The sequence below is a fragment of the Pseudomonas mucidolens genome, assembly GCF_900106045.1.
GTDB lineage: Bacteria > Pseudomonadota > Gammaproteobacteria > Pseudomonadales > Pseudomonadaceae > Aquipseudomonas > Aquipseudomonas mucidolens.
The window spans coordinates 5,726,760-5,839,211 of sequence record NZ_LT629802.1 but is presented as its reverse complement, the minus strand read 5'-3'; the positions used below and the strand labels follow the sequence as shown (position 1 = coordinate 5,839,211).

Here is a 112,452-nt window from a genome sequence, read left to right as displayed (position 1 = left end):
TCCCTGGCGGTGCTGGTGGTGCTGGGCGCGGCGGACATGATCAGCATGGTCATTCGCGCCTCGTTCGTGCAGTTGGAAACCCCCGATGAGATGCGTGGCCGGGTCAGTGCGGTGAATGGATTGTTTATCGGCGCCTCCAATCAGTTGGGCGAATTTGAATCCGGCGTCACCGCGCACTGGCTGGGCACCGTGCCTGCTGTAGTGTTGGGCGGTGTCGGTACGCTGCTGGTGACCGGGGTCTGGATCAGACTGTTCCCGACCCTGGCCAAGCGTGATCGCATGCATACGCCGGTGGAAGACTCGCGTCTGTCTTGAGGCCGACTGAGACTTGGCTGACATCGATCCGTCAAGAGATGAAGATCCTTGGGGCGTGGCGAGTTTGAGCAATGTTGCATGGACCGCCCCTCACCCTAACCCTCTCCCCAGAGGGGCGAGGGGACAGACCAAAGTGGGCTGAGAAAATTTGCGACCTGAAAAACCATTTTGAATTATGGATTCAAAGCTGCTGTTTCAGGTTGCCATAGATTGCCAATATTTCCCGATCAGTCCCCTCTCCCCTCTGGGGAGAGGGTTAGGGTGAGGGGCAGATCCCAAGCCGAACCACTCTCTCACCGCCAACGCGCCTGTCTACAACACCTTATCCAACGTAATCGGAAACTCCCGTACCCGCTTACCCGTAGCATGATAAATCGCATTCGCCACCGCCGCCGCGACCCCGACTATACCAATCTCACCGACGCCCTTGGAGCCCAGCGCATTCACAATCTCGTCGTGTTCCTCAACGAATAGCACGTCAATTTCGCCGACATCAGCGTTCACCGGAATGTGGTACTCCGCCAGGCTGTGATTCATGTAACGCCCCAACTGATGGTCGACCTGAGTCTCCTCATGCAAGGCCATGCCAATCCCCCAGACCACGCCACCAAGGATCTGGCTACGGGCCATTTTCGGATTGACCACCCGCCCGGCCGCCACCGCGCTGACCACCCGACTGACCTGGATGGTGCCCAGGTCTTCATCCACCCGCACCTCGACGAACACCGCCGAATGCGTGGCCGAGGCGTAGCCTTTGCGGCGCTCGTCGGGTTCGCTGTCGACCTGCACTTCCAGGCACTGCTCGCCGCTGTCACGCACCAATTGCGCCAGGTCAATGTGCTGCTCGCCGGCGTGCAACTGAGCATTTTCAAAGCGCGCCGACTCGGCCTCGCTAAAGGCCGGATACGTCTTGCGGGCCACCGTCAGCAGTTTTTCATTCAAGGCTTCACAGGCTTGCTGCACCGCCGTGCCGACCGACGACACGGTAAACGAACCGCCTTGCAGCGGTGCCGTGGGCAGTGACGAGTCACCGAGGATAAAGCGCACATCGTCCATCGCCACGCCGCAGGTCTGCGCCGCGATCTGCGTCATCACCGTGTAGGTGCCCGTGCCGATGTCGGTGGTCGCACTGCTCACCGTAAGCTTGCCCTCGTGATCGATCGAGGCCTTGGCGCTGGCCTTCATTTGCATCGCCTCCCACACCCCGCCCGCCATGCCCCAGCCAATCAACTGGCGGCCCTCGCGCATGCTGCGCGGTTCCGGGTTGCGCTGACGCCAGCCAAAACGCTCGGCGCCTTCGCGGTAACACTCGCGCAAGGCTTTGCTGGACCAGGGTTTGTCTTCGTTCTGATTGCGCTCGGCATAGTTGATCAGGCGTAACTGCACCGGATCGATGGCCAGGGCGCAGGCCAGTTCATCCATCGCACACTCCAGGCCAATCAACCCGAGGGCGGCGCCAGGGGCGCGCATATCCAGCGGGGTGAACACGTCCAGCGGCACTAATTTGTAGGTCAGTTGCACGTTGTCGCAGTGATAAAGCATGCCGCTCCATTCCACCACGTGTTCGCTGAAGTCCTCGAAACGCGATGTCTGGCCAATGGCGGTATGCCCTAGTGCCAGCAACCGACCATTTGCCGCCGCGCCTATTTGCAGACGCTGCAAGGTGCGCGGGCGATAGCCGAAAGTGAACATCTGCTGACGAGTCAGGGTGACCCGTACCGACCGCTTCAGCGCCAGTGACGCCATTACCGCCAGCGGTAATTGATACTGCGGGCGCAAGCCGGAGCCAAATGCCCCGCCAACGAACGCGGCGAAAACCCGGACCTGGCTTTTATCCAGGCCAAACACTTTCTGCACGTAGGCCTGGCAGTTTTGCGTGCCCTGGGTCTTGTCGTGGATATGCAGCGTACCGTCCGCCTGGTACAGCACGGTACTCGCGTGCGGTTCCATCGGGTTGTGGTGTTCGATGGGGGTGCTGTAGTGCAAATCCAGGTTGATGGCAGCGCCGGCCCATTCGGCCTGAAAGTTGCCACGCGGCTTGGGCAGTTCCTGAGGCGACGGATGAGCCTGCTCACGTAACGTGAGCAGGTCGGTTTCAGCGGCTTCGCGTTCATACTCGATGCGCACCAGCGACCCGGCATGTCGCGCCAGTTCCAGGTTATCGGCAATCACCAGGGCCAACGGTTGACCGCTGTACAGCACGCGATCGTTGTAGAGCGGACGGAACGGCGAGCCGTCGGCGGCATCGGCGTCGGCGTAGCTGTCATCATAGCTGGACAGTCTGGGCCGGTTGAGGTGATCGAGCACCCTCACCACGCCCGGCAATGCCAACGCCTGTGAAGCGTCAATATGCAGCACACGGCCCTTGGCGATGCTGCTGGACACCACGCTGCCGTGCAGCAGGCCATCTTCAGCAAACTCACCGGCGTAACGTGCCTGACCGGTGACCTTCAGCAGACCGTCCACCCGATCCAACGGTTTGCCGATGGCACTCATGAGCGATCTCCCGCAACTGCAGCATCGCTCAAGGCGCGAATGATCGCCCGACGTGCCAGTTTGATCTTGAAGGCGTTGTGTTCAAGGGGCTGGGCATCCTGCAACAGCGCCTCGGCCGCCGCGCTGAAGGTCTCGCGACTGACGGGCTGACCTATCAAGGCCGCTTCCACCGCACGGTCACGCCACGGTTTGTGGGCAACACCGCCCAAGGCCAGACGCGCGTCGCGGATTACCTCGCCGTCCAGCTCCAGCGCGGCGGCGACCGACACCAGGGCAAAGGCATAAGAAGCACGGTCACGGATTTTCAGGTAATGACTGTGAGCCGCCAGATGGTCGGCGGGCAATTCAACGGCGGTGATCAGTTCATCATCGGCCAATTGGTTGTCTCGCTGTGGCGCATCGTCCGGTAGCCGATGAAAGTCGGCAAACTCAATCACCCGCGCACCGCCACGCCCTTGCACATGCACACGTGCTTGCAGCGCGGCCAGGGCCACGCACATGTCCGACGGGTGTGTGGCGACACACTGCTCGCTGGCCCCGAGGATCGCGTGGATACGATTCAAACCGTGCCGTGCCGGGCAGCCGCTGCCAGGTTCGCGCTTGTTGCACGGCACGGCGGCGTCATAGAAGTAATAACAGCGCGTACGCTGCAACAGGTTGCCCCCAGTGCTGGCCATGTTGCGCAGTTGCGGCGAAGCACCGGCCAGGATCGCCTGGGACAGCAGTGGGTAACGTTGTTCGATCAAGGGATGCCAGGCCAGGTCGGCATTGCTCACCAAGGCACCGATCATCACGCCACCGGCCGGCGTCTACTCAACCTCGCGCAGTGGCAGGCCGGTAATGTCGATCAGGTGCTCGGGGTGGCTGATGTTCTCTTTCATCAGATCCAGCAGGTTGGTGCCACCGGCAATGAAACGCGAGGTCGCGCTGCTCAGCGCCACGGCTGCCTGTACATCGGCGGGTTTGCTGTAGTGAAAGGGGTTCATCGCTCACCTCCCGACGCTCGGCACGCCGGCAACGCCTCTTGCACTGCATCGCGAATATTGTTGTAGGCACCGCAGCGGCACAGGTTGCCGCTCATCAATTCCTGAATCTGCGCCGCATCATGGGCACGGCCTTCTCGGGCCAGGCCTATCGCCGAACAAATCTGCCCGGGGGTGCAGTAGCCACACTGGAACGCGTCGTGCTTGATGAAGGCCTGTTGCATCGGGTGCAATTTGTCGCCAGTGGCCAACCCTTCGACGGTGGTCAATTCGGCGCCGTCGCACATGACCGCCAACGTCAGGCAGGCGTTGATCCGCTTGCCATTGAGCAACACGGTGCAGGCGCCACACTGACCGTGGTCGCAACCTTTTTTACTGCCGGTCAGGTCCAGTTGCTCACGCAACAGATCCAACAGCGTGGTCCAGGGCAATACCTCCAGTTGGCGGGCTTGACCATTGAGGACCAGGTTAATCGAATGTCCGACAAACGGCTTGGCCGCCGCGCCAGTAGGGATCGCGCTCATAAACACCTCACGGTTGGTGTGCATTCGCGGCGTTCTCGGAAGTCGCCGTCTTAGCGGTACGACTTCGAGGGGTTATGAGCGTTCAAGGGAATTGATGGACGGGAATCAGCGGATGGAGAGCACAGTGCTCAGGGTATTGCGCGGCGCATTGATGGAGGTGTTGCTGTAGCGGAACGAGCCCTGCGCCCGCACATCCAGCTCAAACACGTAGACATAGCCCATTAATGTCCCCGCGCCATTGCACGCCTGGCTGATGGAGCCCACCTGGCAGACCGCCGTGCTCCGACCCGCCAGCCGCGCGCCGTCGAACGAGGCCACGGAGTTGTTGCCGATGCCTAGCTCCTTCACGTAGATCTTAGTGGGTCCGCGATGCGCGCACAGATGAGTACTCTCCGCCCGTTCGGGGATGACCTCCGTGCAATTGGCCGACTCAACCTTGAACACGCGCACCTCGCTCAAGGCCAGTGCAGGCGCGCTCCACGCCGGTGCCGGTCCCAGCCACAGGCCGAGGCAGGCAAACGGAGCTAGACTCCACGCGATGGCTTTTTTCATGCTTTTAATGACCCACGGCTGAACGTCGGGGGAGTATGCCCCAAGGCCACACTCAACAAAACCGAGGCCGGGTGCCACAGGCCGGCGACCTGCTGGTATGATGCGCCGCTTTTTCCGATCCTCTCTCGAAAACACGCGGCGCCTGGCGCAGTTTGTGCTTTGACTTTGAGGTCAACAAATAACGGCGCCGAGCGCGCCACAGGGAGCAGGCATGCTGGAAAAGCTGTTTCAACTCAAGGCCCACGACACCAACGTGCGCACCGAGATTCTCGCGGGCATCACGACCTTTCTGGCCATGGCCTATATCCTGTTCGTCAACCCGAGCATTCTCGGCGAGACCGGCATGGACAAAGGCGCCCTGTTCGTCGCCACCTGCCTGGCGGCCGCCATCGGCTCGGCGATCATGGGCCTGATCGCCAACTACCCGATTGCCCTGGCGCCGGGCATGGGCTTGAACGCTTTCTTTACCTACACCGTGGTCCTGCACCAGGGCCACACCTGGCAAGTGGCGTTGGGCGCGGTCTTCGTTTCCGCCGTGCTGTTCTTCCTGCTGTCGATCTTCCGCATCCGTGAATGGATCATCAACAGCATCCCGCTGCCGCTGCGCTCGGCGATTGCCGCCGGTATCGGCCTGTTCCTGGCGCTGATCGCCTTGCAAAACGCAGGCATCGTGATCAGTAACCCGGCGACCATGTTGAGCATGGGCGATCTGGCCAAGCCAGCGCCGGTTCTCGCCACGCTGGGTTTTGCGCTGATCGTTGCCCTGGAAGCCTTGAAGGTTCGCGGCGCCGTGCTGATCGGCATTCTGGCGGTCACCATCGCCTCGATCGTGCTGGGCTTCACGCCGTTTGGCGGGGTGATGTCGATGCCGCCTTCCCTGGCCCCGACCTTCCTGCAACTGGACATCGCCGGCGCCCTGGATATCGGCCTGATCAGCATCATCTTTGCCTTTCTGTTCGTTGACCTGTTCGACAACTCCGGCACCCTGATCGGCGTCGCCAAGCGCGCCGGCCTGATGGGCAAGGACGGCCACATGCCGAAAATGGGCCGCGCGCTGATCGCTGACAGCACCGCCGCCATGGCCGGCTCCCTGCTGGGCACCTCGACCACCACCAGCTACATCGAGTCCGCGGCCGGCGTGAGTGCCGGGGGCCGCACCGGCTTGACGGCCATCGTGGTGGCGATCCTGTTCCTGCTGGCGTTGTTCTTCTCGCCGCTGGCCTCCAGCGTACCGGCCTTTGCCACCGCGCCAGCGTTGCTGTTCGTGGCGGTGCTGATGACCTCGGGCCTGGCGGAAATCGACTGGGACGACATTACCGTTGCAGCGCCGGTGGTGATCACTGCCCTGGCGATGCCCTTCACTTACTCCATCGCCAACGGCATTGCCTTCGGTTTCATCGCCTGGACCGGTATCAAGCTGCTTTCGGGCCGCTACCGTGAACTGAACCCGGCGCTGGTGATTCTGTCGCTGCTGTTTGTGATCAAGCTAGGCTGGTTCCCCGCATGACTTTTGATGCTGCAAGTTACGCCCTGCAACTGCAAGACAAGGTCACGCGCCTGCGTGACCTGCTCGCACCGTTCGAGGCACCCGAGCCACAGGTTTTCGACTCGCCGTTGCAGAACTTCCGCCTGCGCGCCGAGTTCCGCCTGTGGCGTGAAGAAGGTCAGCGTCACTATGCGATGTTCTCCCAGGACGACAAGCGCACGCCGATTCTGATCGAAGAGTTCCCCATCGCAAGCACCCGCATCAACCAGTTGATGCCGCAGCTCAAGGCCGCCTGGCAAGCCAGCGCCGCCTTGAGTCACAAGCTGTTCCAGGTTGAGTTCCTGACCACCCTGGCCGGCGACGCGATGATCACGCTGTGCTATCACCGTCCGCTGGACGAGCATTGGCACGCGGCGGCCAAGCAGCTTGCCGCCGATCTGGACGTCAGCATCATCGGCCGCTCGAAGGGCAAGCGCGACGTGATCGGTCGCGATTACGTGGTGGAAAAGCTTGAGGTCGGCGGCCGTACCTTCAGTTACCGCCAGCCGGAAGGCGCGTTCACCCAGCCCAACGGCACGGTGAATCAGAAAATGCTCAACTGGGCGTATGACGCCCTGGGCGATCGCAGCGACGACCTGCTGGAGTTGTACTGCGGCAACGGCAACTTCACCCTGCCGCTGGCAACCCGTGTGCGCAAAGTGCTGGCCACCGAGATCAGCAAGACTTCGGTCAACGCAGCCCTGAGCAACCTCGATGAAAACGCTGTGGATAACGTCACCCTGGTGCGCTTGTCCGCCGAAGAGCTGACCGAAGCCTTGAACGAAGTGCGGCCGTTCCGTCGCCTGCACGGCATCGATCTCAAAAGCTACGCGTTTGGCAGTGTATTCGTCGATCCGCCGCGTGCCGGCATGGACCCAGACACCTGCGAACTGACCCGGCGCTTCGAGAACATCCTGTACATCTCCTGCAACCCGCAGACGCTGGCGGCGAACATCGCGCAACTGCACGACACGCACCGTGTTACTCGGTGCGCAATGTTTGACCAGTTCCCGTGGACCCACCATATGGAATCGGGTGTACTACTGACCCGTCGGTAAGCCTTTCAGGAGCTGGCTTGCCGGCACCTACAACACCTTGCGCGGTCGGCCGCCCTCCTTGCCCGCCACATGCACATGGGGCGGGCAGTGCTCATCCCTGAGAAACACTGCAATCACATGTCCTTTGTAAATGCCTACTGTCACATCAACCCATCCGTTAGGTTATTTATTAACGATTAGCCGTTTTCCAGGTGCTAACCGACAACCGGCTTTTTCTCTGGAACTGCTTCACAGCGTAGTAACGCGCCGAACGATTTCGACCATCAGGTTGTAATCGCTCGTGCCGTTGCCCGCCGAACCGTAGCGTGCGTATTCAGCGTTCGATAATCGAACGATTCTCCTCTAGCGGCCTCCCCCTCGATTGACCAAATTAACTATTCAGTACATTTTGTTTCTCTCGATAAAAACAACAGTGGAGACCGCCCCATGCCCCCTATCGTGCTGGTGCTCAACGGCCCCAACCTCAACCTGCTGGGCACTCGCGAACCGGCCACTTACGGCCATGAAACCCTCGCCGACGTCGCCGCCCTGTGTGGCCGCAGCGCTGAACAATTGGGTTTGAAACTGGAGTTTCGCCAAACCAACCATGAGGGTGAACTGCTGGACTGGATCCACGGCGCACGCACACGTTGCGCCGCGATTGTGATCAACCCGGCGGCCTGGACCCACACGTCCGTGGCAATCCGCGATGCGTTGGTCGCCAGTGAGTTGCCGGTGATCGAAGTGCATTTGTCCAACGTGCATGCTCGCGAACCTTTCCGCCATCATTCCTTCGTGTCGCCGGTCGCCAAGGCGGTGCTCGCCGGGTTTGGCAGCCACGGTTATCACTTGGCCCTCGAGCATTTCAGCCAGATGTTGAAAGGGCGTGATCAATGAAAGCGCGTATTCTCGCTGGCCTGATCGGTTCGGGTATCCAGGCCTCGCGCACGCCTGCCCTGCATGAGCACGAAGGCGATGCCCAGGGCATGCACTACCTGTATCGCCTGATCGACCTGGATCAGTTACACCTGGACAGCAGCGCCCTGCCCGACTTGCTGCGGGCGGCCGAGCAGATGAACTTCACCGGGCTGAACATCACTTACCCGTGCAAACAATTGATCCTGCCACTACTCGATGAACTGTCGCCCGAAGCTCGAGGGATTGGTGCGGTCAACACCGTGATCTGGCGCGAGGGCAAGCGCATTGGCCACAACACTGACTGCCTGGGTTTTGCCGAAGGCTTTCGCCGGGGCTTGAGTGATACCGCGCGCAAGCGCGTGGTGCAGATGGGCGCAGGTGGCGCCGGGGCTGCGGTGGCGCACGCGCTGCTCGGTGAAGGCGTGGAGCAACTGAGTATTTTTAATGTGGATGACAACCGCGCACAGAGCCTGGCCGATAACCTCAACCAACACTTCGGTGTGGGCCGCGCGCAGGCCGGCAGCAACTTGACCAGCGCCATGGCCGAGGCTGACGGCCTGGTCAACACCACGCCCATCGGCATGGCCAAACTGCCGGGCACGCCGGTACCACCGCCACTGTTGCGTCGTGCGATGTGGGTGGCGGAAATCGTCTACTTCCCGCTGCAAACCGAACTGTTGCGCGAGGCTCGGGCGCTGGGTTGCCGCACCCTGGACGGTGGGCAGATGGCGGTGTTCCAGGCGGTAAAAGCGTTTGAGTTGTTCAGCGGCGAAGTGGCGAATGCAGAACGGATGCTCGAACACTTCCAGCACATGAATAACTGACGCGAGATCGTTCAAGCCTGCAAGTAGCGCAGTACCGACTCGCAAATCATCGCTCGATGGCGTTGTTTGACCGCCTCATCCGATAACTCGATCTGAAAAATCTCACTGAACGTATGACGGTTGGACACCCGGTAAAAACTGAACGAATTGATCAGCAAGTGCACGTCCAGCGGCTCCAGCCCTGCGCGGAATACACCCAGTTCGGCACCTCGTTGCAAGGTGGTGCCGAGCGCCTCGAGGATGTTGCTGTTCATTGCCTTGATCGAATCCGACCGCTTCACGTACTCGGCATTGTGGATGTTCTCGATGCTGACGATACGCACGAAATCCACGTTCTGGTCGTGATGATCAAAGGTAAATTCCACCAGGCGCCGGATCGCCTCCTGTGGCTCAAGCTCGGTGAGGTTCATCCGGGTTTCAGTATTGCGAATATCCCCATAGAGTTTTTCCAGCACCTCAACGTACAACTGTTCCTTACTGCCGAAGTAGTAATAAATCATGCGTTTTGAGGTGTGGATGCGCTCGGCGATGGCGTCCACTCGCGCACCGGACAGCCCCTGCTGGACGAACTCGACAATGGCTTCTTGCAGAATGTTCTCGCGGGTCTTTTCCGGGTTGTTCTTGCGGTTCTTGCGCGGCGCCAGGGACGCGGCAGGCAATTGGGAGGTCGAAATCATGTTGCACTCACGGCCATGGATGCTGGCCGTGATTATGGGGTGCCGCGCCCCACTAAGGAAGCATCAATCCCCTACAACTTGGCCTGGCGCACCGCGCCGCTGCGAGACTTGGCCATTGCCGCCAGACGTACCGCAACGTTGGCCGCGCCGTAGCCGGAATAACCGTTCTTGCGCTGGATGATCTCGAAGAAGAAACGCCCTTCGAAGGGTTCGGTGTACACATGAAACAACTCACCGCCCTGGGCGTCGCGGTCGTACAAGACGTTGTAGTACGCCAGCTCGCTGAGGAATTGGTCATCGAAATCGAAGCGCGCCGCGAGGTCGTCGTAATAATTAAGCGGGATATCCAGCAACGGTACTCCCGCCTCTTTGGCGCGACTGACTTGCGCGAAAATATCCGCGCAATCGAAAGCAATGTGATGCACTCCGCTGCCACGATAGCTGGAGAGCGCATGGGAAATCGCCGTGTTGCGGTTCTCGGAAATGTTCAGCGGCAGGCGAATCGAACTGCAGCGGCTGCGCAACGCTCGACTTTTTACCAGGCCATAAGGATCAGGCAGTACCACTTCATCATCGGCCTCGAAATCCAGCAGGCTCTTGTAGAACAGCACCCAACTGTCGAGGCTGTCGGCCGGCAGCGCCATGGCCATATGATCGATACGCAATAGGCCACCTTCGCCTGATGCCTCGGATTGCAGGTAGAAGTCGGTGTCGTAGAGCCCGTCTCGATCATCGACCAGATAAATCAGGCTGCCGTCGGGAGCACGTACCGCCGCCAGCTCCAGTTCATTGGGCCCGACCAGGCCGCGATACGGCTGGCCCTTGTAAGCCACCGCCCGCTCCAGGGCCTTGGTGCTGTCTTTGACCCGAATTGCCGTGGCACACAACGATGGGCCATGGGCCTCGAAAAAATTGTGGGCAAAGGAGTAAGGCTCGCAGTTGAGGATCAGGTTGATATCACCCTGGCGCAACAAGCTGACGTTCTTGGAGCGATGCTGCCCCGCATTGACAAACCCCAAGCGCTGCAACCACTGCGAAAGCTTGGCACCGAGACTTTCGTCGACGGCAAACTCCAGAAACTCGATGCCGTCATACTCGCTGGCGACCGGGGTTTCAAACAGGATATCCACGGATGTGGCTGCTTGCTCCAGGCGCTCGCGGGTCTTCTCCTCCAGGTACAGCAGTGAGCGAAAACCATCGGCTGCATTGGCTCGGGTCGGTGCGGCACGGAAGCCGTCATTGAAAACCTCAAGGGATAATGGCCCGGTGTAACCACTCTTGATGATCGGTGCGAGAAAGCCTGCCAGGTCGAATTCACCCTGGCCGGGGAAGCAGCGGAAATGCCTGCTCCACTCCAGCACGTCCATGGCCAGGAGCGGTGCGTCGGCCATTTGCACGAAGAAAATCTTGTCACCGGGAATATCGGCGATCGCCGTGGGATCCCCCTTGAGAGACAAGGTATGAAAACTGTCCAGCAACACCCCAAGGCTTGGGTGATCAATCTCGCGCACCAGGTTCCACACCTGTTGCCAGGTGTTGACGTGGCGCCCCCAGGCCAGGGCTTCGTAACCAATACGCAAGCTGCGACGGCCAGCGCGCTCGGCCAGCAGGGTCAAGTCATCGCGCAGGATCGAGTGCTCGCCCGTTGAGTCCGCCGACGCGTTACTGCACACCAGTACCAAGTCGGTGCCCAGTTCCTGCATCAAGTCGAACTTGTGCTCGGCACGGTCCAGGTTGCGCGCCAGGCGGTCGCGACGGCATCCTTCAAAATCACGAAATGGCTGAAAAAGGGTAATGACGATGCCCAGATCGGCACACATCTGCCTGATTTCACGCGGGCTGCCGTCGTAATACAGCAAGTCGTTTTCGAAGATTTCCACACCATCGAACCCGGCCGCGGCAATGGCTTCGAGCTTTTCCGGCAGGGTACCGCTCAGGGAAACGGTGGCGATGGAACGTTGCATGGGCGACTCCCGGCAATTAGGGCTGATCTTGTCTGAGGCAAATTATTGACCTCACACTAAAGCACAGCAATTTAAAATGTACGAACCGGTTAGTTTTTTGGGCGATTATCGAACACAATGACGGTTGGAGAATTGACGATTTTTTAGCCACTGCGCACCATCGACTGCGCATCCGGGACCGCTTTTAATGAGCGCCCTGGAGTGATCAAGACCCAGAACACATCATAAGAATTTAAAAAAACGGGTACCTCTCATGCCTTCGCAAAACTCCGCCATGGCCGCGCGCCCTGGCAACCCGAACGCGGCCATCGGCGACAAGATTCGCGGTGCACTCGCCGTCGGTAAAACCCGCTGGGGCATGCTGGCCCTGGTGTTTTTTGCCACCACCCTGAACTACATCGACCGTGCCGCCCTCGGCGTCATGCAGCCAATCCTGGCCAAGGAAATGAGCTGGACGGCGATGGACTACGCCAATATCAACTTCTGGTTCCAGGTCGGTTACGCCATCGGTTTTGTACTGCAAGGCCGGCTGATCGACCGAGTCGGCGTCAAGCGTGTGTTCTTCTGCGCCGTGCTGCTGTGGAGCATCGCCACCGGCGCCCACGGGCTGGCGACCTCGGCAGTGGGCTTTATGGTCTGCCGCTTTATCCTCGGTCTGACCGAAGCGGCCAACTACCCGGCCTGCGTCAAGACGACCCGCCTGTGGTTTCCGGCCGGCGAGCGCGCGGTGGCCACCGGCATCTTCAACGCGGGAACCAACGTCGGCGCCATGTTCACGCCGATGCTGCTGCCGTTGATTCTCCACGTATGGGGCTGGCAGGCAGCGTTTCTGTGCATGGCAGCACTGGGCGGCATCTGGCTGGTGTTCTGGGGTTTGAAGTACTACAACCCGGAAGACCATCCGAGCGTCAAGCAATCGGAATTGGACTACGTACAACAGCAAGTCGAACCAGAACAACCTCGCGTGCCGTTCAGCCGTATCCTGCGCATGCGCGGCACCTGGGCCTTCGCCATCGCCTACTCGCTGACGGCGCCGGTGTTCTGGTTTTACCTGTACTGGTTGCCACCATTCCTCAACCAGCAATACAACCTGGGCATCAACGTGACCCAGATGGGCATCCCGCTGATCATCATTTACCTGACGGCGGATTTCGGCAGCGTGGGTGGCGGGATCCTGTCTTCGTTCCTGATCGGGCGTGGCATGCAGCCAATCAAGGCGCGATTGCTGTCGATGCTGCTGTTTGCCTGCTGCATCGTCGGGGTGATCATGGCCGCAGGCTCCAGTCAATTGTGGGTTGCGGTGTTTGCCATCTCCCTGGCCATCGGCGCGCACCAGGCCTGGACCGCCAATATCTGGAGCCTGGTGATGGACTACACGCCCAAGCACATGATGAGCACGGTGTTTGGTTTCGGCGGGATGTGCGCGGCCATCGGCGGAATGTTCATGACCCAGGTCGTCGGCCATATCCTGACGGTGACCCACAACAACTATACCGTGCTGTTCACCCTGATCCCGGCGATGTACTTCATCGCGCTGACCTGGATGTACTTCATGGCCCCGCGCAAGATTCCGACCGTCGAGGCCTGAGTCGAACTCAACGCCGCCGCTGCTGCCAGGCAGCGGCCAAGCCGCTCAAGCAAATCACCCCGATTCCGACCACGGTGGTCAGGTCCGGGGTGTGATTGAACACCAGCCATCCCAACAACCCCGCAAACACGATCTGGCAGTAACCGAAGGGCGCCAGCAACGCCGGAGCCGCCACGCGGAATGCCTTGGTCAGCATCAGGTGCGCGGTCATGCCGCAGGTGCCCAACGCCAGCATCAACACCGCGTGGCGCCAGCTCGGTACTTGCCAGAAGAACGGCACCAGCGCGCTCATCACCAGGGTGTTGCACAAGCCGGCGAAGAAGTTGCTGGTGGTGGGGCTGTCGTACTGACTGAGGGTGCGGGTCAACAGTTGATAGAAGCAGAAAAACAATGCCGACGTCAGCGGCAGAAAAACAGCAGGCGTGAACAGTTCACCGCCCGGGTGAACGATGATGATGACCCCGACAAAACCGCAGATAACCGCCAGCCACTGGCCCCGCGTCACATGTTCGCCCAGCAGTGGCACCGACAATGCCGTCACCAGGATCGGCGCCAGAAAGTTCACCGCCGTTGCTTCGGCCAAGGGTATGTAGTGCAGCGCCGCGGTAAAAAACAGGCTGGTGCCCAACAGGCACAACGCCCTGGCGATTTGCCATAATGGCCGCTTGCTGCGCAGCACCCGCAAGCCTGATTGCGGCAGGAAGATCCCGGCCATCAGCAGTGTATGCACCATATACCGGGCCCACACCACCATCACGATCGGGTAGAACCCGGCCAGGTATTTGGACAGCGCATCGTGGCTGGAGAACAGGAATGTCGCCACCACAATCAGCAGAATGCCTTTGAGGGGATGGTTGACGCCGGAAAGTGGAGTGCTGAGGGTCATTGAATTCTCGCGCGCGACAGGCTGAAATGACCACCCAGAACGGTGGCACTCAACCGGTTAATCTAGAACCGGTCGCAGGTGTATCTCAAGAGCATAACCAAACACCGGGCGAACAGCGCACTAAATTGCAGTAATCGAGTCCAACGCTCCACGCCCGCCAGCCATTGCGCGCATTTCCACCAAGGCCTATCCCTCATGATGAAAAAAATCTTGTTTATCCTCTCCACCCTGGTGTTCCTCAGCGCTTGCGATAAAGAGCCGCAGGTCAGCCAGCCGCAACCGGCGTCGGTACAAGCCACCCTGGTGCCGGAAGTCTTGCCTACCGACAAATGGGTCGGCCAATGGGTCGGTGTGGAAGGCCTGAGCTTGACGGTCAACAAAGATCAGAGCATCGGCCGCGGGCATTACCTGCTGACCATGCGCTACGGCCTCGACGACGATGCGTCAGGCACCTTCAAGGGCGTGGCCACCGAAGAGGGCATCAGTTTTACCCGTCCCGATGGACCGCAACTGCTGCGCGCTGGCGACGGCGTAGCCACTGGCTTGAAGTGGCTGACCGAGAAAAAAGATTGCCTGGTGGTCAATACCGGCGAAGGCTATTGCCGTTAAAACGACCATACTCACTAACGATTATTGCGCCTACCGCACGCACATCAAGAGGATTGCCACATGCTATGGAAAAAGGGCCGACGCAGCGACAACGTGGTCGACGCGCGTAACAACGGCGGTGGTGGCGGTGGTATGCGCTTTGGCGGTGGCAAGGGCCTGAGCTTGACGGCCATTGTGCTGATCGTCGGCATCGGTCTGCTGACCGGCCAGGACCCGATGCAGATCCTCGGGCAACTGAGCGGTCAAATGACCGAGCAAGCCCCTTCCGTCAGCCCGCAAACGCGCCAGGCACCACCGGCCAACGACGAGCAGGCCGAATTTGTCCGCGCCGTGCTTGGCGATACCGAAGACACCTGGGGCCAGGTGTTCAAGGAAAACGGCCTGACCTACAAGAACCCCAAGTTGATTCTGTTCCGTGGCCGGGTGAACTCCGCCTGCGGTGGCGCGACGTCCGCCAGCGGCCCGTTCTATTGCCCGACTGACCAACAGGTGTACATGGACCTGGATTTCTTCCGGGAAATGTCGCAACGCTTCCAGGCCGCCGGCGATTTTGCCCAGGCCTACGTGATCGCTCACGAAGTCGGCCACCATGTGCAGACTCTGCTCGGGATCTCCTCGAAGATTCAGGCGGCGCGCCAGCAAGGTCGCCAGATGGAAGGCGACGGAGGCCTGCTGGTACGCCAGGAACTGCAAGCCGACTGCTTCGCCGGTGTCTGGGCCAACCGTGCGCAAAAGCGCCTGAACTGGCTGGAACCCGGCGATATCGAAGAAGCGCTGAATGCGGCCAATGCCATCGGCGACGATCGGTTGCAGCAGCAGGGCCAGGGCCGTGTGGTGCCTGATTCGTTCACCCACGGCACCTCGCAACAGCGGGTACGCTGGTTCAAGACCGGTTTTGCCCAGGGCCAGATCACCCAATGCGACACCTTTTCGGCCACGCGTCTTTGATGAGCAAGCGTTGGGGATTACTGCCAGGACGCCATTGTTCCCATAGCGTCCTTAAAGACCGTCTTGAGCTTACCGGGCCAACTGCTGCGGGAGGGTTCGCACCTTGCGCTTGCTCGGTGAGGTTCAGACGCTATCTACGGGATAATTCGGTACTGAAACTTGCGTTGTATCAGATAAGCCGTTGCAACGCCGCGCAATCCTCGGCATGCCAATCTGCCAGCTCCGGCCATGGATTCTCGGGCAGGTTGACCAGGACCGTCCTGGTCCCCGCCGCGCGGCCGCAGTCCAGGTCAAAACGATAATCACCGACCATCACCATCTCAGCGGGTGGCACGTCCCAGGCTTGGGCCAGTTTCAACAGGCCACCGGGATCCGGCTTGGGGGGCGCATCATCACGCCCCAGCACATCCTCCACCGCAAAACAGTCCGCCAAGCCAATCGCTTGCAGCGTCACGTGGGCCAGTTCCCGAGCGTTGCGGGTCAGGATGCCCAGGCGGCAACCGCGCTCAGCCAGCGCCCGCACCAACGCCACCGCACCTGCGGCCGGCCTTGAGCCGAGGGCCAGCTCGCGCTCATGCTCCAGCAGCCATGCATGCTTGGCTGCCGCGATGTCCGCCGGCAACGCTGCCAGATGCGTGAGGATGTCGTCGGTCGCCGGAATATCCAGCGCCACGCGAATCGCCGCAAAGTCATGGACCGCGACCGTCAGCGTGCCGTCCATGTCGAACACCCAGTGTTTAACGTGCTTCAGGCTCATGCCCAATCCTTGCGATGGCGAATCAACCCTTCCTGGGTCACCGACGCCACCAACTGACCCGCGCGGTTGTACACGCTGCCACGGGAGAACCCACGGGAATTGCCGGCCCACGGGCTGTCCATGGCATAGAGCAACCAGTCGTCGGCACGCAGGTCGGCGTGGAACCACAAGGCATGGTCGAGGCTGGCCACTTGCATGTCTTTCTGCCAGACCGTCTTGCCATGGGGCAGCAACGAGGTGGTCAGCAAACCGAAGTCCGAGGCGTAGGCCAGCAGGTATTTATGCAAGGCAGGCAAGTCGGCCAGGGCACCGTCGGCGCGGAACCACACATATTTGACCGGATCCGCAGGCTGCGGGTTGTACGGGTCCTTCTCGGTCACCGGCCGCACTTCAATCGGCTTGGGGCAAAGCAATTTGTCGCGCATGTGCTCAGGAATCAGGTGCGCGCGCTGGCGAGTCAGTTCCAGCTCCGACGGCAGGTTCTCCGGCCCCACCACCACTGGCATGGTGGTCTGGTGCTCAAACCCTATTTCATCGTACTGAAACGATGCGCTGCAGGTGAAGATCGGGTTGCCCTTCTGGATCGCCGTGACCCGCCGCGTGCTGAAACTGCCGCCGTCGCGTACCCGGTCCACCTGATAGACCACCGGCAGCGCGGCGTCGCCAGGGCGCAGGAAGTAACCGTGCAACGAATGCACATGCCGCGCCTCCTCAACGGTCTGGCTGGCCGCCGACAGCGATTGCCCCAACACCTGACCGCCGAACAGTTGGCGAAAGCCCAGGTCCTGGCTGCGACCACGAAAGAGATTTTCCTCGATCGGTTCCAGGGTCAGCAAGTCGACCAAATCTTCCAACACTTGGCTCATTCAAACTCTCCTCACACAAAGCAGTACCGCGCAGTCTTGGCTGCGGCGGGCGATATTATCGGGCATCGGGCGGTCTGCTTATCCATGCAGCGTATCCAACCATTGGCCGCGGGTGATGCGATACAACACATGATGGCGCAGCGGATCGTCCGCCGCGAGCTTGGGGTGTGCAAAATCCGACGCCGGATCGTAATGCATGCCGATGGCCTGCATGACTTTCTGTGACGGCTGGTTGGTCTGGGCAGTGAAGGCTACCACCTCATCCAGCTGCAACCGGTCAAACCCACAGCGCAGGGCCGTCCACGCCGCTTCGCTGGCATACCCCAGGCCCCAATGTTCGCGAGCCAGACGCCAGCCGATCTCGACCGCCGGGGTGAAGGCTGCGTCAAAGCCAACGTTCATCAGCCCGGTCAGCCCGATAAACGCGCCGCTGTCCTTGCGCTGCAGGGCCCACAACCCAAAACCAAACTCGGCGAAATGACCACGAATGCGCCCGATCAACGCGGCGCTTTCCAACCGACTCAAGTGGGCCGGAAAATAACGCATCACCTGCGGGTCCGCGCACATGTCGGCAAACGTCGGAAGATCGCTATCGCGCCATTGGCGCATCACCAGCCGTGCGCTTTCCAGTTCCAGTATCGGCTCCATGATTCCCCCTCCCCTGACATGTGCGTGAGTGTACAGCGCTGTTAAGATCCTTCGTTGGTTCCCGTCAGAAATCGCCATGCCTTTGCCATTGATCTACCACGACGACTACAGTCCCGCGTTCCCGGCGGACCACCGCTTTCCCATGGATAAGTTCCGCCTGCTGCGCGATCACCTGGTGGACAGCGGCCTGACCCTGGATAGCCAATTGCTGCGCCCAGAGCTGTGCCCCAGCGAGATTCTCGCCCTGGCCCATGAACCCGGTTATATCGAACGTTACCTGAGTGGCGAGTTGTCCCGCGAAGACCAACGGCGCCTCGGCCTGCCATGGAGCGAAGCCCTCGCCCGGCGTACCGTACGGGCGGTGGGCGGTTCACTGTTGGCCGCCGAACAGGCGCTGGAACACGGGCTGGCCTGTCATCTGGCGGGCGGTACCCACCACGCGCATTACGACTACCCGGCGGGATTCTGCATTTTCAATGATCTGGCGGTGATCAGCCATTACCTGTTGCAAAGCGGTCGGGTGCACCGCGTGTTGATTTTTGATTGCGACGTGCATCAAGGCGACGGTACCGCACGCATCCTCCACGACACACCGGAGGCTATTACCGTGTCCCTGCACTGCGAAAAGAACTTTCCCGCCCGCAAGGCCAAGAGCGACTGGGATATCCCGCTGCCCATGGGCATGGGCGATGCCGATTACCTCAAGGTGGTGGACGATGCCCTCAGCTATCTGCTGCCGCTGTATCAGCCGGATCTGGTGCTGTACGACGCCGGTGTCGATGTGCATCAGGACGACGCCCTCGGCTACCTCAAGCTGACTGACGCCGGCGTTGCCGCCCGTGACGAAAGCGTGATGCGCCATTGCCTGGGCCGCGACATCCCGGTGGTCGGCGTTATCGGCGGTGGCTACAGCAAGGATCGCCAGGCCCTGGCTCGTCGCCACGGCATCTTGCACCACAGCGCACAACGAGTCTGGACGTCATCAGGTTGTCACTGAATTGTGGGGGTTACCCACAATGACTGTGGAACGGCCTGTGGATAACCTGAGTGAAAGGCTCTGTAAGCGGGGTGCCATATAGCTTGCAGGACACTGTACGTTTTTTGATCAGGCATGTGCAGCGTCCTCGGGTAGAATGCTCGGCCTATTTCACCGACCGCAGTCAACGCCATGCCTCAGATCCAAGCCCAGCCCCATCACGTGACGATTATTGGCGGCGGCCCCGCCGGCCTGATGGCCGCCGAAGTATTGAGCCAGGCCGGGGTGCACGTGGATCTGTATGACGGCATGCCGTCGGTGGGGCGCAAGTTCCTGCTGGCGGGCGTGGGCGGCATGAATATCACCCACTCCGAACCTTACCCGGCATTCTTGTCGCGCTATGCCGAACGAGCGCCGAATATCGCACCGCTGCTGCGCCAGTTTGGTGCCGAGGCGTTGTGCGAATGGATTCACAGTTTGGGCATCGAAACCTTTATCGGCAGCTCCGGGCGAGTATTTCCTAGCGACATGAAAGCCGCGCCGTTATTACGCGCCTGGCTCAAGCGCCTGCGCGAGCAAGGCGTAGTTATCCACACCCGCCATCGCTGGCAAGGCTGGAATGCTGACGGCAGCCTGCTTATCCACAGCCCCGAAGGCGACAAAAGCCTGCGGGCGGCTGCGGTGGTGCTGGCGCTGGGCGGCGGCAGTTGGGCGCGACTGGGGTCGGACGGTGCCTGGCTCAAGCGGCTGGAAGACCAAGGTGTGCCCTACGCACCGCTGCAACCCAGCAACTGCGGCTTCGAGGTGTCGGCCTGGAGCGACCTGATAGTCAGCAAATTCGCTGGCGCACCGCTGAAAAATATTGCCATCGGCTTGGCGGATGACACGCCGCGCCTCGGCGAATGCGTGCTCACCGCCACGGGCATCGAAGGCAGTCTGGTCTACGCGCTGTCGGCGCCGATTCGTGAAGCGATCAACCGCGACGGTTCAGCGACAGTGCATCTCGACCTGCTGCCAGGCAAACCGTTGCAAAAAGTCCAGGCAGCGCTCGCCAAGCCGCGCGGTTCACGCTCGATGAGCAAGCATCTGCACAGCCAGTTGGGATTGGATGGGGTAAAAGCCGCACTATTGCGAGAGCTGGCGCCCGCCGGGCACTTCAGCGATCCGCTGCAATTGGCCGCCGATATCAAGGCGCTACCGCTGACGCTGGTGAAACCCCGCCCGCTGGACGAAGCCATCAGCACCGCTGGCGGCGTGCCGTTTGAAGCGCTGGATGACCGCTTGATGCTCAAGCAAATGCCGGGCGTATTCTGCGCCGGGGAAATGCTCGACTGGGAGGCACCGACCGGCGGCTACTTGCTGACGGGGTGTTTTGCCAGCGGGCGAGCCGCCGGGCGTGGGGTATTGGAATGGTTGAAGCGGCGCGAATAAGGCCACTGCCAGGCAATCCAGCCGAACCTTCACCGCCAGCGCGGACCCGCACCATGCGACTCAAGACACCCTGGCAGAGCCTGATGTGCATCAGCTACCGATACGTCTGCTTGACATGTAAAAAGATCGTTTTACACTCAAGCCATGGACAAACGAACTGAAATAATCGCGAGTGCCGCTCGCGTGTTTGACGCGGAAGGCTTTCGGGGGATCGGTGTCGATCGCATAATCGCGCCTTCCGGCGTCTCAACTCGCACGCTCTACAAACACTTCGGATCTCGGGACGGCTTGGTCATGGCGGTGCTTGAGACGAGGCATCTCAGCTTCATCACCCAACTGAAAAACGAAGCCTCGAGCGCCGACCCGATCGGCTCACTTTTCGATACGCTTCGATTCTGGATGGAGTCCAGAGGAACCCACGGATGTATGTTGCTGCGTGCACGCAGCGAATACGGCGAAGCGAACGAAGACATCGTGGCGCTCGTACAACGCCGGAAAAATGAATTTCGCGATGAGATTGCAAAGCGCGTTCAGAGTGCTCTAGGACGTGAAAGCGATGAGCTTTCGGCGCAGATCTGGTTGCTGTTCGAGGGCGCTACGGCCGCGGCAAGCGTCTCGGACATTGCGCTGATCGACCCGGCCAAGCGTGCGGCGCTGATGCTCCTTATGAGCATGCGGGCAAGCGACTCATGAAGCGCAATCTCAATCTGCTCGCCGCCGCGTTCGCGCTGACGGCCCTTTCTTATGGTCTCGCACGATTTTCCTACGGACTTCTTCTGCCGTTGATCCGCGAGGAACTGTCCCTCGGTGTGACCGTTGCCGGCTGGATCGGCGGCAGCGCTTTCGCGGCGTACTGCGTGGGAATCATCCTGACGTTTATTTGCGCCGGGAAACTCTCCCCACGCCTGCTCGCGTTTTCCGCGGGCCTGGCGGCGACCTTAGGGATGGCGCTGGTGGTCTTCGCATCGTCGGGGCTGACGCTGGGTCTTGGCATTGCGCTCGCGGGCCTGAGTACCGGCCTTACATCGCCTCCTCTGGCCTGCGCGGTCGCAGCCCGGTTCAACGGTGATGGTCGCCCCAAGGCGAACGCGCTGATCAACGCCGGCACCGCCGCCGGCATCGTATTTTCGGGTGGCGCGGCATTGATCGCAGCCGGCGCATGGCGCGAACTCTATGCACTTTACGCACTGATGGGGGCGGGCATAACTGTCTGGATCTGGTTTGCCATGCCCGCTCGGCCCCATAACGAGATGGTCAACGGGTTCGCCTTCAAACTGTTGCGCAGACCGGGACTTTTCGCCCTTTGCAGCAGCGCTTTTCTCATGGGCGTGGCGAGCACCGCGATCTGGACATTCGGCGCCGAGATCCTGCGTGGCGAATTCGGCTTCTCCGATGCTTACATTGCATGGGCCTGGATCGCACTCGGCGCGGCCGGTATCAGCGGATCCTCAACCGGCATGCTTACCAGCCGGTTTGGTACACGCAGAATTCATAGCGTTGCGCTGCTAGGAATGGCAATCGGCACGATAGGCTTGGCTACGGCCTCGATGTCAGCCACGTTTGGCTTCGCCGCCATGTGCTTGTTCGGCGCGGCTTATATCGTGTCCACCGGTGCCTATTTGATTCAAGGCATCAACCTGTTCCCGGATCGTCCAGACCTGGGACTGGGGATACCCTTTCTCGTTATCGCGCTCGGCCAAACGATCGGCACCCCGCTGTTCGGCGCGACGCTGGAAGCTACCGGGGTGATCAATGCCCTGGGTGTATTCGCAGCATCAGCCTGTATAGCGATTTTTCTGCGCCCCACGCAAGCGCTGAAACAGTCAGGGGTTTGCGTGCCTTGAGCGCCTCGGGGCCAGCGGCCCCTTGCGCGCTCAACATGACTCAAGGCTTACGCTTGCGCGGCCCGGTGTTAAACACCGGCACTTTGCGCACCGGCTTGATCGACGGCTCCGCCACTGCCACTTCGCCACTTTCCACCCACTTGCCGAGGTTGCGTTTGCCGCCACCGGACGCCTTGGGTTTCTTCGGCTTCTTGGGTTTTTTCACCACCTGGCCGCTGGCATCGGTATCCGGTACCCGGTGCTCAGGCTCAAAGTCCTGCTCCATGTGCCGGGTCAATGTCTGACGGGTCAGCATCTCGATGGCCGACAGCATGTTCACTTCATCGGCGCACACCAGGGAAATCGCCTCGCCGGTATTGCCAGCACGTCCGGTACGGCCGATGCGGTGAATGTAATCCTCGGCCACGATCGGCAGGTCAAAGTTGACCACCAACGGCAAATCCTCAATATCCAGGCCACGGGCCGCCACGTCGGTGGCCACCAGAATCTGCACATCGCTGGCCTTGAAACGATCCAGTGCACGCTGGCGGGTCGCCTGCGGCTTGTCACCGTGAATGCCGTCGGCGTTGATCCCCAGGCCCTGGAGTTTGTCTACCAGCGCATCCACGCCGTTGCGGGTCTTGGCGAACACCAGTACCTGCTTCCACTTGCCCTTACGCATCAGGTGTACAAACAGCTCCGGCTTGCGCTTCTTGTCGACCGGCACGACCCATTGCTTGACGGTGTTGGCGGCGACGTTACGCGGGCTGACTTCGATGCTCAGCGGATCATTGAGCATCTGCCCGGCCAGCAGGCGGATGTCATCGGAGAAGGTCGCGGAGAACAGCAGAGTCTGGCGCTTTTTCGGCAGCATGCGGTAGATGTTCGCCAGCTCTTCGGAGAAACCCAGGTCGAGCATGCGGTCGGCTTCATCGAGCACCAGGGTTTGCAGCTGATTGAGTTTCAGCGCGTTCTGGCGGAACAGGTCGATCAGGCGGCCAGGCGTGGCGACCAGGATGTCAACGCCCTTGCGCAGCTTCATCATCTGCGGGTTGATGCTCACGCCGCCGTACACCGCGTAAGTGCTCAGCGGCAGGTTTTGCGCGTATTCGGCGACGCTGGCGTGAACCTGTTCGGCCAGTTCGCGGGTTGGGCACAGGATCAGGGCGCGCACCGAGTTGGCGGTGACTTTCGGCCCTTCCATCGCCAGCAGTTGCAGCAGCGGCACGGCGAAGCCAGCGGTCTTGCCGGTACCGGTCTGGGCCGCGGCCATCAGGTCGCGACCGGCCAGCACCGCCGGAATGGCTTGCGCCTGCACCGGCGTCGGGGTCTGGTAGCCAAGCGTCTCAAGGGCGCGCAGCAAGGGTTCGATCAGGCCAAGGGTGGCGAAAGTCATGTGTTTACCGTAGGAAAAATTCAGCGCAAGGTCGCAATGCGCGGCAGTTTACCTTATTTCCAGCTTCGGCTTGCGCCACTGGGGCAGGCTGATCAGCAACACTGCGCTGATGATCACCAGCATCGCCAGGGCTTCTTCGATGCCGATACTCTCACCGACAAACACAATCCCCAGCAACACCGCCACCGCTGGGTTGACGTAGGCATAACTGGTGGCCGCCGCCGGGCGAACATGTTTGAGCAGATACATATAGGCGTTGAAGGCGATGATTGAACCAAATACGATCAAGTACGCCAGCGCCAGCCAGCCTTCCAGCGGCGGCATGGCGGGCAGGTGCTCGCCCTTGAGCGCGCTGCCGATCAGCAGCACAACGCCTGCGATCAGCATTTCAGCGGCGCTGGCCATCGCGCCCTGGGGCAGCGGCAGGTGGCGGCTCCACACCGAGCCAAAGGCCCAGGACGCGGCGGCGAATAACAGCAAGGCCGCGCCAAGCGGACTCGATTGCAGGTTGGAACCCATGTTGAGCATGGCAATGCCAATAATCCCCAGGGTCACCCCGGCCCACTCCAGTCGCGTATTACGCGCCCCCCAGAAATAACCGCAAAGCAAGGTAAACAGCGGCACCGTCGCCACAGCCAAGGCCGCCACGCCGGAAGTCACCCCGGTGTGCTCGGCCACACTGACCGCGCCATTACCGAAGGTCAGCAGCAAAATGCCGATCTTTCCCGCGGCCTTCCACTGCTGCCAGGTCGGCGCCGGCACACCGCGCCAACGCAAGTAGCCATACATCAACGCGCCTGCCACACAGAAGCGGATCCCCGCCAGCAACAGCGGCGGCCAATATTCGACGCCGATGCGGATCACCAGGTAGGTAGATCCCCAGATGACATACAACGCAAAAAAAGCAGCGATCAAGGGTAAGGGAAAGCGACGGGGGCCAGGCATGGGCAGCTCTGCGGCAGAACAAGGGATAGCTATTTTAGAAATCCGCGTCAGCAAACATAAGTTACAAAACCTGTTTAAAATGCCCATACACTTTTTAAATCATGCTTGTCAGGGCTATAAGCCTTGTATTCAAAAGCCATCGACGCGCAGGGCCTTACCATGGACAAATACGACCGCATGCTCCTCAGCGCTCTGCTGGAGGATGGCCGCGCCACCTACGCGCAATTGGCCCGTAGCGTAAACCTCTCCGCCCCGGCCGTGGCCGAACGGGTGGCCAAGCTGGAAGCCAGCGGCGTGATCACCGGTTACCAGGCCAAGGTTGACCTGTCCAAGGTCGGCTTGCCGATCCAGTGCGTGATCGAACTGCGCCTGACCAATCACGGCAACCAAAAGGTCTACGAAGCCCTGGCCGAAATCCCCGAACTGACCGAATGCCACCGCGTGACCGGCGATCCCTGCGTGATCATGCAGGCGGCGGTAGGCTCGATGCCGGAGCTGGAGAATCTGATTAATCGGGTCGCGAAGTTCGGGTTCAGCAAGACCTCGATCATCTTGTCGAGTGCGATAGAGCGACGGGTGCCATTGGGGCAACTGGAGCGCAACGGCAAGAATGCTGGCTGAACTATCGCCATAGCAGGCTTGCCTGCTGTGGCGTCGGTTGGCTCACTGCGCCTGTGAGCGCAGGGCAATCAAATCGACAATCTGCTTGATGGTAGTGATGTGCTCCCAATCTTCCTGAGTCGCGCACAGTTTGAATTGCCACTTGATCTGCATGACAAAACACGTCAAATCGTCATCAATGATTTTAAAGTCATGGATGAAATCCGTGTGCTCCGTCACCTGGCTTCGGTCAATAAAGCCGATGATATCGACAAACAGTTGAATGACTTTTTCGCTGATCTCCAATCTGGTCAGGTCACTTTCCTGCATAACGTAGTCCATGTACGTAGATGACAGGCGAAATGTTAGGTCGCAACACATGGCGCTAGGTTGGCGAAGCGAAAAACCAGAAAGGTCCGACACCCCGACGGGGCTGAGCCTACTGACTGTTCAGAACGAGCGTAAAAGCCGTCACAAAGAGTAGATGCTTCAGTGGCCAGCCAGATCGATCCCTTTCATTTGCGGGACGTTTCCTAGCGAGCTTTCCAACCTTGCTCTGTCTGACGACCATCGCTAATGTGCTCCGCGTCATCGGCCCTTCGATGACCGGGAGTGCAAGTCCGAATTTACGAGAAGGAGCGTTAAAGATTCCGGAGATTCATCATGGCCAAAGCAACCACCGCTCCAACTGATATCCACGCAGAACTCCTCAGTGAAATCGCCCTGCTCAATCGCCGAGCCATTGACTACTACCGCAAAGCCTGCGCCCCGGATGCACCCACCTTCATTTTGAATGACAACCTGAGCTTCGAAGATGCCCTCGCCCATGCGGCGGATTTGCTGCATTGCGCGATAGAGACTGCACACGCATCGGGTGAGCCGGTAAATGCACAGCAGCGAGCAGTGATGTATTTGGTGGAAATGGCGAAGGGAGTGGTGGATCGGGCGCTGGACTGCGTAAATCCACGCTGAGGTGACGAACGAGCTTTTTATCGCAAGGGTCACGTTCGCCACACATCCTGTGGCGAGGGGGCTTGTCCCCCGCTGGGCTGCGAAGCAGACCGCCTAAAGACGATTTGCAGCGTATCAGGCAGTATTCAGCGTTTGGTTTTGGGGCTGCTACGCAGCCCAACGGGGGACAAGCCCCCTCACCACAGATAAGGTTCTGTGCCGGGGTCAGAACCCGCGATGTTTCTTCAAATGATCATTGATCTTCGCCGCCGGGACTTTCTGCAAGTTGCACAGCAAGTCATGGGACAGTTCACGCAGGCCGTGGGCGCGGCGCAGTTCCTGGGCCAGGTGGGCAGTCAGGTTGGCGGCCATTTCCGCATCCGCCATCGCCCGGTGAGCCTTGCCGGTGTGGGGCAGTTGTGCAAAAGCGTTCAAGGTGCCGAGTTTGTGGTTGGGCGCCGTGGGCATCAGGCGACGCGCAAGCAACAGTGAACAGGCGAACTTCTGCAGGCGAGTACGGCGGATCAGGCCCAGTTCGAAATCCCAGAACTTCTGGTCGAACGCGGCGTTGTGGGCCAACAGCGGCGTGGTGCCGACAAACTCATTGACCTCGTTCATCACCCGCTCGGCAGGTGGCGCGCTGCGCAGCATGGCATTGCTGATGCCGGTCAGTTGCTCAATAAAACCCGGCACCCGCACGCCTGTGTTCATCAGGCTCTGATAACGGTCCACGATCTGGCCTCGCTCGAGGATGACCACGGCGATTTCCGTGGCCCGGCAACTGCTGCTCGGCGAGATACCCGTGGTTTCAAAGTCGATGACCGCTATACGTTCCAAACCTGTTCCAACTCCGTCTAAAAAACTATTTGAGCAACAACGCGCCCTCGATCGGCACGTAGCGGCTGGCGGCACGAATCAACGAATTGGCCGTCAACCCCGGCACCCCATAAGCCACGGCTTCGACCCCATGTTTGTGGATGATGCGGTCGAGCAACATATCGAAATCGCCATCACCGGAGGCCAACACCACTTCGTCGACATTCGCGGCGGCATCCATGATGTCAATGGTGATGCCCACGTCCCAGTCACCTTTGGCCGAGCCATCGCTACGCTGGATGTAAGGCTTGAGCTTCACGGTGAAGCCGAGGTTGCGCAGGATCTGCTGGAATTGCTGCTGCTTGCTGTCGCCACGGTCGATGGCGTAGGCATACGCCTCGACAATTTGCCCGCGCTGGCTGATATCCGCCCACAACGCCGCATAATTGAAGTGGCAGCCATACGCCTGGCGCACGGTGTAGTAGAGGTTCTGGACATCGGCGAACACTGCAATTTTTTTCACCGGGTATCCTCATGGCACTGGCGGACGCAATGGCCCGCAAAGGCCGTCAGTATGCCAGCCAAGCGCAGGTTTTCGAGAAAAATCAGACCGGGGCACAGCGCGCCCCGGTTCAGCGTGGATCAGACGAAGGAATCGTCGTCGCCAAAGAAGGAAGAATCGTCGGCATAACCGCTGTCGGCGAAGTTGTCGGAGTCGTTGCCGTAGCTGTCATTGTCGGCGACACGTGGCTCATCATTGCCCCAGCCGCCGCTGTCACTGGCGGGCGCCGGCTCTTCGCGGATGATTTCTTCCACCACCTGCGCTTGCTGACCGTGGCTGAACAGGCTGCTGATACCTTGGGCCAGCATCACACCACCGGCCACACCGGCAGCGGTTTTCAGTGCGCCGCCGAGAAAGCCTCCGCCCATGGGCGCTGCCTGTGGCTGAGGTTGCGGGTAATTCTGTTGCGGCGCAGGCTGGCTGTTAAACCCAGGGCGCGCGGGTTCACGCCAACCACCGCCCGACGAGGACGGCACATTGGGCGAAGGTTGCGAGTCGCGGGAACCGCCGCCAAAGATACTCGACAAAAATCCGCCGCTGCTCGAGGCCGGCGGCGTCGGGGCTTTGCTGCGTTGCAGTGCATCCTGCAACTGCTGGATCTGTTGTGCCTGCTGCTTGTTCTGCGCATCCAGGCTCTGGATAGCAGCTTCCTGCACCAAGATCGCCTGGGTCATGAAATACCCGGCGTCGGGTTGACGAGTCATGTGTTCCTTGATCCGCGCTTGCGCCTGGGCGTCGCGGGGGCCTGAGTCCGTTTCGGCTTGCTGCAACCGTGAAAACAGTCCATCGATCAGGGTTTGCTCTTCGCTGTTCATGGCGACCTCGTTAGATTGCCGGTAGAAATCCGCGCCCCGCCCGGAACGGGCAAGGCAGGTTTCAAGTAATGGGGCTGGCGACCAGGCTTTCAATGGTCTTTACCCAAGGTTTACGTTTGTGGGTGATCGGTTAAAGTGTGCACCTGCTTTTTCGGCCTGTGATGATCTTGATGAATCCGTTGAACGTTCTGCGCGACTCCTTCTACTTTTTCCAGCGCAACTTGGGCGCCATCGTGCAGTTATGCCTGCCGCTGGTGATTTTCGAGGCGATCCTGCAACAGGTGCTCGAACATTCGCTGGGCGAAGATGCGTTTGCCGGCTACAGCGTGATCGTCGGGCTACTGGTATACCCGCTGTACACCGCAGCACTGATCCTGTTCCTCGACGCCCGCAGCCGTGGCGAGTCGCCTCGCACTATGGAGGTGCTGGCCATGTCGCTGGCCCTGTGGCCACGCTTTGCCCTGCTGACGGCCATGAGCACGTTGCTGATTCTCTTGGGTCTGTCGTTGTACTTCCTGCCGGGGCTCTGGCTGATGGTGACGCTGGCCTTTGCCGAATACCTGCTGGTACTGCGCGGCATGCCGGCGCTGACGGCCATGAAGGAAAGCTTCCGTCTGACTCGCGGGCATTTTCTGCGCATCCTGGTTTGCCTGTTGTGCGTGATGACCCCGTTGTGGTTGCTCAAGGGCGCCAGCGTCGCGGCCTGGCCCGACCTGGAAAACCCGCTGCTGGCGGTCCTGATCAATAGCGCCCACAGCTTCCTGCAGCTGTTTACCAGCGTAGTGCTGTTCCGTTTGTTCATGCTGATCGCCAGTGATGCCGACGCACAATGACGTGGCCCTTGGGCTGCGAGGCGCCCTCGGTTATGCTCCGAACCTGTCTTGCAGCGCCATAAGGCGAGCCGATGACCCGTTTACTGCGTATCACCCTGCTAAGCCTGCTGATCCTCGCCGGCTTGCTGACAGCCCTGATCTACAGCCTGACCTGGCGTCCTGACGACAAGCAAACCCAGCCTGTCAGTTGCGTCGCCCCACGCGCGCCGACCCTGTTGCCGGGCCAGGCGATCAAGGTGATGACCTGGAACGTGCAATATCTGGCGGGCAAGAACTATGTGTTCTGGTACGACACGCCGGACGGCAACGGCCCGGACGAGCGTCCCACAGTCGAAGACATGGCCTTCAGCCTCGACGAAGTGGCGCGGGTGATCCGTGACGAACAACCCGACATCCTGTTGCTGCAGGAACTCGACGAAGACGCCAAACACTCCCACTACCAGGACCAACTGGCATTGCTCCAGGAGCGCCTGGTTGACCTCTACCCGTGCAGCGTCCAGGCCTTTGACTGGAAGTCCGATTTCGTCCCTGACTGGCATATCTTCGGCAGTGTCGGGCGCAAGCTGGTGACGTTGAGCCGCTACCAGATCGAACATGCCGAGCGCCTGCAACTGCCGGTGACCTCGGCCAATCTGATCAGCCGCCAGTTCCAGCCTAAACCTGCGCTGTTGCTCAGCTATCTGCCGTTGAGTGACGGGGGCCAGTTGGCCGTGCTGAACACCCGCCTGGACAGCACGACGCCGGGTCACAGCGCGATCCGCGAGCAGGTGCAAATGACCGTCAAGCTGTTGGATAAATTCGAAAGCCGTGGCACGCCCTGGCTGATCGGTGGCGATTTCAACCTGTTGCCCTTGGGTCAGTTCCTGCGCCTGGATGCCGACAAACGCGGGCAATACTCGCCGGACAGTGAGCTGCATCTGCTGTGGGACAAATACCCGATGATCCCTCGCAACAGTCAATCCAGCGGGATCGATCGGGCCCAATGGCTGACGCACTTCCCCAACGACCCGAGCCTCGACGGGCCGGATCGCACGCTCGACTATCTGTTCTACAGTCCGCGCCTGAAGCGGGTTGAGGCGCGGGTGAGGCAGAGCGACACCCTGCGGATCTCCGATCACTTGCCAGTGATAGCGCGCTTCCTGCTACCGGCGGCGCAGTAATTACTTGCGCGGTTTGATCCGCGCCGTGGCCTCTGCCACCAGCGGATCATCCGGCCAGTAATGCGCTTTATCAAATAGCCGCAGCACGTTTGACACCGGCCAAAGCCCAGCATTTTCTCGCCCTCAGACGGAATTGACGATAGCACTTTGACAGTCAATTTTGATTCGCTGTTTGACTCAAAAGTAGAAGGTCGACGACAGGAGTTTGATTAAAAATTTAGCTCTGAATCACATCGTAGGCACCATGCGCTATATCAAATTTGGCGCTATTTCTGTGTATTCCCGTGATTGTGAGCCAGCCGAAATCCTGGTTACGGGGTTCACCGTAATTTTGCTTCGTGAGTCATCAGTTGAGTTAGCTGCTTGCGTAATTGCGTGGATCTGACCATTCATTTGCATGCGACCGTGACCAGTCAACCGCCTACGCACTGACCACCCATTTGCATTCGACCTGGACCAGCAGTTGAGTGCGAAGTTTGGAGAGCAACGAAACAGAAAGTGCACTTAATGGTTTTGCGACCTGGCTAGATCTTTCACGGAGTCGCCGTGGAACCTAGATACGACACGTTTCGCATGTCTTTTCGGAAGCGCCCTACAGCCTGCCTGCCTCCTCCACAATAGACTGTCGTGCTGAAAAAAAGGAGAAGCACGCATGGCGAACCCAGGTTACATGACCATCACTGGTAAGGCTCAAGGACTGATTTCAGCGGGCTGCTCAACACCCGATTCCATCGGCAACAAATATCAGTCAGACCATACCGACGAAATTATGGTGCTGGCTTACCAGCACAACATGGTAAATATTGGGAATATCAATAAGCCCACGCACAACCCGATTATCATCACAAAAGCCGTCGATAAGTCCTCCCCGTTACTCGCTCAAGCGCTCTCAAGCCGAGAAGAAATAAACTGCACGATCTGTTTCTACCGAATGTCGTCCTTTGGCTTACAGGAAAAGTTCTATTCAATCTCGATCAATGGCGGAATCATTGCCGATCTAACGTTTGAAATGCCTCATGTTGTTTTGCTAAGCGACGCCGAGCCTGAAGAGCAGTTGGCGATTCGCTACCGCGAAATTACTTGGACCCACCACTTGGCAGGGACCACCGGCCACAGCTCCTGGGGCGAAGAGGGATGAGCCCGAACGGTTATGACATCTGGGACGTCAACAGCGCCGCTGGCAAGTTAGTCGGACAAGCCCACACAGTCAGCGCTCGCCATCTTTCCCACAGTATTCCGCGCGTGCAGTTCAATCGGGAAGTTGCCTATTACGCAAAGCGTATTGCCGATGATGTCGCGCTAGGTCGTAAAACCCCTGAGCAAGGCATGCAAGCCATTTTGCAAGAGCAGCGCAACCTCTTGGACCAGTCACTAGCCGTGGCGCGCAAAGGCCAAGAGGCAATCACCCATGCGGTTAAGCGCATTCCGCTGATGCGGCTCACTCGGCCCGTATTGCAACCAGACCCTGGGCGGTTACTGCGGTTTGTCCATGCTCAACACCTCAAAACGCTTAACCCGAATGCTCGTAGCACCCTCACAGTCGAACCCCCGCCATCACCCCTTCCAGAAAGCTCTCGATTTTTCCCCCGTGAACAATGGCCAGCTTCGATCCAAGTACACGAGCCGGGGTTCTACGTCGTACCCAAAAGCACAACGGCGGACAAGTTAGAGGCTCAGTTATTCACCTCGCGCAACCCCGCCGTTATCGCTAAGTTCAAGACCCTCAACCCGTACCTGGATCAGGTAAAAGCGGGCCAACTGATTGTGCTCAGCGACCCCAACAACCTGCGCTGCACGCGTGAAGAAGCGTATTTGATGGCGGCAGCGGAAAAGGTGAATACGGCGCTTCAAACCCTCACACCTGAGGAGGCGGACTTCATGGCCCGCCATCGTGACGAAATTGAATCGTTTCTAAAACACGGTTCAACCTCTATCGGCACAGGGGTAGCGGTTTTTGACTCGAACCTGGACAGCGTGAAAAACACGCTACGCGACATTGAGGCCCTGCATCAAAGCACCTTCCTGCGTGACGGGCATCTTCGCTCACCTGAGTTTTTCGTCGAACGTAAGCGTTTGTTTGGTCAACTCGATACCCATCTCACAAGGTTCACCAAAAAGAGTATTGGATTCCCCGATCATCCGAATCTGAAGAGTGCCCTGGGCATTTCCAACCGTAGTCTGGTGCATCGCTGGACCAAGGCCGGTGCACCGGATCAGATCCCTGGTTATGCCACGCACATGGACGGGATCGCTAAGGCTGCCAAATACGTCAAGTACGGCGGCTGGCTAGGCACCGCAATCGGAGGAGGCGCCTCTTATATAAAGATCCAGGACGTGTGTGGCGCCAGCAACACTGAAGCTTGCAAGAAAGTCAAATTCACCGAGACTGGCAGCTTCGCCGGTGGCGTCGCAGGGGGTGCGGCCGTTGGTTTGGCGTTAACAGGCTCCACGGCTGCAGCTATGTGTGTCGCACTTGGTGTTCCGACCGGCGGTTTAGCCACTTTGGCTTGTGGCGTTGTGGTGGTCGGAGCTGGCTCTTTTGTTTCGGGTACTATTGGTGGAGCACTTGGTGAAGAAATGGGTGAAGTTGTTTATGAGGCTGGTAAATGACCGTGAGTCTTGCTGACGGAATATTTTTGGTTGCCGGGTTACTCGATTTTGGTGGGATATTTGTTTGCATCGGGGTCGCGCTTCATATGGCTTATACCAAGATGGATTTGATGCTGGAGCATCTAAAAAATTGCTCTGCTGTTATGGTTCAGGCCCCACTCAGGGATGCTGGACCTTGGGGAAAGCTTTTACTGGTAGGGTGGATAGCTGCGGTTGTAACGTTTCCGGGGTATTACCTAAAACATGGCGGCGTCAGTATCGGTGACTTGAACAATTTTCCGGCAACTCTGAAGCGAAAATTAGTAGCAATAAAATGGGCTGCAATAGTGCTTTTAGCAGCGTTGATCTTGCTTTTCGTTCTTAGAAAGTCAGGGATCCTCAAATAGTCCTGCGCGCACCTTGACCTGCCCGTAAGGCACTAATCAAGGGAACGTCGCCATGACTGAATGAAATCAGAACCAACGCAAGCCCTGACGAAGGCGTCACGCGTGTTTGGGATGGACCAAACGGCATTCGTGACGCGAATTGGCGTAGAACATGACTCACCCCATAGAGAATGAGTCAAATCCTAGATCCTCCGAGGATACCCACAACAGCAACAGTCAAACTACTTTTTTAAGAGAGTTTACCCATGGGTCTAATTTGTGGAATAGCTCTATCAAATAGCCCCGATGCCGGCAAACGCGGGCAATACTCGCCGGACAGTGAGCTGCATCTGCTGTGGGACAAATACCCGATGGTCCCTCGTAACAGTCAATCCAGCGGGATCGATCGGGCCCAGTGGCTGACACACTTCCCCAACGACCCGAGCCTCGACGGGCCGGATCGCACGCTCGACTATCTGTTCTACAGTCCGCGCCTGAAGCGGGTTGAGGCGCGGGTGAGGCAGAGCGACACCCTGCGGATCTCCGATCACTTGCCAGTGATAGCGCGCTTCCTGCTACCGGCGGCGCAGTGATTACTTGCGCGGTTTGATCCGCGCCGTGGCTTCTGCCACCAGCGGATCATCCGGCCAGTAGTGCTTTGGATATCGCCCCTTCAAGTCCTTCTTCACCTCAGCGTAGGTACTGCGCCAGAAGTTCGCCAGGTCCTGGGTCACTTGCACCGGTCGCCGCGCGGGCGATAACAGGTGCAGCTTGACCACCTGCCGCCCGCCGGCGATACGCGGGGTATCCGCCAGTCCGAACAATTCCTGCAAGCGCACCGCCAGAATCGGTGGCTGCTCGCTGTAGTCCAGACGCACCGACGAACCCGACGGCACTTTCAGATGATGGGGCGCTAACTCGTCCAGTCGTTGAGGCAGCGGCCAGGGCAGCAGGTTATGCAGGAAGCTGGATATATCCAGGTTGGCAAAATGACTCAGCCGCGAGACCTTGCCCAGATAGGGCATCAGCCAGTCTTCCAGGCTGGTGAGCAACGCACTGTCACTGACGTCGGGCCATTCACTGTGCTTGCCGGCGTCTAATTGGCGCAACAACATCACCCGCGCCTGCCATTGGCGCAGCTCCGGAGTCCAGGGCAGGAGTTCCAGGCCTTTGCGCCGCACCAGATGGACCAACGCCTGACTGCGGGCGGCTTCGTCGAGGCCGGCCAGCGGCTCACGGCTGAGCACCAGTTCACCGACCTTGCGTTGGCGCTCGGCGCGCAATACGCCTTCGCGTTCGTCCCAATCCAGTTGGTCGACGCAGCGCACCTGCTCGGCCAGCACCGACTCGAACAGCCCCGGATCGAAGTCCGCCGCCAGGTAGATACGCTCTTCACGCTGCCCTTGGCGGCTGCCCAGTTCGGCGATGACCAGCCACGGTTGCTTCATCAAGCTATCGGCCTCGCCAAACAGCGCTGCACGCCCGTTGGCCAAGCGGTATTCGGCGCCACCGGGACGACGTTGCTGGGCGACCCGATCCGGATAAGCCAGTGCCAGCAAGGCACCCAGCCACCGCGGATGCTCAGGATCCACCACCGCCTGCTCGGCCTTGCCACGCAGGTAACTTCGATATTGTCGCGCCAACTGCCTGGCGCGCTGTACGCCGCCTTGCGTGCCACGGACACGCTCTGCGCCGGACAGCAAGGCCAGGCGACTGTGCAGATCGGCACCCGCGCCGCGTAAAATATCGCGCTCGCCCAGCAGCGCGGCGACATCACACGCCATGTTCGCCAGGCCCAGATCCTGACCACGCAACAGCAAATGAGCAATCCGCGGATGCGCCGGCAAGACCGCCATTTTCTGGCCGTGGGCAGTCAGCGTCGCCGCCTTCAACGCACCGAGGCGCTCAAGCAAGTCCTGAGCCTGGGCGTACGCGGCGGCTGGCGGTCGATCCAGCCAGACCAACTGCCCCGGCGTCACACCCCAGCGCGCCAGTTGCAGCGCGAGGCCAGCCAGGTCCGCCGAGAGAATTTCCGCGCTGCCATAGGCCGCCAACGCCTCGTGCTGATCCTCTGACCACAAGCGGTAACACACGCCCGGCTCCAGCCGCCCCGCGCGACCGGCACGTTGGGTGGCGCTGGCGCGGGAGATGCGCTGGGTGTCGAGTCGGGTCATGCCGCTGCCAGGATCGAATCGCGGGACCCGCGCCAACCCGGCATCGATCACCACGCGCACGCCATTGATGGTCAAACTGGTCTCGGCGATGTTGGTGGCCAGCACCACTTTGCGTTTGCCCGCTGGCGCCGGATCGATGGCCGCTCGTTGTGCCGTCAGGTCCAGCTCGCCATGTAACGGGCATAGCAGCACATCAGCGCGATCGCCCAGCGCCTCCACCAGTTGCTGGTTGACCCGGCGAATCTCTGCCTGACCCGGCAGGAACACCAGCACGCTGCCGATTTCATCGTGCAAGGCGTCGAGAATGGTCTGCACCACGCGGGGCTCGATAAACTCACCCGGCTGAAACGGCCGCCCCCAGCGCATCTGCACCGGGTACATACGCCCTTCGCTACGCAGCACCGGCGCATCGTCCAGCAGTGCGGCGAGGCGTTCGCCTTCGAGGGTGGCAGACATCAAGAGGATTTTCAGCGGCTGCTCGTCGCGAAACAGTTCGCGGCCATTGAGGCTCAAGGCCAGCGCCAGGTCAGCATCCAGGCTGCGCTCATGAAACTCATCGAAGATCAGCAAACCCACGCCGTCCAGCGCCGGGTCATCCTGCAGGCGGCGGGTGAGAATGCCCTCGGTGACCACTTCGATACGGGTCGCTGGACCGACTTTGCTGTCCAGGCGAATCCGGTAGCCGACGGTTTCACCGACCTTTTCCCCCAACTCACTGGCCAAGCGCTCGGCCGCTGCGCGGGCTGCCAGCCGACGAGGTTCAAGCATCAGGATGGTTTGCCCGGCCAGCCAGGTTTCATTCAGCAGCGCCAATGGCACCCGCGTGGTTTTACCGGCGCCGGGCGGTGCTTCGAGCACGGCTTCATGGCGCCTCCCCAAGGCGTCACGCAGGGCGGGTAAAACATCATCGATTGGCAACGAATTCATACTGGCTCCAAAGCAGAGCGGCGAGTATAACGGCGTCATCCAGCAGATCTGGCATATAGTCCCCATAACATTGTGCAGGAGAGTTCCATGCGTATTGCTTCCCGTGTCATCGGCGGTGTTTTAGCCGTTACTCTGCTGAGCCAACTGACGGCCTGCGGTTCGATTTTCTACCCTGATCGTCGTGGGCAGATCGATGGCAAGATCGACCCGACGATCGCCGTCCTCGATGCCCTCGGCCTGCTGTTCTATGTCATCCCCGGTCTGATCGCCTTTGGCGTCGATTTCGCCACCGGGGCGATTTACTTCGCGCCGGGCGAGACCGCACAGGTGGCGCCAGAGAAGTTGCAAGAAGCCATTGGCGCCGACGGCAAGGTCGATAACACCAAGCTGCAAACCATCATCCAGAGCGAAACCGGCCGCAACCTGCCGCTGGATGACCCGCGCCTGCTCCAGTTCAAGGGCAGCGTCGAGCAACTCGCCCTGCTGGGCCTGCAACCCGTCGCTTGAAGGATGTGAACGTCTCATGACCAGCAGTTCCGAACACGCCCGGTTATTGCGTCTGGCCACCCGCGCCTCGGTGGGCGTGGCCTGTGTGTTGATTGTCAGCAAGGCCATCGCCTGGTGGCTGAGCGGCTCCGTGAGCATGCTCGCCGGGCTGACCGACTCGTTGCTCGACGGCGTGTCGTCGCTGCTCAACTTGCTGGCGGTGCATTACGCCTTGCGCCCGGCCGATGACGATCACCGTTATGGGCACGGCAAGGCGGAGTCCCTGGCGGGCATGGCACAGGCATTGTTCATCGCGGGCAGTGCGATTCTGATCGCCGTGCAGGCCTTCCAGCGCTTGCAACACCCGGAGCCGGTGGGTGCGCCGTGGCTGAGCATTGCGGTGATTGTGCTGTCGCTGGCGTTGACGGTGGCGCTGCTGATCCTGCAACACCGAGTGATTCGCGCAACCGGTTCGAACGCGGTGCGCGCCGATTCGCTGCATTACCGTTCGGACCTGCTGCTCAATGGCAGCATTCTGCTTGCGCTGGTGTTTGCCGGGTTGGGCTTTCATCAAGTGGATGCCTGGTTTGGCCTGGGAATCGCGGTCTACATTTTGTGGAGCGCGCTGCTGATCGCCAAGGAAAGCTTCTCGGTGCTGATGGATGAAGAACTGCCGGCCGAGGTCAGCCAGCACATGCTGGAACTGGCCTGCGGGGTGCCCGGCGTACTCGGCGCGCATGACTTGCGCACGCGGATTTCCGGCAACCACTGGTTCGTGCAGTTGCATCTGGAGTTGCCCGGGGAGTTGAGCCTGTCAGTCGCCCATGGCATCAGCGACCAGGCCGCCGAGGCCATCCATCACGCCTATCCGCGCGCCGAAGTGCTGGTGCACGCCGATCCGCAGGAAGTGGTAACGGGCAACAAGACTTAATAGCTCACCTGATAACCCCGACTGCCCAGGCAGTCGCCCTGGGCCTGGCGATAGGTTTGCACCACCGTCGGGGCCGGCGCATACGTGACGGTCTGGGGATCAAAACCGCTTTGCTGTACACCCCAGCGATAACAATCGTAACCATCCTGTCGCACTTGCGCCGGCGATTGACCATTGGCCGGGTAAGCAACGACGTCATAACCGTTGCCCTGAGGCGCAGGTGGCCGCGGCAGGCTGGCCACCGGCGGCTGCACCACCACGTATTGTTGGCTGTCGGCTTCGTAGGTGTAATAGGCGCCGGCAGCAAGAAAAAACAGCGTATTGCCGACCCACACTTCCCGCGCATAATCGGGCAGGTAACGCACCTCAATTCCGTATGGCGGCGTGACGACCACGTAACGTGGACCTTGGGGGCGATACCAATAACCGTTCGAGAAAAAGTAATCCTGGCCGCGATACGGCACGCGGTAGTTGCGATCGGGAAAACGATCCACGATGTAGCCAGGCCGGTGGTGCGGGCCAGGTCCCCAACCATTGCCGTGCCCATTGGGACGGCCCGGCCAGCGGTGGTCATTGGGATGATCGTCATACCCTGGGCGCGCGCCAGGTCCGCCGGTTTCCCAATGCGGGTTGCGCTCGTTGCGCCGCGGAATATCACGGTAGTTGCCGTGACGCGGCTCCTGGGTCTGGCGTACCGAATCGGGACGGCTCTGGATCGGCAGGTTGCCGTCTTGCGGAGCTGGGCCCTGGCGCGGTGAATTATCCCGTTCGTCGGCCATCACCTGCGCGCCGAGGCTGATCATCAGCAAACCAACACCCGCCAAACGCCAGATGCGCTTCATGCTATTCCTCACTGCGGATTAGGGCCTGTAGCCAAGACTGGAAAAGCTTTGCCCGATTCTGCGACAGGTTATCAGTCACGAGCACAATTTTCGCAGGACAAAAGAAAAGGGGCGACCCGTCGGTCGCCCCTTGAGAACTTCATCCTGGCTCAACGCTTTTGACGTTGGCTCACCTCACGCCGCCTTGTGGACAGTGTGCAGCCCGGGGGCCGGCGCAACCCGGTAGGGTTGGCGGGCCGCAGCCGGCCTGATTCGGCGGGCTGCAGTGGATGTATGTCCGGGCAGTGATTCTGTGGGTAATCATAGGCGTGAAGCCTCGATAGATGATTGCGAAGATTGCGTCAATAAACAGTGCTTGCGCAATTTTTAACCCTGGATAGATAATTCGCAGCAATAGTTATGACAAAGGCCAGCCCCATGAGCAAACTTGACCGATACGACCTGAGTATTTTGGCGGAATTGCAGCGCGACGCGAGGATCTCCAACCAGGAGTTGGCCGAGCGCATCGGCCTGTCGCCTTCGCCCTGCTCGCGCCGGGTCAAGCAATTGGAGGACGACGGCTACATCGCGCGCCAGGTCGCGTTGTTGGACCGCAAGATGCTTCGCCTGAGCCTCACCGCCTACGTGCTGATCGGCATGGATCGCCACACGCCGGAGCGTTTCGAAAACTTCGAGGCGGCCATTCGCACCTTGCCGCAAGTGCTGGAATGCAGCCTGGTCACCGGGATGGACGCCGACTATCAGTTGAAGGTCGTGGTACCGGACATGGATCACTATCAGAAGTTGCTGCTCGGGCACTTGACCCGGATCGACGGCGTCACCAGCGTACGTTCAAGCTTCGTACTGAATCAGGTACTCAACAGCACCGAGCTGCCATTGACCCACTTGCGCACCTGATTGCCCTGTGGCAAGAGGGTTTTAAGCAAATAGCGACCACTGTAGGAGCGAGCTTGCTCGCGAAAAACGTTAACGATAACGCGTGTTTTCTGGGTAAACGCGGCGCCTATGAGTGCTTCACGAGCAAGCTCGCTCCTACAGTGATCGCTATTTGCTTAACTGAACGGCATTAGGGTTTACCCTCTTGACTGAACAGCATTCCGCACCTGGGTGTGCGACGTACCGACGCAGGTCAATGGTGGGCGTGTCGCGTTGCTTTATACTTCACGCCTGCCTCTGCCGGAACTTACCCGATGAATTCGATTGATCCCGTCCTGTTCGAAGAGTGGATGATGACCGGCCTGGTCACCATCCTGATCATTTTCATGGGTTTTATCGTCTGGGACCTGGCAAAGAAATCCAAGGCCGGACGCTTTGGCTCGTTGATTCTGTTCTTCGTGCTGGGCCTGGGTGTGGCGGCCTTCATCATCAAAAGCGTGGTGATCGGCCTGATCGAAACCGGGGCGTTATAACCGCGCCGGCACTTGCCGATATTCGCCCTGGTCAAGGCCTTCAATCGACCAGTCGCCAATTTTCACCCGGACCAAGCGCAAGGTCGGCAAACCCACGGCGGCGGTCATGCGCCGTACCTGTCGGTTACGACCTTCGCGAATCACCAGTTCCAGCCAATACGTCGGGACGTTTTTACGGAACCGCACCGGCGGGTTGCGCGGCCACAACTGCGGTTCTTCCAGTAGCCGGGCTTCAGCCGGCAACGTCATGCCGTCGTTGAGCTCCACGCCCTCACGCAGGCGTTGCAGACGGGCCTCGGTAGGCTCGCCTTCCACCTGCACCCAATAGGTTTTCGCCAATTTGTGTTTTGGGTCGGCAATCCGCGCCTGTAACTGGCCATCATTGGTCAGCAACAACAGACCTTCGCTGTCCCGATCCAGGCGTCCAGCGGGATAGATACCGGGGATATCGATGAAATCCTTGAGCGTCGCCCGCCCTTCTCCGTCGCTGAACTGGGTCAGCACATCGAACGGTTTGTTGAACAGGATCAGCTTCGGCTCGGCCGGTGGCGCCTTGGCGACACGACGTGGGGCTGACGGGGATTGCGGACGTTTCACAGCCGGTTGGCGGGAAACGGGACGGGCAGGACGGGACATGGCAAAGGAACATCTAACGGTCAGGACCGACCATGCTAGTGGCCTGACCGTTAAATAACCATCCCAACCGCTTAGCGGAATGGCGGCTCGTCGAAGCTGCGCAATTTGCGCGAGTGCAACGAGTTGAGCTGGGTGCGCAACAGGTCCACCGCCGCGATGCCGATCTTCAAGTGCTGGCTGACGGCACGCTCATAGAATGCATTGGCCGAACCTGGCAACTTGATCTCACTGTGCAGCGGTTTGTCCGAGACACACAGCAAGGTGCCGTACGGCACCCGCAAACGGTAGCCCTGGGCAGCGATAGTGCCGCTTTCCATGTCCACCGCCACGGCGCGGGACAGGTTGATCAACGGTCGTTCCTGGGCCCAGCGCAGCTCCCAGTTGCGGTCGTCGTAGGTCAGTACGGTGCCGGTGCGCAGGCGCTTTTTCAGCTCGTCGCCCTTCTCGCCCGTTACGTTGGCCGCCGCCTGCTGCAGCGCCAACTGCACTTCAGCCAGGGCCGGGATCGGAATATTCGGCGGTACTACCCGGTCGAGAATCCCGTCACGACGCATATAAGCGTGAGCCAGCACGTAGTCGCCAATGGTCTGGGATTGGCGCAGGCCGCCGCAGTGCCCAATCATCAGCCAGCAATGCGGACGCAACACGGCGAGGTGATCGGTGATGTTCTTCGCATTGGACGGGCCAACACCAATGTTCACCAGGGTCACGCCGTGGCCGTCACTGGCCTGCAGATGGTAGGCCGGCATCTGATAGCGGTGCCAGACCACGCCCGCGGCAATAGCAGACGCTTCGCCATGGTCCATGCTCTTGTCGATGATGACGTTGCCCGGCAACACCATGCGGATAAAGCGCGGGTCGCTGCGCAGTTGCTCCAGGCCATGGACGATGAACTGGTCGACATAGCGATGGTAGTTGGTCAGCAGAATCCACGGTTGTACATGGCGCCAGTCACTGCCGGTGTAATGCACCAGACGCCGCAGGGAGAAGTCGACACGGGCCGCATCAAACAGTGCCAGTGGCAGCGGATCGGTGTTTTCCCAGTCGTAGAGACCATCGGCGATACCATCGGTGGCGGCCGACAGGTCGGTACTCGGAAACACCCGCGCCAGCACCGCAGCGGTCACGCCGGAGCCGGCCAGTTCGTCGCCCTGCTCTACCACGTACGGATAAGGGATATTCTGCTGGCTGACGCCGACTTCCACCGTAACGGTGAAGTCATGCATCAGCGGCACCAGTTGTTCGAGCAGGTATTTGCGAAAGGCCGACGGATGGGTGACGGTAACGCTGTAGGTGCCCGGCAGCTGAACCTTGGCATATGCCCGAGTGGTCTGTGGGACTTCACCGTGGCAGTGATAAGTCAGGCGCAGTTCCGGGTAGCGAAACAACGCGCGCGCTTCTGCGTCTGGTTCGACGCGGTCCTTGAGGTAGCGCTTGAGCGCCTGATTGAGCGCACCCGTCGCGCGCTCGTGAAGAGCCGCCAGCCGATCCACGGCTTCTTCAGCGGTTTGAACGACAACAAAAGCTTCGGTCACGGTAAGCATCCTGTGTGCTGACTTGCAGGTGTTCATCTTGCCTGTATCGTTGCCAGACGCAAACTTAGAATTAGCATGCCGTCAATCCATGTGGGAGCGGGCTTGCTCGCGATAGCGGTGGATCAGCCATTACCTATGTTGACTGACCCAACGCCATCGCGAGCAAGCCCGCTCCCACATTTTTTGGATTGCGTTTATTCAGAGGGTTGGGGGCGTGGAGCGGGCGACGATAGCCTGCACATCCACACCTCGCGGCAAGGTGCCGTAGACCCGTCCCGACGACTCACCCAGCCGGCTGGCTATAAACCCATCACTGACACTGGCATTACCCGCCTCCAGCAACAGCTTGGCCTGCAACGCCAGCGCAATATCCTCGGTCAGTTGTCGCGCGCGGTACTGAATGTCCTGAGTATCCATAAACGCCAATTTCAACTGTTCAATGTGCCGAGCCAGGCGTGTATCGCCATGCCCGTCCCCCAGCTCGACAAACAAGGTTTCCAAGACTCCGGGCTCTTTCGACAGCGCCCGCAGCACATCCAGACACTGCACGTTGCCGGAGCCTTCCCACGTCGAATTGACCGGCGCCTCACGGTACAAGCGCGGCAAGATGCTGTCCTCGACATACCCGGCGCCCCCCATGCACTCAGCGGCTTCGTTGATCATCGCCGGGGCACGCTTGCAGATCCAATACTTGCCCACCGCCGTCACCAACCGCGCGAACTTGGCTTCCTGCTCATCGCCCAGGTGGTCCAGCGCCCGCCCCATGCGCATGCTCAAGGCCAGGGCCGCTTCGCTTTCAAGGGCCAGGTCGGCCAGCACGTTTTGCATCAACGGCTGCTCACTGAGGACACGTCCGCCCACCGCACGATGCGCGCAGTGATGGCTGGCCTGGGTCAACGCCTGGCGCATCAGCGCACTGGAACCGACCATACAATCGAAGCGGGTCATGGCGACCATCTCGATAATGGTCGGCACGCCACGCCCTTCCTCGCCGACCATCCACGCCAGGGCACCGCGAAACTCCACTTCGCTGGAGGCGTTGGAGCAATTGCCGAGTTTGTTTTTCAGGCGCTGGATGTAGAACTGATTGCGGGTGTCATCCGGACGCTGACGCGGCAGCAGGAAACAGGTCAGGCCCTTGTCGGTCTGGGCCAGGGTCAAGAACGCATCGCACATCGGCGCCGAGCAAAACCACTTGTGCCCCACCAACTCGTAGGGCTGGCCCGGACCACCTGCGCCGACCGGATAGGCGCGGGTAGTATTGGCGCGCACGTCGGTGCCGCCCTGTTTCTCGGTCATCGCCATGCCAATCGTCGCGCCCGCCTTGTGGGCAATGCCGACGTTGCGTGAGTCGTAGTCGGTGCTGAGGATTTTCGGCAACCAGGTATCAGCCAGATCCGGCTGCAGGCGCAACGCCGGCACGCAGGCAAAGGTCATGGTCAACGGGCAGCCGGTACCCGCTTCGGCCTGGCTGTGCAGGTAAGTCATGGCCGCTCGAGCGACATGGGCGCCGGATTGTGGATGAGCCCAGGGCAGCGACGGCAAGCCATGTTCAACCGCGGTACGCATCAATTCGTGATACGCCGGATGAAACGTCACCAGGTCAATCCTATGCCCATAACGGTCATGGCTGCTGAACACCGGCTTGTTCTCGTTCGCCAGAAAACCCGCGGCCATCAACGGGCCGCCAGCGAGCGCGCCGTAAGCGTCGATGCGTTCCTCGGCCCAACCCGCGCCAAAGCGTCGGGACCATTCCTGCAAGGGCAGATCCAGACGATACAGATTGGCGCCGTCGAGGGACGGTGGCTGGTTGGTGACGTCGTGGGTTTCGGCGAACGAGTGCAGATTCATGACGGGCCTCCTGGAAAAGGCCGTGGTGATTCATGGCCTGATTTTCAGTTAAGCACCCTCGCCGCGCTTAAAAAAGTGACATACACGCCTAACTGCCGGCGCTTTCACCCTCCAACGGGCAGAGCAAGCGACGCTGCAACACCGCCTGCAATGCCTCGAAACGTACCGGCTTGACCAGTTGTTCGGTGATACCAACACCTTGAGAACGCTCACGTGCCAGGCTTTCCAGTGCCCCACTCAAGGCGATCACCGGCAACTCGCCACAGCCCGGCAATGCACGCATCTGGCAACACAGAGAAAATCCGTCCTGCGACATGTCCAGCAGCACCGCATCAAACGTCTCATCCTGCAACATCATCAGCGCCGCAGGCGCGCTGTCGACGACCTTTACCCGATACCCCAACTTGAGCAACATGCCGCGCACCACCAACTGTGCAACGCTGTTGTCGTCCACCAGCAATACCGTACAGTCCTGGGGCGCCCGTCGCGCATCGACAGTGCGCAATGGTTCAGGCGGCACGGCGACAACCGTCAGTTCCAACTGGAAACGGCTGCCCTTGTTGGGCTCGGAATGATGAGTCAGACCCCCGTCGAGCAATTCGATCAGTTGCCGGCAGATCGCCAGGCCAATACCCAGGCCACCGTATTCGCGGGTCGTCGAACCATCGAGCTGGAAGAAACGCTGATACAGCGCCGCCTCGTCCAGATGAGCAAAGCCAATGCCGGTATCGCTGACAATAAACGTCAAGCGCAGTTGGCCTTGCGCATCGGGTAGCCCAACCACGCGCACGCGCACCACGCCTTCGTGGGTGAACTTGAAGGCGTTGTCCAGCAGGCACTCGAGACATTGCACCAGCTTGTCGGCATCCCCGTGCAAGCGGTCCGGCAGCTCGTCCGCGACATCAATGGAAAACGTCAGGCCCTTGTTCAGCGCAGGGGCCAAAAATTGTTGGCGCAAAGTGTCGAGCACGCCGCGCAGGCTGAACACTTGTGACTTTGCTCTGAGGCGACCCGCCTGCAATTCGGTCAGCGTGAGGATACCGTTGACCATGCGCATCATGTCTCGGGCGGAGCCGGCAGCCGTCTGTTGATAATGTGCCAGCTCGCCTGCAAGCGGCACGGTTTGCATCAATTCCAGGGAACCGATGACGCCGTTCATCGGGGTACGCAGCTCGTGGGTCAACGTGGCGAGGAACTCGTCTTTCAACCGATTGCTGTGGGCCAATTGCTGGTTGAGCACTTCCAGTTTCTGGCTGGCGTCGAAGAGAGTTTGCGCCTGTTGTTCACGCATCGAGTTGATACGGTCGGCCAGGGCCAAAGACAGCAACGCCACTTCGATGGCCGAACCGATCTGGCTGGAATACATGGTGATAAACACATTCGGCAGGTAGCCGAGCACCATCATCGTATTCACCACCCCGCCAATCAGGAACGCCGTCCAGGCAATGATGAAGTAGCGCGCCACCCGCTGGCCGCGGCACCAGGCGATGATTCCCGCGACAAAAATACTCACGGTAAAAATCAGCGCCAGGCCGGTTGCCAGGCGCAGGGCCAAGGCATAGCTGGTCATCAGCGACAACAACATCACCACCGCGCCGCTGCCCACCAACGCCAGCAATACACGGTCAGTCCAGCGGCTATAGACAGCGGTGTGCAGAAAGCTGCGGGCAAACAGGCTGCCGAACAACGCCGATGCGCCAATCAGAAACGGTGTCGCGGCATTTGCCCACCACGGGTTGTCAGGCCAGAAATACTCCACCGCCGCGCCGTTCACCGAGAGCTGGTACATGCCGAACGAGGCAATATAGAAGATGTAATAAAGGTAGCTGGTGTCGCGCACGCTGAGGTAGATGAACAGGTTGTAGACCAGCATCCCCAGCAACACACCGTAGATCACGCCCAGTACATACAGGCGCACCGGCTGTTCTTCGAGGTACGCAGTATTCGACCAGAGGGTCAGCGGTGCCTGGATCGAGCCTTCGCTTTGCAGGCGCAGGTAAAGGGTTTTCTGATCGCCGGGATCGAAGTCAACATTGAACAGGTAATTATTCTGGCGAATTTCACGACTTGAAAAGGGCAACGCGTCTCCCGTACGCCCGGCCAAGCGATAGCCGCCCGCGTTGTCGGGTACGTATAACTCGAGATGATCGAGGGGCGGATAGGCCAGCTCCAGCAACCAGCTACGCCGGGCATCGGGATCCTTGGGAACGTAATGCAGGTCGACCTTGAGCCAGAACACCGAACGCGAATAGCCGGCATTCAGCGTGGCTTTTTCATGGGGGATGTACCGACTGGCGAATGCGGCTGAGCGCGCTTCTTCAGGGCTGATACTGCCACTCGGGTCTTCGAGCACTTGCATGGCTTGGCCCAGGGGAAGGCTTGGCGTGAGTTCATTGAACTCGACTGCACCGGCCAACATCGGCAGCCCGCACAAGAGAAACATCAGCAGATAGCGCATAGAGCCCCAGCGTGGCCTGTCCGGTTATGTCAAAAAGCCCCCCAGTCCTTTTGAGAAGACGTATACCGGCGATACTGTAGTTATTTGGATCCACTCTAGCATAGCCGGTAAAGGCCAAAGGACACCATTGAAATAATTCTTTAAAGGCTCTAACGCGGGCCTCTCAGGCAGTTTCGCATCGACCCCGGATGATAGCAGTGCGCCACCCAGCTACCACATTTCCCTGAAATTCACGCGCTCCCCGACAGCCACGCAAAAAGCGTTTGGTGGTAAGCTCGCGCACCATGAATATCTACAGCTCTCGCCCTGTTGTCCTCTGTCTCTCCGGCCATGATCCCAGTGGTGGCGCCGGCCTGCAGGCAGATATCGAAGCCCTGCTCGCCCAAGGCTGTCATGCGGCCCCGGCCGTCACTGCGCTGACGGTACAGAACACGGTCAATGTCAGCGATTTCCGCGTACTCGATCGCGACTGGGTATTGGCTCAGGCCAACGCCGTACTTGGCGACTCCGAAGTGGCCGCGGTCAAACTGGGTATGCTGGGTTCCATCGCGATGGTCGACACCGTGGTCGAACTGCTGAAGGAGCACCCGCATCTGCCGGTGGTCTGCGACCCAGTCCTGCGCGCCGGCGGTGGCGGCAGCCTGGGCAGGGACGAGGTCGGCTACGCGATGCGTGAGCGGTTATTGCCGTTGTCGTTGATTGCCACGCCCAACCTGCCCGAAGCACGCATCCTCGCCGATCTGCCCGAAGGCACGGCGGACGAATGCGCCGAGAAGCTGTTGCCGTTTATCCGGCACCTGCTGATCACCGGCGGTCACGGCGACGAGCAGGAAGTCCACAATCGCCTGTATAGCCGCGACGGTACTCGTCACACGTTTACCTGTCAGCGCCTGCCCGGCAGTTATCACGGTTCTGGTTGTACCCTGGCCAGCGCCCTCGCCGGCCGTCTGGCCCAGGGCGAACGGCTGGACAGCGCCGTGGAGTCAGCCCTCGCTTACACTTGGCGTACCCTGCGTGACGCCGAACAACTCGGCCAGGGACAGTATGTGCCTCGTCGTTTGCCGCTGGATTTCTGCTCGTAATATCAAGAGGCCTGTCCGATGAAACTACGTGGCCTTTACGCCATTACCGACAGCCAACTACTGGCCGGAAAGTTCCTCACCTACGTCGAGGCGGCCTTGGACGGTGGCGTGACCTTGCTGCAATACCGCGATAAAAGCAGCGACGAGGCGCGCCGCCTGCGTGAAGCCGAAAAACTGCGCGACCTGTGCTCACGCTACAAGACTCAGTTGATCATCAATGACGACGCCGAGTTGGCTGCACGCTTGGGCGTCGGCGTACACTTGGGCCAGACCGACGGCCCACTGACCCCGGCCCGGGCGTTGCTGGGGCGTGGGGCAATCATCGGCGCCACCTGCCACAGTCAGATCGAACTGGCCGAACAGGCCGCCAAGGAAGGTGCCAGTTACATCGCCTTCGGCCGCTTCTTCAATTCCACCACCAAACCCGGCGCGCCGGCGGCCACCGTTGAGCTGTTGACCGAGGCTCGCGCCCGGCTGCACGTGCCGATCTGCGCGATCGGTGGCATTACCCTGGAGAACGCCGAACCGCTGGTGGCCCACGGCGCCGACCTGCTGGCGGTGGTCCACGGCCTGTTTGGTGCTGACAGCGCCCAGGAAGTGACGCGCCGCGCCCGCGCCTTCAATGAACTCCTCAAATCCTGAATTCAGAGAACCTCCCCATGTCTCGTTCCGAAACCCTGTTTGCCAACGCCCAGAAACACATCCCCGGTGGCGTGAACTCGCCGGTGCGCGCTTTCAAAAGCGTGGGCGGCACGCCGCTGTTCTTCAAGCATGCCGAAGGCGCCTACGTCACCGACGAAGATGACAAGCGCTACGTCGACTACGTCGGGTCCTGGGGGCCGATGATCCTCGGTCACAGCCATCCGGAGGTGCTGGACGCCGTGCGCAAGCAGTTGGAACACGGCCTGTCCTACGGCGCCCCGACCGCCATGGAAACCGAGATGGCCGACCTGGTCTGCGCCATCGTGCCGTCGATGGAGATGGTCCGGATGGTCAGTTCCGGCACCGAGGCCACCATGAGCGCGATTCGTCTGGCCCGTGGTTTTACTGGCCGCGACAGCATCATCAAATTCGAAGGTTGCTACCACGGTCACTCCGACAGCCTGCTGGTCAAGACCGGCTCCGGCCTGCTGACCCAAGGTGTGCCGAGTTCGGCCGGTGTGCCGGCTGCGTTTGCCAAACACACGTTGACCTTGCCCTTCAACGACATCGCCGCCGTCGAGCAGATGCTCGGCGAAGTCGGTCAGGAGGTGGCGTGCATCATCGTCGAACCCGTGGCCGGCAACATGAACTGCGTACCGCCAGCGCCCGGTTTCCTCGAAGGTCTGCGTGAACAGTGTGACAAACACGGCGTCGTGTTGATTTTCGATGAAGTGATGACCGGCTTCCGCGTTGCCCTCGGCGGGGCCCAGGCACATTACGGCGTCACGCCGGACTTGAGCACCTTCGGCAAGATCATCGGCGGCGGCATGCCGGTCGGCTGCTTCGGCGGCAAGCGCGAGATCATGCAGCACATCGCACCGCTGGGCCCGGTCTACCAGGCCGGCACCCTGTCCGGCAACCCGCTGGCCATGGCCGCGGGCCTCACCACCTTGCGCCTGATCAGTCGCCCTGGCTTCCACGCCGAACTGGCCGACTACACCACGCGCCTGCTGGACGGCCTGCAACAACGTGCCGATGCGGCGGGCATACCGTTCGTCACCACACAGGCCGGAGGCATGTTTGGCCTGTATTTCAGCGGTGCCGACGATATCGTGACCTTCGACGACGTAATGGGCAGCGATGCCGATCTGTTCAAACGCTTCTTCCACTTGATGCTGGAAGGCGGCGTTTATCTCGCGCCGAGCGCCTTTGAGGCAGGCTTCACCTCCATCGCTCACGGTGAAACCGAGCTGAAATTGACCCTTGACGCTGCTGAACGCGCCTTCGCCGCCCTGAAATAAGTCGGCTAAAACCTGACGTCGCCCATGGCGGCGTCAGATTTGCTACCTTGCTTACAGTTATTTTCTTATTTTTTCGAGAAATCACCTGCAATCCGGCGGATAACTTGCCAACGCAGCAGAAAAACGAGTAAAGACTTTGTAAGCAGTGGCCTGCTTATTTCATAATGCGCGCTTATTGGATCACGCTGTGATTCACACGCCCCGTCAGAGGTAAGTCGATTCCCATGAAACGCACCGGCCGCACCCTGGTACTGGGCTGCCTGTTGCTCCTTCAGCCGCTGCTCGCGCAAGCACAAGCAGGCGGCAACTCGTTGTTGATCCCGGCGATGGGTCGCTGCACCCTCGATACTCAGCCCGAAAGCCAGGCGCAGGCACTGAGCGCCTGTCAGACGCTGGCCGACAGTGGGGATGCGCAGGCGCAATACGAGTTGGGTGAATTCTTCCACGACAGCAAAAATCCTTCCCACGACCTGAACAAGGCCTTGAGCTTCTTCGAGAAAGCTTCGCTGCAGGGGCATGCTCAGGCGCAATTCCAGCTGGGCAGCATGTTCTTCCACGGCGAAGGCGTGGCGGCCAATAACGTTCAGGCGTATATCGTGCTGAAAATGGCGGCGGTCAACGGCGCTGAAGAGGCATTGGACACCGCTGACGAGGTGGCCGAGCAGATGCAGCGCGATGAGCTGGAAGTGGCGACTCAGGTACTGGGACAGATTTTCCGCAACTACCTGCAGGAACTGCAGAGTGCGGACGGGAGCTCACCGTTCTCGCCTCTGCCTTGAGTCTTCAGCGCCTCTGAAGGCCCTTTCGCGAGCAAGCCCTACTTTTCAGGCATCAGCATTGGAAACGGCATGACGTTGCTCACGCCACGCGCTTCACTGATCTTCGGCGTGCCAAGGCGCTCGACCTCATCGATGCGCACGATCGAATGCATCGGCACGAAACTGCGTACCACGCCCTCAAACTGGGCCTTGAGCTTTTCCTCGCCCGGATCGACGACCAACTGCGTGCGCTCGCCGAAGACGAACTCTTCCACTTCCAGGAAGCCCCACAGATCACTTTGATAGATCTGCTTGGCGTACATTTCGAACACCTGGCCCTGGTTAAGGAAAATCACCTTGTAGATTGGAGCTTCACGTTTGGTCATGGGGGACGAGTAACACATCGGCGATATAAAAGAGGGCGCGAACTATAGCATGGCACCCGATGCACAGTGCTAGGAACCAATGGGCATGCCCCCTATAATACGCGGTTCTTTACCACCAGTTGACGATCCCCCATGGCCAAGAAGCTCTACATCGAAACCCACGGTTGCCAAATGAACGAGTACGACAGCTCGCGCATGGTCGATCTGCTGGGTGAACACCAGGCCCTGGAAGTCACCGCCCGCGCCGAAGATGCCGACGTGATCCTGCTCAATACCTGCTCGATCCGCGAACGCGCCCAGGACCGCGTCTACTCGCAACTGGGCCGCTGGCGTGAATTGAAACTGGCCAATCCGGACATGGTGATTGCCGTCGGCGGTTGCGTGGCCAGCCAGGAAGGCGCGGCGATTCGCGACCGCGCCCCCTATGTCGACGTGGTCTTCGGCCCGCAAACCCTGCACCGCTTGCCGGAAATGATCGACGCGGCGCGTATCACCAAGCTGCCGCAGGTCGATGTGTCGTTCCCTGAAATCGAAAAATTCGATCACCTGCCCGAACCGCGCATCGACGGCCCGAGCGCGTATGTGTCGGTCATGGAAGGTTGCAGCAAGTACTGCACGTTCTGCGTCGTGCCTTACACCCGCGGTGAAGAAGTCAGCCGACCGTTTGACGATGTACTGGCGGAAATCATTCACCTGGCCGAAAACGGCGTGCGCGAAGTGACCCTGCTCGGGCAGAACGTCAACGGCTATCGCGGCCTGACCCACGACGGGCGCCTGGCGGACCTGGCGGAGCTGATACGCGTCGTGGCGGCAGTCGACGGTATCGAGCGGATTCGCTACACCACCTCGCATCCACTGGAGTTCTCCGACAGCCTGATCCAGGCCCACGCCGAGGTCCCGGAGCTGGTCAAGCATTTGCATTTGCCGGTGCAATCGGGCTCGGACCGTATTCTTTCGGCGATGAAGCGCAACCACACCGCCCTGGAATACAAATCCAAGCTGCGCAAACTGCGCGCCGCAGTGCCGGGGATCTGCATCAGCTCGGACTTTATCGTCGGGTTCCCCGGCGAGACCGAGAAAGACTTCGCGCAAACCATGAAGCTGATCGAAGACGTCGGTTTCGACTTTTCCTATTCGTTTGTCTACAGCCAGCGCCCCGGCACCCCGGCGGCAGACCTCGTGGACGAAACCCCGGAAACCGTGAAAAAAGAGCGTCTGAACGCGCTACAGCACCGTCTCAACCAACAGGGTTTCGAGATCAGCCGACAAATGGTCGGTTCCATCCAGCGCATCCTGGTCACCGACTATTCGAAAAAAGACCCGGGCGAGTTGCAGGGGCGCACGGAAAACAATCGAATCGTTAACTTCCGTTGCGACAACCCGACCTTGATCGGCCAGTTCGCCGACGTGTACATCGACGCGGCGCAACCGCACTCGTTGCGCGGCTCGTTGATCCAGTAAATGCGCCTCCCCGTAGGAGCGAGCTTGCTCGCAAGAAACTCAAGGACGGCGCGTTTTTTCAGAATACCCGCGCTATCGCTGTGGTTTTTCGCGAGCACGCTCGCTCCTACAGAATTGGCCACGGCGAAAATGCGCCGTTTAAGTGCTTTCGTACACCGACGGCTGGCGTTATTCTCTCTTTCATATCCATTGCCAAAGGGCGGCTAAAAGCGACCTTGAACGCACCGACAGTAGAACCCCATCGTTTCCTCCTCGAGCCTTTTGAGGCTCGCCGTTTCGCCAATCTGTGCGGACAGTTCGACGAGCATTTGCGCCTGATCGAACAACGCCTGAGCATCGAGATCCGCAATCGCGGCAATCAATTCGAGCTTATTGGTGAACCCCAACACACCACGTCGGCAGAAAACCTGCTGAAGCGCCTCTACCGTGAAACCAAGGGTAGCGAGCTGTCACCGGAAACCGTGCACCTGTATTTGCAGGAATCGGCGGTGCAGGAACTGGCCAACAACCCGGTGGCCGAAGCCAGTGTGTCGTTGCGCACCAAAAAAGGCATGATTCGCCCACGCGGCTTGAATCAGCAGCGCTACGTCAAAGAAATTCTCGGTAACGACATCAACTTCGGCATAGGCCCGGCCGGTACCGGCAAGACCTATCTGGCTGTTGCGTGCGCGGTAGACGCCCTGGAACGTGAGCAGGTGCGACGCATCCTGCTGGTGCGCCCGGCGGTGGAAGCCGGCGAAAAACTCGGCTTTCTGCCCGGTGACCTGGCGCAGAAGATCGATCCGTACCTGCGCCCGCTCTACGACGCGCTCTATGAAATGCTCGGCTTTGAATATGTGGCCAAGCTGATCGAGCGCCAGGTGATCGAGATTGCCCCGCTGGCTTACATGCGCGGTCGCACCTTGAACAACAGCTTCATCATTCTCGACGAGAGCCAGAACACCACTGTCGAGCAAATGAAGATGTTCCTGACCCGTATCGGCTTTGGTTCCACCGCCGTGATCACCGGTGACATCACCCAGGTCGACCTGCCCAAAGGCACCAAATCGGGCCTGGCCCAGGTGATCGAGGTGCTCAAGGATGTGCCGGGGATCAGCTTCACTCATTTCATGCCCAAGGACGTGGTGCGCCACCCGCTGGTCCAGCGCATTGTCGAAGCTTACGAGCGCTTCGAACATCGCGACGACGGATTGTCCAAGGACGCCCGCCGCGATGCTTGAGCTTGATCTGCAACTGGCTACCGAAGCGCCCGCCCCCACCGAAGAACAATTCCGTCAATGGTGCGCACTGGCCTTGCGCCAGCGCAGCGCCGACTCGGAGTTGACTATCCGCCTGGTGGACGAGCCCGAAGGCCGCGAACTGAATCACACCTGGCGCCAGAAAGACTACGCGACCAATGTGCTGTCATTTCCCGCCGATGTACCCGACGAATTACTGGACATCCCGCTGCTGGGTGACCTGGTGATTTGCGTCGCGGTGGTGGAACGCGAAGCCAAGGAACAAAACAAGGACCTTGAGGCCCATTGGGCCCATTTAGTCATCCACGGCTGCTTGCATCTTCTGGGTTACGACCATATAGACGATGAAGAAGCGGAAGAAATGGAAGCGCTGGAACGAACGTTGCTTGCAGAATTGGGTCACCGCGATCCATATGCCGACGACGAATACCAATCGACACTCAACTGAAACAATCAAGGATTTAGAGTAATCGCTATGAGCGAAGACCGATCGAGCAACGGGCAAAAGTCATGGCTGGGCAAGATCACCCAGGCTTTTGCCCACGAGCCGAAAAACCGCCAGGAGCTGCTGGAGCTGCTGCGCGAGGCCCATCAGAACAAACTGTTGGACAGCGAAGCGCTGGCCATCGTCGAAGGCGCCATCCAGGTTGCGGACCTGCAAGTACGGGACATCATGGTCCCGCGCTCGCAGATGATCAGCATCAAGGCGACCCAGACCCCGCGAGAATTCCTCCCGGCCGTCATCGACTCGGCGCACTCGCGCTACCCGGTGATCGGTGAAAGCCATGACGATGTCATGGGCGTCCTGCTGGCCAAGGACTTGCTGCCGCTGATCCTCAAGGAGAACGGCGACAACTTCAACATCAAGGACCTGCTGCGTCCCGCGACTTTCGTACCTGAATCCAAGCGCCTGAACGTGTTGCTGCGCGAATTTCGCGCCAACCACAATCACATGGCCATCGTGATTGACGAATACGGCGGTGTCGCGGGCCTGGTCACCATCGAAGACGTGCTGGAACAAATCGTCGGCGACATCGAAGACGAGCATGACGTCGAAGAAGACAGCTACATCAAACCGCTGCCCAGCGGTGACTTCCTGATCAAGGCGCTGACGCCTATCGAAAACTTCAACGAGTTCTTCGACAGCGAGTTCTCCGACGATGAATTCGACACCGTCGGCGGCCTGGTGATGAGCGCGTTCGGACATCTGCCCAAGCGCAATGAAACCACGGAAATCGGCGCCTATCGCTTCCGCATTCTGAATGCCGATAGCCGCAGGATTCACCTGATCCGCCTGACACCTATTGCCCGTTAATCCCAAGGACTGATATGCGCCGTCTGACTGCCCCCGGCTGGCCCGGTAATCTGCTGGCCGTGGTGGCCGGCGCCATCACCACCCTCGCGCTGGCGCCGTTCGATATCTGGCCGCTGGCGCTGGTGGCGGTCGGGTTCTTCTACGCCGCACTGCGTGAACTGACACCCCGCCAGGCCTTGGGCCGTGGCTGGTGTTTCGGTTTCGGCCTGTTTGGCGCCGGCACCAGTTGGATCTACTACAGCATCCATCATTTCGGCGGCGCGTCGGTATTGCTGGCCGGGCTGTTGATGTTGGCGTTCACCGCGGCAATTGCCCTGTTCTTTGCGCTTCCGGCCTGGCTCTGGGTCCGCTGGCTCCGGCGCAATGAGGCGCCGTTGGCCGATGCCTTGGCGTTTGCTGCATTGTGGGTGGGCCAGGAAGCGTTTCGCGGCTGGTTCCTCACCGGTTTCCCGTGGCTTTACTCCGGTTACAGCCAGCTTGACGGTCCTCTGGCCGGGTTGGCGCCGCTGGGTGGCATCTGGCTGATTTCCTTCGCCCTGGCACTGACCGCCGCGCTGCTGTGTAACTTGCCGCGCTTGCTGGCCGCCAGGCGTAACCTGTTTATCGGCGCTGGCCTACTGCTATTGGTCGCGCCGTGGGCGGTTGGCCTGGCGCTCAAACACCACGCCTGGACCAGCCCCGTCGGCGCGCCGCTGACAGTCGCGGCGATTCAGGGCAATGTCGAACAAAGCATGAAGTGGGACCCGGACCAACTCAGTGCGCAGCTGGCGCTGTACCGTGACATGAGCTTTGCCTCCAAGCGTGTCGACCTGCTGATCTGGCCGGAAACCGCAGTCCCGGTACTCAAGGAATCCGTCGAGGGCTACCTCGGGATGATGGGCAAGTTCGCCGCTGACCGGGATTCGGCGCTGATCACCGGGGTGCCGATTCGCCAGGAGCTGCACCAGCAGAAACGCTACTTCAATGGGATCACCGTGGTCGGCGAAGGCGATGGCACGTACCTGAAACAGAAGCTGGTGCCCTTCGGCGAATACGTGCCACTGCAAGATATGCTGCGCGGATTGATTGCCTTCTTTGACCTGCCCATGTCGGACTTCGCCCGCGGCCCGTCGGACCAGGCGCTGCTGCAGGCCAAGGGTTATCAGATTGCACCGTATATTTGTTACGAAGTGGTCTACCCCGAGTTCGCCGCCAGCCTCGCCGCTCGCAGCGATCTGCTGCTGACCATCAGCAACGACACGTGGTTCGGCACCTCCATCGGCCCCTTGCAGCATCTGCAAATGGCCCAGATGCGTGCCCTCGAGGCCGGCCGCTGGATGATCCGCGCGACGAACAACGGCGTCACCGGCCTGATCAACCCGTTTGGCCAGATCACCCAGCAGATCCCGCAATTCGAACGCGGCATCCTCTACGGTGAAGTCGTGCCAATGCACAACCTGACGCCGTACCTGCAATGGCGCTCATGGCCACTGATCATCCTGTGCCTGGGCCTGTTTGGCTGGGCGTTGCTGGCGGGCAGGATGGCAAAAACCGTCTAGCAGACAGACACAAAGCCCAATGTGGGAGCGGGCTTGCTCGCGAAGGCGGAGTGTCAGTCACCCAGTGTATTGACTGATCCACCGCCTTCGTGAGCAAGCCCACTCACACATTTATCCTGTGGTGTTACCTGTAAAACACCCGATACCCCACCTGCCCCACCGCCTCGTTGAGCAACTGCCCGCTTTGCCACACCGACTTGAACTCTGGCAGCCAGCCGCCCAGCGGCCGCGCATTGTCGGCTCCCAGAAATCCGACGGGCGCCGGTACCACGGTGAATCCTGCCTTTTCAAAACTCCAAACCGCACGTGGCATGTGCCAGGCCTGGGTCACGACCACCACGCGCTTGATGCCCTCGGGCAGCAGGATTTGCGCGCTCAATTGCGCATTTTCCCAGGTCGTGCGGCTGCGCTCCTCTTTCCAGCGAACGTTGACGCCAAAATCATCGCGCATCGACACCGCCATCATCTCTGCCTCGCTGGGCGGCGTGCCGTAGTGCAGGCCACCCGTGGTCAGCACCGGCAAGCCCGAAGCTTTGGCCAATCTGGCAGCATAACGCTGGCGCTCAAGGCCGATTCCGGTGGGCTGATCGGCGCCCCACGCCGGATCGCCCCGCTCCCGTCCCGAACCCAACACCACAATGGCATCGGCCCGCTGTGCCAGGCTCGCCCATTCATCGGGGACCAGCGGCGGCTCGGTCTCCAGGGCCTTTGCGCCCCATTGCACCACCACCGGCAGGCTCATCAGCCACATCCCGCCCAACCCCAGGGCAAAGCACACCGCCGCCAGACGCGGGCGACTGCGACGAAACCACCAGGCAAATGCCAGCAATAGCAACAAAATGCCGGGCGGCAAGAGCAATTGTTTAATGAAATAGCGAATAGGCATCGAGCATCTCCAAAGATGCCCGAAGCCTAAGGTGTAACGGGGTTTAGCGACAATCTTTAGAAGATTGAAAGAGGTACCGGGTAACGCTGATCAGGCTAAAAGGTGCTACTTGAAGCGCACGGCGCGGAGTTTTTCCGGGCCGCGGCCAGTCGATACGTCCTTGAGCCATATCACTTTGGCCGAGCGTGCAGGCTCACTGGTTGGCGGGGTGGCCAGCCAGCGTGGCGCCGTACGTTCGTTCAAGTCCAGATAGGCCTTGATCACTTCAAACTCCGCAGGGCTCAAGCCCCGCAGTTCCAGCTCATCGGGTCGCTCATCACGCAATCGACCCGCGGTTCTTGCCACATCCAGTGCTCGACCCAAACGATCGATCAGTCCTTCGTAGACTTCCGGTTTCGTTAACATTCGCTGCGAATCGACCATCCCTCACCTCATTGAAGATAAGACTCACTCCCCAATAAATAGCGTAGCTGCGCTGGCGAAAGCGACCGGGCGCCGCGACCAACGGCCAGCGGTGCGCAATCAGGGTTTCCCTCGATAGAGTGGGGTCATGTATGCTACGGCGCTTCCTGTAACTCCACTTCCAGCAGTGGTTTGGGCACAGACGCGCGGTTTTCGGCGGCGTTCTTCCCGAGCATTGCATTGAAGCGGATTAGGCCACCCCTATTCAGTTCAAAAGTAGCCATGCACGAACAATATCAGCCCCGTGAAATAGAAAATGCCGCCCAGTCGTTCTGGGACGAGCAAAAGTCCTTTGAAGTCAGTGAACAGCCAGGCAAGGAAACCTTCTATTGCCTGTCGATGTTCCCTTACCCCAGCGGCAAGCTACACATGGGGCACGTGCGTAACTACACCATCGGCGACGTGATTTCCCGCTACCAGCGCATGCAAGGCAAGAACGTCCTGCAACCCATGGGTTGGGACGCCTTCGGCATGCCGGCGGAAAACGCCGCGATGAAGAACAACGTCGCGCCCGCCAAGTGGACCTACGAAAACATCGCGTACATGAAGACCCAGTTGCGCAGCCTCGGCCTGGCGGTGGACTGGTCCCGTGAAGTGACGACCTGCAAGCCGGACTACTACCGCTGGGAGCAATGGCTGTTCACCCGCCTGTTCGAAAAAGGTGTGATCTACCGCAAGAACGGCACCGTGAACTGGGACCCGGTCGATCAGACCGTCCTGGCCAACGAACAAGTGATCGACGGTCGCGGCTGGCGTTCCGGCGCGCTGATCGAAAAGCGCGAAATCCCGATGTACTACTTCAAGATCACGGCTTACGCGGATGAACTCTTGTCGAGCCTCGACGACCTGCCGGGCTGGCCCGAGCAAGTCAAGACCATGCAACGCAACTGGATCGGCAAATCCCGTGGCATGGAAGTACAGTTCCCGTACAACGTCGATTCGATTGGCGAAACCGGCACCCTGAAGGTTTTTACCACCCGTCCAGACACCTTGATGGGCGCGACCTACGTCGCCGTGGCCGCTGAGCACCCGTTGGCAACCCTCGCCGCGCAGAACGACCCTGGGCTGCAAGCGTTCATCGCCGAATGCAAAGGCGGCAGCGTCGCCGAAGCCGACGTCGCCACCCAGGAGAAAAAGGGCCTGCCGACCTCGTTGTTCGTCGAACACCCGCTGACCGGTGAGAAGCTGCCAGTATGGGTCGCCAACTATGTGCTGATGCACTACGGCGATGGCGCGGTAATGGCCGTGCCTGCCCACGACGAGCGTGACTTCGAGTTTGCCACCAAGTACAACCTGCCGATCAAGTCCGTGATACGCACCAGCGCCGGTGATACCAACCCGGCGCCATGGCAAGAGGCCTACGGCGAGCACGGCACCTTGATCAACTCCGGCGAGTTCGACGGCCTGGACTTCGTGGGCGCTTTCGACGCCATGGAAGTGGCGCTGATCAAGAAGAACCTCGGTGCCTCGCGCACCCAGTTCCGCCTGCGCGACTGGGGCATCAGCCGCCAACGCTACTGGGGCTGCCCGATCCCGATCATCCACTGTGAAACCTGCGGTGACGTGCCGGTGCCGGAAGATCAATTGCCGGTGGTACTGCCTGAAGACGTAGTGCCGGATGGTGCCGGTTCGCCATTGGCGCGCATGCCCGAGTTCTACGCGTGCAGCTGCCCGAAATGCGGCCAGCCTGCCAAGCGTGAAACCGACACCATGGACACCTTCGTCGAGTCCTCGTGGTACTACGCCCGTTACGCCTCGCCGCACTATGAAGGCGGCCTGGTCGAGAAATCGGCGGCCGACCACTGGTTGCCGGTCGACCAGTATATCGGCGGGATCGAACACGCCATTCTTCACCTGCTCTACGCACGCTTCTTCCACAAGCTGATGCGCGACGAAGGCCTGGTGAGCTCCAACGAGCCCTTCAAGAACCTGCTGACCCAGGGCATGGTGATCGCCGAGACTTACTACCGTCGCGAAGCCAACGGCGCCTACACCTGGTTCAACCCCGCGGACGTCGAGCTGGAACGTGACAGCAAAGCCAAGGTCATTAGCGCCAGACTGAAATCCGACGGCCTGCCGGTGGAAATCGGCGGCACCGAGAAGATGGCCAAGTCGAAGAACAATGGTGTCGACCCACAGTCGATGATCGACCAGTTCGGCGCAGACACCTGCCGCCTGTTCATGATGTTCGCCTCGCCGCCCGACATGAGCGCGGAATGGTCCGACTCCGGCGTTGAGGGTTCGCACCGCTTCCTCAAACGTGTCTGGCGTCTCGCCCACAGCCATGTCAGCCAAGGCCTGCCGGGTAAACTGGACACGGCGTCCTTGAGCAACGAACAAAAGCTCATTCGCCGCAGCACCCACCTGGCTATCAAGCAAGCCAGCCAGGACGTGGGCCAGCACCACAAGTTCAACACCGCCATTGCTCAGGTGATGACGTTGATGAACGTGCTGGAAAAAGCGCCGCACGCCACCGAACAGGATCGCGCCCTGATTCAGGAAGGCCTGGAAGCCGTCACCTTGCTGCTGGCACCGATCACGCCGCACATCAGCCATGAACTGTGGAAGCAGTTGGGCCACGACGCTGCCGTGATCGACGCCGACTGGCCGGTGGCGGATGACAGCGCCCTGGTCCAGGACACCCTGCAACTGGTGATCCAGGTCAACGGCAAACTGCGCGGCCAGATCGATATGCCCGCCAGCGCCAGCCGTGAAGAAGTCGAAGCTGCCGCCCGCGGCAACGAGAATGTGCTGCGTTTTACCGAAGGCCTGACGATCCGCAAAGTGATCGTGGTGCCCGGCAAACTGGTCAATATCGTCGCTAGCTAATCGGACCGGGCGCCGGGATACCAACCCCGGCGCCGAACCAAACCTCCAGGGTCGTGATACGGCCCACATGGTTTCAAGGGGAGCAACAAAATGATCAAACGCAACTTGCTGGTGATGGGTCTTGCTGTTTTGCTGAGCGCTTGCGGCTTCCAGCTACGCGGCACCGGCAGCACTGAACTGGCGCTCAAGGAACTGGACGTCAGCGCTCGCAACGCCTACGGCGAGACCGTGACTCAACTGCGTCAGGTTCTGGAAAACAGCGGCGTCAACGTCTATACCGGCGCGCCTTACAAGCTGGTTCTGGTCAACGAGAAAGAAACTCAGCGTAACCTCAGCTACGCCAGCGCCGGTCGCGCGTCGGACCTCGAACTGAGTACCGAACTCGATTTCGAAATCCGCGGTCATAATCAAGTGATGCTGCTCAGCGACAAACTGCAAGTGCAGAAAGTCATCAGCCGCGATGGCAATAACGTGGTCGGCACCGACTCGGAAAGCACCCAGGTACGCAGTGAAATACGCCGTGAGCTGGTGCAGCGCATGGTCCTGCGCCTGCAACTGCTGAGCCCAGCCCAATTGGATGCCCTGCAGCAAACCGCCGACGCCAAGGCCCAGGCCGAAGCCGATGCGCTGAAAGCGGCGCAAGAGTATGAAAACAGTGTGCCAAAACAATCGCCTGTTGAAGTACCTGTCGAGTAAGCCATGCGGGGCGCGCCTAGCGCCCCGTTCGCCGCGCCTATGAAACTCGCCCCCGCTCAACTCGCCAAGCACCTGCAAGGTGGCCTCGCGCCCGTCTACATTGTCAGCGGTGATGATCCGCTGTTGTGTCAGGAGGCCGCCGACGCCATTCGCCAGGCCGCTCGCCAGCAAGGTTTCGATGAACGCCAGGTGTTCAGCGCCGACGCCAGTTTCGACTGGGGGACGCTGCTGCAAGCCGGGGCGAGCATGTCACTGTTTGCCGAGAGGCGCCTGCTGGAACTCCGTCTGCCTTCGGGCAAGCCCGGTGACAAAGGTGCCGCGGCATTGATGGAATACTGCGCGCGTCCAGCCGAAGACACACTGCTGCTGATCAGCCTGCCCAAACTCGATGGCAGCGCGCAGAAAACCAAATGGGGCAAGGCCCTGGTGGAAGGGCCGCACACCCAGTTCATTCAGATCTGGCCGGTAGACAGCAACCAGTTGCCGCAGTGGATTCGTCAGCGCCTGTCGCAATCCGGGCTCACCGCAAGCCAGGACGCAGTGGAGCTGATCGCCGCCCGCGTCGAGGGCAACCTGCTGGCCGCCGCCCAGGAAATCGAAAAGCTCAAGCTGATGGCCGAAGGTGGGCAGATCACCGTCGAAACCGTCCAAGCGGCCGTGGCCGACAGCGCACGCTTTGACGTATTCGGCCTGGTGGACGCCATCCTCAATGGCGAAGCCGCCCACGCCCTGCGCATGCTCGAAGGGCTACGCGGCGAAGGGGTGGAACCGCCGGTGATTCTCTGGGCCCTGGCTCGAGAGCTGCGTCTGCTGGCCAATATTGCCCTGCAATACAGTCAGGGCACGCCGCTGGACAAGGCCTTCAGCCAGGCTCGACCGCCGGTGTGGGACAAACGCAAACCGCTGATGAGCAAGGCTCTGCAACGCCACTCGGCACAACGCTGGGCGCAATTGTTGCTGGAAGCCCAGCGGATTGACGCGCAGATCAAGGGACAGGCGCCGGGTTCGCCGTGGATGAGCTTGAGTCGCTTGTCGCTGTTGATGTCCGGCCAGCGCCTGGCACTCCCCGCCGAATAATTCCCGCTCTCTGTAGGATCGAGCTTGCTCGCGAAAAAACACCCGGCGATACGGGTTACCTGAATAACCCTGCGTTATCGTTGACGTGCTTCGCGAGCAAGCTCGCTCCTACAAAGGGCTAGGTTCGAGCCTACGTTTCGTCGGGCTTTACAGCGGCAGAACTTCGGCAGATGATTCGCACCGTACCCCCCTCCCCATGAGAGAACCATCATGAGCAAAAAGCCATCCAAGCATGGCCCCAACAAGGCCAAATCGATTATCGCCCAGCCATTGTTCCGCAGCCGCCAGGAACGCGCCGGCAAGGGCAAAGGCAGCTACCGCCGCGAAGCCTTCCAGTCTAATAGCTGGGAGGCTTCTTACTTTCTGGCTGCCTGAAGGCAAGTGCCCCTCCGGCATGATAAGGTCTGCACCTGATTCGTATTTCCTGGACCTGTGCATGCCCTCTAGTCTTTCCCGTCGTTGGCACCTTCGCCAACTGATCGCTGCCTCCAGCCTCATTCTGTTAGTCGCCTGCGCCGAAAAACCTACCGCCGCGGACGCTCAACCCCTGCCCACGCTCCAGACCGCGCCGGTCACCGCTCCCGCCGTGGTTGCGCCCCTGGCCGTGACCAACCTGGATATCCAGCCTACCCAGACCTTCGCCGAATGGCAGGCCGGGTTTCGCGTCGAAGCGTTGAAGGCCGGGATCACACCCGCCGTGTTCGATAGTGCATTCGCCAATGTCAGCCCTGACATGGCGGTGATTCGCGCCGACCGCAGCCAACCGGAGTTTTCCCGCCCGGTGTGGGAATACCTCGACGGCGCGCTGTCGCCGGTGCGCGTGCGCAATGGCAAAATCCTGCTGATCAGGCATGCCGCTATCCTGCAAAGCATCGAGCAACGTTACGGCGTTGATCGGCAAATGCTGGTCTCGGTGTGGGGCATGGAAAGCAACTTCGGCCAGTTCCAGGGCAACAATTCGGTGATCCGTTCGCTGGCGACGCTGGCCTATGAGGGCCGCCGCCCGGCGTTCGCCCAGGCGCAGCTACTGGCCGCGCTGCAAATCATCCAGCACGGTGACATTCCAGCCGAGCAGATGCGCGGCTCGTGGGCCGGGGCGATGGGTCAGACCCAGTTCATCCCGACCACCTACAACACCCACGCGGTGGATTTCGACGGCGACGGTCGCCGCGATATCTGGAACAGCTCCGCCGATGCCCTCGCCTCGACTGCGCACTACCTGCAAAGCTCCGGCTGGCAGAAAGGCCAGCCCTGGGGCTTTGAGGTGCAGCAACTACCGCTGAGCTTTGACTACGCCCTGGCCGATGGCGTGGTGCGCAAACCGGTGGGCGAATGGCTGAAGCTCGGCCTGCAGGTGCCGGCCGGCGCCAGCGTCCCGCCGAACGTCGAACACCTGTCCGCTGCCTTACTGCTGCCCGCCGGCCATCGAGGCCCGGCCTTCCTGGTACTGGATAACTTTCGGGCGATTCTCAAGTACAACAATTCGTCATCCTACGCTTTGGCCGTAGCCTTGTTGTCGGAACGGTTCGGCAGTGGCGGTGTGATTAGTGGCGATTGGCCAAAAGATGAGCGGCCGCTGAGTCGTTCACAGCGTATCGACCTGCAGACGGCATTGAGTGCCAACGGTTATGACGCGGGCAACCCGGACGGGATTATCGGCGCCAACACACGCAAAGCGATACGTGCCGCGCAACAGGCGCTGGGCTGGCCGGCAGATGGGTATCCGACAGTGAAGTTGTTGGAGTCGCTGCAAAACCGCTAGACCTGCTTACTCTCAGGAACGAGCCCCTTCCCACATTTGACTGCATTCCAAAAGATGTACGTGGTACACATGTGGGAGGGGGCTTGCTCCCGAGAGCGCCATGACAGGCGCCGACAATTTCAAGGCCTGAACACGACATCCTGCTCCAACACCAGCTGCTGCTCCCCCGCATCCAACCTCACCCATGCGCCCATCGGCAGCGTCAGGTTCGGATCGCAATGCCCGCTGCGCCAGCCGGACAGCACCGGAATGCACAACGGTTCAAAGGTCTGCTTGAGCAGGCGCTCCAGCGCGACACTGTCCACACCTGCCACGTCCCCGACCAGCACACCGGCGACCTGAGCCAGCTTGCCCGCCAAACGCAGGTGCGTCAGCAAGCGGTCAATGCGATAGATCGGTTCGTTGACGTCTTCGATCAGCAGGATGATGCCTTCTGCGTCAATTTCGTAAGGCGTGCCCATGACCGCCGCGATCATCGACAGGTTGCCGCCCAGCAAGCGTCCGCTGGCGATGCCTGGTTCGATCGTGGTCAACGGGTAGGCCACCGGGTGCGTCAACTCACTGCCGGCGTTCAACTGGCCGCGCAGCAGGCTGAGCAGTGAGGACTCGGTAGGCTGTTGTTTGTCGCCCAGCAGATCGGCATTGAGCATCGGTCCGTGGAAGGTCACGAAACCCGCGTAGCGGCTGATTGCCAGGTGTAGCGCCGTGATGTCGCTGTAGCCTACAAATGGCTTGGGATTGGCGCGCAGCAGTTCGAAATCCAGGCTATCAAGCAGGCGGGGTGTGCCGTAACCACCGCGCAGACAGAAAATGGCATCGATTTCAGGGTTGGCGAAGGCTTTGTGGAGGTCGTTGAGGCGGACTTTATCGCTGCCAGCAAGGTAGCCGTCGCGCTCATAAACACCCGGGTAGATGCGCAGATCGTAGCCGCGGGCGCGCATCCATTGACCAGCTTTTTCAACATCCAGTGCGGCGGGGCCGGCGGGGGCGATCAGGGCGATGGTGCCTTCGGCGCGAAGGGCAGGTACGGCAGCGGTCATCCACGAGTCTCCCTAACGAGTGCAAAACGAAATGTGGGAGGGGGCTTGCTCCCGATTGCAGTGTGTCAGTCAGCACCTCTGATACTGATACACCGCTATCGGGAGCAAGCCCCCTCCCACATTAGACCTGCGGTGTTGCGCAAATCTTTATCAGGAAACCAGGCTAGCCTTGACCAGTTTCGCCTGTTCGTCGGCGTGGTACGAGGAACGTACCAAGGGGCCCGACGCCACGTTCTTGAAGCCCATCTTGTAACCTTCCTCGGCAAACCAGGCGAAGGTGTCCGGGTGCACAAAACGCTGCACCGGCAAGTGACTGCGGGACGGTTGCAGATACTGGCCAAGAGTCAGCATGTCGATGTCGTGCTCGCGCATGCGCTGCATGACTTCAATGACTTCCTCGTCGGTTTCGCCCAGGCCCAGCATCAGACCGGATTTGGTCGGGATGTGCGGCATCATTTGCTTGAATTTCTGCAGCAGGGTCAGCGACCACTGGTAGTCCGAACCCGGACGTGCAGCCTTGTACAGACGCGGCACGGTTTCCAGGTTGTGGTTGAACACATCTGGCGGCTCGGCAGCGGTGATTTGCAAGGCAACGTCCATCCGGCCGCGGTAATCCGGAACCAGGGTTTCGAGCATCACGTTCGGCGACAGCTTGCGGATTTCGCGGATGCAGTCAGCGAAGTGTTGGGCACCGCCATCACGCAGATCATCGCGGTCCACCGAGGTGATCACCACGTACTTTAGACCCAGGTCGGCAATGGCAATGGCCAGGCTTTCCGGCTCGTTGACGTCGAGTGGTTTCGGCCGGCCGTGGCCAACGTCGCAAAACGGGCAACGGCGGGTGCAGATGTCACCCATGATCATGAAGGTCGCGGTGCCGCCGGAGAAACATTCGCCCAGGTTCGGGCAGGAGGCCTCTTCGCACACGCTGTGCAGCTTGTGTTTACGCAGCAGCGCCTTGATCCGATCGACTTCCGGCGAGACCGGGATGCGCACGCGAATCCAGTCGGGCTTTTTCGGCAACTCGGTGGTCGGAATGATCTTCACCGGGATGCGTGCAACCTTTTCGGCGCCGCGCAGCTTGACGCCGGCTTCAACCTTGGCACGCGGGGCCGGGGCCGGACGTTCGGTGATGTCCAGCGTCGGGATCATGGTTTGCACAACATCAGTAGTCATATCAGTCGATTCCGCCCGTCAGGGTCGTCTGCTCAGCATAGTCGAGGTGTTTGACGAGCTGCGCGCGCAGCCGGGCACTTACCTCGGCAAATTCTATCGGTACTGCGTGATCGCGCAACTGGGTCATGGCCAAACCGGTGTAACCACAGGGGTTGATCCGCTGGAACGGTGCCAGGTCCATGTCCACATTCAAGGCCAGGCCATGAAAGGAACAGCCATGCCGGATCCGCAGCCCCAGGGAGGCGATTTTCGCGCCATTGACGTAGACGCCTGGCGCGTCGGGCTTGGCTACGGCCGTCACGCCATAACTGGCCAACAGCTCGATCAGGCAGGTTTCCATGCGACTGACCAGTTCGCGCACGCCAAATCCCAGCTTGCGCACGTCCAGTAGCAGATACACAACCAGTTGCCCGGGCCCATGGTAAGTCACTTGGCCACCTCGGTCGACCTGCACCACCGGAATATCTCCCGGCAACAGCACGTGTTCGGCCTTGCCGGCCTGGCCTTGGGTGAATACCGGCGGGTGTTCCACCAGCCAGATTTCATCGGCAGCTGAACTGCCGCGTTCGTTGGTGAAACGCTGCATGGCATGCCAGACAGGCTCGTAAGCCATCCGGCCGAGCTCGCGAAAGCCCAGGACTTCAGGCATCACAGCACCATGTGTACGAAACCGGTGGCTCGCAATTCGCTGTTGATGTTGTAGAGCTGGTCTTGATCGGTCGCCAGAATATACAGCTGGGTCGTGGTGTACTTGCCCGTGCTGCTTTGACGCTCGACCGTCAGTTCAAGATTGATCTCGGCGTGTTTCGAGACGATCGAAATCACCTTGGCTTCATGGCCCACGCCGGTATCGCAGATCACTTTGATCGGATAATCGGTCTGCGGGAATTCGATCTTTGGCGCCTGTACTTCTTTATCGGTCATGGCAACAGCCTCGTAAGCGGTAAGCCGCGGCGACGAGCAAAGCCCCGCGTCGGATCAACGCGGGGCTTTGCGGGTGCACACAATCAGTTGAACAAGCCGTAGAAGAATAGACGAATGCTATCCCACACGCGGCGGAAGATACCGCCTTCGTCAACGGCGTCGAGCGCGATCAGATCGGCGCTGTGGACAACCTTGTCGTCCAGTTTCACTTCCACTTTGCCGATCACGTCGCCCTTGGCGATAGGCGCGATCAGTTGCGGGTTCATGGTCATGCTGGCCGCGAGCTTTTTGAGCTGGCCCTTAGGCATGGTCAAGGTCAGGTCTTCAGCCAGGCCGGCCTTGATTTGACGCTCGGTACCCTTCCACACCGGGGCCTGGGCCAACTCGGCGCCCTTCTGGTAGAACGTCTGGGTTTCGAAGAAACGGAAACCGTAGGTCAGCAGTTTCTGGGTTTCAGCCGCACGCGACTGCTCGCTGTTGGTACCAAAGACCACCGCAATCAGACGCTGGCCGTCACGTACCGCCGAGGACACCATGCAGTAACCGGCTTCTTCGGTGTGACCAGTCTTCAGACCGTCGACGGTCTTGTCACGCCACAGCAACAGGTTGCGGTTCGGCTGCTTGATGTTGTTCCAGAAAAACTCTTTCTGGGAGTAGATCGCGTAGTGCACCGGATCGACACGAATGATCGCGCGAGCCAGGATCGCCATATCGTGGGCCGACGAGTAGTGATCAGGGTTTGGCAGGCCGGTCGGGTTCATGAAGTGGCTGTTGGTCATGCCCAACTCGGCCGCGGTCTTGTTCATCATGTCGGCGAACGCATCTTCGCTGCCGGCAATGTGCTCGGCCAAGGCGACGCTGGCGTCGTTACCGGACTGAATGATGATGCCGTGCAGCAGGTCGCTGACAGACACCTGCGTACCGACCTTGATGAACATCCGCGAGCCGCCGGTGCGCCAGGCGTTCTCACTGACCGTCACCGGGTCGCTTTCAGCGATCTGGCCGCGACGGATTTCCAGGGTCGCGATATAAGCGGTCATCAGCTTGGTCAAGCTGGCCGGCGGCAGGCGCTGGTCACCATTGTTCTCGACCAGCACGTTGCCGCTGGCGGCATCCATGAGTACGTAGGACTTTGCAGCCAGTTGCGGCGCCGCTGGCACCATGTCGACAGCCCAGGCGGCGGGCGCGATGATCAGCGGGACAAGCAGGCACAGGCGTTTGGCTAAGGTGGTGATGTTCATCCGTATCTCGAGATTGCTTATGGAAACTTGCCCTCGCGGGCAAAACGAGTGAGACAACCCGTCGCCAGGCTGTCGCGTGTTCAGTTGCCAGCTCAACCCTTGCCTTCGGGTTTTTTATTATTCAAGAGCCTGCAACCAGGGCCCGGGCTCGCGTACGTGCCTGAACCATCAATCCGCTACTACTACTCTGCGCTGACCACGCTGGGCAGGCCCAGGTTGGCCAATCGAACGCTGTTCTGCACTTGGGCAACCTCGCCCGGCGAGTCAATCGGCCCCAGGCGCACGCGATGCAGGGTCTGCTGATTACGCACGATGGAACTGATGAATACCGGTGCGCTGACCATCCCACTGAGCTTGGACCTTAACAGTTCTGCCGCGTCAGGGTTGGCGAAAGCGCCCACTTGCAGGTACTGGCCTCCCGCCGCGCTGCCTTGCGCGGTTTGCGGCACCGCCACCACCGGCGCGGCATGTTGCTGCGATGGAGGTGTCCATTGCTCGACCTTGCCCGTCGAAGCGGTGATCTGCGGCTGCGCGGCTTTCGGTTCGTTGAGCATCAACGGGGCCGGTTTCCCACGCTGGGCCCAGTATTGTGCAGGGTCGATACCCTCGACCTTGACCCGCGCCGTGCCGCTTTCGGCATAGCCAAGTTTCTTCGCCGCCGCGTAGGACAAGTCGATGATCCGATCCGAATAGAACGGACCACGGTCGTTGACCCGCAGGATCACCACGCGGCTGTTGTCCAGGTTGGTCACCCGCACGTAGGCAGGCAGCGGCAAGGTCTTATGCGCCGCGCTCATGCCGTAGAGGTCATAGACCTCGCCGTTGGCGGTGTTCTGGCCGTGGAACTTGGTGCCATACCAGGACGCGGTGCCTGTCTGCACATAATTCTTGGAGTCTTGCAGCGGGAAGTAGGTCTTGCCCAAAACGGTATAGGGATTAGCCTTGTAAGCCCCGGTGTGCAGGGTCGGCGTGGCATCCGGGATGCGTGAGACGTCGACGTCCCACCACGGCGCGCCGTCCTTGTGTGCACGGTTGATATCCAGGCCCGGCGCCGAACGCACGGCGGTGCTGGATTTCTGCGCCGGCGGGCGACTGGTGGAGCAACTGACAACCAGCAAGGACAATGCGGCAAACGCCACCAGCTTGAGCGGTTTATTGATCGGCGATACCCGCATTACTTGACGCCCCGTGCTTGAACCAGCTTGTCTGACAGCTGATGCACGGCCATTGCGTACATCACACTGCGGTTATAACGCGTGATTGCGTAGAAATTCTTCAAACCCATCCAGTATTCAGGGCCGTCCGCGCCTTCCAGGCGGAAAGCCGTGACGGGCATATCATCGCGCAGCGCATCATGACTTGACCAGCCCAGCGCTCGCAACTCCCCAACGGTCTTGACCGGTTCGATCCCCTGGGTCAAGCCTTCATCGGCACGCTCACCAGTGACATCGGCGCGAATCACCACCGGCTCGCCACCGACCCAGCCATGCCGTTTGAAATAGCTGGCAACGCTACCGATGGCATCATCGGGGTTGCTCCAGATATTGATATGGCCGTCACCGTCAAAATCCACCGCATAGGCGCGAAAACTGCTGGGCATGAACTGTGGCAAGCCCATTGCGCCAGCATAGGAGCCCTTGAGGGTCATCGGATCGACTTGCTCTTCACGCGCTAGCATTAGGAACTCACGCAGTTCCTTGCGGAAAAATTCGGCGCGCGGCGGATAATCGAAACCCAGGGTCGACAACGCGTCAATCACCCGAAAATTGCCGGTGTTGCGCCCATAAAAGGTTTCAACGCCGATGATCGAGACGATCATCTGGGCCGGCACGCCATATTCCTGTTCGGCGCGGGCCAGCACCGCTTCGTGCTCTCGCCAGAAGTCCACACCCCGCGCCACACGGGAGTCGGTGAGGAACATCGGACGGTAATCCTTCCACTGTTTGACGCGTTCGGCGGGGCGGGAAATAGCGTCGAGAATCGACTGTTTGCGCTGCGCTTCACGAAACACACCCATCAGTTGTTCGCCGGCGAACCCGTAGTCACGCGTCATTTCACCGACAAACTCGGCAACCTGAGGCGAGCCGTCATAGTCCCCGGCCAGCGTTTGCTGCGAAGCGCCGAAAGCGCCCAACAAACCCAGGCAGGACGCATAGCGGGCAGCCCAGCCGCGCATTACTTGCATTGACATCTTCACCTTATTCAAACCTGCGCGATCCACTTGCGATGGGTATGGATCGACATCAAAACCCCAAACGCTGACAGCAATGTCACCAGCGAAGTTCCGCCGTAGCTAATGAATGGCAACGGCACCCCAACCACCGGCAACAAGCCACTGACCATACCGATGTTGACGAAAACGTAAACAAAAAAAGTCATTGTGAGCGCACCGGCAAGCAATTTACCGAACAGCGTCTGCGCCTGCGCGGTAATCACCAGGCCTCGCCCGATCAACAACAGATAAATCAGCAACAGCGCGCAAATGCCCACCAGGCCGAACTCTTCGCCCATGACCGCAATAATGAAGTCGGTGTGGCTTTCCGGCAGAAAGTCCAGGTGCGATTGAGTCCCCAACAGCCAGCCTTTGCCAAACACGCCACCCGAACCAATGGCCGCCTTGGACTGAATGATGTTCCAGCCGGTGCCCAACGGATCACTCTCGGGGTCGAGGAAGGTCAGCACCCGCTGTTTCTGATAGTCGTGCATGAAAAAGAACCACATGGCCACCGCCAGTGGTATGGCAGCCACCAGCACGCTGAGGATCCAGCGCCAGCGCAGACCGCCCATGAACAGCACGAACGCGCCACCTGCGAGAATCAGCAGGCCGGTGCCAAGGTCAGGCTGGCGCACGATAAGAATAAAGGGAATGCCGATCAGCATCAGACTGACCGCGACATGCTTGAGTTGCGGCGGCAATGTCCGTTTGGAGAGGTACCAGGCGATCGTCGCGGGCATCAGGATCTTCATGAACTCCGACGGCTGGAAGCGAATCACCCCTGGAATATTGATCCAGCGTGTCGCCCCCATGGCGTTGTGCCCCATGACGTCCACCACCACCAGCAGCAACACGCCGACGACGTAGCTCAACGGTACCCAGCGCGCCATGAAGCGCGGCTCCAGTTGCGCAATCACCACCATCGACAACAGGCCCAGACCGAACGAGGTGGCTTGTTTGATCAGCAAATCCCAGTTCTTGCCGCTGGCCGAATACAGCACGAACAGACTACCGGCGGCCAGGGTCAGCAGCAGAATCAGCAACGGGCCATCGATGTGCAGACGCTGCAACAACGTGGCGCAGCGACGCATGACATCCTCGCTGGAGAGGATGCGGTCAAAGTTACTCTTCACTGGCCGTAGCCTCCGCACTTGAAGGGCTGGCAAACTCAGGTTTGAGCTTGCCCTCCGCGTCCAGTAACCAGGCGTCCATGATCTGACGCACGACCGGAGCCGCCACGCCGGAACCGGATTCGCCGTTCTCGACCATCACCGCCACGGTGATTTTCGGGTTATCGGCCGGAGCAAATCCAACGAACAAGGCGTGGTCGCGATGGCGCTCCTGAACCTTGGAGCGGTCGTAGCGCTCACCCTGCTTGATCGCAACCACCTGGGCGGTACCGCTTTTGCCGGCAATCCGGTATTGCGCGCCGATTGCTGCCTTGCGCGCAGTACCTCGGGCACCATGCATCACTTGCTGCATACCGTGACTGACCTTGGCCCAGTCGGACGGATCGCGCAGGACAATGTCCGGGATCGGATTTTCATCCACCGGCGCTTCCCCCTCGATGGTCTTGGCCAGGTGCGGACGGATCCACTTGCCCTTGCTCGCCACCAACGCCGTAGCCTGCGCCAGTTGCAGCGGTGTGGCCTGCATATAACCCTGGCCAATCCCGAGGATCAGCGTTTCGCCGGGGTACCAGGCCTGGCGCCGGGTGGCGCGCTTCCATTCCCGCGAAGGCATCAGGCCGGACGACTCTTCAAACATGTCCAGCGAGACTTTCTGACCGAGACCGAACTTGCGCATATAGGTCGCCAGGCGATCAATGCCCAGCTTATGGGCCAGGTCATAAAAGTAGGTGTCGTTGGAGCGCATGATCGCCGTGTCCAGGTCCACATATCCGTCGCCCGAGCGGTTCCAGTTACGGTATTTGTGATCGTAGTTGGGCAACATGTAGTAACCAGGATCGTAGACTCGGCTGGAAGCGGTGATGACGCCAGCATCGAGACCGGCAATCGCCACGGCGGGCTTGATCGTCGAGCCCGGCGGGTACAGGCCGCGCAACACCCGGTTGAACAGCGGCCGGTCGATGGAGTCACGCAACTCGGCGTAGGCCTTGAAGCTGATCCCGGTGACAAACAGATTGGGATCGAAACTCGGCTGGCTGACCATCGCCAGTACTTCGCCAGTATTGGGGTCCAGCGCAACCACCGCGCCACGGCGACCGCCCAAGGCCATTTCCGCAGCTTCCTGCAGCTTGATGTCGAGACTCAGGACAATGTCCTTGCCGGGAGTCGGGTCGGTGCGCTTGAGCACGCGCAACACACGGCCACGCGCGTTGGTCTCGACTTCCTCGTAACCTACCTGGCCATGCAGCTCGGCTTCATAGAAACGCTCGATGCCAGTCTTGCCGATATGGTGGGTGCCGCTGTAGTTGACCGGATCGAGGGTCTTCAGCTCTTTTTCGTTGATCCGCCCCATGTAGCCGACGGAGTGCGCAAAGTGCGCCCCTTGCGGGTAATGACGCACCAGCTGCGCCACTACTTCCACACCCGGCAGGCGGAACTGATTCACCGCGATCCTGGCGATCTGCTCTTCGGTCAGTTCAAACAGAATCGGCACCGGCTCGAATGGCCGACGCCCCTGCTTCATGCGTTTCTCGAAGATCGCCCGATCGCCCGGCGTCAACTCCAGCACCTCGACAATCACATCGAGTATCTCTCGCCACTCGCCGGCCCGTTCGCGGGTCACGCTCAGACTGAAACTGGGTCGGTTATCCGCTATCACCACGCCATTACGGTCGAATATCAAGCCACGGGTCGGCGGGATCGGCTGCACATGCACCCGGTTGTTTTCCGACAGCGTGGAATGATAGTCGTACTGGATCACCTGCAGGAAATACAGGCGGGCAATCAACACGCACATCAGCGTGACCACCGCGACCGCACCGAACACGACTCGACCGCGCACAAGGCGTGCGTCTTTCTCGTGGTCCTTGATGCGGATCGGTTGGGTCATCAGGCAGGGCGCAGATTATTTGTGATAAGGGTGCCCGGACAGAACTGTCCAGGCGCGATACAGCTGTTCACCGATCAGAATCCGTACCAGCGGGTGGGGCAACGTCAGGGGCGACAGCGACCAGCGCTGATCGGCCCGCGCGCACACTTCCGGCGCCAGCCCTTCGGGGCCACCCACCATGAAGTTCACCGTGCGCGAATCCAGGCGCCAGCGATCCAGCTCCACCGCCAACTGTTCGGTGCTCCAGGGCTTGCCGTGCACCTCAAGGGTGACAATCCGCTCATTGGGGCCGACCTTGGCCAGCATGGCCTCGCCTTCCTGACGGATAAAACGCGCCACGTCGGCGTTCTTGCCACGGGTATTGAGCGGTATTTCCACCAGTTCCAGCGCAAGCTCGGATGGCAGGCGCTTGGCATATTCATGCCAGCCTTCCTCCACCCACTTGGGCATGCGAGAACCGACAGCGATCAGACGCAGGCGCACAGCCGTTCCTTATTCCTGGTCTTTGTTGAGCTTGTCGAAATGCGCGTGACCGACTTCAGGGCTGTGGTGCTTGCCATCGGCGGCACGGCTCTGCTCGGCACCTTTCCACAGACGCTCGAGGTCGTAGAACTGGCGGGCGTTGGAGGTCATCATGTGCACGATCACGTCGTCCATGTCCAACAGAACCCAGTCGCTGTCACCCTTGCCTTCTTCACCCAGCGGCTTGACGCCTTGGGCTTTGACGGCTTCACGGACCTTGTCCAGCATCGCGCCGATCTGACGGTTGGAAGTACCGGTGGCGATGATCATGAAATCGGTGATGCTCTGCTTGTCGCGTACGTCCAGAACTTGAATGTCCTGGGCCTTCACGTCTTCCAGAGCCGCTACAGCAACCTTCACCAGCTCTTCGCCGGCGAGTTCAGGGCCGGTGTGCGCCTCTACTGGCAGCGGGGCGCTCTTGAACGTGCCTTTGCGTTTAACTTTGCTTACGTCTTTGTTCGTCATAAAAAACTCGTTTTGCTCGTATGTTCGGGCGCTCGCTGCACGACTGTTCGTGCGTTCAAGCGCGCCTTTTCAGTTCGACGCACGGTAAAGCCCGTGCGCATCGATGTAGGCCAGGACCGCGTCAGGCACCAGGAAACGTACCGACTTCCCGCTGGCCAGCAGTTGACGGATCTGGGTGGCAGACACCGCAAGCGGGGTCTGCCAGACGAATGCAATATTCCCGTTCGGCCCGGTCAGGGCCAAGGGGTCACTTACCGACCGCGCGGCCAGCAGGTTGCGCAAGGCATCCGGCGGTTCGCTGTCGGCATCCGGGCGTTGCAACACCAGGATGTGGCAATGCTGGAGCAATTCTTCCCAGCGGTGCCAAGTGGGCAGGCCGCAAAATGCGTCCCAGCCCAAAAGTAGAAACAACTGGTCATCGGCGGCCAACTCGGCCCGCGTCTGCTCCAGGGTGTCGATAGTGTAGGACGGTTTATCGCGCTTGAGTTCGCGGTCGTCCACCACCAGCGGCGATATACCGGCAACGGCACATTCGACCATCGCCAGCCGATCAGGCGCCGACACCTGAGGCGTATCCCGATGCGGTGGCCTGGCATTGGGTATCAGCCGCAGCTCATCGAGTCCAAAGGCGTCCGCCACTTCAAGGGCACTGCGTAAATGACCGATGTGTACGGGATCGAAGGTGCCGCCAAGCAGCCCGATGCGTTTAGCCATCAAGTGCGCACATGACCGTCGCCGAAAACCACGTACTTCTCACTGGTCAAGCCTTCCAGGCCCACCGGGCCGCGAGCGTGGAGCTTGTCGGTGGAAATGCCGATCTCCGCCCCGAGGCCATACTCGAAACCATCGGCAAAGCGCGTCGAGGCGTTGACCATCACCGAAGCCGAATCCACTTCGCCGAGGAAACGCCGCGCATCGCTGAAATGCTCGGTAACGATGGCATCGGTGTGCTTGGAGCCGTAGGTGTTGATGTGTTCGATGGCCTGATCCAGGTCGTCGACGATGCGGATCGACAGGATCGGCGCCGTGTATTCGGTGTACCAGTCCTGCTCGGTGGCCTCGATCACGTCGGCACCGAGCAACGCCCGGGTGCGCTCGCAACCGCGCAGTTCAACCGCCTTGTCACGGTAAATAGCAGCCAGCGGCGGCAATACGCGCTCGGCAATGGCTGCGTGAACCAACAGGGTTTCCATGGTGTTGCACGGCGCATAGCGGTGAGTCTTGGCGTTATCGGCGATGCGAATCGCCTTGTCGAGGTCGGCCGCGACGTCGATGAACACGTGGCAGACACCGTCCAGGTGCTTGATCACAGGCACTTTGGCATCGCGACTGACACGTTCGATCAGGCTCTTGCCGCCTCGCGGCACGATGACATCAACCCATTCCGGCATTGTGATCAGCGCGCCAACGGCGGCGCGGTCGGTGGTTTCGACCACCTGCACCACTTCGGCCGGCAACTCGGCCACGGCCAGGCCCTGCTGAATGCACGCGGCGATGGCACGATTGGAATTGATGGCCTCGGAACCGCCACGCAGGATGGTGGCGTTGCCGGACTTCAGGCACAGGCTCGCGGCATCAATGGTCACGTTCGGCCGCGATTCATAAATAATGCCGATCACGCCCAGGGGCACGCGCATCTTGCCCACCTGGATGCCCGAAGGCAGGTAACGCATATCGCGGATTTCACCGATGGGGTCAGGCAATTTGGCCACCTGACGCAAACCTTCGATCATGTCGTCGATACGTGCCGGCGTCAGCGCCAGGCGATCGAGCAATGCCGGTTCCAGACCATTCGCCCGGCCATTGGCCAGGTCCTGCTCGTTGGCCGCCGTAAGCGCCGCGCGCGAGGCGTCCAGCGCATCGGCAGCCGCCATCAGGGCACGGTTCTTCTGCGCGGTGCTCGCACGGGCGATCAACCGCGAGGCCTGACGGGCAGCGCGACCCAGGCGGGTCATGTAGTCAAGAACGGACTCAGTCATGGTCTGGTGGGGTCTTGGCAAAGAGGAAAGCGGCAGATTATAGCTGTCGCGTCGCCCTACGGACAGCGGTGAGGGGCGGATGGTCGAAATGAGCTGTAAAAACTCGATGTTCAGCGGGGATTAAGCTTGAACTTGATATCATCAAGTCACATTTGGCCGCGGTAACCCGTCAACGTCATGACCAGTTTTTCCTCCCCTGCCCCTGGCAACGCCCTGCCCGACTGTTTTTTCGACCGCGACGCGCAACAGCTGGCAAAGGATTTGCTGGGCAAAGTCATCCGTCATCGCGTCGGCGATGTGTGGCTGTCAGTCCGCATTATTGAAACCGAGGCCTATTTCCTGGCCGAAAAAGGCAGCCATGCGTCCCTCGGCTACACAGAAAAGCGTAAGGCTTTGTTTCTGGATGGCGGCCACATCTACATGTACTACGCCCGTGGCGGCGACTCGTTGAACTTCAGCGCCCAGGGCCCGGGCAATGCCGTGCTGATCAAGTCGGCCTATCCTTGGGTGGATGAGACCTCAGGGCCGGCCAGCCTGGCGCAAATGCTGCTGAACAACCCGGATGCCAGCGGCCGGCCGCGCCCGCCCCACAAGCTCTGCGCCGGACAGACGCTGCTGTGCAAAGCCCTCGGCCTGAAGGTGCCGATGTGGGACGCCCAGCGCTTTGACCCGCAGCGGTTTTACGTCGAAGACGTAGGCCAGACGCCTGCGCAGATTATCCAAACCACACGCCTGGGCATTCCCGGCGGTCGGGATGAACACCTGATGTATCGCTTCGTCGATGCCGACTTCGCAACCTACTGCACACGGAACCCGCTGCGGCGGGGCCAGGTCGAAGGCCGCGATTACTGTTTGATTTGAAACCTGCCTGCTCCCTGTAGGAGCGAGCTTGCTCGCGAAGATCGTCAACGATGGCGCGGAAAATCTGACCCCCCGCGGCGTCCTCAGGTTTTTCGCGAGCGAGCTCGCGCCTACAGAGGCGGGTGTAACCCCAGATGGAGTTGATTGTATGGGCCAATGGCTCGATGGCATTACCGGTTGGCTGACCCTTAACCCGCAATGGCTGGCTGCCGCAGTCTTTATTGTGGCCTGCGTGGAGTGTCTGGCCATTGCCGGGCTGATCGTGCCAGGCACGGTGCTATTGTTCGCGATTGCGGTGCTGGCCGGCAGCGGCGCGCTGTCCCTCAGCGAAACCCTGTTGCTGGGCATGATCGGCGGATTGCTGGGCGATGCGATCTCCTACTACCTGGGACGACACTTCCACCAGAACATCCGGCGCTTGCCCGGCCTGCGCCACCATCCCGAGTGGATGAGCAGCGCCGAGGCTTATTTTCAGAAGTACGGGATCGCCAGCCTGCTGGTTGGCCGTTTCATCGGCCCGCTGCGGCCGATGCTGCCAATGGTGGCCGGGATGTGCGACATGCCGTTCCCGCGCTTCGCCGCCGTCAGCGTGCTGGCCGCCGCTGGCTGGTCAGTGGCCTACCTGCTGCCGGGCTGGGCCACGGGCGCGGCATTTCGTCTGCCGCTGCCCGAAGGGTTCTGGCCCGAGGCCGGCGTCGTCGCCGCCTGTCTCGCCCTGCTGCTGGGGGTGAGCCTCAACAGTAGCCTGCGCGGTCATCGCCGGGCCACGTTATGGACCGGCTGCGTCAGTCTGGTCTTGTTGATCGCGATGTTTATCGGCTATCCCCACTTGAATCACTTTGACCAGGGCTTGATGGCCCTGGTCCAGGAACACCGTGACCCGGCCCTGGACCAGGCCATGGTGATGATCACCCAACTGGGCGAGTTCAAGAAAATGTTCGTCGCCAGTGCGGTGTTGACCGGCTTGTTGCTGCTGGCACGGCAATGGCGCCACGCACTCTTTGTCGGTGTCACGTTGCTGGGCGCCGCGCTGATCAACACCGCCAGCAAGCTGTTTTTCGCCCGTGGTCGCCCGGAAATCCTCAGCGACCCGCTGACCAGTTTCAGCATGCCGAGTGGCCATGCGTCCGGCTCGTTTGCGTTTTTCCTGGCCCTGGCAGTGCTCGCCGGCCGTGGCCAGCCTACCCGCATGCGCCTGACCTGGCTGCTGCTGGGCGCGATCCCCGCCGCCACCATTGCGCTGTCGCGGGTGTACCTGGGCGCGCATTGGCCATCCGACATTCTGGCCGGCACCTTGCTGGCGATGACGGTGTGCGCCTTCAGCCTGACCTTGAGCCAGCGCCAAACCCCGCTGCCGCCGATGGCACCGAAGGTCTGGTGGCTGATTTTGCCGGCCTGCGTGGCCGTGCTCGGTTTTTTTGCACTGACCGGTACCTCCCACGCCCTGCTCAGGTACGCGTATTAATCCAAGCCGACCCCAGCCAATCGTCGGAGGCCGCACGCCTCCTGCGCCCGACGGAATTCAGAACAATTCACCCTGCAACTCATCCAGCAATAGTTGAATCGCATCCAGGCGCTGCTGCGGGTCGTCGAGTTGCAGCAGGTCGACTTTGTCGGCTTCGGTAAAAGGCAGGAGATACGCCAGTTGATTGCTCAATGCCTGCTGCCCTTGCGCGTCGGAACCCATGTCGAGCGCGGCGACCATCGGGTGTTCGGCCAGCGCTTGAAGCAGTGCCAGCAGGTCGGCGTCTTCTTCCTCAAGCGGCTGCTCGGGCGCATCTTCCAGCCACTGCACCTCGGCCACCAGCAATTGGTCACGCTGAACCTCGGCCTCAAGGACGCGGAACCTGCGGCCGCCCTCGACACGAATCCCCAGCAAGCCGTTGTCCTGCTGCTGGAAGTCGCGGATCAGCGCCTCGCAGCCAACCTGCGCGTAGCCCTCCGGCGCCTCCCCGACTTCGGCGCCATCCAGAATGCACACCACGCCGAAGCTTTGGCCTTTTTTCATGCAGCGACTGATCATGTCCAGGTAGCGCGCCTCGAACAATTGCAGATCAAGGGCACAACCGGGAAACAGCACCGTATTGAGAGGGAACAACGCCAGACTCATAAAGACTTCCTTAAACCCGACTTAAACAACGATTGAGACCGCCAACGGCAGAAACACCGCCGTCGCCACGCCCATCAAACTCATCGCCAGCGCCGCGAACGCACCGCACTCTTCGCTTTCCTGCAGGGCCACCGAGGTACCTACCGCATGCGCGGTCATGCCCAGCGCCATGCCGCGCGCTTCCGGGCTGTGCACTCCGAGGCGCGACAGCAACGCTGGCCCGACCATTGCGCCGACCACCCCGGTGATCAGCACAAACACTGCCGCCAGCGCCGCGACGCCACCAATCTGCTCGGCCACCAACATCGCGATAGGCGAGGTCACCGACTTTGGTGCCATGGTCATCAGCACCATGTGCTCGGCACCAAACCCCCAACCCAGCCACACGCACAGGCCGGTCGCCAACACGCCACCCACCACCAGCGTAGTAAAAACCGGCCAGAACAACTGACGAATTCGCCGCAGATTCAAATACAGCGGAACCGCCAGCGCCACCGTCGCCGGGCCCAGCAGGATGCCCATGATCTCGGTGCTCTCGCGATATTCGGCGTAGCTCAGGCCGCAGCTCAGCAATACGCCGATCACCAGCAGCATCGAGACCAGCACCGGCTGCAGAAAGATCCAGCGGGTTTTCTCGTAGGCCGCCAGCACCAGTTGGTAAGCACCCAGCGTAATGCCGATGCCGAACAACGGATGATGGATCACCGAGGCCCAGGCTCCTTGCCAATCGAAAATCATTGCCCTTGCTCCTTGTGGCCCTGGCGCTTGACCAGCTTTTGCATCAAGACCCCGGCAAAGCCCATGGCAATCACCAGCGACAACACCAGCGCACCGACGATGGCCCAGAAGTCAGCCAAGATGTCCTTGGCGTACACCATCACGCCCACGGCAGGCGGCACCAGCAGCAACGGCAAATAACGCAACAGGCTGCCCGCCGCCAGGCTCAACGGTTCGCCGACTTCACCGCGCCACATCAGATAGGCCAGCAACAGCAGCAGGCCGACAATCGCTCCCGGCATAACCGGCAGGAACAAATGATTGATTGCGGTGCCGAGCAATTGAAACAGCACCAGCCATGTCAGACCGCGTAATAGCATCCGTCTTCTCCCCAAAAGCAAGCGAGCATTATAAGCACGCACGCGCTATGAAACGGCATTCGCCAAAAGCATGGAGGGTTGACCGGGTCCGTTGCCCATGATGATCTACAGTGGTTCTCTGCAAACCTAAAACAACAACACCTTCCGCTTGTAGAAGCGAGCTTGCTCGCGAAAATCGTCAACGATAACGCGGGCATCCAGACAGCACGCGGTGACATTGGTTTTTTTCGCGAGCAAGCTTGCTCCTACAGGGGGAGTCAATAGATGAGTCAAGGAGAGTCGCAATGCCCTCGGTACCTGTAGCGCAGCTCAAAGATTATGTCGGCAAGGAACTGGGACGTTCCGAATGGTTCAAGATAGACCAGGAGCGCATCAACCTGTTCGCCGAAGCCACCGGCGATTATCAGTTCATCCATATCGACCCGGTGAAAGCCGCCCAGACGCCGTTCGGCAGCACCATCGCCCACGGTTTTCTGTCGCTGTCACTGATGCCAAAGCTGATGGAAGGCCTGCTGATCATGCCCGAGGGTCTTAAAATGGCCGTCAACTATGGTTTGGACAGCGTGCGCTTTATCCAGCCGGTCAAGGTCGACTCCAATGTGCGCCTGGCGGTCACGCTCACCGACGTCACCGAGAAAAAACCCGGCCAATGGCTGTTCAAGGCCACCGCGACCCTGGAAATCGAAGGGCAGGAGAAGCCAGCCTACATCGCTGAATCGTTGTCGCTCTGCTTCGTGTAAGGCACAGCCGATCACCGCAGGAGCCGGCTTGCTCGCGTAAAACCCAATGCCGCCGCGTGCTGTCTGGATGCCCGCGTTATCGTTGACGATTTTCGCGAGCACGCTCGCGCCTACGGGTCCATCATTCACAGACCACTAGGTATAGCTTCCCCCGCTGCAGCATACTCGGCGCTCAATTACCCGGATCCCGCTATGCGCTCACTCGCCCCACTTGCTCTCGCTTTGTTGCTCACCGCTTGCGGCGACGGCGAATCCCTGCTGCCGCCCGATGCACGGCTGCCAGACGGCGGGCGTTATCGTGGGGACCTGGTCAACGGCCTGCTGCAAGGCCAGGGCCGGGTCGACTACCCCAACGGCAGCTGGTACGCCGGGCAGTTCGACAAAGGCCAGTGGCACGGCCAGGGTGAATGGCATGGCAGCAATGGCGAAGTCTATAAAGGTCAGTTCGAGCATGGCCTGTTCGATGGCCAGGGCAGCCTGACCACCACCGCAATCAGTTACGTCGGCGGTTTCAAGCAAGGCCGGCGTAACGGTGAAGGCACCCTCAAAGAGGGCCAGATGAGCTATCGCGGCGAATTCAAGGATGACCAGTATTCAGGTCTCGGCCGCCTGGAGCTGGCCGACGGCAGCCAATACCAGGGCCAATTCGCCCACGGCAAACCCAATGGCGAAGGCCAGCGCAACGACGACAGCGGCAATCTGTTCAGCGGTCATTTCGTTAACGGGCAACTGGAAGGCAGCGGCATCTTCAACAGCGCCGAGGGTGACATTTACGTCGGCCACTTCAAGCAGAACCAGCTTAACGGCAAGGGTCGCTACGAAAACGCCGACGGCGATGTCTGGATCGGCGAGTTCAAGGAAGGTGTCTTGAACGGTAAAGGCGAATTGACCGGCAGCGACGGCAGTCATTATGCCGGCCGGTTCAATGACTGGCGCTTCAGCGGAAAAGGTCGCTTGAACCTCAGCGACGGCAGTTTCTACGTGGGCGGTTTTGACAATGACAGTTATCACGGCCAGGGCACTCTGGCCCTTACCGACGGCACCGTGCAAGCCGGGACCTGGGCCAATGGCATGCGCGTGCGCGACGCCGATGGCAAGCTGTTGCCCGACGCGCTGGAAGTCGGCGTGCTGGCCCAGGGCCGTTTGCTGGACGCCGCACTCGCCGCCGTGCCCGCGTCCACCCCGGCAGTGGAGCTCTACACCCTGACACTGGCCGGTGACGGCAAGCAAAGCGTGTTTCTGCGTGAAGCCGATTACGTCAGCAATCTGTTGAATATCCGTTTCGGTGCCCGCGGCCAGATCCGCCTGGTCAACCACCGCGACTACATCGCCGAGCGCCCGATGGCCACTCGCGAAAGCTTGCGTCGTGCGGTGCAGACGCTGGCCGAGCGCACGGGCCCCGAGGACCTGGTGTTCATCTACATGACCAGCCACGGGTCCCACGAGCATGAGCTGGTGCTCGAGCAGCCACGCATGGAGCTGGCCGATTTGCCGGCCGACGAACTGGCAAGCGTGATGGCACCGCTCAAGAACCGCGACAAGATCATCGTGATTTCCGCGTGCTACTCCGGTGGTTTCATCCCGGCGCTGAAAGACCAACACACGCTGATCATGACGGCTTCACGCGCCGATCGTGTGTCGTTCGGCTGCTCTGAAGAAGCCGACTTCACCTACTTTGGCGACGCGCTGTTCGCCCAGGCCTTCAATCAGACCGACAATTTGCAGCACGCCTTCAAGTTAGCGCAACAGCATGTGGCCGAGCGCGAAATGGCTGACAACTTCGAAGCCTCCGAACCGCAGATCTGGGCCCCCAAAAGCGTCATTGCCCGCTGGCAATTATTACGCAAACAGCAGGCACGAAAGGCGCTGGAAAGCGTCTCTAGCAATAACAAACATGCCAAGAGCAACTAAGCTGACACTGTATCGAGGGGGAGAAACATCATGTACTTGACGCCTCAGCATATATTGCTTGCGGGAGCCTCGGGCTTGACCGGGGAACATCTGCTGGACCGCCTGCTCAACGAACCGACTGTCACCCGCGTGCTGGCTCCCAGTCGCAAGCCGCTGGCGGAACACCCGCACCTGGAAAACCCTGTGGGCGACCCGGCCGTGATCCTGCCGCAACTGAGCGGCCAGGTCGATATCGCCTTCTGCTGCCTGGGTACCACGCTGAAAAAAGCCGGTTCGGAACAAGCCTTTCGCGCGGTCGACCTGGACCTGGTGGTGGCGTTCGGCAAGCGTGCGCGGGAAATGGGCGCACGGCATCTGATCGTGATCAGCGCGATTGGCGCGGAGCCGACATCCTCGATCTTCTACAATCGGGTCAAGGGCGAGATGGAGCAGGCCCTGACAGCTCAGGACTGGCCACAATTGACCATCGTCCGCCCATCACTGTTGCTCGGCGAACGCCTCGAGCCGCGCCTCGCCGAACGATTGGCGGGACCGTTGTCGCGCTTGATTCCGGGCAAGTATCACGGCATTGAAGTCTGCGAACTGGCCCGAGCCATGTGGCGCCTGGCGCTGGAAGAGCAGGATGGGGTGCGGATTGTCGAGTCGGATGAGTTGCGCAAGCTCGGCAAGTAACCAGCTAAAAGACCTGGCAAATGTGGGAGGAAGTCCGCTCCCTCCCACATTGTTGCGTGCCGCACTGAAGATCTTGTCTAGAGCCCACCTGTGGCGTTGAAGCCAACGCCTATCACCGTCAACACCGACAGCGGCAACAGTAAAGTGTCAAGCAACGCGCTGGCCGGCAGGTCGAGGCCTGGATAACTCGGCGCCTCGGCACCAAAACGGTCCATGGCACAACAGCCACCCTGCATCGCATACAGATCCAGGCGCGTCCCCGCGTAGACCACCGGCGCGCCGGGTTTCGCAGCATCCAGGGTCCGAACGCTGGCGCAGCCAGACAGCTGCAGCGCCAGCACGACCAGCAATGCTCTATTCATCACTGCTTAAATGATGCTCGCCCCAACGCGGCAGCATGTCCTGGGGGATATTCAGCAGATTGAGGATCCGTGCGACCACAAAATCCACCAGGTCATCAATGGTCTGCGGCTGGTGATAAAAGCCGGGAGATGCCGGCAAAATGGTCACGCCCATATTCGACAACTTAAGCATGTGCTCCAGGTGAATACTCGAATACGGTGCCTCGCGCGGCACCAGAATCAACTGGCGACGCTCCTTCAACGTCACATCCGCCGCACGCTCGATCAGGTTGTTACACGCGCCCGTGGCGATGGCCGACAACGTCCCGGTGGAGCACGGCACCACCACCATTGCCGCCGGCGCCCCGGAACCGGAAGCCACCGGCGACATCCAGTCTTCCTTGCCATAGACCTTGATCTGTCCCGCCGCCGCACCGGTGTACTCGGTGAGGAACGCCTGCATCATCTGCACCTTGGGCGGCAGCGCGACATCGGTTTCGGTGGCCATCACCAATTGCGCGGCCCGGGAAATCAGGAAATGCACTTCGCGGTCTTCGCGCACCAGGCAGTCGAGCAGGCGCAGACCATACGGCGCCCCCGAGGCGCCGGTCATGGCCAGCGTGATGCGTTCCGGTCCGTTCATTGCAGGGCCTCGGCGAGCTTGCCGTGCAGGCCGCCGAAACCGCCGTTGCTCATGATTACCACGTGAGTGCCGGGCCGGGCCTGGCTCTTGACCCGCTCGATGATGCCTTCCAAAGAGTCGCTGACAATCGACGGCACGCTGCAGAGCCCGGCGATGGCCGCCAGATCCCAGCCCAGATTGGCCGGTGCGTACCACACCACCTGGTCCGCATCATTGACACTTTCCGGTAAGCCGTCGCGGTGCGCGCCCAGCTTCATGGAGTTGGAACGCGGTTCGATGATGGCAATCACCGGCGCATCGCCGACGCGTTTACGCAGGCCGTCGAGGGTGGTAGCAATCGCCGTCGGGTGGTGGGCGAAGTCGTCGTAGATGGTAATCCCATTCACTTCAGCGACTTTTTCCATGCGCCGCTTGACGCTCTTGAACGCGCTCAACCCCGCAATGCCCATGGCCGGCGTTACGCCGACATGACGAGCGGCGGCCAGGGTTACCAAGGCATTGGCGACGTTGTGCTGGCCGGTCATGTCCCACTCCACCACGCCCTGGGGGACGCCTTCAAACAGCACTTCAAACCGCGAGCCGTCTTCGCTCAGCAGTTTGACCTGCCATTGTCCGCCCGCGCCGGTGGTTTGCACGGGCGTCCAGCAGCCCATGTCAATCACGCGCTGCAAGGCCGGCTCGGTGGTCGGATGGATCACCAGGCCTTCGCTGGGAATGGTGCGCACCAGATGGTGAAACTGCCGCTCGATGGCCGGCAAATCGGGAAAGATGTCGGCGTGATCGAATTCCAGATTGTTCAGGATTGCCGTGCGTGGACGGTAGTGAACAAATTTGGAGCGCTTGTCGAAGAAGGCACTGTCATATTCATCGGCCTCAATCACGAAGAACGGCGTATCGCCCAGACGCGCGGAGACCGAGAAGTTCTGCGGCACACCGCCGATCAGGAAACCGGGGCTCATGCCCGCGTGCTCCAGCACCCAGGCCAGCATGCTGCTGGTGGTGGTCTTGCCGTGCGTGCCGGCGACCGCCAACACCCAGCGCCCCTGCAATACGTGATCCGCCAGCCATTGCGGGCCAGACACATAAGGCAAGCCTTTGTTCAGCACGTATTCGACGGCAGGGTTGCCGCGCGACATGGCGTTGCCGATCACCACCAGATCCGGGACCGGCTCGAACTGCGCCGGGTCGTAGCCCTGGGTCAACTCAATGCCCTGAGCCTGCAACTGCGTGCTCATGGGTGGATAAACATTGGCGTCGGAGCCGGTGACATGATGCCCCAGCTCTTTGGCCAGGACCGCCATCGATCCCATGAAGGTGCCGCAAATACCGAGAATGTGAATGTGCATAGTCGACCTCGTAAAACATCGAGGCAGGTTAGCGTAGGGTGGGAAAGTTCGCACTCTTTAGCTGACAGAATTCAACGTGCAATCCCATGTTTACGCAGCTTGCGATACAACGTATTGCGGCTAACCCCGAGTTGTTGCGCGGTGTGGGTCATGTGCCAGCGTTGTTGCTCCAGGGCATTGAGCAGCGCCAGGCGCTCAGCATCGTCCAGTGGCGAGTCCGCGGGCTGATCGATGACTGCCGGTGCCGGACGGGCCTGGCGAATCATCACCGGTAAATCCTCAAAGCCCACCTGGCCCTCGTCACACAAGGCGGCCAAGGTACGCAGCACCGTGCGCAACTGCCGCACATTGCCCGGCCAACTGAACGCCAGCAACGCCTGCCGCGCTACGCGATCGAGTTGCACCGGCTGGTCGCCCGCTTCTTCTGCGAGGATAAAGTCGAGCAACTGCGATTTGTCGCTGCGTTCGCGTAACGGCGGCAAGGCGATTTCCAGACCATTGAGCCGGTAGTACAAATCCTCGCGGAAGCTACCGTCCCGGACCCGTTCCAGCAGATTGCGGTGAGTCGCGCTGACCACCCTGACGTTGACCGCCTGCGGCTCACCGCCAATGGGCACCACCAGACGGTCTTCCAACACCCTTAATAGACGGGTTTGCAAGGCCAGCGGCATGTCGCCGATTTCGTCGAGGAACAACGTGCCGCCGTCGGCCTGTTGCAACTTGCCGCGCATGCCTTCCTTGCGCGCCCCGGTGAAACTGCCGCCGCGATAGCCGAACAGCTCACTCTCGATCAGGCTTTCCGGGATGGCCGCGCAGTTCAGGGCAACGAACGCCTGCTCGGCACGCTGGCTGGCGTGGTGCACGGCTTTGGCAAAGGCTTCCTTGCCGGAGCCGGTTTCACCGTTGATCAACAGCGGCACGTCGCGCTCAAACACCCGCAAGGCTTTGCGAAAATCCTCTTGCAGCGCCGTATCACCCAGGCAGATGCCCGGTAAACGTGGCCGCTGTACCTTCGCCGGCGCGGGCACGCTCGGGCTCGACACGCGACGCTGCTCGCCGCGTAATAGCGCAAACAGGCTGCGCCCGTCACGCGTGCGCAGCGGCCAACTGGCGCTGGGGTTCGCAGTGGCGCGCCCCAGCAGGTCATCGAGCGTGCAATCAAAGAACATTTCCACCGCCAGCCCGAGCAAACGTCCGCGTGGCTGGCCCAGCAGGTTTTGCGCGCTTTGATTGAGCGCACAAATCCGCCCTTCGCCATCGAATGCCAGCAGCCCTTCGCTGAACAGCCCCACGGATTCGGCCTGCAGATGAAAACGCAGCAGCCAGTGATGTTCGAAGTGGCGCAGGAAATAGCAGCTTTCGATCATCTTCGCCGAGAGGTTGACCAACGCCATGGTGTGGAACTGGCTCTGGCGGGAAACCGCTTCGCGGGCCGAGGATACGTCCAGCACCGCCAGCAGTTCGCCATGCGGATCGAACACTGGGCTCGCGGAACAGGTCAGCCCGGTATGTCGGCCACGGAAGTGTTCATCGCGATGAATGGTCAGGGCCTGGCGCTCCACCAGGCAGGTGCCGATGCCGTTGGTGCCTTCGCAGGCTTCGCTCCAGTCGGCGCCGAGCCACAGTCCGGCGCGCTCGAAAATCTTGCGCTCGCTGGGGGCGGTGACGCAATTGAGGATCACCCCGCGCGCGTCGGTCAACAGCACCGCGTGACCGGCCCCGGAAAGCTGTTGATGCAGGCTGTTCATTTCAGTGCCGGCAATCTGCAACACCTGTTGCAGGCGCTCGCGGCTTTCCAGCAGTCGACCGTGCTCCAGCACCGTGGGCGCGATGCTCAGCGCCGGGTCGAGGTGGTAATCCTCCAGGCAACGCAGCCAGGAGCGGGCAATCGACGGGTCGCTGCCGGGGCCGTGCAACGGATCCTGGCCACGGGTCACGGTCAGCACTTGCTGGGCATGGCGACTGAAATGATCGTTGTGCATGTTTTTGTTGTTCTCCTGTTGCGCGAGACATACCGCGGACCGGGACGCCCAGCATCCTCCAGGCCCAGGCGCTTTGCAATCCCGACTCGACCCACTGGTCACAGGCTGTATCGCTTATGGCACAAACTGTCACTGCGACTGTATCAGGGCTGTCACAGCCAACCCCTGCAATACGGTTCAAGCCTTTGATTTACCTGTGTTGCAGGGCGCTGGCCCGACCTTTGCTCTACGCTTTATCAAGCGCAGCAGCGCTGCACTCCAATAAACATAAAAGCCAGGAGATACCCACCATGCGTTACGCACACCCCGGTACTGAAGGCGCTATCGTTTCGTTCAAGGCCAAGTACGGTAACTTTATCGGTGGCGAATTCGTCGCGCCGGTCAAAGGCAACTACTTCACCAACACCTCGCCGGTCAACGGCAAGCCTATCGCCGACTTCCCCCGCTCCACCGCCGAAGACATCGACAAGGCGCTGGACGCCGCGCATGCCGCCGCGGATGCCTGGGGCAAGACCTCGGCCCAGGACCGTTCGCTGGTGCTGCTGAAAATCGCCGATCGCATCGAGCAGAACCTGGAACTGCTGGCCATCACCGAAACCTGGGACAACGGCAAGGCCGTACGCGAAACCCTCAACGCCGACATTCCCCTGGCCGCTGACCACTTCCGCTACTTCGCCGGTTGCATCCGCGCCCAGGAAGGCAGTAGCGCCGAGATCAACGAACACACCGCCGCCTATCACTTCCACGAGCCGCTGGGCGTGGTTGGACAAATCATCCCGTGGAACTTCCCACTGCTGATGGCCGCCTGGAAACTCGCGCCGGCCCTGGCCGCCGGCAACTGCGTGGTGCTCAAACCCGCCGAGCAAACGCCGCTGGGTATCAACGTGCTGATGGAACTGATTGGCGACCTGTTGCCACCGGGCGTGCTGAACGTGGTGCACGGTTTCGGCAAGGAAGCCGGCGAAGCGCTGGCCACCAGCAAGCGTATCGCCAAGATTGCCTTCACCGGCTCCACGCCCGTGGGCTCGCACATCATGCACGCGGCGGCTGAGAACATTATTCCGTCGACCGTCGAGTTGGGCGGCAAGTCGCCAAACATCTTCTTCGCCGACATCATGCAGGCCGAACCGCAGTTCATCGAAAAAGCCGCTGAAGGCCTGGTGCTGGCGTTCTTCAACCAGGGCGAAGTCTGCACCTGCCCATCGCGCGCGTTGGTGGAAGAGTCGATCTACGACGACTTCATGAAAGTGGTGATGAAAAAGGTCGAGCAGATCAAGCGTGGCGATCCGCTGGACACCGACACCATGGTCGGCGCCCAGGCGTCCGAACAGCAGTTCGACAAGATCCTCTCCTACCTCGAAATCGCCAAGGGCGAAGGCGCCGAGCTGTTGACCGGCGGCAAGGTCGAGAAACTCAGCGGCGATCTGGCCACCGGCTATTACATCCAGCCCACCCTGCTCAAGGGCACCAACCAGATGCGGGTGTTCCAGGAAGAAATCTTTGGCCCGGTGGTCAGCATCACCACGTTCAAGGATGAGGCCGAAGCGCTGGCGATTGCCAACGACACCGAATTCGGCCTGGGTGCCGGCCTGTGGACCCGCGACATCAACCGCGCTTACCGCATGGGCCGGGCGATCAAGGCCGGGCGTGTCTGGACCAACTGCTATCACCTGTACCCCGCCCACGCGGCGTTCGGTGGTTACAAGAAGTCCGGCGTTGGCCGTGAAACCCACAAGATGATGTTGGATCACTATCAGCAGACCAAGAACCTGCTGGTGAGCTACGACATCAATCCGCTGGGTTTCTTCTAATCCAGCACGCCCCACTCCCACATTTAAAATGCAATTAAATGTGGGAGCGGGCTTGCTCGCGATAGCGGTGTGGACGTCACTACCAAGTTGCCTGACCCACTGCTATCGCGAGCAAGTCCGCTTGTGTCTTGATCTAGGAATAAACTCTGGGGTGAGAGGGGTGGATGGCAAGCTGCAAGTCCGCGGTGCTCAAAGCACGTGTGGGAGCCGAGCTGCCATCCACCTTTCCACTCTGGCCTACAAGCCCGAACAGTTGGACGAGCAGCCACTCGAAATCACAAGCGTGGGCAAAGCCAGAGCACTCTCACATCTGAGTGTAAGAGGGTTTTGCCATGATTTCCTGGGTCGGTATCGACATCTCAAAATCAAACCTTGTCGTCTGGGTTAAACCACAGAGCGAAGGTTTCGATGTTTCAAACACTTCAGAAGGATTTCTTGAGCTGATTCGACGATTGAGTCAGTTTGAAGTCAGTCTGATTTTGCTGGAGGCCACCGGGGGCTATGAGCGTAATGCCATGGCGGCTCTGCAAGGCGCAAACTTCAAGGTGCTCAGGGTCAATCCTCGCCGAGCCAGATCCTTTGCCGTGGCGATGGGCAAGAATGCGAAGACTGACGCTATTGATGCGGCCGTTCTAGCAGACTTTGCTGAAGTGCTGAATGCCTCAAGCAGCAAGGTTATTTCGCCTGAGCGTGAAGCGCTCCGCGAGCTGGTTCAGCAGCGCGAGCATTTCGTTCAGCAACGAGACGACAATAAGCGCCGTCTTCAGCAAGCCCAGCTACCAGCCGTTATTGCGCTGATCAAAGGCCATATTCACTTCCTGCAAACGCAAATCAGGCAACTTGATAAGGCCATCAATCAGAGCATGCACGAACTGGACGCAGAAAAAGCCCAGCGGCTCATCTCTGTTAAAGGTATCGGTACGGTTGCCACCGCGAGTTTGCTGGTTTATCTGCCCGAACTAGGTGAGCTTGATCGCCGTGAGGTTGCGGCCTTGGCAGGTATCGCGCCCTTGAACGACGACAGCGGTAATCACAGCGGGAAGCGACATATCTATGGAGGCAGAGCCCGTGTCAGACGGGCTCTGTACATGTCCTGCTGGGTTGTAATCCGCCATCAGCCCGACTTCAAGGCACGCTACGAAGGCCTTCGAGAGCGAGGTAAGAGCGCGAAGGTCGCGCTCATCGCCTGCATGCGTGTACTGCTGATTAGGCTCAATGCCATGTTGCGAGATGGCACTGAGTGGCGGTGACGAATGGCATGGTGAAGACAGTTGCTCCCACATGTGGAACGTCATCAGTATTGCGTCGTGCATTCGGCATACACCCGCCGAGTTAAAACAATAAAAAGAGAAGGTAACCCCTCATGCCACACGAACCGACCGGCTCTTCCGTCGACTTCGAAAAAGTCGATTCTGCATACTTCCAACAACGAGAACTTAAAAAAGGTGCCGCCGGCTGGGTACTTTTAGTCGGCCTCGGCGTTGCCTATGTGATTTCCGGCGACTACGCCGGCTGGAACTTCGGCCTCGCCCAGGGAGGCTGGGGCGGGATGTTCCTGGCGACATTGCTGATGGCCACCATGTATTTATGCATGTGCTTTTCCCTGGCCGAACTGTCTTCCATGATTCCTACCGCGGGCGGCGGCTACGGCTTTGCCCGCAGTGCATTCGGGCCCTGGGGAGGATTTCTCACCGGCACCGCGATTTTGATCGAATACGCCATCGCCCCCGCCGCCATCGCCGTGTTTATCGGCGCCTATTGTGAGTCGCTGTTCGGCATCGGCGGCTGGATGATCTACCTGGCGTTCTACATCATCTTTATCGGCATCCACATCTTCGGCGTCGGTGAAGCGTTGAAGCTGATGTTTGTCATCACTGCCGTCGCGGCCATTGCCTTGGGTGTGTTTCTAGTGTCGATGGTGCCGCACTTCAACGTCGCCAACCTGCTGGACATTCCAGTGACTGAAGCCAAGGGTGCCAGCAGTTTCCTGCCGTTCGGCTATGTCGGTATATGGGCCGCGATCCCCTATGCGATCTGGTTCTTCCTCGCCGTCGAAGGCGTGCCGCTGGCAGCCGAGGAAACCAAGAACCCGAAACGCGACCTGCCACGCGGGCTGATCGGCGCGATTGTGGTGCTGACCAGCTTCGCGCTGCTGATCCTGGTGATCGCACCGGGCGGTGCCGGCACGCTGGCGCTGGTCAAGTCCGGCAACCCGCTGGTGGAATCCCTGGCCCTGGCCTACGGCGGCTCGACCTGGATGGGCAACTTCGTCAACCTGGTCGGCCTGGCTGGGCTGATTGCGAGTTTCTTCTCGATTATCTACGCCTACTCGCGACAGATCTTCGCCTTGTCCCGCGCCGGTTACCTGCCACGCAAACTGTCGCAGACCAATAAGAGCAAGGCGCCGGTCCTGGCCCTGGTGATCCCCGGCATCATCGGTTTTGGTCTGTCGCTGACCGGCCAGGGTGACTTGCTGATTCTGGTGGCGGTGTTCGGCGCAACCATTTCCTACGTGCTGATGATGGCTGCGCACATCACCCTGCGCATCCGCCGCCCCAAAATGGACCGTCCATACCGCACGCCGGGCGGGATCTTCACCTCGGGCCTTGCCCTGGTGCTGGCCTGCATCGCCGTGGTGGCGGGCTTTCTGGTGGATCCGCGGGTAGTGATTGGCGCGGCGATCATCTATGGAGTATTAATTGCTTACTTTGCTTTCTACAGTCGGCATCACTTGGTAGCAGGCACGCCGGAAGAAGAATTCGCGGCAATCCAGGCCGCAGAGGCCGCCTTGCACTAAACGCCGTCAACCACGACGCGGGCCTATGCCCGCGTCGTCATGGAGAGTCTGTATGGCAAGCTTTTCCCACGCGGTCGGTGCATTGACCTACCGTTTTGACAGTCTCAAGGACGTGATGGCCAAGGCCAGCCCCGCCCGCTCCGGAGACTTCCTCGCAGGTGTCGCCGCGCAAAACGATGGCGAACGCGTCGCGGCGCAGATGGCCCTGGCCAATATTCCGTTGAAGCACTTTCTTGAAGAAGTGCTGATCCCCTACGAAAGCGACGAAGTCACCCGACTGATCATCGACACCCACGACAAGCAGGCATTTGCGGTGGTCAGCCACCTGACTGTCGGCGGCCTGCGCGACTGGCTGCTCAGTGACGCGGCCGACGAACACAGCCTGCGTGCACTGGCGCCCGGCCTGACCCCGGAAATGGCCGCCGCCGTGTCAAAGATCATGCGCGTACAAGACTTGGTGCTGGTGGCGCAGAAGATCCGTGTGGTTACCCAATTTCGCGGCACCCTGGGCCTGCGCGGGCGCCTGTCTACGCGCCTGCAGCCCAACCATCCGACGGATGAGCCGGCGGGCATCGCGGCAAGCATTCTCGATGGCCTGCTCTACGGCAACGGCGACGCCATGATCGGTATCAACCCGGCTACCGACAGCATCGCCTCGATCTGCGCCATGCTGGAAATGCTCGACGCCATCATCCAGCGCTATGAAATCCCGACCCAGGCCTGCGTGCTGACCCACGTCACCACCTCGATCGAAGCCATCAACCGTGGCGTGCCCTTGGACCTGGTGTTCCAGTCGATTGCCGGCACCGAGGCGGCCAACGCCAGTTTCGGCATCAACCTGAACCTCTTGCAGGAAGGTTATGACGCGGGCTTGAGCCTGAATCGCGGGACACTCGGGCAAAACCTGATGTATTTCGAGACCGGCCAAGGCAGCGCGCTGTCGGCCAACGCACACTTTGGCGTCGACCAGCAAACCTGCGAGACCCGGGCTTATGCGGTGGCGCGACACTTCAAGCCCTTCCTGGTCAACACCGTGGTCGGCTTTATCGGCCCGGAATACCTGTACAACGGCAAGCAGATCATCCGCGCCGGCCTCGAAGATCACTTCTGCGGCAAGCTGCTGGGCGTCCCCATGGGCTGCGACATCTGCTACACCAACCATGCCGAAGCCGATCAGGACGACATGGACACCCTGCTGACCCTGCTGGGCGTGGCCGGGATCAACTTCATCATGGGCATCCCCGGCTCCGACGACATCATGCTCAACTACCAAACCACCTCGTTCCACGACGCGCTTTACGCCCGGCAAACACTGGGTTTGAAACCGGCCCCGGAATTTGAACAGTGGCTGGCGAATATGGGCATCTTCACGCAGACCGACGGCAAGGTGCGGTTTGGCAACAACCTGCCACCGGCCTTCCGTCAAGCCTTGGCGCAATTGGGATGAAGGAGCCTCCAATGCAGATCGACACGCCTGAAAACAGCAGCGATAACCCGTGGTTGGAACTGCGACGCCTGACCCCGGCGCGGATTGCCCTGGGCCGCACCGGTACGAGCATTCCGACGGGCGCGCAGTTGGACTTTCAGTTCGCCCACGCCCAAGCCAGGGACGCCGTGCACCTGCCTTTCGATCACGCAGGCTTGAGCAGCCAAATGGCCGCGCGCGGCCGCGACAGTCTGTTGCTGCACAGTGCCGCCAGCGATCGCCACAGTTACTTGCAACGCCCTGACCTGGGGCGACGCCTGAGCGATGAATCGGCCCAAACCTTGCGCGATTACGCCAAGGCCAACCCCGGCGGCGTGGACCTGGCGGTGGTGGTGGCCGATGGTTTATCGGCGCTGGCCGTGCATAAGCACACCGTACCGTTCCTGACACGCCTGGAAGAACATACCCACGCTGAAGGTTGGTCACTGTCGCCGGTGATCCTGGTAGAACAAGGCCGCGTGGCGGTGGCCGATGAAGTCGGCCAGTTGCTGGGGGCGAAAATGGTGGTGATCCTGATCGGCGAGCGTCCGGGCCTCAGTTCGCCGGACAGCCTGGGGCTGTATTTCACTTACAACCCCAAGGTCGGCTTGACCGATGCCTACCGCAACTGCATTTCCAATGTGCGCCTGGAGGGCTTGAGCTACGGCATGGCCGCGCACCGTTTGCTGTATTTGATGCGCGAGGCCTGTCGGCGGCAGCTGTCAGGGGTCAACCTCAAGGATGAAGCGCAGGTTCAGACGCTCGAATCAGATGACCCGGATTTGATGAAGGGCAATTTCCTACTTGGCCCAGCGTCGGACTGATCCCGGCACGATTGCGCTTTTTTGTCGCTTTAGGCAGCATCGGGTAACGGCCGCCCGAGTAATGGACCGTTTGCCGTCGTATTCCTATAGAAGTTGAGGCCTTGCATGCGGATTACTCAAGCGACTCTGGAACACCTGGATCTGTTGACGCCATTATTCGTCAAATACCGCGAGTTCTACGGTGCGCTGCCGTTCCCGGATTCGTCCCGGGGTTTTCTGGAAAAGCGCCTGCGCCGCAAGGAATCGGTGATCTACCTGGCGCTGCCGGACGATGATGACAGCAAACTGCTCGGCTTTTGCCAGCTCTACCCGAGTTTTTCCTCGCTGTCGTTGAAACGGGTGTGGATCCTTAATGACATCTACGTCGCCGAAGACGCCCGCCGCCAACTGGTGGCGGACCACCTGATGCGCGCCGCGAAGAAAATGGCCAAGGAAACCCACGCCGTACGCCTGCGGGTGTCCACCAGCAGTGACAACGACGTGGCGCAAAAGACCTATGAATCCATGGGATTTCGCGAAGATACCGAGTTCAAGAACTACACGCTGCCGATCAGCGAGGACTGATCCGCGTCAGTCGCGGGTGGCGCTCCACGGAGCCGTTATAGAATGTCAGCGAGGCTGCGCCAGGTCTGTGTCGCCTCGCAAGGGTACGACAACGCTCCGGGCGCGCCGGGCGTTTGCAGCGGCGCTGGCTGGGTGTGACTCAAGACGGCCTCTACCGGAAGCCGTTCCCGCGACGAGCGAACGACATTCCCCGCTACAAAACCGCCACGCACTGCGAGAATCAATCCGTATAATGCCGGCCTTTCAGGGTTGTAAGAAATACGGCATACCCATGTAGCCTTATTGCCCGCAGCTTCCGCACAGGCCCGCTGAGTCAGGCCGCTCACACAGGTGCCACCCATGGATTTCAACCCGCTCGACCTTATCCTGCATCTCGATGTTTACCTCGACCTGCTGGTAACCAACTACGGTCCGTGGATCTACGCCATTCTGTTTCTGGTGATTTTTTGCGAAACCGGTTTGGTGGTCATGCCATTCCTGCCGGGTGACTCGCTGCTGTTCATCGCCGGCGCCGTGGCGGCTGGCGGCGGCATGGACCCGGTGCTGCTGGGCGCTCTGCTGATGCTCGCGGCGATCCTTGGCGACAGTACCAACTACGTGATCGGGCGCACCGTCGGCGAACGCTTGTTCAGTAACCCGAACTCAAAAATCTTCCGCCGCGACTACCTGCAGAAAACTCACGAGTTCTACGACAAGCATGGCGGCAAGACCGTGACCCTGGCGCGCTTCCTGCCGATCCTGCGGACCTTCGCGCCGTTCGTCGCCGGCGTTGCGAAAATGCCCTATCCGCGCTTCTTTGGCTTCAGCGTGCTGGGCACCATCCTCTGGGTGGGCGGCCTCGTCACCCTCGGTTACTTCTTCGGCAACGTGCCATTTATCAAGAAGAACCTATCGTTGCTGGTGGTGTTCATCATCCTGCTGTCGCTGGTCCCGATGATCATTGGCGTGCTCCGCAGCCGCATGGCAACCCGTACCTCGTCCGAAGCCAAGCCGCACTGACCGGCGATGTGGTCCCTCAGCGCCTGGCGCCGCCGGCGTATCCTGGCCAGGCACCCGGTTGCCGATGAGACCTGGCAACGGGTGCGCCGCCACCTGAGCTTTCTCGATGGCATCAGCGTCGAGCAGGATCAGTGGCTGCGTGAAGCCTGCGTGCTGTTCCTCGCCGAAAAACACCTTACCGCACTGCCCGGCGTAGAACTGCACCAGGAGCAACGCCTGTTGCTCGCCGCCCAGGCGCAACTGCCGCTGATGAACCTCGGTGACCTGGAGTGGTACCAGGGCTTCCACGAGATCGTCCTGTACCCCGACGATTTCCTCAGCCCCCAACGTCATCGCGATGCCAGCGGCGTGGAGCATGAATGGGACGGTGAACACAGTGGCGAGGCCTGGCAACAAGGCCCGGTCATCCTCGCCTGGCCTGGTGTACTGGCGAGCGGGAACTGGGAAGGCTACAACTTGGTGATCCATGAACTGGCGCACAAACTCGACATGCTCAACGGCGACGCCAATGGCCTGCCACCGCTGCATGGCGACATGGATGTAAAAGCCTGGGCCCGCGTGATGCAGAGCGCCTTCGATGACCTCAACCGTCAGCTCGACCACAACCCCGATGCCGCAACAGCCATCGATTCCTACGCGGCGGAAAACCCCGCCGAGTTCTTTGCCGTCACCAGTGAATACTTTTTCAGCGCCCCGGATTTGCTGTCCGCCAGTTATCCACAGGTGTACGAGCAACTGAGCCTCTTTTACCGCCAGGATCCGCTCACGCGCCTCACCCAACTGCAGGCCCACGACCCGCGCTATCAGACTGAAGGCTAACGACCGTACGACGTCTGGCGCGTGGCATCGGCGCAGGAATATGCCTATAATCGCCGCCACTTTTAGGCCAATCCGGCCAGATTCCTGGCCAATTACGGGGGCAACGCCCAATGAGCTACAGCAAGATTCCGGCTGGCAAAGACCTGCCGAACGACATCTACGTCGCCATCGAGATTCCGGCCAACCACGCGCCGATCAAATATGAGATCGACAAAGACAGCGACTGCCTGTTCGTTGACCGTTTCATGGCCACCCCGATGTTCTACCCTGCCAACTACGGTTTCATTCCTAACACCCTGGCTGACGACGGTGATCCCCTCGATGTGCTGGTAGTGACGCCTTACCCAGTCACCCCAGGCTCGGTTATCCGTGCTCGCCCGGTCGGGATCCTGAACATGACCGACGACGGCGGCGGCGATGCCAAAGTTATCGCAGTCCCACACGACAAGTTGTCCCAACTGTATGTCGACGTGAAGGAATACACCGACCTGCCTCCACTGTTGCTGGAACAGATCAAGCACTTCTTCGAGAACTACAAAGACCTCGAAAAAGGCAAATGGGTGAAGATCGATGGTTGGGGCGACGCAGACGCAGCCCGCGCCGAGATCATGAAGTCGGTAGCCGCCTACAAAGGCTGATACCCGCTTCCCGTTGCACCGGCAATCCAAAAAGCCCCGCTCACCCGGGGCTTTTTTTGTGGGAAAAATTTAAACATTTAGTTCACCAATTAAACAAAGCGCTCGACTCCGTTTAACTAAGGAAAAGATCACCGGGGCTTGGCCCTCAATAAGGAAACACCTACATACACCCCCTCAACGCTTCGTTTATTTGTTCTATTTTCCCGGTCAGTAAACTCTGCTTTTATGAATACATCAGGTGATCGTTTAAGAATATTACTTCGGGAAGTTAATCTTTCCGCGTCCGACTTCGCCAAGAACCGCAACGTCACGCCCCAGCACGTGAACAATTGGTTCAAGCGCGGCGTGCCCATGGCCCGACTCAATGAAATCGCAGAACTGTTGTGCGTCACCAGCCGCTGGCTGCGCACGGGCGAAGGCCCCAAACATCCACCCGTCAACTTCCAGCTGGAAAACGCCGAGGCTGGAGGTTCGACCGCCAACACCCGTGAAGATAACGGCAACTACCTGACCGGTCCGGCCTCAGGCCCGGAAAACATCGACGTAAAGATCCCGCTCCATACTGCCTTCACCCCTCAAGAGAGCATCCGTCTCTCACTGCAAACCTTGGAGACCCTCAACGTCAGCCCGGAACGCGCCCTCGGCGCCTACATGCTCGGCAACAGCATGATCGATATCATCCAGGACGGCGCCACCCTGGCCATCGACCGCGGCCGCACGCGAATCATCGACGGCGAAATCTACGCCCTCGAACACGACGGCATGCTGCGCATCAAATACCTCTACAACCGCCCCGGCGGCGGCTTGCGTCTGCGCAGCCACAACAACAGCGAACACCCCGACGAATTCCTGACTTACGAGCAACGTTTTGAGCAGAACCTCAAAGTCATCGGCTGGGTATTCTGGTGGTCCACCCTCAACAACCGCCGCCCACCCGTTCCGCTGGATGAGCATTTATTGGGCTGGAACGGCTCTAAATCGGATCCGGAGGTGGGAAACTGAGGTGAATGTGGTTATCATGCGCCGCACATTTGGCAGGGGTTGGCATAAAGCCGATCCACCCTGCCCGGCGACGCGGAGGAGTTCCCGCCGATGCCCCTACTACTCAGCCGGGTGAAAGCCTGGGTGAACGATTGAAGGCTGGCGAGGCTTACCAAAAATAAGCTGAACCCGTCCCCGAGAAGCCGGCCACAAGCCGGCTTTTTAATTGTCCGAAATAATCCTATCCCATCCAAGAATCTTCCTGATAGCTTAGCTATTCCGGGGCTTTCAGGCATCCCCCTGTCCGATGGTGTTCAACGCCATTTGACCTCATCCGACAATGAAGTGGGGGGACAGTTGGGGGGACAAAAGGGACGACAGGGGAAAACCGATGGGTAAGCTGAATCCGAAACAAGTCGAAAACCTGACCGAACCCGGCACCTATGAAGATGGTGATGGGCTTCGCTTGGTCGTCAAACCTACCGGGCGTAAATCCTGGCTGCTTCGCTTCCAACTGGCGGGCCGTCGTAGAGAGATGGGGCTGGGCTCATTCCCTGAGGTGAGTCTCAAGAAGGCCAGGCAAGATGCCAGTGCTAAACGCAGCCAACTGAGTGATGGCATCGATCCCTTGGCTGCCAGAGACGTAGAGCGAGCGACCCAACGGGAAGCACAGCGTGCAAGTGAAGCCAAGCAACTGAAGTTCGAAACGCTCGCAACCGAATACTGCGATGCTCACGGCACGGCTTGGTCGGAGAAGTGGCGCAAAGGGTGGCTGCGAAAGTTGGAGCTGTATGCGTTTGATCACATAGGCAAGCTGTCAGCAGAAGACATCGGCACTCCCGAAGTGCTTAAGGTGTTGCAGCCCATCTGGGCTACCAAGACCAGAACCGCTGACGAGGTGCGCGGCCAGATTGAGCAAGTTTTAGATGCGGCCAAGTCACGCAACCTGCGACAAGGTGAGAATCCTGCTCGCTGGCGTGGGCACTTAGACAACCTGCTGAGCCGCTCTGAAAAGAGGAAGGCTCGAAAGCGTGAGCACTTTGAAGCCTTGCGCTGGCAGGAAGTGCCTGAGCTAATGATAAAACTCAGGGCAAACTCGACACCTCCATCTCAGGCCGCTCAACTGCTGATCATGACGAGCGCACGCGCCCACATGGTTAGATTCGCTCGTTGGGATGAGTTTGATCTAGCGGCCGGTACTTGGTCACTCCCAGATGAGCGAATGAAGATGCGAATAGCTTTCGTGATTCCGCTTCCCGAAGAAGTCGTGAAGCTGGTGAGGAGCATTCCGAGAAATGAAGGAAGCGCCTTTCTATTCCCTGGTCAAGGTAAGACAGGTGTAATGCACGCCAATGCGGTACGAACACTCCTACACAGCATGGGGTATGAACACATCACACGTCATGGCTTTCGTTCCTCATTTCGAGACTGGGCTGGGGAATGCACCAATTACCCACGCGAGGTATGTGAGATGGCGCTTGCGCATGATGAACGTGACCAAACCGAAGGAGCCTACTCGCGCTCGGATTTTCTGGATAAGCGTCGCGCCCTGATGAGCGACTGGAGTGACTTTTTAAACACTGCCATAAAAGCCTCCAAACCCTGAGCGTGATTCGCCCCCCGCTATCACTTGTAAAAGTAGTATGTTGCTCTCCAAAACCACAAAAACTAACGAATTCCTCGACACTGTATCAATGAGCATCGCAAAGGACTGCACAATGACCAAAGCAACTCAGCCACTATTTCCACCACATCAAATCACAGCAAGTATGAATGAAAGCATAGGCAACACTACAGTTGTTGAAGCAATTGCTAGAAACCACAGCCTGCTTCGAGATCACTTTTTTGATTCGTTACTTGACCTCGATCACTATATTCAACTACTAGAGGGCATCCGCGCAGTCACAGGCAATCCAGCACTACAAGCCGAACTAGAGACTCGATGGGAAAACGAAGACATAGAACTGGGTGAAGCAATCAAAACACTGCTACATCACGTGAGATATGCCTGCCTGTACCTCGAACTGGGGAGCGACGCTGAGGCACAAAAAAACCGTGCCCGGGCATGGGCTTTCACCAACTATGCCAGTGTGATGGTCGGCGAGATCATAGAAAAATCTGCAGCCATCCTCAATGCAATGAAAGTAGATGATCGCTCAAACCAGAACTCTATAAATGCTCAAGGACGAAACAAATCTACCCTGCTGGTAAAAGAGGAGGCAGCAAGACTACTAAAGGATAGGCGACCTGAGGACGGGTGGCCAACCAAGGTTAAAGCCGTTTCCGACCTTGAAGATCCCTTGGCAGAGTTTATTGAAAAAAATAAAATCCCTACTTTACAGATCTCAAATATTGAGAAATGGCTGACCGTATGGCTACGTGAGGACGAACTCGTTAAGCAGGCTTGGGAAAATAGTAAGCGCGTTAAAATACGATGAACTTTAGACTTTACACTATTGAGTTTTCGTCATCGACTATTTGCCCCTCAGCGCCTCTAAGGGCCTACTGCTGTGATGCCCCTAGGCCTTGCCCTCCCTTGGCGGCGAAATAGCCCTTGGCCTACCACGGGTGCCTTTGGGGCTAGGGCTTAACCCTTTGCCCATACCCCGGCCTTGAGTTTGCAGCTTCATGTAAAGGTCCGTTTTCGTGAGGTAGATCACCGCGCCTCGCAAAGCCTCACGTAACGCGGACTGAGTATGGTCGATCATTCCGACCCCACAGGTCTTGTAGGCGTGCTTGTTCGCATTGCAGTTGAAATACAGACCACGCCCTTTCGTGACTACATCCGCCCAATACTCACCCACCCGCCTAGCCAGGGTCACGTCTTCTCGAACCTTGGATCCATCAAAGAAAAACATCATGTGGTAATGGAAGCCCTTCTCCGGCCCGTGCTCCAGCTTCCAGATGTGGCCCACCATGTCGGCAAACAATTTGTTCGACCTCGCGTTTCCGAACAGACGCTCTCGATCTTGCTTAGCAACTGCCTGCGTAGTTTTGGAGTTCTCTTTCGAGTAGGAAAGATCAACCCTCAGCACCAGCAGCCTGGCGTAGCGCTCAAATAAAGCATCAACGTACCCGGTGAGCTCCTTGTAGTTTTTGTTGCTCGACCGCTGATAGCTGTTGAGCCGTGCCTGGAAAGCTTTGGTCTTGACACTCTTACGAATCTGATTCACGCACTCATTTAAATGCTTCATGAGCATTTCAACTTCACTCACCGGCCCTGTAGCGCTCCAGGACGTGCAGAGCTGGTACAGACCGAACTCCTTAACCTTACCCATCGCCATCTCCAGATATGGCTCAAGCGTATAAAGGGCGTTGAACCGGTTATCATCTGGCATGTGTAGCCTTACCAACTTGATCAACAATTTACCTGCAGTGCAGCTTTCAAGCCCTGCGTAACCGTACTCATCTGTTGCAGTTAGTCTGAATGCGTCTCCTTGCGACTTTACTAGCCTTCCTACACAGAAAGAAGCCTCTTTCAATATACAGATCAATCCTCCATCTACAGCTCCTACCTGACCAACATCTGCCACGTGCAAGTCAAACTTACTCACGAGCGCCGTATAGCGCTCCTCAGTGTCAACACTCATAAGCGCACACCATCATCTCTCCAGACACTCGTTAATCAATTGAAGTTACCGACCTACTTGATTACTGAACAACCCCATCCACTTCGTTTGTCTATACATACCTCCTACTCACATACTCATGCACATCAACAGTCATAGGTTGTCATTAAGACATGACAACACCTACCTATTAACGACACCATTAACAACACTATCAATGCACTACTAATAACATATAAACCAGAAATAATAGCGCGACAAAGCCCTAACCAAAGCACTACCGACAACGGGCCTTTCAATCTAAACAGGAGAGAACTTTATATACGAAGTTAGTGCGAGATCTCGACACAAAACAGCTAAGGCTTTTTCAGCCCTACAACTTAATAACGCTCCAGCTCAATACTCAGCGCGCCTCCTTGGCAGACATTCGCCGCTCAATCCAGGTGGTGATTTCGGAGTCAATCCAGCCGATAGCCGCGGCCCCCCAATTTGATCGGTTTTGGAAACGTAGCGTCGTACCTTGGTGACTGGGCGTCCATGCGGTCATAGATCGTTGACCGGCCTAGACCTATGCGTTCGCTCAACTGCTTGAGACGTAAAATTCTCGGGTAGGGAACAGATGTTGAATTTGTCACTTGCCTTCTCGCTGTTGGCTTGGGAGTGATCGAACTTTAAATCTCTCTCAATCCAACAAAAAGGTCGGCAGCGACGAGTATTTTTTTCCTGAGCCCGGGATAGATTTTCTGATTCAAGCTGAGCAAGTGCTTCGCTGTAGAAGTCGTATACCGGCCTGCTGCTTGCAACGACGATAGGTCACCTTTATCGTGGGTCTCTGGGCCCCTGACATGCCTTGAGCTACCCCGGACACTCAGCAGCTTCTCGTGCATCCAGGCACTGCTCAGCTTTATGGGGGCTGTTCTGATCTTTCAGGTGGATGACTTAATGTGGGCCGGTGCGTATGCCATAACGCATCCGGGTAGTTTTTCCCCAGCGAACCACTCCAGCCGAAAATGCAGCCAAAAAGCGCCGCAAAGGCGAGCAAAGAACTAACTCTGCACATCGAGCACTGGAGTCTTTTTCAGCAGGAACTAACTCCGTATAGCATTTACAGAAAATTGCCGGTTTTTGGCACCGCCACAAGGTGCACACCTGCTCTTCCCCGAAAATTAGAACGGTTTTTAAGCCTATATCACGACACTGAACATCCACCGTGGAATCCAAAACCATGTCATTTCAGTGCCCTCGCTGTAACTCCAAAGAGATTGCTTTCCTCAGAACAGCCATGACGATCGGGGCCAGTGTTGGTGCCGTAGGCGGTGCTGCGCGAGGAGCGAGTACCGTACTCACGGGTAGCCAAATAGGCGCCACTGTCGGCGCGCTTGCCGGACCGCTCGGCATCACCATCGGTACAGTCTCGGGCGCCCTGCTTGGCGGACTCGGTGGCGGTGTAGGTGGTTGTGCCATTGGCGCCCAGCTCGGCGAAAAACTGGATCGCCATGTATTGGCTAATAACCACTGCTTGGTCTGCGGGCATCGCTTCAACCTGCCTACATAAATCCCCTCTTTCCTCAACATTAAACCCGGATCGTGCTGCGCTCTGTGCAGCACTTATGCCGACATGCACTCAAAGGAATCTTTCCCATGGCTCACCTCGTTGAACAAATGGCTTACGTTGGTGCTACTCCTTGGCACGGCTTGGGCAGTCGCCTTACCGAAAAACAACCGCTGGAAGTCTGGCAGCAAGAAGCGGGCATGAATTGGCAGATTCAGGACAGTCCGGTTCATTTCAAAGCCGAGGCTACCGGTCACTTGGGCAGCATTCACACGTTCCCGGAACAAAAAGTGCTGTATCGATCAGACACCAAAGCACCGTTGTCAGTGGTCTCCAATCGTTATCAGGTCGTGCAACCCCGTGAGGTGCTGGAGTTTTACCGAGACCTGACGGAGTTCTCAGGCTACGAACTGGAAACCGCTGGCGTGCTCAAAGGTGGACGCAAGTTCTGGGCTCTTGCCAGAACTGGTCAGGCTGCAACGCTGAAGGGCAATGATCAGGTCCATGGCTATCTGCTGCTAGCAACCTCCTGTGACGGCACACTGGCGACTACCGCTACTCCCACCACAGTGCGGGTGGTTTGCAACAACACCTTGAGCATTTCTCTCAACGGCGCCACTCATGCCATCAAGGTGCCGCACAGCACGCGCTTTGATCCTCGAACGGTCAAAAAGCAACTGGGCATCGCCGTCTCGCAATGGGACGAGTTCATGTATCGGATGCACATCCTCGCCGAACGCAGAGTTCAGACCAAAGAGGCCCTAGGTTTCTTTATGGACGTACTGTGCGACACCAGCGCGCACGCCCCCATCCCCGAAGTACTGCCCAACAAACGAGCAATGGAGAAGGTGCAAAGCCTGTACGAAGGAAAAGGTCGAGGTGCTGATCTACTGTCCGCGCGCGATACCGCCTGGGGTTTGCTGAACGCGGTAACGGAGTACGTGGATCACGAGCGACGAGCCCGAAGCTCGGAGTATCGAATGGATTCCGCCTGGTTTGGCCAAGGGGCGGTGATCAAACAGAAAGCGCTGAATGCTGCGCTGCAACTCGTGGCGTAAGCTAAAGAACAACGCTCATAAACCTGCACAAACTCAACGCGAGCGATACCGCTGGCAACCCGGAACACAGCTATCTCTAGAGATCCAATCCAGCAAATACCTCCCCTCCGTCACTCACACTTTAAACGTCCTATTACAGGAAAAACGTCCATGTCAGTACTTCGATTTTTTCTCACGCTGTTCATGTTCATTTGCCTGCTCGCTGGTAGCAGCGTCGTGGTAACGACCCTCTGCCTGATGTTGCGCTTTCCACCCCTGTTGTTCGCCGTTGTGCTGGCTTGCGCTCTACTGGTCATCGTCCTGAGACAACTTCGCAGGCATAACCCCGCGACCGTTTGATGCCCACGGCGGCGTGCTCAACACTGCATTCACTCTCCAGATTAGAGATCCCGTATGAACCCACACTGTTTGATTTGTGAGTCTTCAGCCGTCCTTAGCCAGGACAACGCCAAGGCGATCGTTCAGCTCTTTACGGTGCTAAATGGCTTCGCCCGTGAATGGCGCCCCCCCCAACCCTCCACCAAGAACCCACACCCAGTGGAGCCGATGGCGTGGTTTCTGCAAACCATGACTGCTGCTGTGGCGAACACCGCCTCCGCTCTGCGCGCCAGTGACACGTTTATTCAGGATATGCAAAAATATCAGTTCGGCGAATTTACCTGTTTGTATCTGCCTTGTGGCGCCCGCTTCGATGCAATCTCCCCATGATCACGTTTTCAGTCGGTTGACTAAACGCTCGACCAATTCGACCACCAGCTCTCTATCGGACTGATCCAAGGACACCAATAAATGGTTGATCCGACTGGCCTGGTCATCAACGAGTGGGCTCACCTCACTCAGTAGCTCAGCCGCCTCGCAGCCAAAGATGTCGGCGAACTCCAAAAGCCGAGTGATATTCGGCATCACGACCCCTCGCTCGATACGAGAAACCGCCTCGTTCCCCACGCCCAAGCGCTCCGCAACAGCCTCCTGTGTTAGTCCGCTACGCACCCGCTGTTTCGATATGGCGCGCCCTACGGTGCCCGCCAATTGCTTCTGATCAATTTCAGCCACGTTGCTCTCCCATCTCAACCTAGATGGTTGGGCATCACCTCATTGACATGAAGAACATTAAAAGTTGAAAATCACCCTAAAAGGTTGTTATTCATCTTAAAGTCACATATCAACACCACTCGATAAGGAACATCCATGAATACGAAAACCCTACTGATGGTGGCGTTTAGCTGCCTGGCCGCGAACAGCGCCTCTGCCGGAACCAATACCTGGACCACGGGCTGGGCGATGGGCACCACCGAATATGCCGTCGACGACGGTAACGGCAACGAATTAGTGATTGCATGCCCCAGTGATGACGACCGCTATGTCTCAGCCAGCGCCACCGTAAATGGCCGGGGGTATAGCTCAGAAGACGGACGAGGTTTTGACCTCATCGTGGATGGAAAAACCTTCCATAACCCGTTTTACACAGACTGTCGTGCCTGCAGCAGCATCTTCACTCATGAGTTCTGGGGGGCCTTGCGCAACGCCAATCGGTTGCAGTTCAGCGCTCAAGGCAAAGTCTTCAACCTACCCACTGAGAACCTTAAGGCGGTATTGCCAGCTCTGAACGACGAAAACAACAGCTGCTTGGCTGCCTGGTAACTGATCCGCCAATCATCACAAAAGGAGAATCACGTGTCTCAACAAGGCGAAAACCCACAGAGCGGCGTCAACGAAGAAGACCGTAGTACAAGCAGCGTCAGCCCAGCCATGATTGGCTGGGGTGTAGCAGCGGCGGTGTTTGCAATAGTGAGTGTGACCTTCAATACCTCGTCCATGGTATTGAGCGCAGGCTGGTTTGCTAAATGCGTGGCCGTTCTGGTCGGCGCGATTTTGGGCTGGCTGGGTGCCATGGCCGGTGATGCGATCCGTAAATTCGCTCATCCAGATGCAGTCTTCACCAATGGTGGCATCCTGAGCCTAATTTGGATCAAGGTGTTTTGGGCGGTTGGTCCGCAAGTGCTTGGCTTGTGTGTGGGCGTATTCTTCGGTGGTGCCATGGTGCTGCGCTGATGCTCAAAGTCTGCCTACCAGTGAAACTCAGCGCGATCATTACATTGGTAATTCTAGCGGGTTGTTCCGATGAGAATTCGCACGCCAGAGGCGAATTCCTTTCTGGCTGCGTACACAGCGGAGGGACCAAAGCCGTTTGCCAATGTATTTTCAGAAATTTGGAGAAGAAGTACTCACCGACGGAGCTTCAGCAAAGTAGATGGGGAAACCTGATTCAAGACGTAATAGAAGCTAAGAACTTCTGTAGCAAAGAGTAACATTCAAGAATTACGGTAGGACGAGCCCGAATAACAATTCAAAAAGCCTGAAGAGCTAACCCAGTAAATGGGCTAGCCCCTCAGTTTTTTTTTGAGTCTTCTGACGCAGAATGGGGCCTGGGTTCGTAGAGAACACTCATCGCTCCGCGCAGCCGTGAAGATACTATTCAGCACCTACTTTCGGTAAATCCGACATATATAGAAGCAGTAGATCGTCAGTGAGTAAGCATTTCACCCTGATGACGATGTCCTAGAACCTCGTAACCTACCACCGTGATGATCGGCGCGAACATGAGCACGACCAGGCACACTACGATACTCATGCCCAACATAGCTGCGCCAATCGCAATCGCGATGACCACAACGGTCGCTAGCAAGAGCCATACGTGCAGTAGGTCAAAGTGGCGCACTAGAAAATAATGAAGCGCGTAAATTAACCCAAGAAAGATCGCAAGCGGAATGGCTGTGGCGAGCAGAGCGGGGAGCACTCCAATGTGTGCTTTGTTCTCGATAAAGTTCGCTGCGACGTCCAGTCCCTCACCCGTTGCAACAATGGAGGCGATGATCAGTATTTGGCCATAGCTCCATACGAAAGCGCGTGAGCGATACGCGTGCAACACGTTAGCCGACGGCAGAATGGAATACACCCACCACATTCCAAACGTGATTCCGACACCTGCAACGCAGGCCAGTGCCGTTTCCAACGTAAGCGTCCGGCAGACACACCTTGACCACACCATTCTCCCCCGTGCTCCTCAAAACCACGCTCATTTGCAAGGCTTTAGTAAGCGCTTGGTTAAGTCACCGTGGTTCGGAATTCGCGCTTAGAAAACTCAATAGATAGTGAAGTGGGACGCCTCAGACCTCGGCAGATGGTGCGGATAAGATAAAGATTCGGTCGTCTTGGATTACCAGACCCATTCTCCGCGCCTTAGCTTCGGTTATCAGCGCCCATTATCAGACTGAGGAGCTTTTTAGCAGGTCAACTCCGAGCGCGAGAACGTTCGTTCAGCTACTGCCCTTATGCTGATGAGGTTGCCAGATTTGCACGGGCCCACTCCTCAGCGGTCGTGACTTGAGTCGACTGCTGCGCGTTGAAAGTGCCTGCTTTAGGCCAGGCCACGCCTCTGCCCTGGGCGAACACAGCGCGGTACTTCTTGATGTGATGCGTTGGGTCTCTCTCCAATTCTTGGAGCAAGTACGGAACAGTCCACACGTTACGTTTGAACGGGCGACCCAGTACACGTTCGAGGAGGCTCGCAACCTCTCCGTACGTCACTGTATCTCCCGAGAGGTACACAATCTGATCGCGGAAGCGAGGTTCGAAGAAAACAATTTCCGCTGTCAACGCACCAATGTCTTCTGGAGTCGTGAGCGTCACGCTGGTCTCAAGACTGCCTAGCGCGTTCACGGTATCGTTTTCGAAGTCAACCACCTCGAATACTGGCTCGAATAGAAAGCTGGTGAACATACCCGTCGAGATGATTACCCATTCAGTTTTATCCTGGGCGCGAAGCAATTCGCGTACATCAAGCTGAGCATCGAACAGATCTTGAGGACTGCCCCGACCGATTACCTCGAAGTCGACACCAAACTGCCAAGGAAAGTAGCGCTTCACACCGGACTTGAGAGCTGCTGTAGCCAGCTTCATCGGGGTTTCCCGGCCTGCAACCATGCCTGCGCAGCCTATTACGGTATCGAACCGTGCGAACACTTCAGCCAACTGATCGATTGAATTATTCACGAGATCTGCGGCCACCATCTGGATGCCAAGATCTCGAAGCTCATCGATTTCGACCTTTTTCTCGGGCACCTGAGTGTTGATGGTCGAATCCCTGAGCAGGACGCTGATTGTGGAGCCGGGCGCGCGCTTTGCTACTCGCGCAAGATTGCGCAGAACCGGCAGCCCAAGCTCACCGGCGCCTAGAACGAGAATGGATTAGGGGGAAAGCTGAGTCACTTCGGTCATGATTTCTCCTGAGACCTGTTGCCTGTAAGATGAACAAATGCTTGCACGATTAGGCAACGTTCGTAAGAAGGCACACCTGTGATACCAGAGAATGAAATGACCGATCAGGAGGCTCTCAGCCAGGCAGAAACAATTTGCCGAACGCTTAGAGAAGACGATGATGGCGTCAGACGAGAAGTGCTTGCTCACGCAGGTAGCCGCTGGTCGTTAGGTATTCTGCATGCCCTGGGGGTTTACGGCACGATGCGCCATGCCGAAATAAAAAGGCAGATGACTGGGGTGACTCAGCGGATGTTAACCAAGACGCTACGCTCCATGGAGCGGGATGGGCTAGTGGTTCGGCGGGAGTTCGGTGAGATTCCGCCACGTGTCGAGTATGAGCTGACGCCGCTGGGTATGGGACTGTTGATCCGCATGTCACCTATCTGGACTTGGGTTGTCGAGAACGTTGAGGATTTCCGCAAGGCGCGGCGTATTTTCGACAGTCAGGATGACAAAAAACCCGCATGGCAAATACCTCCATCGACACCATTAGATTCAGACGCGTCGGACTGAATGTAGCTCATAGCGTGTTAGGAGCCCTGTGCCCATTGATGCGGTAGTAATTGGTCAATTGCACTGGCCCTCTGTGTCGGCAACCGCGTCAGTACATCCTTGAGATACGCGAACGGATCATGCCCATTCATGCGTGCCGATTGAATCAAGCTCATAATTGCCGCCGCTCGTTTACCGCTGCGCAGTGATCCGGCGAAGAGCCAATTCGAACGGCCAAGGGCCCAAGGCCGGATCGTATTTTCGACCCGATTGTTGTCGATGGGCACAGCACCATCATTGAGGTAGCGCGTCAGCGCTACCCAGCGTTTCAGGCTGTAATCCAGAGCCTTGGCTGTGGCCGAGCCCTCGGGCACAAGTTCGCGCTGAGCCAGCATCCACTCATGCAACTTCTCCGCGATAGGAATCGCCATTTCTTGACGTAATCGCCAGCGATCTTCATCGCTCATCTCTTTGGCCTTTCGTTCAACCTCGTATAGGCCGCCGATTGAGTGCAGCGCCTGTTCGGCCAGTTGGCTTTTGTTCGCCACATGCAGGTCGAAGAACTTGCGGCGAGCATGGGCCATGCAGCCGATTTCGGTGATGCCCCCTTCGAAGCCGGCCTTGTAGCCTGCGAAGCCATCGCAGACCAGCTTGCCGTTCCAAGTGCCCAGGAAGTTGCGCGCATGTTCGCCAGCACGGCTCGGGCTGAAGTCGTAGACTACCGCCTTCAGTGCCGAGAATGGTGTCGTGCAGTAGGCCCAGACATACGCTCGGTGCGTTTTCTTTTCACCCGGTGCCAGCATCTGCACGGGTGTTTCATCGGCATGGACGACTCGCTGGGCCAGCACTGCCTCGCGCAGTGCTTCCACGAGCGGTTGCAGTTGTACGCCGGTTTGACCCACCCACTGCGCCAGTGTCGAACGGGCGATGGGCAGCCCGGCGCGGCCGAAGATTTTCTCTTGGCGATACAGCGGCAGATGGTCGGCGAACTTGGCCACCATGATGTGGGCCAGCAGGCCTGCGGTCGGGACGCCTTTGTCGATGACGTGCGCCGGTACCGGCGCCTGGATTAGCGTTTCACACTGCTCGCAGGCCCACTTTCCACGGATGTGACGCTCGACGGTGAATACGCCGGGCGTGTAGTCGAGCTTTTCGCTGGCGTCTTCGCCGATGCGCTTGAGGGCGCAGCCGCACTGGCAGTGGCTGTTGTCCGGTTCGTGATGGATCAGTGTGCGAGGAAACTGCGGTGGCAGCGGTGCGCGCTTGGGTTGCTGGCGCACTTTGGCTTCGACAGGTGCCGGTTGCAGCGCCTCAAGTTCGGCTTCGATAGCGGCGATATCCGTATCGATCAAGTCGTCGAGCAGGCTGGCTTGATCCGGGCTCAACTGCTCGCTGCGCTTGGCAAACTTGAAGCGTTTGAGCAGCGCGATCTCGTGGGCCAGTTTCTCGTTGACCGACTTGTGATGAGTGATTTGCTTGTCCATTGTCTCGACGCGCTGGATCAACTGCGCCGCCAGGGCACGCAGTTGTTCAGGGTTTAATTGATCGAGATTTGGATGCAAAGTCATGCCGCCGATTTTGCCAGAGAGGGCTGATGGCGACGATAGACTGATGGGCCAATTGCGCTGGCAAGCACGCCATGGCAGATGTTAAAGCATCGAGATGATTCCGCCTGCACCGACGCGCTGCCAAGGTAAACCGAGCACCAGGGCCTGAAGTTGCTCGGCATCCAACTCAACTTCGGAGCCGTGTCGCACACCCGGCCAGAAGAAGCGTCCTTGATTCAAACGCCGGGCGGCAAGCCAAATCCCCACGCCGTCATGCACCAGCACTTTCATTCGATTGGCGCGGCGGTTGGCGAACAGATAGGCACAGTGCGGCTTCGCCGCACCGAACACCGCCACGACTCGTGCGAGCGCGGTTTCAGTGCCGGCGCGCATGTCCATGGGCTCGGTGGCGAGCCAGATGGAATCGACGCGGATCATCGCAGCAGGTCTCGTAGGAAAGCAGAACACGCCGCTGCATTTTCTGCTGGCCAACTCACCACGACTACACCTTTTGGATGCGGCACTTCGATTCGGATCGTGGCAGGAAGGGCCTGATGCATCGGCACCGGCGGCGAAGTCTTGACCGGGATGAAGGCAGTTTGCAGTGCCAGGTTTTTCTGCGCATGCACCCGAATCCATTTATGGACGAGG

At 59.5% G+C, this 112,452-nt stretch carries 112 protein-coding genes and 3 pseudogenes (2 of these 115 running past the window's edge); 61 read left to right on the top strand and 54 right to left on the bottom strand.

What is annotated here, in order from left to right:
• Positions 1–315, top strand: partial view of an MFS transporter gene (locus BLU75_RS27055; RefSeq protein ID WP_084376515.1) — the 3' portion only. The gene continues 927 nt to the left of window position 1, outside the view; only the last 315 of its 1,242 coding nucleotides appear in the window; its start codon lies beyond the left edge, outside the window; the stop codon is at positions 313–315.
• 312 nt (positions 316–627) lie between these two features.
• On the opposite strand, the gene BLU75_RS27050 is transcribed toward BLU75_RS27055, so the two are convergent.
• From BLU75_RS27050 to BLU75_RS27035, 4 genes and pseudogenes are all read right to left on the bottom strand, one after another.
• A complete protein-coding gene (locus BLU75_RS27050; protein WP_084376431.1) occupies positions 628–2,811 on the bottom strand; it encodes a xanthine dehydrogenase family protein molybdopterin-binding subunit in 2,184 nt (727 codons plus the stop codon).
• Positions 2,808–3,797 (bottom strand): annotated as a pseudogene (locus tag BLU75_RS27045) (FAD binding domain-containing protein). Before BLU75_RS27045 ends, BLU75_RS27050 begins: the two are co-directional and overlap by 4 nt.
• A complete protein-coding gene (locus tag BLU75_RS27040) occupies positions 3,794–4,318 on the bottom strand; it encodes a (2Fe-2S)-binding protein (RefSeq protein ID WP_084376516.1) in 525 nt (174 codons plus the stop codon). Before BLU75_RS27040 ends, BLU75_RS27045 begins: the two are co-directional and overlap by 4 nt.
• 105 nt (positions 4,319–4,423) lie before the next feature.
• Positions 4,424–4,870: a DUF4879 domain-containing protein gene (locus tag BLU75_RS27035; protein WP_084376432.1), complete on the bottom strand. Its 447-nt coding sequence runs from the start codon at positions 4,868–4,870 to the stop codon at positions 4,424–4,426.
• Between the two features lie 211 nt (positions 4,871–5,081).
• On the opposite strand from BLU75_RS27035, the gene BLU75_RS27030 reads away from it, so the two are divergent.
• Both BLU75_RS27030 and trmA read left to right on the top strand, forming a co-directional pair.
• Positions 5,082–6,377 carry an NCS2 family permease gene (locus tag BLU75_RS27030; RefSeq protein WP_084376433.1) on the top strand — a complete coding sequence of 432 codons (1,296 nt, stop codon included), beginning with the start codon at positions 5,082–5,084 and terminating at the stop codon, positions 6,375–6,377.
• A complete protein-coding gene (gene trmA / locus BLU75_RS27025) occupies positions 6,374–7,453 on the top strand; it encodes a tRNA (uridine(54)-C5)-methyltransferase TrmA (RefSeq protein ID WP_084376434.1) in 1,080 nt (359 codons plus the stop codon). Before BLU75_RS27030 ends, trmA begins: the two co-directional genes overlap by 4 nt.
• Before the next feature lie 54 nt (positions 7,454–7,507).
• On the opposite strand, the pseudogene BLU75_RS28060 reads toward trmA, so the two are convergent.
• Positions 7,508–7,597: pseudogene (locus BLU75_RS28060) on the bottom strand (DUF4160 domain-containing protein); the annotation flags it as partial.
• Positions 7,598–7,879: 282 nt separating this feature from the next.
• Between BLU75_RS28060 and aroQ the strand changes: the two are divergent.
• Positions 7,880–8,329, top strand: a complete 450-nt coding sequence (gene aroQ, locus BLU75_RS27015) for a type II 3-dehydroquinate dehydratase (protein ID WP_084376435.1) — start codon at positions 7,880–7,882, stop codon at positions 8,327–8,329.
• On the top strand, positions 8,326–9,174 hold the full coding sequence (locus tag BLU75_RS27010; RefSeq protein WP_084376436.1) for a shikimate dehydrogenase: 849 nt from the start codon (positions 8,326–8,328) through the stop codon (positions 9,172–9,174). Before aroQ ends, BLU75_RS27010 begins: the two co-directional genes overlap by 4 nt.
• Positions 9,175–9,185: 11 nt before the next feature.
• Here the strand turns inward: BLU75_RS27010 and BLU75_RS27005 are convergent, their stop codons facing one another.
• A complete protein-coding gene (locus BLU75_RS27005; RefSeq protein WP_084376437.1) occupies positions 9,186–9,851 on the bottom strand; it encodes a TetR/AcrR family transcriptional regulator in 666 nt (221 codons plus the stop codon).
• 71 nt (positions 9,852–9,922) lie between these two features.
• The gene (quiC, locus tag BLU75_RS27000; RefSeq protein WP_084376438.1) at positions 9,923–11,815 is read right to left on the bottom strand and encodes a 3-dehydroshikimate dehydratase QuiC; all 1,893 of its coding nucleotides are present in this window, start codon (positions 11,813–11,815) and stop codon (positions 9,923–9,925) included.
• Positions 11,816–12,068: 253 nt separating this feature from the next.
• Between quiC and BLU75_RS26995 the strand changes: the two genes are divergently transcribed.
• The gene (locus BLU75_RS26995; protein ID WP_084376439.1) at positions 12,069–13,403 is read left to right on the top strand and encodes an MFS transporter; all 1,335 of its coding nucleotides are present in this window, start codon (positions 12,069–12,071) and stop codon (positions 13,401–13,403) included.
• A gap of 7 nt (positions 13,404–13,410) precedes the next feature.
• Here BLU75_RS26995 and BLU75_RS26990 read toward each other — a convergent pair whose 3' ends face one another.
• Positions 13,411–14,289, bottom strand: a complete 879-nt coding sequence (locus BLU75_RS26990) for a DMT family transporter (protein WP_084376440.1) — start codon at positions 14,287–14,289, stop codon at positions 13,411–13,413.
• Between the two features lie 198 nt (positions 14,290–14,487).
• Between BLU75_RS26990 and BLU75_RS26985 the strand changes: the two genes are divergently transcribed.
• A complete protein-coding gene (locus BLU75_RS26985) occupies positions 14,488–14,898 on the top strand; it encodes a membrane lipoprotein lipid attachment site-containing protein (protein WP_084376517.1) in 411 nt (136 codons plus the stop codon).
• A gap of 60 nt (positions 14,899–14,958) precedes the next feature.
• On the top strand, positions 14,959–15,846 hold the full coding sequence (ypfJ, locus tag BLU75_RS26980) for a KPN_02809 family neutral zinc metallopeptidase (RefSeq protein WP_084376441.1): 888 nt from the start codon (positions 14,959–14,961) through the stop codon (positions 15,844–15,846).
• Positions 15,847–16,015: 169 nt separating this feature from the next.
• On the opposite strand, the gene BLU75_RS26975 is transcribed toward ypfJ, so the two are convergent.
• The 3 genes from BLU75_RS26975 to BLU75_RS26965 form a co-directional block, all read right to left on the bottom strand.
• Positions 16,016–16,603: an HAD family hydrolase gene (locus tag BLU75_RS26975; RefSeq protein WP_084376442.1), complete on the bottom strand. Its 588-nt coding sequence runs from the start codon at positions 16,601–16,603 to the stop codon at positions 16,016–16,018.
• The gene (gene tesB / locus BLU75_RS26970; protein WP_084376443.1) at positions 16,600–17,469 is read right to left on the bottom strand and encodes an acyl-CoA thioesterase II; all 870 of its coding nucleotides are present in this window, start codon (positions 17,467–17,469) and stop codon (positions 16,600–16,602) included. Before tesB ends, BLU75_RS26975 begins: the two co-directional genes overlap by 4 nt.
• A gap of 78 nt (positions 17,470–17,547) precedes the next feature.
• Positions 17,548–18,117, bottom strand: coding sequence for a GNAT family N-acetyltransferase (locus BLU75_RS26965; RefSeq protein ID WP_084376444.1), 570 nt, complete (start codon positions 18,115–18,117; stop codon positions 17,548–17,550).
• A gap of 76 nt (positions 18,118–18,193) precedes the next feature.
• On the opposite strand from BLU75_RS26965, the gene BLU75_RS26960 reads away from it, so the two are divergent.
• The 4 genes from BLU75_RS26960 (at position 18,194) to BLU75_RS26945 (ending at position 22,368) form a co-directional block, all read left to right on the top strand.
• Complete coding sequence (locus BLU75_RS26960; protein WP_084376445.1) at positions 18,194–19,114, top strand: histone deacetylase family protein; 921 nt, start codon at positions 18,194–18,196, stop codon at positions 19,112–19,114.
• A 171-nt stretch (positions 19,115–19,285) separates the two neighbouring features.
• Complete coding sequence (locus BLU75_RS26955) at positions 19,286–20,524, top strand: TIGR03862 family flavoprotein (protein ID WP_084376446.1); 1,239 nt, start codon at positions 19,286–19,288, stop codon at positions 20,522–20,524.
• Positions 20,525–20,668: 144 nt separating this feature from the next.
• The gene (locus BLU75_RS26950) at positions 20,669–21,217 is read left to right on the top strand and encodes a TetR/AcrR family transcriptional regulator (protein ID WP_084376447.1); all 549 of its coding nucleotides are present in this window, start codon (positions 20,669–20,671) and stop codon (positions 21,215–21,217) included.
• Entirely contained in the window at positions 21,214–22,368 is a 1,155-nt protein-coding gene (locus BLU75_RS26945; RefSeq protein WP_084376448.1) for an MFS transporter, read from the top strand. The genes BLU75_RS26950 and BLU75_RS26945 overlap by 4 nt, the downstream gene beginning before the upstream one ends.
• A gap of 40 nt (positions 22,369–22,408) precedes the next feature.
• Here BLU75_RS26945 and BLU75_RS26940 read toward each other — a convergent pair whose 3' ends face one another.
• On the bottom strand, positions 22,409–23,743 hold the full coding sequence (locus BLU75_RS26940; protein WP_084376449.1) for a DEAD/DEAH box helicase: 1,335 nt from the start codon (positions 23,741–23,743) through the stop codon (positions 22,409–22,411).
• 48 nt (positions 23,744–23,791) lie between these two features.
• Complete coding sequence (gene yedA, locus BLU75_RS26935; RefSeq protein ID WP_084376450.1) at positions 23,792–24,688, bottom strand: drug/metabolite exporter YedA; 897 nt, start codon at positions 24,686–24,688, stop codon at positions 23,792–23,794.
• Between the two features lie 159 nt (positions 24,689–24,847).
• Between yedA and BLU75_RS26930 the strand changes: the two genes are divergently transcribed.
• Positions 24,848–25,309, top strand: coding sequence for an Lrp/AsnC family transcriptional regulator (locus BLU75_RS26930; protein ID WP_084376518.1), 462 nt, complete (start codon positions 24,848–24,850; stop codon positions 25,307–25,309).
• A gap of 42 nt (positions 25,310–25,351) precedes the next feature.
• Here the strand turns inward: BLU75_RS26930 and BLU75_RS26925 are convergent, their stop codons facing one another.
• Positions 25,352–25,618 carry an acyl carrier protein gene (locus BLU75_RS26925; RefSeq protein WP_084376451.1) on the bottom strand — a complete coding sequence of 89 codons (267 nt, stop codon included), beginning with the start codon at positions 25,616–25,618 and terminating at the stop codon, positions 25,352–25,354.
• Positions 25,619–25,951: 333 nt separating this feature from the next.
• On the opposite strand from BLU75_RS26925, the gene BLU75_RS26920 reads away from it, so the two are divergent.
• Positions 25,952–26,260 (top strand): DUF6124 family protein, encoded by a 309-nt coding sequence (locus BLU75_RS26920; RefSeq protein WP_084376452.1) that lies wholly within the window; start codon positions 25,952–25,954, stop codon positions 26,258–26,260.
• Between the two features lie 204 nt (positions 26,261–26,464).
• On the opposite strand, the gene BLU75_RS26915 is transcribed toward BLU75_RS26920, so the two are convergent.
• From BLU75_RS26915 to BLU75_RS26905, 3 genes are all read right to left on the bottom strand, one after another.
• On the bottom strand, positions 26,465–27,076 hold the full coding sequence (locus tag BLU75_RS26915; protein WP_084376453.1) for a 3'-5' exonuclease: 612 nt from the start codon (positions 27,074–27,076) through the stop codon (positions 26,465–26,467).
• Between the two features lie 25 nt (positions 27,077–27,101).
• On the bottom strand, positions 27,102–27,578 hold the full coding sequence (locus BLU75_RS26910) for a LabA-like NYN domain-containing protein (RefSeq protein WP_090221602.1): 477 nt from the start codon (positions 27,576–27,578) through the stop codon (positions 27,102–27,104).
• Positions 27,579–27,697: 119 nt separating this feature from the next.
• On the bottom strand, positions 27,698–28,432 hold the full coding sequence (locus BLU75_RS26905; protein WP_090221601.1) for a DUF2076 domain-containing protein: 735 nt from the start codon (positions 28,430–28,432) through the stop codon (positions 27,698–27,700).
• 170 nt (positions 28,433–28,602) lie between these two features.
• Here BLU75_RS26905 and BLU75_RS26900 point away from each other — a divergent pair, with 170 nt between their 5' ends.
• From BLU75_RS26900 to BLU75_RS26875, 6 genes and pseudogenes are all read left to right on the top strand, one after another.
• Positions 28,603–29,265 (top strand): YciC family protein, encoded by a 663-nt coding sequence (locus BLU75_RS26900; protein ID WP_084376519.1) that lies wholly within the window; start codon positions 28,603–28,605, stop codon positions 29,263–29,265.
• A gap of 71 nt (positions 29,266–29,336) precedes the next feature.
• Positions 29,337–30,425, top strand: coding sequence for an endonuclease/exonuclease/phosphatase family protein (locus tag BLU75_RS26895; protein WP_084376456.1), 1,089 nt, complete (start codon positions 29,337–29,339; stop codon positions 30,423–30,425).
• A 652-nt stretch (positions 30,426–31,077) separates the two neighbouring features.
• Complete coding sequence (locus BLU75_RS26890) at positions 31,078–31,563, top strand: Hcp family type VI secretion system effector (protein WP_084376457.1); 486 nt, start codon at positions 31,078–31,080, stop codon at positions 31,561–31,563.
• Positions 31,560–33,035, top strand: coding sequence for a hypothetical protein (locus tag BLU75_RS26885; protein ID WP_084376458.1), 1,476 nt, complete (start codon positions 31,560–31,562; stop codon positions 33,033–33,035). Before BLU75_RS26890 ends, BLU75_RS26885 begins: the two co-directional genes overlap by 4 nt.
• The gene (locus tag BLU75_RS26880) at positions 33,032–33,421 is read left to right on the top strand and encodes a hypothetical protein (RefSeq protein WP_084376459.1); all 390 of its coding nucleotides are present in this window, start codon (positions 33,032–33,034) and stop codon (positions 33,419–33,421) included. Before BLU75_RS26885 ends, BLU75_RS26880 begins: the two co-directional genes overlap by 4 nt.
• Positions 33,422–33,705: 284 nt before the next feature.
• Positions 33,706–33,993 (top strand): annotated as a pseudogene (locus BLU75_RS26875) (endonuclease/exonuclease/phosphatase family protein); the annotation flags it as partial.
• Here the strand turns inward: BLU75_RS26875 and hrpB are convergent.
• Positions 33,994–36,501, bottom strand: a complete 2,508-nt coding sequence (gene hrpB / locus BLU75_RS26870) for an ATP-dependent helicase HrpB (protein WP_084376460.1) — start codon at positions 36,499–36,501, stop codon at positions 33,994–33,996. It abuts the pseudogene before it with no gap.
• Positions 36,502–36,588: 87 nt separating this feature from the next.
• Here hrpB and BLU75_RS26865 point away from each other — a divergent pair, with 87 nt between their 5' ends.
• Both BLU75_RS26865 and BLU75_RS26860 read left to right on the top strand, forming a co-directional pair.
• Positions 36,589–37,008, top strand: a complete 420-nt coding sequence (locus BLU75_RS26865) for a polyribonucleotide nucleotidyltransferase (RefSeq protein WP_084376461.1) — start codon at positions 36,589–36,591, stop codon at positions 37,006–37,008.
• 16 nt (positions 37,009–37,024) lie between these two features.
• On the top strand, positions 37,025–37,918 hold the full coding sequence (locus BLU75_RS26860) for a cation diffusion facilitator family transporter (RefSeq protein ID WP_084376462.1): 894 nt from the start codon (positions 37,025–37,027) through the stop codon (positions 37,916–37,918).
• Here the strand turns inward: BLU75_RS26860 and BLU75_RS26855 are convergent.
• Positions 37,915–38,760 (bottom strand): DUF6515 family protein, encoded by an 846-nt coding sequence (locus BLU75_RS26855; RefSeq protein ID WP_084376463.1) that lies wholly within the window; start codon positions 38,758–38,760, stop codon positions 37,915–37,917. The genes BLU75_RS26860 and BLU75_RS26855 overlap by 4 nt on opposite strands.
• Positions 38,761–39,177: 417 nt before the next feature.
• Here BLU75_RS26855 and BLU75_RS26850 point away from each other — a divergent pair, with 417 nt between their 5' ends.
• A complete protein-coding gene (locus BLU75_RS26850; protein WP_084376464.1) occupies positions 39,178–39,657 on the top strand; it encodes an Lrp/AsnC family transcriptional regulator in 480 nt (159 codons plus the stop codon).
• Between the two features lie 302 nt (positions 39,658–39,959).
• Entirely contained in the window at positions 39,960–40,169 is a 210-nt protein-coding gene (locus tag BLU75_RS26845) for a DUF2788 domain-containing protein (RefSeq protein ID WP_084376520.1), read from the top strand.
• Here BLU75_RS26845 and BLU75_RS26840 read toward each other — a convergent pair.
• The 4 genes from BLU75_RS26840 to BLU75_RS26825 form a co-directional block, all read right to left on the bottom strand.
• Entirely contained in the window at positions 40,164–40,805 is a 642-nt protein-coding gene (locus tag BLU75_RS26840) for a pseudouridine synthase (RefSeq protein WP_084376465.1), read from the bottom strand. The genes BLU75_RS26845 and BLU75_RS26840 overlap by 6 nt on opposite strands.
• Positions 40,806–40,876: 71 nt before the next feature.
• The gene (gene amn, locus BLU75_RS26835) at positions 40,877–42,376 is read right to left on the bottom strand and encodes an AMP nucleosidase (protein ID WP_172832088.1); all 1,500 of its coding nucleotides are present in this window, start codon (positions 42,374–42,376) and stop codon (positions 40,877–40,879) included.
• A gap of 162 nt (positions 42,377–42,538) precedes the next feature.
• Positions 42,539–44,191, bottom strand: coding sequence for an acyl-CoA dehydrogenase family protein (locus BLU75_RS26830; protein WP_084376467.1), 1,653 nt, complete (start codon positions 44,189–44,191; stop codon positions 42,539–42,541).
• Positions 44,192–44,279: 88 nt separating this feature from the next.
• Complete coding sequence (locus BLU75_RS26825) at positions 44,280–46,649, bottom strand: hybrid sensor histidine kinase/response regulator (protein ID WP_084376468.1); 2,370 nt, start codon at positions 46,647–46,649, stop codon at positions 44,280–44,282.
• A 284-nt stretch (positions 46,650–46,933) separates the two neighbouring features.
• On the opposite strand from BLU75_RS26825, the gene BLU75_RS26820 reads away from it, so the two are divergent.
• The 4 genes from BLU75_RS26820 to BLU75_RS26805 all read left to right on the top strand — a co-directional run bounded on the left by BLU75_RS26820 (position 46,934) and on the right by BLU75_RS26805 (position 50,453).
• The gene (locus BLU75_RS26820; RefSeq protein WP_084376469.1) at positions 46,934–47,731 is read left to right on the top strand and encodes a hydroxymethylpyrimidine/phosphomethylpyrimidine kinase; all 798 of its coding nucleotides are present in this window, start codon (positions 46,934–46,936) and stop codon (positions 47,729–47,731) included.
• A gap of 18 nt (positions 47,732–47,749) precedes the next feature.
• Positions 47,750–48,373, top strand: a complete 624-nt coding sequence (gene thiE, locus BLU75_RS26815; protein ID WP_084376470.1) for a thiamine phosphate synthase — start codon at positions 47,750–47,752, stop codon at positions 48,371–48,373.
• A gap of 17 nt (positions 48,374–48,390) precedes the next feature.
• Positions 48,391–49,674 (top strand): glutamate-1-semialdehyde 2,1-aminomutase, encoded by a 1,284-nt coding sequence (gene hemL / locus BLU75_RS26810; RefSeq protein ID WP_084376471.1) that lies wholly within the window; start codon positions 48,391–48,393, stop codon positions 49,672–49,674.
• Positions 49,675–49,898: 224 nt separating this feature from the next.
• Positions 49,899–50,453 (top strand): tetratricopeptide repeat protein, encoded by a 555-nt coding sequence (locus BLU75_RS26805; protein ID WP_084376472.1) that lies wholly within the window; start codon positions 49,899–49,901, stop codon positions 50,451–50,453.
• A gap of 38 nt (positions 50,454–50,491) precedes the next feature.
• On the opposite strand, the gene BLU75_RS26800 is transcribed toward BLU75_RS26805, so the two are convergent.
• Positions 50,492–50,818 carry a DUF1820 family protein gene (locus BLU75_RS26800; RefSeq protein WP_084376473.1) on the bottom strand — a complete coding sequence of 109 codons (327 nt, stop codon included), beginning with the start codon at positions 50,816–50,818 and terminating at the stop codon, positions 50,492–50,494.
• A 132-nt stretch (positions 50,819–50,950) separates the two neighbouring features.
• Here BLU75_RS26800 and miaB point away from each other — a divergent pair, with 132 nt between their 5' ends.
• The 5 genes from miaB (at position 50,951) to lnt (ending at position 56,370) form a co-directional block, all read left to right on the top strand.
• Complete coding sequence (gene miaB / locus BLU75_RS26795) at positions 50,951–52,279, top strand: tRNA (N6-isopentenyl adenosine(37)-C2)-methylthiotransferase MiaB (protein ID WP_090221600.1); 1,329 nt, start codon at positions 50,951–50,953, stop codon at positions 52,277–52,279.
• A gap of 215 nt (positions 52,280–52,494) precedes the next feature.
• A complete protein-coding gene (locus BLU75_RS26790) occupies positions 52,495–53,499 on the top strand; it encodes a PhoH family protein (RefSeq protein ID WP_084376474.1) in 1,005 nt (334 codons plus the stop codon).
• Complete coding sequence (gene ybeY, locus BLU75_RS26785; RefSeq protein WP_084376475.1) at positions 53,492–53,965, top strand: rRNA maturation RNase YbeY; 474 nt, start codon at positions 53,492–53,494, stop codon at positions 53,963–53,965. Before BLU75_RS26790 ends, ybeY begins: the two co-directional genes overlap by 8 nt.
• Before the next feature lie 27 nt (positions 53,966–53,992).
• Positions 53,993–54,832 (top strand): HlyC/CorC family transporter, encoded by an 840-nt coding sequence (locus BLU75_RS26780; protein WP_049711385.1) that lies wholly within the window; start codon positions 53,993–53,995, stop codon positions 54,830–54,832.
• Between the two features lie 14 nt (positions 54,833–54,846).
• Entirely contained in the window at positions 54,847–56,370 is a 1,524-nt protein-coding gene (gene lnt, locus BLU75_RS26775) for an apolipoprotein N-acyltransferase (RefSeq protein ID WP_084376476.1), read from the top strand.
• Between the two features lie 124 nt (positions 56,371–56,494).
• Here the strand turns inward: lnt and BLU75_RS26770 are convergent, their stop codons facing one another.
• Together BLU75_RS26770 and BLU75_RS26765 are read right to left on the bottom strand one after the other, a co-directional pair.
• Complete coding sequence (locus tag BLU75_RS26770; RefSeq protein WP_084376477.1) at positions 56,495–57,256, bottom strand: YdcF family protein; 762 nt, start codon at positions 57,254–57,256, stop codon at positions 56,495–56,497.
• Between the two features lie 105 nt (positions 57,257–57,361).
• Positions 57,362–57,679 carry a hypothetical protein gene (locus tag BLU75_RS26765; RefSeq protein ID WP_084376478.1) on the bottom strand — a complete coding sequence of 106 codons (318 nt, stop codon included), beginning with the start codon at positions 57,677–57,679 and terminating at the stop codon, positions 57,362–57,364.
• A gap of 261 nt (positions 57,680–57,940) precedes the next feature.
• Between BLU75_RS26765 and leuS the strand changes: the two genes are divergently transcribed.
• The 5 genes from leuS (at position 57,941) to BLU75_RS26740 (ending at position 64,082) form a co-directional block, all read left to right on the top strand.
• Positions 57,941–60,547, top strand: a complete 2,607-nt coding sequence (leuS, locus tag BLU75_RS26760; protein ID WP_084376479.1) for a leucine--tRNA ligase — start codon at positions 57,941–57,943, stop codon at positions 60,545–60,547.
• 90 nt (positions 60,548–60,637) lie between these two features.
• Positions 60,638–61,243, top strand: coding sequence for an LPS-assembly lipoprotein LptE (locus BLU75_RS26755; RefSeq protein ID WP_084376480.1), 606 nt, complete (start codon positions 60,638–60,640; stop codon positions 61,241–61,243).
• A 39-nt stretch (positions 61,244–61,282) separates the two neighbouring features.
• Positions 61,283–62,320 (top strand): DNA polymerase III subunit delta, encoded by a 1,038-nt coding sequence (gene holA / locus BLU75_RS26750; protein WP_084376481.1) that lies wholly within the window; start codon positions 61,283–61,285, stop codon positions 62,318–62,320.
• 210 nt (positions 62,321–62,530) lie between these two features.
• Complete coding sequence (arfA, locus tag BLU75_RS26745; RefSeq protein WP_003176285.1) at positions 62,531–62,695, top strand: alternative ribosome rescue factor ArfA; 165 nt, start codon at positions 62,531–62,533, stop codon at positions 62,693–62,695.
• Between the two features lie 61 nt (positions 62,696–62,756).
• Entirely contained in the window at positions 62,757–64,082 is a 1,326-nt protein-coding gene (locus BLU75_RS26740; protein WP_084376482.1) for a lytic murein transglycosylase, read from the top strand.
• Positions 64,083–64,201: 119 nt separating this feature from the next.
• Here BLU75_RS26740 and BLU75_RS26735 read toward each other — a convergent pair whose 3' ends face one another.
• The 13 genes from BLU75_RS26735 to BLU75_RS26675 all read right to left on the bottom strand — a co-directional run bounded on the left by BLU75_RS26735 (position 64,202) and on the right by BLU75_RS26675 (position 76,662).
• Positions 64,202–65,122 carry a S66 peptidase family protein gene (locus tag BLU75_RS26735; protein WP_084376483.1) on the bottom strand — a complete coding sequence of 307 codons (921 nt, stop codon included), beginning with the start codon at positions 65,120–65,122 and terminating at the stop codon, positions 64,202–64,204.
• A 150-nt stretch (positions 65,123–65,272) separates the two neighbouring features.
• Positions 65,273–66,274 (bottom strand): lipoyl synthase, encoded by a 1,002-nt coding sequence (gene lipA / locus BLU75_RS26730; protein ID WP_165447443.1) that lies wholly within the window; start codon positions 66,272–66,274, stop codon positions 65,273–65,275.
• A gap of 25 nt (positions 66,275–66,299) precedes the next feature.
• On the bottom strand, positions 66,300–66,947 hold the full coding sequence (gene lipB, locus BLU75_RS26725; RefSeq protein ID WP_084376485.1) for a lipoyl(octanoyl) transferase LipB: 648 nt from the start codon (positions 66,945–66,947) through the stop codon (positions 66,300–66,302).
• Positions 66,947–67,222: a DUF493 domain-containing protein gene (locus BLU75_RS26720; protein WP_084376486.1), complete on the bottom strand. Its 276-nt coding sequence runs from the start codon at positions 67,220–67,222 to the stop codon at positions 66,947–66,949. The genes lipB and BLU75_RS26720 overlap by 1 nt, the downstream gene beginning before the upstream one ends.
• Positions 67,223–67,305: 83 nt before the next feature.
• Positions 67,306–68,463 (bottom strand): D-alanyl-D-alanine carboxypeptidase family protein, encoded by a 1,158-nt coding sequence (locus tag BLU75_RS26715; RefSeq protein WP_084376487.1) that lies wholly within the window; start codon positions 68,461–68,463, stop codon positions 67,306–67,308.
• A gap of 182 nt (positions 68,464–68,645) precedes the next feature.
• On the bottom strand, positions 68,646–69,638 hold the full coding sequence (locus BLU75_RS26710; protein WP_084376488.1) for a septal ring lytic transglycosylase RlpA family protein: 993 nt from the start codon (positions 69,636–69,638) through the stop codon (positions 68,646–68,648).
• Positions 69,638–70,648 (bottom strand): lytic murein transglycosylase B, encoded by a 1,011-nt coding sequence (gene mltB, locus BLU75_RS26705; RefSeq protein ID WP_084376489.1) that lies wholly within the window; start codon positions 70,646–70,648, stop codon positions 69,638–69,640. The genes BLU75_RS26710 and mltB overlap by 1 nt, the downstream gene beginning before the upstream one ends.
• 17 nt (positions 70,649–70,665) lie before the next feature.
• Positions 70,666–71,769 carry a rod shape-determining protein RodA gene (gene rodA / locus BLU75_RS26700; RefSeq protein ID WP_165447444.1) on the bottom strand — a complete coding sequence of 368 codons (1,104 nt, stop codon included), beginning with the start codon at positions 71,767–71,769 and terminating at the stop codon, positions 70,666–70,668.
• A 31-nt stretch (positions 71,770–71,800) separates the two neighbouring features.
• The gene (gene mrdA, locus BLU75_RS26695) at positions 71,801–73,696 is read right to left on the bottom strand and encodes a penicillin-binding protein 2 (RefSeq protein WP_084376491.1); all 1,896 of its coding nucleotides are present in this window, start codon (positions 73,694–73,696) and stop codon (positions 71,801–71,803) included.
• A 15-nt stretch (positions 73,697–73,711) separates the two neighbouring features.
• Positions 73,712–74,179, bottom strand: coding sequence for a 23S rRNA (pseudouridine(1915)-N(3))-methyltransferase RlmH (gene rlmH / locus BLU75_RS26690; protein ID WP_003185785.1), 468 nt, complete (start codon positions 74,177–74,179; stop codon positions 73,712–73,714).
• A 9-nt stretch (positions 74,180–74,188) separates the two neighbouring features.
• Positions 74,189–74,683 (bottom strand): ribosome silencing factor, encoded by a 495-nt coding sequence (rsfS, locus tag BLU75_RS26685; RefSeq protein WP_003215432.1) that lies wholly within the window; start codon positions 74,681–74,683, stop codon positions 74,189–74,191.
• A gap of 69 nt (positions 74,684–74,752) precedes the next feature.
• Positions 74,753–75,397 (bottom strand): nicotinate-nucleotide adenylyltransferase, encoded by a 645-nt coding sequence (gene nadD, locus BLU75_RS26680; RefSeq protein WP_084376492.1) that lies wholly within the window; start codon positions 75,395–75,397, stop codon positions 74,753–74,755.
• Positions 75,397–76,662, bottom strand: a complete 1,266-nt coding sequence (locus BLU75_RS26675; protein ID WP_084376493.1) for a glutamate-5-semialdehyde dehydrogenase — start codon at positions 76,660–76,662, stop codon at positions 75,397–75,399. The genes nadD and BLU75_RS26675 overlap by 1 nt, the downstream gene beginning before the upstream one ends.
• A gap of 177 nt (positions 76,663–76,839) precedes the next feature.
• Between BLU75_RS26675 and BLU75_RS26670 the strand changes: the two genes are divergently transcribed.
• Both BLU75_RS26670 and BLU75_RS26665 read left to right on the top strand, forming a co-directional pair.
• On the top strand, positions 76,840–77,523 hold the full coding sequence (locus tag BLU75_RS26670) for a DNA-3-methyladenine glycosylase (RefSeq protein ID WP_084376494.1): 684 nt from the start codon (positions 76,840–76,842) through the stop codon (positions 77,521–77,523).
• Positions 77,524–77,671: 148 nt separating this feature from the next.
• Positions 77,672–78,988, top strand: a complete 1,317-nt coding sequence (locus tag BLU75_RS26665; RefSeq protein ID WP_084376495.1) for a bifunctional DedA family/phosphatase PAP2 family protein — start codon at positions 77,672–77,674, stop codon at positions 78,986–78,988.
• Between the two features lie 57 nt (positions 78,989–79,045).
• Here BLU75_RS26665 and BLU75_RS26660 read toward each other — a convergent pair whose 3' ends face one another.
• The 3 genes from BLU75_RS26660 to BLU75_RS26650 are packed head-to-tail and all read right to left on the bottom strand — an operon-like array spanning position 79,046 to position 80,730.
• Positions 79,046–79,633 (bottom strand): LON peptidase substrate-binding domain-containing protein, encoded by a 588-nt coding sequence (locus BLU75_RS26660; RefSeq protein WP_084376496.1) that lies wholly within the window; start codon positions 79,631–79,633, stop codon positions 79,046–79,048.
• Positions 79,634–79,654: 21 nt separating this feature from the next.
• Complete coding sequence (locus BLU75_RS26655) at positions 79,655–80,371, bottom strand: LrgB family protein (RefSeq protein WP_084376497.1); 717 nt, start codon at positions 80,369–80,371, stop codon at positions 79,655–79,657.
• Positions 80,368–80,730, bottom strand: coding sequence for a CidA/LrgA family protein (locus tag BLU75_RS26650; RefSeq protein WP_084376498.1), 363 nt, complete (start codon positions 80,728–80,730; stop codon positions 80,368–80,370). Before BLU75_RS26650 ends, BLU75_RS26655 begins: the two co-directional genes overlap by 4 nt.
• 284 nt (positions 80,731–81,014) lie before the next feature.
• Here BLU75_RS26650 and BLU75_RS26645 point away from each other — a divergent pair, with 284 nt between their 5' ends.
• From BLU75_RS26645 to BLU75_RS26635, 3 genes are all read left to right on the top strand, one after another.
• Positions 81,015–81,470 (top strand): MaoC family dehydratase, encoded by a 456-nt coding sequence (locus BLU75_RS26645; RefSeq protein ID WP_084376499.1) that lies wholly within the window; start codon positions 81,015–81,017, stop codon positions 81,468–81,470.
• Between the two features lie 192 nt (positions 81,471–81,662).
• Positions 81,663–83,381, top strand: coding sequence for a C13 family peptidase (locus BLU75_RS26640; protein ID WP_090221599.1), 1,719 nt, complete (start codon positions 81,663–81,665; stop codon positions 83,379–83,381).
• A gap of 30 nt (positions 83,382–83,411) precedes the next feature.
• A complete protein-coding gene (locus BLU75_RS26635) occupies positions 83,412–84,053 on the top strand; it encodes an oxidoreductase (protein ID WP_084376501.1) in 642 nt (213 codons plus the stop codon).
• A gap of 77 nt (positions 84,054–84,130) precedes the next feature.
• Here the strand turns inward: BLU75_RS26635 and BLU75_RS26630 are convergent, their stop codons facing one another.
• The 4 genes from BLU75_RS26630 to BLU75_RS26615 form a co-directional block, all read right to left on the bottom strand.
• Complete coding sequence (locus BLU75_RS26630; RefSeq protein ID WP_084376502.1) at positions 84,131–84,415, bottom strand: YceK/YidQ family lipoprotein; 285 nt, start codon at positions 84,413–84,415, stop codon at positions 84,131–84,133.
• A complete protein-coding gene (gene ubiX / locus BLU75_RS26625) occupies positions 84,408–85,037 on the bottom strand; it encodes a flavin prenyltransferase UbiX (protein ID WP_084376503.1) in 630 nt (209 codons plus the stop codon). The genes BLU75_RS26630 and ubiX overlap by 8 nt, the downstream gene beginning before the upstream one ends.
• Entirely contained in the window at positions 85,034–86,383 is a 1,350-nt protein-coding gene (gene mpl, locus BLU75_RS26620; RefSeq protein ID WP_084376504.1) for a UDP-N-acetylmuramate:L-alanyl-gamma-D-glutamyl-meso-diaminopimelate ligase, read from the bottom strand. The genes ubiX and mpl overlap by 4 nt, the downstream gene beginning before the upstream one ends.
• 71 nt (positions 86,384–86,454) lie before the next feature.
• Positions 86,455–88,365, bottom strand: coding sequence for a sigma-54-dependent Fis family transcriptional regulator (locus BLU75_RS26615; protein ID WP_084376505.1), 1,911 nt, complete (start codon positions 88,363–88,365; stop codon positions 86,455–86,457).
• Positions 88,366–88,655: 290 nt separating this feature from the next.
• Here BLU75_RS26615 and exaC point away from each other — a divergent pair, with 290 nt between their 5' ends.
• The 12 genes from exaC to BLU75_RS26555 all read left to right on the top strand — a co-directional run bounded on the left by exaC (position 88,656) and on the right by BLU75_RS26555 (position 101,701).
• The gene (gene exaC / locus BLU75_RS26610; RefSeq protein ID WP_084376506.1) at positions 88,656–90,176 is read left to right on the top strand and encodes an acetaldehyde dehydrogenase ExaC; all 1,521 of its coding nucleotides are present in this window, start codon (positions 88,656–88,658) and stop codon (positions 90,174–90,176) included.
• Between the two features lie 332 nt (positions 90,177–90,508).
• Positions 90,509–91,426, top strand: coding sequence for an IS110 family transposase (locus tag BLU75_RS26605; RefSeq protein WP_084381955.1), 918 nt, complete (start codon positions 90,509–90,511; stop codon positions 91,424–91,426).
• A 113-nt stretch (positions 91,427–91,539) separates the two neighbouring features.
• Positions 91,540–92,973 carry an ethanolamine permease gene (gene eat / locus BLU75_RS26600; protein ID WP_084381883.1) on the top strand — a complete coding sequence of 478 codons (1,434 nt, stop codon included), beginning with the start codon at positions 91,540–91,542 and terminating at the stop codon, positions 92,971–92,973.
• A 52-nt stretch (positions 92,974–93,025) separates the two neighbouring features.
• Entirely contained in the window at positions 93,026–94,420 is a 1,395-nt protein-coding gene (locus tag BLU75_RS26595) for an ethanolamine ammonia-lyase subunit EutB (RefSeq protein WP_084381884.1), read from the top strand.
• Positions 94,417–95,262, top strand: a complete 846-nt coding sequence (eutC, locus tag BLU75_RS26590) for an ethanolamine ammonia-lyase subunit EutC (protein ID WP_084381885.1) — start codon at positions 94,417–94,419, stop codon at positions 95,260–95,262. The genes BLU75_RS26595 and eutC overlap by 4 nt, the downstream gene beginning before the upstream one ends.
• A 105-nt stretch (positions 95,263–95,367) precedes the next feature.
• Positions 95,368–95,826, top strand: a complete 459-nt coding sequence (locus BLU75_RS26585; protein WP_084381886.1) for a GNAT family N-acetyltransferase — start codon at positions 95,368–95,370, stop codon at positions 95,824–95,826.
• Positions 95,827–96,165: 339 nt separating this feature from the next.
• Positions 96,166–96,825 carry a DedA family protein gene (locus BLU75_RS26580; protein WP_084381887.1) on the top strand — a complete coding sequence of 220 codons (660 nt, stop codon included), beginning with the start codon at positions 96,166–96,168 and terminating at the stop codon, positions 96,823–96,825.
• Positions 96,826–96,831: 6 nt separating this feature from the next.
• Positions 96,832–97,644, top strand: a complete 813-nt coding sequence (locus BLU75_RS26575) for a M90 family metallopeptidase (RefSeq protein WP_084381888.1) — start codon at positions 96,832–96,834, stop codon at positions 97,642–97,644.
• A gap of 110 nt (positions 97,645–97,754) precedes the next feature.
• Complete coding sequence (ppa, locus tag BLU75_RS26570) at positions 97,755–98,282, top strand: inorganic diphosphatase (protein WP_084381889.1); 528 nt, start codon at positions 97,755–97,757, stop codon at positions 98,280–98,282.
• A gap of 225 nt (positions 98,283–98,507) precedes the next feature.
• Complete coding sequence (locus tag BLU75_RS26565; RefSeq protein ID WP_084381890.1) at positions 98,508–99,284, top strand: LexA family transcriptional regulator; 777 nt, start codon at positions 98,508–98,510, stop codon at positions 99,282–99,284.
• A 370-nt stretch (positions 99,285–99,654) separates the two neighbouring features.
• Positions 99,655–100,869 carry a tyrosine-type recombinase/integrase gene (locus BLU75_RS26560; protein WP_084381898.1) on the top strand — a complete coding sequence of 405 codons (1,215 nt, stop codon included), beginning with the start codon at positions 99,655–99,657 and terminating at the stop codon, positions 100,867–100,869.
• A 112-nt stretch (positions 100,870–100,981) separates the two neighbouring features.
• On the top strand, positions 100,982–101,701 hold the full coding sequence (locus BLU75_RS26555; protein ID WP_084381899.1) for a hypothetical protein: 720 nt from the start codon (positions 100,982–100,984) through the stop codon (positions 101,699–101,701).
• 81 nt (positions 101,702–101,782) lie between these two features.
• Here the strand turns inward: BLU75_RS26555 and BLU75_RS26550 are convergent, their stop codons facing one another.
• Positions 101,783–102,853, bottom strand: a complete 1,071-nt coding sequence (locus BLU75_RS26550; RefSeq protein ID WP_084381891.1) for a YagK/YfjJ domain-containing protein — start codon at positions 102,851–102,853, stop codon at positions 101,783–101,785.
• A 437-nt stretch (positions 102,854–103,290) separates the two neighbouring features.
• Entirely contained in the window at positions 103,291–103,467 is a 177-nt protein-coding gene (locus tag BLU75_RS26545) for a helix-turn-helix transcriptional regulator (RefSeq protein WP_231982598.1), read from the bottom strand.
• Positions 103,468–104,114: 647 nt separating this feature from the next.
• Between BLU75_RS26545 and BLU75_RS28055 the strand changes: the two genes are divergently transcribed.
• The 3 genes from BLU75_RS28055 (at position 104,115) to BLU75_RS26520 (ending at position 106,150) form a co-directional block, all read left to right on the top strand.
• Positions 104,115–104,387 carry a hypothetical protein gene (locus BLU75_RS28055; protein ID WP_231982597.1) on the top strand — a complete coding sequence of 91 codons (273 nt, stop codon included), beginning with the start codon at positions 104,115–104,117 and terminating at the stop codon, positions 104,385–104,387.
• Between the two features lie 86 nt (positions 104,388–104,473).
• Positions 104,474–105,442 (top strand): DUF932 domain-containing protein, encoded by a 969-nt coding sequence (locus BLU75_RS26530; protein ID WP_084381894.1) that lies wholly within the window; start codon positions 104,474–104,476, stop codon positions 105,440–105,442.
• Between the two features lie 393 nt (positions 105,443–105,835).
• A complete protein-coding gene (locus BLU75_RS26520) occupies positions 105,836–106,150 on the top strand; it encodes a hypothetical protein (RefSeq protein ID WP_090221598.1) in 315 nt (104 codons plus the stop codon).
• Here the strand turns inward: BLU75_RS26520 and BLU75_RS26515 are convergent, their stop codons facing one another.
• Positions 106,151–106,495 (bottom strand): helix-turn-helix domain-containing protein, encoded by a 345-nt coding sequence (locus tag BLU75_RS26515; RefSeq protein ID WP_084381896.1) that lies wholly within the window; start codon positions 106,493–106,495, stop codon positions 106,151–106,153.
• 135 nt (positions 106,496–106,630) lie between these two features.
• Here BLU75_RS26515 and BLU75_RS26510 point away from each other — a divergent pair, with 135 nt between their 5' ends.
• Complete coding sequence (locus BLU75_RS26510; protein WP_231982596.1) at positions 106,631–107,083, top strand: hypothetical protein; 453 nt, start codon at positions 106,631–106,633, stop codon at positions 107,081–107,083.
• A 33-nt stretch (positions 107,084–107,116) separates the two neighbouring features.
• Positions 107,117–107,494 (top strand): hypothetical protein, encoded by a 378-nt coding sequence (locus BLU75_RS26505; protein ID WP_197676948.1) that lies wholly within the window; start codon positions 107,117–107,119, stop codon positions 107,492–107,494.
• Between the two features lie 472 nt (positions 107,495–107,966).
• On the opposite strand, the gene BLU75_RS26495 is transcribed toward BLU75_RS26505, so the two are convergent.
• Both BLU75_RS26495 and BLU75_RS26490 read right to left on the bottom strand, forming a co-directional pair.
• Complete coding sequence (locus tag BLU75_RS26495) at positions 107,967–108,455, bottom strand: low temperature requirement protein A (protein ID WP_197676947.1); 489 nt, start codon at positions 108,453–108,455, stop codon at positions 107,967–107,969.
• A gap of 317 nt (positions 108,456–108,772) precedes the next feature.
• Entirely contained in the window at positions 108,773–109,687 is a 915-nt protein-coding gene (locus BLU75_RS26490) for an aromatic alcohol reductase (protein WP_231982696.1), read from the bottom strand.
• A gap of 129 nt (positions 109,688–109,816) precedes the next feature.
• Between BLU75_RS26490 and BLU75_RS26485 the strand changes: the two genes are divergently transcribed.
• On the top strand, positions 109,817–110,275 hold the full coding sequence (locus tag BLU75_RS26485; RefSeq protein ID WP_003429427.1) for a winged helix-turn-helix transcriptional regulator: 459 nt from the start codon (positions 109,817–109,819) through the stop codon (positions 110,273–110,275).
• A 17-nt stretch (positions 110,276–110,292) separates the two neighbouring features.
• Here BLU75_RS26485 and tnpC read toward each other — a convergent pair whose 3' ends face one another.
• The 3 genes from tnpC to tnpA form a co-directional block, all read right to left on the bottom strand.
• Complete coding sequence (gene tnpC / locus BLU75_RS26480) at positions 110,293–111,822, bottom strand: IS66 family transposase (RefSeq protein WP_042944682.1); 1,530 nt, start codon at positions 111,820–111,822, stop codon at positions 110,293–110,295.
• An 81-nt stretch (positions 111,823–111,903) separates the two neighbouring features.
• On the bottom strand, positions 111,904–112,239 hold the full coding sequence (gene tnpB / locus BLU75_RS28050) for an IS66 family insertion sequence element accessory protein TnpB (RefSeq protein WP_003177794.1): 336 nt from the start codon (positions 112,237–112,239) through the stop codon (positions 111,904–111,906).
• A protein-coding gene (gene tnpA / locus BLU75_RS26470; protein ID WP_003173944.1) for an IS66-like element accessory protein TnpA crosses the window boundary here: on the bottom strand, positions 112,236–112,452 show its 3' portion. The gene runs 116 nt beyond the window's last position; the window shows 217 of its 333 coding nt (coding positions 117–333); the start codon falls outside the window, past its right edge; its stop codon occupies positions 112,236–112,238. Before tnpA ends, tnpB begins: the two co-directional genes overlap by 4 nt.

Coding starts and splice junctions, on each gene's coding strand:
- BLU75_RS26895 (WP_084376456.1), top strand. CDS start 29,337: ATGACCCGTTTACTGCGTATCACCCTGCTAAGCCTGCTGATCCTCGCC.
- BLU75_RS26530 (WP_084381894.1), top strand. CDS start 104,474: ATGGCTCACCTCGTTGAACAAATGGCTTACGTTGGTGCTACTCCTTGG.
- BLU75_RS26720 (WP_084376486.1), bottom strand. CDS start 67,222: ATGACCGATAAAGAAGTACAGGCGCCAAAGATCGAATTCCCGCAGACC.
- amn (WP_172832088.1), bottom strand. CDS start 42,376: ATGAACACCTGCAAGTCAGCACACAGGATGCTTACCGTGACCGAAGCT.
- BLU75_RS26660 (WP_084376496.1), bottom strand. CDS start 79,633: ATGAGTCTGGCGTTGTTCCCTCTCAATACGGTGCTGTTTCCCGGTTGT.
- BLU75_RS26670 (WP_084376494.1), top strand. CDS start 76,840: ATGACCAGTTTTTCCTCCCCTGCCCCTGGCAACGCCCTGCCCGACTGT.
- BLU75_RS26675 (WP_084376493.1), bottom strand. CDS start 76,662: ATGACTGAGTCCGTTCTTGACTACATGACCCGCCTGGGTCGCGCTGCC.
- mltB (WP_084376489.1), bottom strand. CDS start 70,648: ATGCAAGTAATGCGCGGCTGGGCTGCCCGCTATGCGTCCTGCCTGGGT.
- lnt (WP_084376476.1), top strand. CDS start 54,847: ATGCGCCGTCTGACTGCCCCCGGCTGGCCCGGTAATCTGCTGGCCGTG.
- BLU75_RS26580 (WP_084381887.1), top strand. CDS start 96,166: ATGGATTTCAACCCGCTCGACCTTATCCTGCATCTCGATGTTTACCTC.
- BLU75_RS26665 (WP_084376495.1), top strand. CDS start 77,672: ATGGGCCAATGGCTCGATGGCATTACCGGTTGGCTGACCCTTAACCCG.
- miaB (WP_090221600.1), top strand. CDS start 50,951: ATGGCCAAGAAGCTCTACATCGAAACCCACGGTTGCCAAATGAACGAG.
- exaC (WP_084376506.1), top strand. CDS start 88,656: ATGCGTTACGCACACCCCGGTACTGAAGGCGCTATCGTTTCGTTCAAG.
- BLU75_RS26985 (WP_084376517.1), top strand. CDS start 14,488: ATGAAAAAAATCTTGTTTATCCTCTCCACCCTGGTGTTCCTCAGCGCT.
- BLU75_RS26770 (WP_084376477.1), bottom strand. CDS start 57,256: ATGCCTATTCGCTATTTCATTAAACAATTGCTCTTGCCGCCCGGCATT.
- leuS (WP_084376479.1), top strand. CDS start 57,941: ATGCACGAACAATATCAGCCCCGTGAAATAGAAAATGCCGCCCAGTCG.
- ppa (WP_084381889.1), top strand. CDS start 97,755: ATGAGCTACAGCAAGATTCCGGCTGGCAAAGACCTGCCGAACGACATC.
- BLU75_RS26940 (WP_084376449.1), bottom strand. CDS start 23,743: ATGACTTTCGCCACCCTTGGCCTGATCGAACCCTTGCTGCGCGCCCTT.
- ubiX (WP_084376503.1), bottom strand. CDS start 85,037: ATGAACGGACCGGAACGCATCACGCTGGCCATGACCGGCGCCTCGGGG.
- tnpC (WP_042944682.1), bottom strand. CDS start 111,822: ATGACTTTGCATCCAAATCTCGATCAATTAAACCCTGAACAACTGCGT.
- BLU75_RS27035 (WP_084376432.1), bottom strand. CDS start 4,870: ATGAAAAAAGCCATCGCGTGGAGTCTAGCTCCGTTTGCCTGCCTCGGC.
- BLU75_RS26575 (WP_084381888.1), top strand. CDS start 96,832: ATGTGGTCCCTCAGCGCCTGGCGCCGCCGGCGTATCCTGGCCAGGCAC.
- aroQ (WP_084376435.1), top strand. CDS start 7,880: ATGCCCCCTATCGTGCTGGTGCTCAACGGCCCCAACCTCAACCTGCTG.
- BLU75_RS26595 (WP_084381884.1), top strand. CDS start 93,026: ATGGCAAGCTTTTCCCACGCGGTCGGTGCATTGACCTACCGTTTTGAC.
- BLU75_RS26905 (WP_090221601.1), bottom strand. CDS start 28,432: ATGAACAGCGAAGAGCAAACCCTGATCGATGGACTGTTTTCACGGTTG.
- tnpB (WP_003177794.1), bottom strand. CDS start 112,239: ATGATCCGCGTCGATTCCATCTGGCTCGCCACCGAGCCCATGGACATG.
- BLU75_RS26755 (WP_084376480.1), top strand. CDS start 60,638: ATGATCAAACGCAACTTGCTGGTGATGGGTCTTGCTGTTTTGCTGAGC.
- BLU75_RS26865 (WP_084376461.1), top strand. CDS start 36,589: ATGCGTATTGCTTCCCGTGTCATCGGCGGTGTTTTAGCCGTTACTCTG.
- BLU75_RS26565 (WP_084381890.1), top strand. CDS start 98,508: ATGAATACATCAGGTGATCGTTTAAGAATATTACTTCGGGAAGTTAAT.
- ypfJ (WP_084376441.1), top strand. CDS start 14,959: ATGCTATGGAAAAAGGGCCGACGCAGCGACAACGTGGTCGACGCGCGT.
- BLU75_RS26765 (WP_084376478.1), bottom strand. CDS start 57,679: ATGGTCGATTCGCAGCGAATGTTAACGAAACCGGAAGTCTACGAAGGA.
- BLU75_RS26485 (WP_003429427.1), top strand. CDS start 109,817: ATGACCGATCAGGAGGCTCTCAGCCAGGCAGAAACAATTTGCCGAACG.
- BLU75_RS26965 (WP_084376444.1), bottom strand. CDS start 18,117: ATGGAGCCGATACTGGAACTGGAAAGCGCACGGCTGGTGATGCGCCAA.
- BLU75_RS26890 (WP_084376457.1), top strand. CDS start 31,078: ATGGCGAACCCAGGTTACATGACCATCACTGGTAAGGCTCAAGGACTG.
- arfA (WP_003176285.1), top strand. CDS start 62,531: ATGAGCAAAAAGCCATCCAAGCATGGCCCCAACAAGGCCAAATCGATT.
- hrpB (WP_084376460.1), bottom strand. CDS start 36,501: ATGAATTCGTTGCCAATCGATGATGTTTTACCCGCCCTGCGTGACGCC.
- holA (WP_084376481.1), top strand. CDS start 61,283: ATGAAACTCGCCCCCGCTCAACTCGCCAAGCACCTGCAAGGTGGCCTC.
- tesB (WP_084376443.1), bottom strand. CDS start 17,469: ATGAGCCAAGTGTTGGAAGATTTGGTCGACTTGCTGACCCTGGAACCG.
- BLU75_RS26640 (WP_090221599.1), top strand. CDS start 81,663: ATGCGCTCACTCGCCCCACTTGCTCTCGCTTTGTTGCTCACCGCTTGC.
- BLU75_RS26995 (WP_084376439.1), top strand. CDS start 12,069: ATGCCTTCGCAAAACTCCGCCATGGCCGCGCGCCCTGGCAACCCGAAC.
- BLU75_RS26585 (WP_084381886.1), top strand. CDS start 95,368: ATGCGGATTACTCAAGCGACTCTGGAACACCTGGATCTGTTGACGCCA.
- ybeY (WP_084376475.1), top strand. CDS start 53,492: ATGCTTGAGCTTGATCTGCAACTGGCTACCGAAGCGCCCGCCCCCACC.
- BLU75_RS26715 (WP_084376487.1), bottom strand. CDS start 68,463: ATGAACATCACCACCTTAGCCAAACGCCTGTGCCTGCTTGTCCCGCTG.
- eutC (WP_084381885.1), top strand. CDS start 94,417: ATGAAGGAGCCTCCAATGCAGATCGACACGCCTGAAAACAGCAGCGAT.
- BLU75_RS27005 (WP_084376437.1), bottom strand. CDS start 9,851: ATGATTTCGACCTCCCAATTGCCTGCCGCGTCCCTGGCGCCGCGCAAG.
- mpl (WP_084376504.1), bottom strand. CDS start 86,383: ATGCACATTCACATTCTCGGTATTTGCGGCACCTTCATGGGATCGATG.
- BLU75_RS26740 (WP_084376482.1), top strand. CDS start 62,757: ATGCCCTCTAGTCTTTCCCGTCGTTGGCACCTTCGCCAACTGATCGCT.
- BLU75_RS26930 (WP_084376518.1), top strand. CDS start 24,848: ATGGACAAATACGACCGCATGCTCCTCAGCGCTCTGCTGGAGGATGGC.
- BLU75_RS26990 (WP_084376440.1), bottom strand. CDS start 14,289: ATGACCCTCAGCACTCCACTTTCCGGCGTCAACCATCCCCTCAAAGGC.
- BLU75_RS26950 (WP_084376447.1), top strand. CDS start 20,669: ATGGACAAACGAACTGAAATAATCGCGAGTGCCGCTCGCGTGTTTGAC.
- BLU75_RS26855 (WP_084376463.1), bottom strand. CDS start 38,760: ATGAAGCGCATCTGGCGTTTGGCGGGTGTTGGTTTGCTGATGATCAGC.
- BLU75_RS26630 (WP_084376502.1), bottom strand. CDS start 84,415: ATGAATAGAGCATTGCTGGTCGTGCTGGCGCTGCAGCTGTCTGGCTGC.
- BLU75_RS27010 (WP_084376436.1), top strand. CDS start 8,326: ATGAAAGCGCGTATTCTCGCTGGCCTGATCGGTTCGGGTATCCAGGCC.
- BLU75_RS26710 (WP_084376488.1), bottom strand. CDS start 69,638: ATGCGGGTATCGCCGATCAATAAACCGCTCAAGCTGGTGGCGTTTGCC.
- BLU75_RS26510 (WP_231982596.1), top strand. CDS start 106,631: ATGAATACGAAAACCCTACTGATGGTGGCGTTTAGCTGCCTGGCCGCG.
- BLU75_RS26645 (WP_084376499.1), top strand. CDS start 81,015: ATGCCCTCGGTACCTGTAGCGCAGCTCAAAGATTATGTCGGCAAGGAA.
- lipA (WP_165447443.1), bottom strand. CDS start 66,274: ATGATCCCGACGCTGGACATCACCGAACGTCCGGCCCCGGCCCCGCGT.
- eat (WP_084381883.1), top strand. CDS start 91,540: ATGCCACACGAACCGACCGGCTCTTCCGTCGACTTCGAAAAAGTCGAT.
- BLU75_RS26885 (WP_084376458.1), top strand. CDS start 31,560: ATGAGCCCGAACGGTTATGACATCTGGGACGTCAACAGCGCCGCTGGC.
- mrdA (WP_084376491.1), bottom strand. CDS start 73,696: ATGACCCAACCGATCCGCATCAAGGACCACGAGAAAGACGCACGCCTT.
- rodA (WP_165447444.1), bottom strand. CDS start 71,769: ATGCGTCGCTGCGCCACGTTGTTGCAGCGTCTGCACATCGATGGCCCG.
- BLU75_RS26805 (WP_084376472.1), top strand. CDS start 49,899: ATGAAACGCACCGGCCGCACCCTGGTACTGGGCTGCCTGTTGCTCCTT.
- BLU75_RS26655 (WP_084376497.1), bottom strand. CDS start 80,371: ATGATTTTCGATTGGCAAGGAGCCTGGGCCTCGGTGATCCATCATCCG.
- BLU75_RS26840 (WP_084376465.1), bottom strand. CDS start 40,805: ATGTCCCGTCCTGCCCGTCCCGTTTCCCGCCAACCGGCTGTGAAACGT.
- BLU75_RS26650 (WP_084376498.1), bottom strand. CDS start 80,730: ATGCTATTACGCGGTCTGACATGGCTGGTGCTGTTTCAATTGCTCGGC.
- BLU75_RS26960 (WP_084376445.1), top strand. CDS start 18,194: ATGCCTTTGCCATTGATCTACCACGACGACTACAGTCCCGCGTTCCCG.
- BLU75_RS26550 (WP_084381891.1), bottom strand. CDS start 102,853: ATGAGTGTTGACACTGAGGAGCGCTATACGGCGCTCGTGAGTAAGTTT.
- BLU75_RS26955 (WP_084376446.1), top strand. CDS start 19,286: ATGCCTCAGATCCAAGCCCAGCCCCATCACGTGACGATTATTGGCGGC.
- BLU75_RS26605 (WP_084381955.1), top strand. CDS start 90,509: ATGATTTCCTGGGTCGGTATCGACATCTCAAAATCAAACCTTGTCGTC.
- nadD (WP_084376492.1), bottom strand. CDS start 75,397: ATGGCTAAACGCATCGGGCTGCTTGGCGGCACCTTCGATCCCGTACAC.
- thiE (WP_084376470.1), top strand. CDS start 47,750: ATGAAACTACGTGGCCTTTACGCCATTACCGACAGCCAACTACTGGCC.
- BLU75_RS27040 (WP_084376516.1), bottom strand. CDS start 4,318: ATGAGCGCGATCCCTACTGGCGCGGCGGCCAAGCCGTTTGTCGGACAT.
- rsfS (WP_003215432.1), bottom strand. CDS start 74,683: ATGACGAACAAAGACGTAAGCAAAGTTAAACGCAAAGGCACGTTCAAG.
- BLU75_RS26635 (WP_084376501.1), top strand. CDS start 83,412: ATGTACTTGACGCCTCAGCATATATTGCTTGCGGGAGCCTCGGGCTTG.
- BLU75_RS26780 (WP_049711385.1), top strand. CDS start 53,993: ATGAGCGAAGACCGATCGAGCAACGGGCAAAAGTCATGGCTGGGCAAG.
- yedA (WP_084376450.1), bottom strand. CDS start 24,688: ATGCCTGGCCCCCGTCGCTTTCCCTTACCCTTGATCGCTGCTTTTTTT.
- BLU75_RS27030 (WP_084376433.1), top strand. CDS start 5,082: ATGCTGGAAAAGCTGTTTCAACTCAAGGCCCACGACACCAACGTGCGC.
- BLU75_RS26880 (WP_084376459.1), top strand. CDS start 33,032: ATGACCGTGAGTCTTGCTGACGGAATATTTTTGGTTGCCGGGTTACTC.
- lipB (WP_084376485.1), bottom strand. CDS start 66,947: ATGCCTGAAGTCCTGGGCTTTCGCGAGCTCGGCCGGATGGCTTACGAG.
- BLU75_RS26900 (WP_084376519.1), top strand. CDS start 28,603: ATGAATCCGTTGAACGTTCTGCGCGACTCCTTCTACTTTTTCCAGCGC.
- BLU75_RS26920 (WP_084376452.1), top strand. CDS start 25,952: ATGGCCAAAGCAACCACCGCTCCAACTGATATCCACGCAGAACTCCTC.
- BLU75_RS26820 (WP_084376469.1), top strand. CDS start 46,934: ATGAATATCTACAGCTCTCGCCCTGTTGTCCTCTGTCTCTCCGGCCAT.
- BLU75_RS26945 (WP_084376448.1), top strand. CDS start 21,214: ATGAAGCGCAATCTCAATCTGCTCGCCGCCGCGTTCGCGCTGACGGCC.
- BLU75_RS28055 (WP_231982597.1), top strand. CDS start 104,115: ATGACGATCGGGGCCAGTGTTGGTGCCGTAGGCGGTGCTGCGCGAGGA.
- BLU75_RS26735 (WP_084376483.1), bottom strand. CDS start 65,122: ATGACCGCTGCCGTACCTGCCCTTCGCGCCGAAGGCACCATCGCCCTG.
- BLU75_RS26555 (WP_084381899.1), top strand. CDS start 100,982: ATGACCAAAGCAACTCAGCCACTATTTCCACCACATCAAATCACAGCA.
- BLU75_RS26975 (WP_084376442.1), bottom strand. CDS start 16,603: ATGAGCCTGAAGCACGTTAAACACTGGGTGTTCGACATGGACGGCACG.
- trmA (WP_084376434.1), top strand. CDS start 6,374: ATGACTTTTGATGCTGCAAGTTACGCCCTGCAACTGCAAGACAAGGTC.
- quiC (WP_084376438.1), bottom strand. CDS start 11,815: ATGCAACGTTCCATCGCCACCGTTTCCCTGAGCGGTACCCTGCCGGAA.
- BLU75_RS26830 (WP_084376467.1), bottom strand. CDS start 44,191: ATGAATCTGCACTCGTTCGCCGAAACCCACGACGTCACCAACCAGCCA.
- BLU75_RS26860 (WP_084376462.1), top strand. CDS start 37,025: ATGACCAGCAGTTCCGAACACGCCCGGTTATTGCGTCTGGCCACCCGC.
- BLU75_RS26520 (WP_090221598.1), top strand. CDS start 105,836: ATGAACCCACACTGTTTGATTTGTGAGTCTTCAGCCGTCCTTAGCCAG.
- BLU75_RS27050 (WP_084376431.1), bottom strand. CDS start 2,811: ATGAGTGCCATCGGCAAACCGTTGGATCGGGTGGACGGTCTGCTGAAG.
- BLU75_RS26850 (WP_084376464.1), top strand. CDS start 39,178: ATGAGCAAACTTGACCGATACGACCTGAGTATTTTGGCGGAATTGCAG.
- BLU75_RS26825 (WP_084376468.1), bottom strand. CDS start 46,649: ATGCGCTATCTGCTGATGTTTCTCTTGTGCGGGCTGCCGATGTTGGCC.
- hemL (WP_084376471.1), top strand. CDS start 48,391: ATGTCTCGTTCCGAAACCCTGTTTGCCAACGCCCAGAAACACATCCCC.
- BLU75_RS26925 (WP_084376451.1), bottom strand. CDS start 25,618: ATGCAGGAAAGTGACCTGACCAGATTGGAGATCAGCGAAAAAGTCATT.
- BLU75_RS26800 (WP_084376473.1), bottom strand. CDS start 50,818: ATGACCAAACGTGAAGCTCCAATCTACAAGGTGATTTTCCTTAACCAG.
- BLU75_RS26560 (WP_084381898.1), top strand. CDS start 99,655: ATGGGTAAGCTGAATCCGAAACAAGTCGAAAACCTGACCGAACCCGGC.
- BLU75_RS26615 (WP_084376505.1), bottom strand. CDS start 88,365: ATGCACAACGATCATTTCAGTCGCCATGCCCAGCAAGTGCTGACCGTG.